The sequence below is a fragment of the [Clostridium] saccharolyticum WM1 genome, from assembly GCF_000144625.1.
Classification (GTDB): domain Bacteria; phylum Bacillota; class Clostridia; order Lachnospirales; family Lachnospiraceae; genus Lacrimispora; species Lacrimispora saccharolytica.
In genome coordinates this window covers 2017753-2133095 of record NC_014376.1, presented here as the reverse complement: position 1 = coordinate 2133095, position 115343 = coordinate 2017753, and the positions used below count along the sequence as shown (strand labels likewise).

General features: G+C 44.7%; 110 protein-coding genes and 2 tRNA genes (2 of these 112 only partly in view). 16 read left to right on the top strand and 96 right to left on the bottom strand.

Annotation, left to right across the window (positions count from 1 at the left end; translation table 11 throughout):
* The 12 genes from hisD to CLOSA_RS09955 all read right to left on the bottom strand — a co-directional run.
* Nucleotides 1–1259, bottom strand: partial view of a histidinol dehydrogenase gene (gene hisD, locus CLOSA_RS10010; protein ID WP_013272646.1) — the 5' portion only. Its footprint begins 40 nt before the window's first position; only the first 1259 of its 1299 coding nucleotides appear in the window; the start codon lies at nucleotides 1257–1259; the stop codon falls past the left edge of the window.
* Nucleotides 1256–1906 carry an ATP phosphoribosyltransferase gene (hisG, locus tag CLOSA_RS10005; RefSeq protein ID WP_013272645.1) on the bottom strand — a complete coding sequence of 217 codons (651 nt, stop codon included), beginning with the start codon at nucleotides 1904–1906 and terminating at the stop codon, nucleotides 1256–1258. The genes hisD and hisG overlap by 4 nt, the downstream gene beginning before the upstream one ends.
* Nucleotides 1907–1918: 12 nt before the next feature.
* Nucleotides 1919–3181 (bottom strand): ATP phosphoribosyltransferase regulatory subunit, encoded by a 1263-nt coding sequence (hisZ, locus tag CLOSA_RS10000; RefSeq protein WP_013272644.1) that lies wholly within the window; start codon nucleotides 3179–3181, stop codon nucleotides 1919–1921.
* A gap of 155 nt (nucleotides 3182–3336) precedes the next feature.
* Nucleotides 3337–3870, bottom strand: coding sequence for a Holliday junction resolvase RecU (locus CLOSA_RS09995; protein WP_013272643.1), 534 nt, complete (start codon nucleotides 3868–3870; stop codon nucleotides 3337–3339).
* 9 nt (nucleotides 3871–3879) lie between these two features.
* On the bottom strand, nucleotides 3880–4842 hold the full coding sequence (locus CLOSA_RS09990; protein WP_013272642.1) for an RluA family pseudouridine synthase: 963 nt from the start codon (nucleotides 4840–4842) through the stop codon (nucleotides 3880–3882).
* A gap of 99 nt (nucleotides 4843–4941) precedes the next feature.
* On the bottom strand, nucleotides 4942–5511 hold the full coding sequence (locus CLOSA_RS09985) for a hypothetical protein (protein ID WP_013272641.1): 570 nt from the start codon (nucleotides 5509–5511) through the stop codon (nucleotides 4942–4944).
* A 29-nt stretch (nucleotides 5512–5540) separates the two neighbouring features.
* A complete protein-coding gene (locus CLOSA_RS09980; RefSeq protein ID WP_013272640.1) occupies nucleotides 5541–6311 on the bottom strand; it encodes an SDR family NAD(P)-dependent oxidoreductase in 771 nt (256 codons plus the stop codon).
* A 107-nt stretch (nucleotides 6312–6418) separates the two neighbouring features.
* Nucleotides 6419–8359, bottom strand: a complete 1941-nt coding sequence (locus tag CLOSA_RS09975; RefSeq protein ID WP_013272639.1) for a YgiQ family radical SAM protein — start codon at nucleotides 8357–8359, stop codon at nucleotides 6419–6421.
* Nucleotides 8356–9021, bottom strand: coding sequence for an HAD family hydrolase (locus tag CLOSA_RS09970; RefSeq protein ID WP_013272638.1), 666 nt, complete (start codon nucleotides 9019–9021; stop codon nucleotides 8356–8358). Before CLOSA_RS09970 ends, CLOSA_RS09975 begins: the two co-directional genes overlap by 4 nt.
* Before the next feature lie 140 nt (nucleotides 9022–9161).
* Nucleotides 9162–9887 (bottom strand): pseudouridine synthase, encoded by a 726-nt coding sequence (locus CLOSA_RS09965; RefSeq protein WP_013272637.1) that lies wholly within the window; start codon nucleotides 9885–9887, stop codon nucleotides 9162–9164.
* Complete coding sequence (locus CLOSA_RS09960) at nucleotides 9887–11272, bottom strand: RsmB/NOP family class I SAM-dependent RNA methyltransferase (protein ID WP_041708601.1); 1386 nt, start codon at nucleotides 11270–11272, stop codon at nucleotides 9887–9889. The genes CLOSA_RS09965 and CLOSA_RS09960 overlap by 1 nt, the downstream gene beginning before the upstream one ends.
* A gap of 132 nt (nucleotides 11273–11404) precedes the next feature.
* The gene (locus CLOSA_RS09955; protein WP_013272635.1) at nucleotides 11405–12214 is read right to left on the bottom strand and encodes a M23 family metallopeptidase; all 810 of its coding nucleotides are present in this window, start codon (nucleotides 12212–12214) and stop codon (nucleotides 11405–11407) included.
* A gap of 51 nt (nucleotides 12215–12265) precedes the next feature.
* Here CLOSA_RS09955 and CLOSA_RS09950 point away from each other — a divergent pair, with 51 nt between their 5' ends.
* Complete coding sequence (locus CLOSA_RS09950) at nucleotides 12266–13183, top strand: nucleoside recognition protein (protein WP_013272634.1); 918 nt, start codon at nucleotides 12266–12268, stop codon at nucleotides 13181–13183.
* Here the strand turns inward: CLOSA_RS09950 and CLOSA_RS09945 are convergent.
* The 9 genes from CLOSA_RS09945 to CLOSA_RS09905 all read right to left on the bottom strand — a co-directional run bounded on the left by CLOSA_RS09945 (nucleotide 13149) and on the right by CLOSA_RS09905 (nucleotide 21207).
* Nucleotides 13149–13730, bottom strand: a complete 582-nt coding sequence (locus CLOSA_RS09945; protein ID WP_013272633.1) for a hypothetical protein — start codon at nucleotides 13728–13730, stop codon at nucleotides 13149–13151. The two genes, CLOSA_RS09950 and CLOSA_RS09945, sit on opposite strands and share 35 nt — an antisense overlap.
* 20 nt (nucleotides 13731–13750) lie before the next feature.
* On the bottom strand, nucleotides 13751–14239 hold the full coding sequence (coaD, locus tag CLOSA_RS09940) for a pantetheine-phosphate adenylyltransferase (protein ID WP_013272632.1): 489 nt from the start codon (nucleotides 14237–14239) through the stop codon (nucleotides 13751–13753).
* 79 nt (nucleotides 14240–14318) lie between these two features.
* Nucleotides 14319–14870 (bottom strand): 16S rRNA (guanine(966)-N(2))-methyltransferase RsmD, encoded by a 552-nt coding sequence (gene rsmD, locus CLOSA_RS09935; protein ID WP_013272631.1) that lies wholly within the window; start codon nucleotides 14868–14870, stop codon nucleotides 14319–14321.
* A gap of 253 nt (nucleotides 14871–15123) precedes the next feature.
* On the bottom strand, nucleotides 15124–15327 hold the full coding sequence (locus CLOSA_RS09930) for an alpha/beta-type small acid-soluble spore protein (protein WP_013272630.1): 204 nt from the start codon (nucleotides 15325–15327) through the stop codon (nucleotides 15124–15126).
* 163 nt (nucleotides 15328–15490) lie between these two features.
* The gene (gene udk, locus CLOSA_RS09925; protein ID WP_013272629.1) at nucleotides 15491–16129 is read right to left on the bottom strand and encodes a uridine kinase; all 639 of its coding nucleotides are present in this window, start codon (nucleotides 16127–16129) and stop codon (nucleotides 15491–15493) included.
* Between the two features lie 93 nt (nucleotides 16130–16222).
* On the bottom strand, nucleotides 16223–16915 hold the full coding sequence (locus CLOSA_RS09920) for a DUF975 family protein (protein ID WP_013272628.1): 693 nt from the start codon (nucleotides 16913–16915) through the stop codon (nucleotides 16223–16225).
* Nucleotides 16916–17024: 109 nt separating this feature from the next.
* On the bottom strand, nucleotides 17025–19076 hold the full coding sequence (gene recG / locus CLOSA_RS09915) for an ATP-dependent DNA helicase RecG (RefSeq protein ID WP_013272627.1): 2052 nt from the start codon (nucleotides 19074–19076) through the stop codon (nucleotides 17025–17027).
* Nucleotides 19077–19162: 86 nt separating this feature from the next.
* A complete protein-coding gene (locus tag CLOSA_RS09910) occupies nucleotides 19163–20836 on the bottom strand; it encodes a DAK2 domain-containing protein (RefSeq protein WP_013272626.1) in 1674 nt (557 codons plus the stop codon).
* A gap of 14 nt (nucleotides 20837–20850) precedes the next feature.
* Nucleotides 20851–21207 (bottom strand): Asp23/Gls24 family envelope stress response protein, encoded by a 357-nt coding sequence (locus CLOSA_RS09905; protein ID WP_013272625.1) that lies wholly within the window; start codon nucleotides 21205–21207, stop codon nucleotides 20851–20853.
* Between the two features lie 168 nt (nucleotides 21208–21375).
* Here CLOSA_RS09905 and rpmB point away from each other — a divergent pair, with 168 nt between their 5' ends.
* A complete protein-coding gene (gene rpmB, locus CLOSA_RS09900) occupies nucleotides 21376–21561 on the top strand; it encodes a 50S ribosomal protein L28 (protein WP_006775035.1) in 186 nt (61 codons plus the stop codon).
* Between the two features lie 101 nt (nucleotides 21562–21662).
* Here rpmB and CLOSA_RS22900 read toward each other — a convergent pair whose 3' ends face one another.
* The 11 genes from CLOSA_RS22900 to CLOSA_RS09850 form a co-directional block, all read right to left on the bottom strand.
* Nucleotides 21663–21800, bottom strand: a complete 138-nt coding sequence (locus CLOSA_RS22900; protein WP_013272624.1) for a hypothetical protein — start codon at nucleotides 21798–21800, stop codon at nucleotides 21663–21665.
* Nucleotides 21801–21854: 54 nt separating this feature from the next.
* A complete protein-coding gene (locus CLOSA_RS09895) occupies nucleotides 21855–22265 on the bottom strand; it encodes a GerW family sporulation protein (protein ID WP_013272623.1) in 411 nt (136 codons plus the stop codon).
* 65 nt (nucleotides 22266–22330) lie between these two features.
* Entirely contained in the window at nucleotides 22331–23320 is a 990-nt protein-coding gene (locus tag CLOSA_RS09890; protein WP_013272622.1) for a DUF2953 domain-containing protein, read from the bottom strand.
* 7 nt (nucleotides 23321–23327) lie between these two features.
* Nucleotides 23328–23660 carry a hypothetical protein gene (locus CLOSA_RS09885; RefSeq protein WP_242647793.1) on the bottom strand — a complete coding sequence of 111 codons (333 nt, stop codon included), beginning with the start codon at nucleotides 23658–23660 and terminating at the stop codon, nucleotides 23328–23330.
* Nucleotides 23638–24948: a hypothetical protein gene (locus tag CLOSA_RS09880; protein WP_242647792.1), complete on the bottom strand. Its 1311-nt coding sequence runs from the start codon at nucleotides 24946–24948 to the stop codon at nucleotides 23638–23640. Before CLOSA_RS09880 ends, CLOSA_RS09885 begins: the two co-directional genes overlap by 23 nt.
* Before the next feature lie 34 nt (nucleotides 24949–24982).
* Complete coding sequence (locus tag CLOSA_RS09875; RefSeq protein WP_013272619.1) at nucleotides 24983–26230, bottom strand: competence/damage-inducible protein A; 1248 nt, start codon at nucleotides 26228–26230, stop codon at nucleotides 24983–24985.
* 2 nt (nucleotides 26231–26232) lie between these two features.
* Nucleotides 26233–26775: a CDP-diacylglycerol--glycerol-3-phosphate 3-phosphatidyltransferase gene (gene pgsA, locus CLOSA_RS09870; RefSeq protein WP_013272618.1), complete on the bottom strand. Its 543-nt coding sequence runs from the start codon at nucleotides 26773–26775 to the stop codon at nucleotides 26233–26235.
* Complete coding sequence (rimO, locus tag CLOSA_RS09865; RefSeq protein ID WP_041709084.1) at nucleotides 26759–28099, bottom strand: 30S ribosomal protein S12 methylthiotransferase RimO; 1341 nt, start codon at nucleotides 28097–28099, stop codon at nucleotides 26759–26761. The genes pgsA and rimO overlap by 17 nt, the downstream gene beginning before the upstream one ends.
* 124 nt (nucleotides 28100–28223) lie before the next feature.
* The gene (rpoZ, locus tag CLOSA_RS09860; RefSeq protein WP_013272616.1) at nucleotides 28224–28478 is read right to left on the bottom strand and encodes a DNA-directed RNA polymerase subunit omega; all 255 of its coding nucleotides are present in this window, start codon (nucleotides 28476–28478) and stop codon (nucleotides 28224–28226) included.
* 26 nt (nucleotides 28479–28504) lie between these two features.
* On the bottom strand, nucleotides 28505–29125 hold the full coding sequence (gene gmk, locus CLOSA_RS09855; protein ID WP_013272615.1) for a guanylate kinase: 621 nt from the start codon (nucleotides 29123–29125) through the stop codon (nucleotides 28505–28507).
* A gap of 16 nt (nucleotides 29126–29141) precedes the next feature.
* Entirely contained in the window at nucleotides 29142–30020 is an 879-nt protein-coding gene (locus tag CLOSA_RS09850) for a YicC/YloC family endoribonuclease (RefSeq protein ID WP_013272614.1), read from the bottom strand.
* A 140-nt stretch (nucleotides 30021–30160) separates the two neighbouring features.
* On the opposite strand from CLOSA_RS09850, the gene CLOSA_RS09845 reads away from it, so the two are divergent.
* The gene (locus CLOSA_RS09845) at nucleotides 30161–31903 is read left to right on the top strand and encodes an Rqc2 family fibronectin-binding protein (RefSeq protein WP_013272613.1); all 1743 of its coding nucleotides are present in this window, start codon (nucleotides 30161–30163) and stop codon (nucleotides 31901–31903) included.
* A 121-nt stretch (nucleotides 31904–32024) separates the two neighbouring features.
* On the opposite strand, the gene CLOSA_RS23405 is transcribed toward CLOSA_RS09845, so the two are convergent.
* The 7 genes from CLOSA_RS23405 to CLOSA_RS09815 all read right to left on the bottom strand — a co-directional run bounded on the left by CLOSA_RS23405 (nucleotide 32025) and on the right by CLOSA_RS09815 (nucleotide 36203).
* A complete protein-coding gene (locus tag CLOSA_RS23405; RefSeq protein WP_278146378.1) occupies nucleotides 32025–32219 on the bottom strand; it encodes an HAD family hydrolase in 195 nt (64 codons plus the stop codon).
* Nucleotides 32192–32683 (bottom strand): HAD family hydrolase, encoded by a 492-nt coding sequence (locus tag CLOSA_RS09840; RefSeq protein ID WP_013272612.1) that lies wholly within the window; start codon nucleotides 32681–32683, stop codon nucleotides 32192–32194. Before CLOSA_RS09840 ends, CLOSA_RS23405 begins: the two co-directional genes overlap by 28 nt.
* An 11-nt stretch (nucleotides 32684–32694) precedes the next feature.
* Entirely contained in the window at nucleotides 32695–33513 is an 819-nt protein-coding gene (locus tag CLOSA_RS09835; RefSeq protein ID WP_013272611.1) for a BtpA/SgcQ family protein, read from the bottom strand.
* Between the two features lie 187 nt (nucleotides 33514–33700).
* Nucleotides 33701–34540: a PTS system mannose/fructose/sorbose family transporter subunit IID gene (locus CLOSA_RS09830; protein ID WP_013272610.1), complete on the bottom strand. Its 840-nt coding sequence runs from the start codon at nucleotides 34538–34540 to the stop codon at nucleotides 33701–33703.
* Between the two features lie 2 nt (nucleotides 34541–34542).
* Entirely contained in the window at nucleotides 34543–35295 is a 753-nt protein-coding gene (locus CLOSA_RS09825; protein WP_013272609.1) for a PTS mannose/fructose/sorbose/N-acetylgalactosamine transporter subunit IIC, read from the bottom strand.
* Between the two features lie 20 nt (nucleotides 35296–35315).
* Nucleotides 35316–35783 carry a PTS sugar transporter subunit IIB gene (locus CLOSA_RS09820; protein ID WP_013272608.1) on the bottom strand — a complete coding sequence of 156 codons (468 nt, stop codon included), beginning with the start codon at nucleotides 35781–35783 and terminating at the stop codon, nucleotides 35316–35318.
* 21 nt (nucleotides 35784–35804) lie between these two features.
* Nucleotides 35805–36203, bottom strand: a complete 399-nt coding sequence (locus tag CLOSA_RS09815; RefSeq protein WP_013272607.1) for a PTS sugar transporter subunit IIA — start codon at nucleotides 36201–36203, stop codon at nucleotides 35805–35807.
* A 285-nt stretch (nucleotides 36204–36488) separates the two neighbouring features.
* On the opposite strand from CLOSA_RS09815, the gene CLOSA_RS09810 reads away from it, so the two are divergent.
* Nucleotides 36489–38945 carry a sigma 54-interacting transcriptional regulator gene (locus tag CLOSA_RS09810; RefSeq protein WP_013272606.1) on the top strand — a complete coding sequence of 819 codons (2457 nt, stop codon included), beginning with the start codon at nucleotides 36489–36491 and terminating at the stop codon, nucleotides 38943–38945.
* A 1613-nt stretch (nucleotides 38946–40558) separates the two neighbouring features.
* Here the strand turns inward: CLOSA_RS09810 and CLOSA_RS09795 are convergent.
* The 3 genes from CLOSA_RS09795 to CLOSA_RS09785 all read right to left on the bottom strand — a co-directional run bounded on the left by CLOSA_RS09795 (nucleotide 40559) and on the right by CLOSA_RS09785 (nucleotide 41857).
* The gene (locus CLOSA_RS09795) at nucleotides 40559–40750 is read right to left on the bottom strand and encodes a hypothetical protein (RefSeq protein WP_013272604.1); all 192 of its coding nucleotides are present in this window, start codon (nucleotides 40748–40750) and stop codon (nucleotides 40559–40561) included.
* A gap of 394 nt (nucleotides 40751–41144) precedes the next feature.
* Complete coding sequence (locus tag CLOSA_RS09790; RefSeq protein WP_013272603.1) at nucleotides 41145–41291, bottom strand: hypothetical protein; 147 nt, start codon at nucleotides 41289–41291, stop codon at nucleotides 41145–41147.
* Nucleotides 41288–41857 (bottom strand): accessory gene regulator B family protein, encoded by a 570-nt coding sequence (locus CLOSA_RS09785; RefSeq protein WP_013272602.1) that lies wholly within the window; start codon nucleotides 41855–41857, stop codon nucleotides 41288–41290. Before CLOSA_RS09785 ends, CLOSA_RS09790 begins: the two co-directional genes overlap by 4 nt.
* Before the next feature lie 180 nt (nucleotides 41858–42037).
* Here CLOSA_RS09785 and CLOSA_RS09780 point away from each other — a divergent pair, with 180 nt between their 5' ends.
* On the top strand, nucleotides 42038–43351 hold the full coding sequence (locus CLOSA_RS09780; protein ID WP_013272601.1) for a sensor histidine kinase: 1314 nt from the start codon (nucleotides 42038–42040) through the stop codon (nucleotides 43349–43351).
* 11 nt (nucleotides 43352–43362) lie between these two features.
* Nucleotides 43363–44109, top strand: a complete 747-nt coding sequence (locus CLOSA_RS09775) for a LytR/AlgR family response regulator transcription factor (RefSeq protein WP_013272600.1) — start codon at nucleotides 43363–43365, stop codon at nucleotides 44107–44109.
* Nucleotides 44110–44180: 71 nt separating this feature from the next.
* On the opposite strand, the gene CLOSA_RS09770 is transcribed toward CLOSA_RS09775, so the two are convergent.
* The 6 genes from CLOSA_RS09770 to CLOSA_RS09745 all read right to left on the bottom strand — a co-directional run bounded on the left by CLOSA_RS09770 (nucleotide 44181) and on the right by CLOSA_RS09745 (nucleotide 50654).
* A complete protein-coding gene (locus CLOSA_RS09770) occupies nucleotides 44181–44549 on the bottom strand; it encodes a YkvA family protein (RefSeq protein ID WP_041709083.1) in 369 nt (122 codons plus the stop codon).
* Between the two features lie 177 nt (nucleotides 44550–44726).
* Nucleotides 44727–46115, bottom strand: a complete 1389-nt coding sequence (locus CLOSA_RS09765; protein ID WP_013272598.1) for a sulfatase family protein — start codon at nucleotides 46113–46115, stop codon at nucleotides 44727–44729.
* A gap of 30 nt (nucleotides 46116–46145) precedes the next feature.
* The gene (locus CLOSA_RS09760; protein ID WP_013272597.1) at nucleotides 46146–47324 is read right to left on the bottom strand and encodes a glycoside hydrolase family 88 protein; all 1179 of its coding nucleotides are present in this window, start codon (nucleotides 47322–47324) and stop codon (nucleotides 46146–46148) included.
* Nucleotides 47325–47449: 125 nt separating this feature from the next.
* The gene (locus CLOSA_RS09755; protein ID WP_013272596.1) at nucleotides 47450–48277 is read right to left on the bottom strand and encodes a carbohydrate ABC transporter permease; all 828 of its coding nucleotides are present in this window, start codon (nucleotides 48275–48277) and stop codon (nucleotides 47450–47452) included.
* A 12-nt stretch (nucleotides 48278–48289) separates the two neighbouring features.
* Complete coding sequence (locus tag CLOSA_RS09750) at nucleotides 48290–49207, bottom strand: carbohydrate ABC transporter permease (RefSeq protein ID WP_013272595.1); 918 nt, start codon at nucleotides 49205–49207, stop codon at nucleotides 48290–48292.
* Between the two features lie 94 nt (nucleotides 49208–49301).
* On the bottom strand, nucleotides 49302–50654 hold the full coding sequence (locus CLOSA_RS09745) for an ABC transporter substrate-binding protein (RefSeq protein WP_013272594.1): 1353 nt from the start codon (nucleotides 50652–50654) through the stop codon (nucleotides 49302–49304).
* 316 nt (nucleotides 50655–50970) lie between these two features.
* Here CLOSA_RS09745 and CLOSA_RS09740 point away from each other — a divergent pair, with 316 nt between their 5' ends.
* The 3 genes from CLOSA_RS09740 to CLOSA_RS09730 are packed head-to-tail and all read left to right on the top strand — an operon-like array spanning nucleotide 50971 to nucleotide 55506.
* On the top strand, nucleotides 50971–52731 hold the full coding sequence (locus tag CLOSA_RS09740; protein ID WP_013272593.1) for a sensor histidine kinase: 1761 nt from the start codon (nucleotides 50971–50973) through the stop codon (nucleotides 52729–52731).
* Between the two features lie 29 nt (nucleotides 52732–52760).
* On the top strand, nucleotides 52761–54383 hold the full coding sequence (locus tag CLOSA_RS09735; RefSeq protein ID WP_013272592.1) for a response regulator transcription factor: 1623 nt from the start codon (nucleotides 52761–52763) through the stop codon (nucleotides 54381–54383).
* 4 nt (nucleotides 54384–54387) lie between these two features.
* The gene (locus CLOSA_RS09730) at nucleotides 54388–55506 is read left to right on the top strand and encodes an anaerobic sulfatase maturase (RefSeq protein WP_013272591.1); all 1119 of its coding nucleotides are present in this window, start codon (nucleotides 54388–54390) and stop codon (nucleotides 55504–55506) included.
* A gap of 34 nt (nucleotides 55507–55540) precedes the next feature.
* Here CLOSA_RS09730 and ilvA read toward each other — a convergent pair whose 3' ends face one another.
* The 29 genes from ilvA to CLOSA_RS09575 form a co-directional block, all read right to left on the bottom strand.
* Nucleotides 55541–56764, bottom strand: a complete 1224-nt coding sequence (ilvA, locus tag CLOSA_RS09725; RefSeq protein WP_013272590.1) for a threonine ammonia-lyase — start codon at nucleotides 56762–56764, stop codon at nucleotides 55541–55543.
* Between the two features lie 3 nt (nucleotides 56765–56767).
* Nucleotides 56768–57709 carry a signal recognition particle-docking protein FtsY gene (gene ftsY, locus CLOSA_RS09720; RefSeq protein ID WP_013272589.1) on the bottom strand — a complete coding sequence of 314 codons (942 nt, stop codon included), beginning with the start codon at nucleotides 57707–57709 and terminating at the stop codon, nucleotides 56768–56770.
* Nucleotides 57710–57720: 11 nt separating this feature from the next.
* On the bottom strand, nucleotides 57721–61281 hold the full coding sequence (gene smc / locus CLOSA_RS09715; RefSeq protein WP_013272588.1) for a chromosome segregation protein SMC: 3561 nt from the start codon (nucleotides 61279–61281) through the stop codon (nucleotides 57721–57723).
* A 145-nt stretch (nucleotides 61282–61426) separates the two neighbouring features.
* On the bottom strand, nucleotides 61427–62128 hold the full coding sequence (rnc, locus tag CLOSA_RS09710; protein ID WP_013272587.1) for a ribonuclease III: 702 nt from the start codon (nucleotides 62126–62128) through the stop codon (nucleotides 61427–61429).
* Between the two features lie 73 nt (nucleotides 62129–62201).
* Complete coding sequence (acpP, locus tag CLOSA_RS09705) at nucleotides 62202–62432, bottom strand: acyl carrier protein (protein ID WP_013272586.1); 231 nt, start codon at nucleotides 62430–62432, stop codon at nucleotides 62202–62204.
* Nucleotides 62433–62466: 34 nt separating this feature from the next.
* Nucleotides 62467–63516 carry a phosphate acyltransferase PlsX gene (plsX, locus tag CLOSA_RS09700; RefSeq protein ID WP_013272585.1) on the bottom strand — a complete coding sequence of 350 codons (1050 nt, stop codon included), beginning with the start codon at nucleotides 63514–63516 and terminating at the stop codon, nucleotides 62467–62469.
* Nucleotides 63517–63612: 96 nt separating this feature from the next.
* Complete coding sequence (locus tag CLOSA_RS09695) at nucleotides 63613–64971, bottom strand: MATE family efflux transporter (RefSeq protein ID WP_013272584.1); 1359 nt, start codon at nucleotides 64969–64971, stop codon at nucleotides 63613–63615.
* A gap of 107 nt (nucleotides 64972–65078) precedes the next feature.
* Nucleotides 65079–66035 carry an ROK family protein gene (locus tag CLOSA_RS09690; RefSeq protein ID WP_041708599.1) on the bottom strand — a complete coding sequence of 319 codons (957 nt, stop codon included), beginning with the start codon at nucleotides 66033–66035 and terminating at the stop codon, nucleotides 65079–65081.
* 183 nt (nucleotides 66036–66218) lie between these two features.
* Nucleotides 66219–67232: an ABC transporter substrate-binding protein gene (locus tag CLOSA_RS09685; protein ID WP_013272582.1), complete on the bottom strand. Its 1014-nt coding sequence runs from the start codon at nucleotides 67230–67232 to the stop codon at nucleotides 66219–66221.
* A 70-nt stretch (nucleotides 67233–67302) separates the two neighbouring features.
* Nucleotides 67303–68310, bottom strand: a complete 1008-nt coding sequence (locus CLOSA_RS09680) for an ABC transporter permease (protein WP_013272581.1) — start codon at nucleotides 68308–68310, stop codon at nucleotides 67303–67305.
* Nucleotides 68311–68332: 22 nt separating this feature from the next.
* On the bottom strand, nucleotides 68333–69835 hold the full coding sequence (locus CLOSA_RS09675) for a sugar ABC transporter ATP-binding protein (protein WP_013272580.1): 1503 nt from the start codon (nucleotides 69833–69835) through the stop codon (nucleotides 68333–68335).
* Between the two features lie 269 nt (nucleotides 69836–70104).
* Entirely contained in the window at nucleotides 70105–71550 is a 1446-nt protein-coding gene (locus CLOSA_RS09670) for an ATP-binding cassette domain-containing protein (protein WP_013272579.1), read from the bottom strand.
* A 19-nt stretch (nucleotides 71551–71569) separates the two neighbouring features.
* A complete protein-coding gene (locus CLOSA_RS09665) occupies nucleotides 71570–72589 on the bottom strand; it encodes a sensor histidine kinase (RefSeq protein WP_013272578.1) in 1020 nt (339 codons plus the stop codon).
* A gap of 17 nt (nucleotides 72590–72606) precedes the next feature.
* On the bottom strand, nucleotides 72607–74214 hold the full coding sequence (locus CLOSA_RS09660) for a response regulator transcription factor (RefSeq protein WP_013272577.1): 1608 nt from the start codon (nucleotides 74212–74214) through the stop codon (nucleotides 72607–72609).
* 133 nt (nucleotides 74215–74347) lie between these two features.
* Nucleotides 74348–75091 (bottom strand): ABC transporter permease, encoded by a 744-nt coding sequence (locus tag CLOSA_RS09655; protein WP_013272576.1) that lies wholly within the window; start codon nucleotides 75089–75091, stop codon nucleotides 74348–74350.
* On the bottom strand, nucleotides 75078–75809 hold the full coding sequence (locus CLOSA_RS09650) for an ABC transporter ATP-binding protein (RefSeq protein ID WP_013272575.1): 732 nt from the start codon (nucleotides 75807–75809) through the stop codon (nucleotides 75078–75080). Before CLOSA_RS09650 ends, CLOSA_RS09655 begins: the two co-directional genes overlap by 14 nt.
* Before the next feature lie 62 nt (nucleotides 75810–75871).
* Nucleotides 75872–76639: a MerR family transcriptional regulator gene (locus CLOSA_RS09645; protein WP_013272574.1), complete on the bottom strand. Its 768-nt coding sequence runs from the start codon at nucleotides 76637–76639 to the stop codon at nucleotides 75872–75874.
* A 317-nt stretch (nucleotides 76640–76956) separates the two neighbouring features.
* Nucleotides 76957–78939: a sodium-translocating pyrophosphatase gene (locus CLOSA_RS09635; RefSeq protein ID WP_013272573.1), complete on the bottom strand. Its 1983-nt coding sequence runs from the start codon at nucleotides 78937–78939 to the stop codon at nucleotides 76957–76959.
* A gap of 459 nt (nucleotides 78940–79398) precedes the next feature.
* The gene (locus CLOSA_RS09630; protein WP_013272572.1) at nucleotides 79399–80427 is read right to left on the bottom strand and encodes a substrate-binding domain-containing protein; all 1029 of its coding nucleotides are present in this window, start codon (nucleotides 80425–80427) and stop codon (nucleotides 79399–79401) included.
* 40 nt (nucleotides 80428–80467) lie between these two features.
* Nucleotides 80468–81430 carry an ABC transporter permease gene (locus CLOSA_RS09625; protein WP_013272571.1) on the bottom strand — a complete coding sequence of 321 codons (963 nt, stop codon included), beginning with the start codon at nucleotides 81428–81430 and terminating at the stop codon, nucleotides 80468–80470.
* The gene (locus CLOSA_RS09620) at nucleotides 81414–82925 is read right to left on the bottom strand and encodes a sugar ABC transporter ATP-binding protein (RefSeq protein ID WP_013272570.1); all 1512 of its coding nucleotides are present in this window, start codon (nucleotides 82923–82925) and stop codon (nucleotides 81414–81416) included. The genes CLOSA_RS09625 and CLOSA_RS09620 overlap by 17 nt, the downstream gene beginning before the upstream one ends.
* Nucleotides 82926–82955: 30 nt before the next feature.
* Complete coding sequence (gene rbsD, locus CLOSA_RS09615) at nucleotides 82956–83354, bottom strand: D-ribose pyranase (RefSeq protein ID WP_013272569.1); 399 nt, start codon at nucleotides 83352–83354, stop codon at nucleotides 82956–82958.
* The gene (gene rbsK, locus CLOSA_RS09610) at nucleotides 83348–84292 is read right to left on the bottom strand and encodes a ribokinase (protein WP_013272568.1); all 945 of its coding nucleotides are present in this window, start codon (nucleotides 84290–84292) and stop codon (nucleotides 83348–83350) included. The genes rbsD and rbsK overlap by 7 nt, the downstream gene beginning before the upstream one ends.
* A gap of 16 nt (nucleotides 84293–84308) precedes the next feature.
* Complete coding sequence (deoC, locus tag CLOSA_RS09605; RefSeq protein ID WP_013272567.1) at nucleotides 84309–84944, bottom strand: deoxyribose-phosphate aldolase; 636 nt, start codon at nucleotides 84942–84944, stop codon at nucleotides 84309–84311.
* Nucleotides 84945–85033: 89 nt separating this feature from the next.
* A complete protein-coding gene (locus tag CLOSA_RS09600; RefSeq protein ID WP_013272566.1) occupies nucleotides 85034–86047 on the bottom strand; it encodes a LacI family DNA-binding transcriptional regulator in 1014 nt (337 codons plus the stop codon).
* A 230-nt stretch (nucleotides 86048–86277) separates the two neighbouring features.
* Nucleotides 86278–86457: a 50S ribosomal protein L32 gene (gene rpmF / locus CLOSA_RS09590; protein WP_013272565.1), complete on the bottom strand. Its 180-nt coding sequence runs from the start codon at nucleotides 86455–86457 to the stop codon at nucleotides 86278–86280.
* 2 nt (nucleotides 86458–86459) lie between these two features.
* Nucleotides 86460–86987: a YceD family protein gene (locus CLOSA_RS09585; protein ID WP_013272564.1), complete on the bottom strand. Its 528-nt coding sequence runs from the start codon at nucleotides 86985–86987 to the stop codon at nucleotides 86460–86462.
* Between the two features lie 154 nt (nucleotides 86988–87141).
* Nucleotides 87142–88335 carry an acetate/propionate family kinase gene (locus CLOSA_RS09580; protein ID WP_013272563.1) on the bottom strand — a complete coding sequence of 398 codons (1194 nt, stop codon included), beginning with the start codon at nucleotides 88333–88335 and terminating at the stop codon, nucleotides 87142–87144.
* A gap of 21 nt (nucleotides 88336–88356) precedes the next feature.
* A complete protein-coding gene (locus CLOSA_RS09575) occupies nucleotides 88357–88926 on the bottom strand; it encodes a PduL/EutD family phosphate acyltransferase (RefSeq protein ID WP_013272562.1) in 570 nt (189 codons plus the stop codon).
* 160 nt (nucleotides 88927–89086) lie between these two features.
* Here CLOSA_RS09575 and CLOSA_RS09570 point away from each other — a divergent pair, with 160 nt between their 5' ends.
* Nucleotides 89087–90349, top strand: coding sequence for a nucleotidyltransferase (locus CLOSA_RS09570; protein WP_013272561.1), 1263 nt, complete (start codon nucleotides 89087–89089; stop codon nucleotides 90347–90349).
* On the opposite strand, the gene CLOSA_RS09565 is transcribed toward CLOSA_RS09570, so the two are convergent.
* From CLOSA_RS09565 to CLOSA_RS09520, 10 genes are all read right to left on the bottom strand, one after another.
* On the bottom strand, nucleotides 90344–90850 hold the full coding sequence (locus CLOSA_RS09565) for an NUDIX hydrolase (protein WP_013272560.1): 507 nt from the start codon (nucleotides 90848–90850) through the stop codon (nucleotides 90344–90346). The genes CLOSA_RS09570 and CLOSA_RS09565 overlap by 6 nt on opposite strands.
* A 37-nt stretch (nucleotides 90851–90887) precedes the next feature.
* Complete coding sequence (locus tag CLOSA_RS09560; protein ID WP_013272559.1) at nucleotides 90888–91232, bottom strand: phenylpyruvate tautomerase MIF-related protein; 345 nt, start codon at nucleotides 91230–91232, stop codon at nucleotides 90888–90890.
* A gap of 45 nt (nucleotides 91233–91277) precedes the next feature.
* Complete coding sequence (locus tag CLOSA_RS09555; RefSeq protein ID WP_013272558.1) at nucleotides 91278–92471, bottom strand: class I SAM-dependent methyltransferase; 1194 nt, start codon at nucleotides 92469–92471, stop codon at nucleotides 91278–91280.
* Between the two features lie 75 nt (nucleotides 92472–92546).
* Entirely contained in the window at nucleotides 92547–93188 is a 642-nt protein-coding gene (locus CLOSA_RS09550) for a histidine phosphatase family protein (RefSeq protein ID WP_013272557.1), read from the bottom strand.
* 26 nt (nucleotides 93189–93214) lie between these two features.
* Nucleotides 93215–94579 (bottom strand): PFL family protein, encoded by a 1365-nt coding sequence (locus CLOSA_RS09545; RefSeq protein ID WP_013272556.1) that lies wholly within the window; start codon nucleotides 94577–94579, stop codon nucleotides 93215–93217.
* Nucleotides 94580–94618: 39 nt separating this feature from the next.
* Nucleotides 94619–94891 carry an ACT domain-containing protein gene (locus CLOSA_RS09540; protein ID WP_013272555.1) on the bottom strand — a complete coding sequence of 91 codons (273 nt, stop codon included), beginning with the start codon at nucleotides 94889–94891 and terminating at the stop codon, nucleotides 94619–94621.
* Nucleotides 94892–94986: 95 nt separating this feature from the next.
* Nucleotides 94987–95784, bottom strand: coding sequence for an MBL fold metallo-hydrolase (locus CLOSA_RS09535; RefSeq protein WP_013272554.1), 798 nt, complete (start codon nucleotides 95782–95784; stop codon nucleotides 94987–94989).
* Between the two features lie 155 nt (nucleotides 95785–95939).
* On the bottom strand, nucleotides 95940–96521 hold the full coding sequence (gene coaE, locus CLOSA_RS09530) for a dephospho-CoA kinase (RefSeq protein WP_013272553.1): 582 nt from the start codon (nucleotides 96519–96521) through the stop codon (nucleotides 95940–95942).
* Nucleotides 96522–96535: 14 nt separating this feature from the next.
* The gene (polA, locus tag CLOSA_RS09525; RefSeq protein ID WP_013272552.1) at nucleotides 96536–99088 is read right to left on the bottom strand and encodes a DNA polymerase I; all 2553 of its coding nucleotides are present in this window, start codon (nucleotides 99086–99088) and stop codon (nucleotides 96536–96538) included.
* 63 nt (nucleotides 99089–99151) lie between these two features.
* Entirely contained in the window at nucleotides 99152–99499 is a 348-nt protein-coding gene (locus tag CLOSA_RS09520) for an anti-sigma factor family protein (protein WP_013272551.1), read from the bottom strand.
* 133 nt (nucleotides 99500–99632) lie between these two features.
* Here CLOSA_RS09520 and CLOSA_RS09515 point away from each other — a divergent pair.
* The 4 genes from CLOSA_RS09515 to upp all read left to right on the top strand — a co-directional run bounded on the left by CLOSA_RS09515 (nucleotide 99633) and on the right by upp (nucleotide 102249).
* Nucleotides 99633–99715 (top strand) — tRNA-Leu (locus CLOSA_RS09515).
* A gap of 200 nt (nucleotides 99716–99915) precedes the next feature.
* Entirely contained in the window at nucleotides 99916–100758 is an 843-nt protein-coding gene (locus tag CLOSA_RS09510) for a hypothetical protein (RefSeq protein WP_013272550.1), read from the top strand.
* A 71-nt stretch (nucleotides 100759–100829) separates the two neighbouring features.
* Complete coding sequence (locus tag CLOSA_RS22655; protein ID WP_157669011.1) at nucleotides 100830–100994, top strand: hypothetical protein; 165 nt, start codon at nucleotides 100830–100832, stop codon at nucleotides 100992–100994.
* Between the two features lie 625 nt (nucleotides 100995–101619).
* Nucleotides 101620–102249: a uracil phosphoribosyltransferase gene (gene upp / locus CLOSA_RS09505; protein ID WP_041709079.1), complete on the top strand. Its 630-nt coding sequence runs from the start codon at nucleotides 101620–101622 to the stop codon at nucleotides 102247–102249.
* 111 nt (nucleotides 102250–102360) lie between these two features.
* On the opposite strand, the gene CLOSA_RS09500 is transcribed toward upp, so the two are convergent.
* The 8 genes from CLOSA_RS09500 to CLOSA_RS09465 form a co-directional block, all read right to left on the bottom strand.
* Nucleotides 102361–103689, bottom strand: coding sequence for a sodium-dependent transporter (locus CLOSA_RS09500; protein ID WP_013272548.1), 1329 nt, complete (start codon nucleotides 103687–103689; stop codon nucleotides 102361–102363).
* Between the two features lie 11 nt (nucleotides 103690–103700).
* Complete coding sequence (locus CLOSA_RS09495) at nucleotides 103701–104384, bottom strand: LbetaH domain-containing protein (protein ID WP_013272547.1); 684 nt, start codon at nucleotides 104382–104384, stop codon at nucleotides 103701–103703.
* Between the two features lie 11 nt (nucleotides 104385–104395).
* The gene (locus CLOSA_RS09490; protein WP_013272546.1) at nucleotides 104396–106522 is read right to left on the bottom strand and encodes a DNA topoisomerase; all 2127 of its coding nucleotides are present in this window, start codon (nucleotides 106520–106522) and stop codon (nucleotides 104396–104398) included.
* A 77-nt stretch (nucleotides 106523–106599) separates the two neighbouring features.
* Nucleotides 106600–107490 (bottom strand): DMT family transporter, encoded by an 891-nt coding sequence (locus tag CLOSA_RS09485; protein ID WP_013272545.1) that lies wholly within the window; start codon nucleotides 107488–107490, stop codon nucleotides 106600–106602.
* Between the two features lie 77 nt (nucleotides 107491–107567).
* Nucleotides 107568–108626, bottom strand: a complete 1059-nt coding sequence (locus tag CLOSA_RS09480) for an aldose epimerase family protein (protein WP_013272544.1) — start codon at nucleotides 108624–108626, stop codon at nucleotides 107568–107570.
* A gap of 67 nt (nucleotides 108627–108693) precedes the next feature.
* Nucleotides 108694–109782: an aspartate-semialdehyde dehydrogenase gene (asd, locus tag CLOSA_RS09475; protein WP_013272543.1), complete on the bottom strand. Its 1089-nt coding sequence runs from the start codon at nucleotides 109780–109782 to the stop codon at nucleotides 108694–108696.
* 160 nt (nucleotides 109783–109942) lie between these two features.
* On the bottom strand, nucleotides 109943–112177 hold the full coding sequence (locus CLOSA_RS09470) for a DNA gyrase/topoisomerase IV subunit A (RefSeq protein ID WP_041709077.1): 2235 nt from the start codon (nucleotides 112175–112177) through the stop codon (nucleotides 109943–109945).
* Between the two features lie 162 nt (nucleotides 112178–112339).
* Nucleotides 112340–114259, bottom strand: coding sequence for a DNA gyrase/topoisomerase IV subunit B (locus CLOSA_RS09465; RefSeq protein WP_013272541.1), 1920 nt, complete (start codon nucleotides 114257–114259; stop codon nucleotides 112340–112342).
* Nucleotides 114260–114415: 156 nt separating this feature from the next.
* Here CLOSA_RS09465 and CLOSA_RS09460 point away from each other — a divergent pair.
* A tRNA-Gly gene (locus CLOSA_RS09460) sits at nucleotides 114416–114486 on the top strand.
* Between the two features lie 178 nt (nucleotides 114487–114664).
* Nucleotides 114665–115234: a DUF6143 family protein gene (locus tag CLOSA_RS09455; protein WP_013272540.1), complete on the top strand. Its 570-nt coding sequence runs from the start codon at nucleotides 114665–114667 to the stop codon at nucleotides 115232–115234.
* A 69-nt stretch (nucleotides 115235–115303) separates the two neighbouring features.
* Here CLOSA_RS09455 and CLOSA_RS09450 read toward each other — a convergent pair whose 3' ends face one another.
* Nucleotides 115304–115343, bottom strand: the 3' portion of a protein-coding gene (locus CLOSA_RS09450) for an acylphosphatase (protein WP_013272539.1). It continues 245 nt past the right edge of the window; 40 of the gene's 285 nt are visible here — the last part of the coding sequence; its start codon lies beyond the right edge, outside the window — the gene reads right to left on this strand; it ends in the stop codon at nucleotides 115304–115306.

Genomic DNA, 115343 nt, shown 5'->3' with positions numbered 1-115343 from the left:
TGGGCGGTCAGATGCTCTGCCTCGGCAAACGCTTCAATGTCTTCATGAATCGCTTCCAGGGCTTCCCTGGAGTAATAAATAATACTGGATTTTTTTATAAAATCATCCGTACTGAGGGCTGAGAAAAATTTAGCAGTGCCATTGGTGGGAAGCACGTGGTTTGGTCCTGCAAAATAGTCTCCCAAAGGCTCTGAGCTGTATTCTCCGATAAATATGGCGCCTGCATTATGGATCCTGGTCATATCCTCAAAGGGATTTCTGGTGATAATCTCCAAATGCTCGGGAGCGATCTCATTAACTGCTGCGATGGCATCCCTCATGGTATCCGCTACCAGAATATAACCATAATTATCTAAAGATTTTTCTATGATCGGCTTCCGTGACAGTTTTTCCGTTAACGTTTTTATTTCCTCTGATACCTGCTTGGCCAGCTCCATGCTGGTGGTCACTAAAATGGCAGAAGCCAGTTCATCATGCTCTGCCTGGGACAATAAATCCGCCGCCACAAAACGGGGATTGGCACTTTCATCTGCTAGAACCAGGATCTCACTTGGACCGGCAATGCTGTCAATGCTCACATGTCCGTAAACCGCCTTTTTTGCCAGAGCCACAAAAATATTCCCAGGCCCTACGATCTTATTGACCTTTGGGATGGATTCTGTACCAAAGGCAAGGGCAGCCACTGCCTGTGCTCCTCCTACCTTATATACCTCTGTAACGCCTGCCAGACGGGCTGCTGTTAAGGTGACCGGATCCACCGTTCCATCCTTCCCGGGAGGAGTCACCATGGCAATGCGGCTCACCCCTGCCACCTCTGCAGGAATGATGTTCATAAGGACCGAAGAAGGATAAGCTGCCTTTCCTCCCGGAACATAAACCCCCACACTTTCTAAAGGGGTTATCTTCTGCCCCAGGATTGTTCCGTCGGGCTTACTGTCAAACCAGCTGTACTGCCTCTGCTTTTCGTGATACTGACGGATGTTTTTCATGGATTTGCGAAGGATTTCCATGAGCTTCGGATCCACTTCCTTCATGGCTTCCTCAATTTCTTTTTCCGTCACCTTTAGATTTTCGGGGTTTATATCCGCTTTATCAAATTCCTTTGTATAGGCAAATACCGCTTTGTCCCCATCCCGTTTTACCGAATTCACTATTTCCTGCACGGTGTCGGCATAGGCATCATAATTATTGGGATCTCTTTTTAAGAGATCAGCTAAAATATTCTGTTTGGAAGCTTCATCCAGTCGAACTATTCTCATCGGTTTTCCTCCTGCAGCAGGGTACGCAGATCATGGATCAGCTTTGTGATCCTGTCGTTCTCCCGTTTCATACTTACCTGGTTCACCACCATGCGGGCGGATAAAGGACAAATCTCCTCCAATACCGTAAGCCCGTTTTCCCTAAGGGTGGTTCCTGTCTCCACGATGTCCACAATGACTTCAGACAGCCCTACAATGGGCGCCAGTTCAATGGAACCGTTAAGTTTTATGATCTCAACCGTCTGATGCTTTTTATTATAAAAATAATCTTTGGCTATGGCCGGATATTTTGTGGCTACGCGGATTCTTTCATGATGCATTAAAAGCTCTCCTGCTGACGGAGGGCCGCAGACACACATGGCACAGTTCCCTATCCCCAGGTCCATGACCTCATAAAGTTTTCTTCCTTCTTCCAGAATAGTATCCTTTCCAACCACCCCAAGGTCAGCAGCCCCATACTCCACATAGGTAGGCACATCACTGGCCTTTGCAAGGAAGAACCGTACACCCAGCTCCTCGTTGGTAAAGATCAGTTTCCGGGAATCCTTATCCCTCATCTCTTCACAGGTGATCCCGATTTTTTCAAACATTTCCATCGACTGTTTCGCCAGCCGCCCCTTTGCCAGGGCAAAAGTCAGATATCTCATACGTTCCCCCGATTATTTTAAATATTCCGACAACGGTATCTCTTCTGTCCGGTCCAGTACCAGGTTCATGACCCGTACGGTAAAGCCGCTGCGGTCCAGAAACAGCAGATTGTTAAAATTCCTGCGCCTTGCGTAAGCCTGATACTCCTCCAACGTACGGGCCGGATCTTTTAACTGAAGCTGGACTGCCATACCGGCACCTCGGAAATGGCCGGAAAGACGGATGGCATTTTCCCTGGCTTCTTTCTCATAAAGGATCATAGTATTCACTACAGAGACCTCTATCTCTATTTTTTGTCTGGATAGAGCCAGCAAAAGTTCATCCACCGATATTCCGAAGCCCACGGCAGGAGAATCCTTCCCAAACTGCTCCAGAAGCTTGTCATACCTGCCCCCATTGACCACATAGTCCCCGGTCCCATAAGTATAGGCCTTAAAAATAATACCGGTATAATACAGGTATTGGCTCAACATGCCAAGATCATAGGAAACGTAGTCAGAAAGTCCGTAATGCTCAAGAATCCGGTTTACTTCCTCCAGACGCTCAATGGCCCTTAAGGCTCTTGGGTTGGAGGTCAGTTCTTTGGCCGCCTGGATCTGCTCCAGAGAGCCAAACAGCTCCGGTAGCTTTAAAAACACCTGTTTTAATTCTTTGGATATGGGCTGGGCCATGACCAGTTCTTCTACACCAAAGTAATTTTTATTTTCTATAAGAGCCCTTAAGGCTTCCTCCGTTTCCTCATCCATCCCGGCCTCTTCCATAAGCCCTTTGAAAAAGTCCACCTCACCTAATTCCACCTGAAATTCCGTCAGCCCTGCCGCCTTTAACGCTTTGATCACCATTGCCAGGATCTCTGCATCTGCATCCGCAGAATCATCACCGATAAACTCCACTCCGGTCTGGCTGGATTCCTTCAGCCTGCCCTGATAGCTGGAGTTATTTATAAAGGTCCTCTCAATATAGCAAAGACGGATGGGCATATCCTCGTCCAGAAAATACTTGGCTGCGCATCTGGCTATGGCAGGTGTCTCATCCGGGCGCAGCACCAAAGTATGGTTATCCCTGTCAAAAAACTTAAACATCTCCTTTGCCTTAACACTTCCCCGGGATTCGTTGAAAATGTCAAAAAATTCAAAGGTTGGGGTTTCAATGTCCTGATACCCGCACAAATGGAAGACCTTTAGCATCTTCTCCTGTAAGGCAGCCTTTTTCGTACACTCCACTCCATAGATATCCCGGACTCCGTCCGGTGTATGTAACAGTTTATTTGCCATAACAACCTCCGTCTTCTGCTTCACATCTTCATGACAAGCGTCATAAAACCAGTGGAGAAAATTATTTTCACAACTTGTCAATTTATTTCGCTTTCTTGTAGTAAAGTGATAATTCGATAACGTGTAGTCAATTATAGGCGAAAAAGTGTTCCTTGTCAATCTCTTCTGTTCAAATCTTTCTGGATCATTTCCAGATAGTGAACAAAAATATCCCGAAAGCTCCGGATCCGCCAGGTTTTATCTACCTCTTCGTAGGTGAAGCTCTTCCGTCCGCCATCCTCCATCCGTTTCCAGAAACCTTTCAGGTGATCCAATGGAAGATAATAAATTTCATTCTTCTGGGTATATGATAAAATAATAAAGGCAATGCCTCCCTGGCTTTCAAATTCTTCCATAAAGGCAACCTGATGAGGATGGATGTTCTGAAGGGGAAAGGTGCAGGCTGAGCATTCCTTTGCGTCAAAGCATATCGGAATTCCCTGTACAGCCCCAATATAGTCCACCGTACTCTTCTGGTCAAAATAAGCCAAAGTAATATGACGGCTTTCCTTATCAATGGAAATAGGCGTGATCGGCGTGGGGATCTTCTGAATCAAAGCCAGCCCCTTTTCCCGGTAGCTTTCATTGCTGCGGTTGATCAGCTCTTCAAGAGCGGAGCCTCTTAACCCTCTTGTATTCCAGGTTCCCATCTTCCCCTCCTACCTCCAGTCCTTACATATCTTTGAAAAGGTCTTTGGCAGAGGCGCAATAAAGGTGCGCCCTGACAAATAAGCCAGTGGCTCCGGCAGCTCAGGAAAAATCACCTGATAGGAGTGGAGAAGCTGGGAATGAATGTGGTAAAGCTTTTTGGCTTCTTCATTGACCCTGCTGTTCCCATACTTATAATCTCCAACGATTGGGTATCCGATGGAGGATAAATGGGCGCGGATCTGATGGGTGCGCCCAGTGATCAGGGTGATTCTTAAAAGGGTATATTCTCCATGATACTGAACCGGCTCATATTCTGTCACAATGGGAACGCTGCCGGTTACCGGCTGCTTATGAACCGTTACCTGATTGGAGGCTTCTGATTTTGTCAAATAGCCTGTGATCACCTGCCGGTCTGAAATATGCCCCTTTACCACACACTGGTAATACTTGTGGATGCTCCGGTCTTTAAAGGCGGCAGACATAAGCTGAAGACCAGCTAAGGACTTTCCTCCCACCACCAGACCGCTGGTGTTCCTGTCCAGACGGTTGCAAACGGAGGGCCGGAAGCTCCTTAGCTGCTCGGTGGATAACCGGCCGTTTGAAACCAGGTAATTGATCATGTATTCCACCAGGGATTCATCGGATTCCCTGGCTTTCTGGGAAAGCATGCCGGCCGGCTTGTTTATCAAAAGTATGTGTTCATCCTCATATAGAATGTTTAAAGATACTTTCCGAACTTCAGGAAGCTTAATCTGGGAAAACTTTCCAATGGTTTCATCGGAAAGAAAAAGCTTGACCTCATCTCCCTGTACAAGCTTTTCCGAACCGTCACACTTTTTTCCGTTTAAGGTGATATTTTTCTTTCTCATCATCTTGTAGAGAAAACTTTTTTCTGCAAGATTCAAATATTTGGAAAGCAGTTTATCCAAACGCTGTCCTGCTTCATTTTGCGATACGATCAAAGACTGCATGATCTGTCCTTTCTATGACTATTTCCATGTATTTTGGCAGGACCCACCCCGCTGGATCGGGTGTATAGGGCCCCCTCAAATGCATATCTTTCCTGTTGTTTACATGGACAGGCTTTTTAACAGCGAGGCCCCCTGCTCGATACAGCCTTCATCCTTATGCTCTGTTTCCGGTTTCAATCCAAAAAGGCAGTTTAAAAACTCTTTTTCATCCAATAGAAACCTCACTTCCAGCTTAAGCTGTCGGCTGAGAAACATGTCCTTTAAAAAGCATTCTGCCTTTTCACGCTCCACCCTTTTGTCAGTGCAGTAAATATAGACACCTGTAGGGTGGACCGCAGCCACATCCACCGGCATAAGGCTCTCCCTGGAGGTGATGATCAGATCATAGAGCATTCTGCATGTTCCTTCATAAGAAGCAGCTTTATGATATAGTTCCTCTGACATGGTTTTAAATCTCCAGGCTACCAGAAGAGGCGAAGCCCAATTAGCCACCGGAAGCACGGAAAGAATCGCCGTGATTGTCAGAAGATTCTTCCATGAGGAGCTGTCTCCTATTCCCCGCAGCAAAAGCTGCACCAGGATCAGAGCCACCCCAGCAAGAACCTTTCCCAGTTCTGTTTTTCTATGATAGTTACGGTAGCCGTATTGTCCCTTCCTGTATCGTTTCACTTTCGTATCCTTCTCCCTTTGCCTTCTTTTTAATCAGTCTTCATAAGCCCCTTCATAAGACGGAAGATGAGGGTATGAGGAACTGTTTTACATAAAAGCCGGAAAGTTTTCATGGTAGTTCCATAGACGGAAACCGGGCGGCCCATCATGCTGTCACGTAAGGCAAGGTGCACCACCTTTTTGGGATTGGCCATAACGATCCTTTTATAAAGAGGAATCTGTCCCGTTGTCTCTGCAATATCGAAAAATTCGGTCTTTACAGGCCCCGGACAAACGGCTGTCACATATATTTCCTTCTTTTTCAGTTCTTCATTCAGTGCTCTGCTGTAGCTTAACACAAAAGATTTTGTGGCCGAATAAATTGCAAAACCAGGCTGAGGCAGAAAGGATGCGGCAGAAGAAAACTGTATGATCCGGCTGTTTTCAGACATATAAGGAAGAACCATATGGGTCACAGCACAAAGAGCCCTGCAATTTAAATCCACCATGCCCATCTCATCCCCTAAGTTTACCGTTCCCACACCGCCGATCTTTCCATAGCCTGCCGAATTGATCAGCCACTTTACCTCCGGCTTTTCTTTCATCAGGAGTTCTTCTAAGTCCGCCAGCTGACTTTTATCCGTCAGATCAATGGCAAAAGTCCGGACCTTTACCGGAACAAGAGGGGATAATTCCTCCAGCCGTTCCTTTCTCCTGGCAATGGCCCATATTTCTCCAATCCCATTAAAACGGTCGGCAATCTGCATAATAAATTCTCTTCCCATGCCGGAAGACGCACCAGTAACAATGGCAATCTTCATATTTGATACCTTCTTTTCTTTTTTTATAAACCTACCTATTTGTGGCAGAATCCCCAGCTATACCGGGAATAATAGTATACCCAAAGGATATTTCTTAAATCTTGATCTTATTTTTTTCCTGCTTTTTTATGGACGTTCCTTATGGTCTTTTTCTTGGGTTCCCGTCTGCCTTCTGCCCCCCTGATCCCTGTTTTCTTCCCGCTGCCGTAATTTTTCCCTGCTTTGCTGTCTGAAAAATCTCCTGAAGCGCCTGTTTTCGGACGGATCAGACATTTCTTATCATATCCGATCAAGTCGGTCCGGCCGGCAAGCCTTAGCGCCTCGGAAACCAGTTCATGGTTTTTCGGATTCCTGTACTGGATCAGAGCCCTTTGCATGGCCTTTTCATGAGGATTGACCGGCACATACACCTTTTCCATGGTTCGCGGATCATATCCGGTATAATACATGCAGGTAGATATGGTGGAAGGGGTCGGGTAAAAATCCTGGACCTGCTCCGGCATATATCCCAGATCCCGTAAATATTCCGCCAGTTCTACTGCCTCTGAAAGCCCGGAGCCTGGATGAGAGGACATTAAATAGGGGACAAGATACTGCTTCATGCCAAGGCGTCCGTTCATATCGTTGTATTCCTTTACAAACTGTCGGTACACCTGATTCCGGGGTTTGCCCATCTTTGAAAGCACCTTATCTGCCACATGCTCCGGGGCAACCTTCAGCTGCCCGCTGACATGGTATTGGCAAAGCTCCTTTAAAAACTTTTTACCAGGCTCCGCCAGCACATAGTCAAACCGTATCCCGGAGCGGATGAAAACCTTTTTTACCTTGGGTAAGTTTCTTAACTTTCTTAAAAGCTCAATATAATCCGTATGATCTGCTTTTAAATTCCTGCAAGGCTCCGGGAATAAGCACTGCCGGTTGGGGCAGGCTCCTTTCGTCAGCTGTTTTTCACAGGCCGGCGATCTGAAATCAGCTGTAGGCCCTCCTACGTCATGAATGTATCCCTTAAAGTCCGGCTCCTCTGTCAAAAGTCTGGCCTCTTCTACAAGGGAATCATGACTTCTGGCCTGTATGATCCTGCCTTGATGAAAAGTAAGGGCGCAGAAACTGCAGGCACCAAAGCAGCCCCGGTTGCTGATCAGGCTGAATTTTATCTCCCGTATGGCAGGAACCCCTCCAAGCTCCTCATAGGAGGGATGGTAATTTCTCATATACGGAAGGGCATATACCTCATCCATCTCCTCCATGGAAAGAGGCTTGGCAGGGGGATTCTGGACCACAAACAGGTTGTCCTTATATGGTTCGGCAAGGCGCTTTCCTGTAAACGGATCCGTATTATTATACTGAACAAAATAACTTTTAGCATATTCCAGCTTATCTGCCTTCATCTTGTCAAAGGAAGGGAGGATCAGGGCATCGTATACGGAATCCAGACTGTCCGTCTTATAAACCGTACCGTCTATAAAGGTGATATCCTTAATATCAATCCCGCTGTTTAAGGCATCTGCGATTTCCACAATGGATCTTTCCCCCATCCCATAAGAGATCAGATCCGCCTGGGAATCAATGAGAATGGAATGCTTCAGCCGGTCCGACCAGTAATCGTAATGGGCCAGACGCCTTAAGCTGGCTTCAATGCCGCCGATGATGACCGGTGACTTTTTATATATTGACCGGATCAGATTGCAGTAAACCGTAACCGCATAATCAGGCCGCTTTCCCATTACTCCACCCGGCGTATAGGCGTCCTGCTGCCTGCGTTTTTTCGATACAGAGTAATGATTTACCATGGAATCCATATTACCGCCGGAAACCAGGAATCCAAGGCGGGGCTCCCCTAAAACCTGAATACTGGACCGGTCTTTCCAGTCCGGCTGGGATATCATACCCACCTTATAACCATGGGCCTCCAAAAGGCGGCTGATGATGGCATGGCCAAAGGATGGATGGTCCACGTAGGCATCGCCGGTGACATAAATAAAGTCACATTGCTTCCATCCCCGGATCTTCATATCAGCCCGGCTCATGGGAAGATAATCGTGCATCATGATTTTTCGACCTTTCTTTTTAATATCTGGTGATAGTCGTAGATAAAGTAATCGGCCAGCTGCCGTTTTTCCTCTTCCATTTCCCTGGAAAATTCATCATCAATGGCACAAACTGTCATTCCAGCTCTCTTTCCGGCCATGATTCCGGCTGGCACATCCTCAAAAACCAAGCAATGAGCAGGTGCCACGGAAAGATCCCCGGCCACCTTTAAATAAATATCAGGCGCAGGCTTTCCTGCCGTCACCTCACAGGAAGTAGCCACTACCTGAAAATAGTGACCGATATTTAAGGAATCAATCACGGCATCCACCATCTGTCTGCCGTTACTGGTGGCAATTCCAGCCTTTAATCCCTTTTGGGCAATAAACTGGAGAAATTCACCGGCTCCCGGCTTTAGCCAGACCTCATTCCGGTACTTTTCAATGGACATTTCTGTCCACACAGCCTTGATCTCCTCCATGGATTCCTTCAGCCTGAAACGCTCTTTAAAATAAAAGGCTGTTTCCGTAAAGCTCATTCCTTCGATTTCTTTTTGCAGATCATCCGGACATGCAAGCCCTCTGCTGCCAAGAAATTCTATATCAATGGATTTCCACATCCACATGGAATCAACCAGGGTCCCATCCAGATCAAAAATCACTGCTTTCTTTTCCTCTAACATCTTCTGCTTTTGTCTTCCTTTCCTAATGATTACCCATGCATTCTTGGTATAAAGGGATACCCGGAGGGTGTTTCCTTATGATTGCCCATGCATACCGGGGCCTCCCCTCTTTACCGGGTGTAAAGGGATACCAAAGAGTCTCAATGACTTTTTAAATTCAGGATCTCTTCTTCTGAAAGCGGGCGGTATTCACCCGGCGCCAAGGCTTCATCAAGAGTAAGGCTTCCCATTGTCATTCTTTTTAAGTATATCACACGGCAGCCCAGAGTTTCAAACATCCGTTTTACCTGATGGAATTTTCCTTCCCGTATGGTCAGGAGGATTTCTAAAGACGATTCCTCCCTTCCCTGCTTCAGCACCTCCAGGTGAGCAGGCATGGTAGGCGTTCCGTCGGATAGCACAAGCCCTTCCTCCATCTGCTCTTTTGCATCAGGGGGAAGCTCACCCTGAATCCGGGCAAAATAAACCTTATCTACATGCTTTTTAGGAGACAAAAGCTGATGGGCCAGATCTCCGTCATTGGTTATAAGAAGAAGCCCTTCTGTGTCAATGTCCAGCCGGCCTACCGGGAAAAGATCATCCCTCTTCCGCGACTTAATAAGGCTGATCACCGTATCATAGCGGGAATCCTCAGTGGCGGATACCACCCCCTGAGGCTTGTTCAGCATATAATATTCATACCGTACATAGGACACCGGACGCCCATCCACAGAAACCTGATTTTGTTCCGGATGGATCTTTCGCTCCGTCTTTTTCTCCGGTTGTCCGTCTACGAAAATCCTGCCTTTTCTGGCCATTTCCTTGATCTGGCTGCGGGTACCTTCTCCCATTTCTGTTAAATATTTATCAAGTCTTAGCTCCTTCATTATTGCCACCGCCATCCCGGATAGTATTTATTTTTCAATGCAGCCCCGCTCCCCTTGGCAAAACCAAGAGGAAAGCCTTCCACACACACAAGACACCAGCCTTTTAAAGGTCCCTCCTCCCCTTTTAAGGAAATGGTTTCTCCTTTTAAATAACGGATCACCCTTTCATCCTGCTTTTCCCAGGAAATGGTCTGTTTGAACTCTTCCGGCCTTAAGGCCATGGCAAAGGCCTGTCCCGGTTCAAAACGTCCCTTTTTCATTTCTCCCAGCAAAAGACCGGTCCTTAGATAGCGCAGGCCGCCTGCATATTCCGGAAAATATTCCGGTAAGTAGTAAACCATATCCTTCTTGATCCGGATGCGGGATTGCTCCATAGGCATTGAAACCATGGACAGGAAATCCGAAAGTTCCTCAGGAAGAGGAGGCTGTTTCCTGGTTTCTTGCTCCCAGGCTTTATGGTCTGCCGGTGATCCCTTCTTTTTCAGCAATGCCATAAAATGGCCTTCTCCCCTGATCTTATGAGGAAAGAGGCGAAGACATCCGGAAAGGCTGATCCCGCCGCTGGCCCCTTCAAAAAGGGGAAGGCTGATCAGCTCCATATCCTTATGAAGTTCCAGAGTCCTTCTGATAATATCCTCATTTTCACATAGGGAAAATGTACAGGTGGAATATAAAAGAAATCCGCCGGCCACCAGCATATCCACCGCCTGATCCATAATCTCCCGTTGGATCCCGGCATAATATTCCGGCCCGTGTTCTTCATAGCTTTTCACCATATCCCCATCCTTGCGGAACATCCCTTCTCCCGAGCAAGGAGCATCAACCAGTATCTTATCAAAAAATTCACCGAAGGCTTCCTTTAATTTCTTTGGTTCCTCACTGGTGACACAAATATTTCCGATTCCCCACAATTCCAGGTTCTTAAGCAATGCCTTTGCCCTGGAGCTGCTGATGTCATTGGACACCAAAAGTCCTTTTCCTTTCAGCTTTGCCCCCAGTTCCGTGCTTTTCCCTCCGGGCGCTGCACATAGGTCTAGGACCTTATCCCCCGGTACTATGTTCAGCAGGCTTGCCGGCGTCATGGCACTGGGTTCCTGGAGATAATAAAGTCCGGCGTAATAATATGGATCTTTGGCCGGACGTTCGTCTCCCTCATAGTAAAAGCCGTTTGGGATCCAGGGTACCGGCTTCAGCTTAAGGGCAGTCATTTCTGTAAATTTTTCCGGGGTTATTTTGAGGGTATTGACACGAAGTCCATACAGCCGTTCTTCTTCAAAGGTTTTTAAGTATGCCTCATACTCCTCCTGCCCTAATAAATCGTTCATCTTATTTAAAAATTCTTCCGAAATCATTCGTTCTTTCACGTTGTCGCTCCCATCTTGCATCAAGGAAGTTTAAAGTAAATTATTCCTATGTAAGCAATCTTAATATAGCTTATCAAAATTTGCAAGGTAAGTTTCGATAAAAGATTGGCTTGATCGGCCAAATGAAAACATCTTTAAGTTTATATAATATTACTAATACGAATATTTCAAACGGTATTTCTCCAGATATTTTAAAACCCAGTAAGGATTCACACTCATCTCCTCATGATGGTCGGTCTGCAGATAAATCCCCACATGCAAATGGACCGGGAAATTACCAGTAGTCCCCTCAACCTGGCTGTAGCCGGTATCCCCCATAAACCCCAGCAGCTCTCCTGCCTTTACCGCGTCTCCTTCCTTCCACTGCCTGCTGTAACCGTATAGATGGGCATAGTACAGATATGCCCCTTTCGGAGTCCGGATTCCGATCCGCCAGCCGCCCTTTTCCAGCCAGCCCACCTTTTCCACTGCTCCGTCGCTCATGCTGACCACCGGATAATAACCTCTGGGCCGTTCTGTTCCCATGATGTCGCATCCTTCATGTCCCCGTTCCCCTCCATAAGTCCTGGTATCCATCCAGCCGTTCTGGTAGCTTATATCAGGGGAACCGGGCAAAGTAGTTAAGGGAACCGGGAAAAACTTCAAATCACTTAACAGGGTTTCATATGCCTGACGAAGCTTCCGGTATTCCGCAGGCTTTACCTTTAAAAGTCTGTCCGTATGAGTATCCGGGTCTTTGACTCCGGTTAAATCATACTGGTGCTCCACCATTAAGGAGGTTAAGGTATCATAATCAAGAGAGTCCCATTCCGCCACCATTTTTCCAAGCTGCAAGCTTCTGAAATCATCACTTTCCCATGTATAAGCATCAAGCTGATAGAACGTAGGATTATTGTACAGGTAATCAATCATGGTCACCTGAAAAACGGAGAGGATGAGGATGAAAAGAAGAATCACCATCATATCAGTCATGCCATTTCATATAATTATATAAAACAATCTATTCAGGTGTACATGAAAAAATCCTTTTTCCGTCTGCTTTCCGTGGCGGCTTTGGTCCTGCTGCTCCGTTTTCCCTCCACAGCCTTTGAAGGGGCAAGAAACGGACTGGTATTATGGGGCTCTGTAGTCGTACCCACTCTTCTGCCGTTTATGATCTGTTCCAATGTCATCGTGGCCTTAAATGCAATCCGCATCCTTATTTTTCCCGTCAGGGGAATTTTACATCGATTCTTTTGCCTCTCAGATGCAGGCAGCTACACCCTGGTTTCCGGACTTTTGTGCGGCTACCCTATGGGAGCCAGAACCTGCAGTGATTTTATGGACAATAACCTCATCTCAGAAAAAGAGGGAAAATACCTTTTAGCCATCTGCAACCACCCAAGCCCCATGTTCCTGTTAGGCTATACCGCCGCAAACCTTTCTCCATCTGTGCCGGTCTGGCTGATCCTTGCCTGTGTCTACCTGCCTATCATTCCTCTTTCCTTTGCGGCCCGGATCTATTATGGCATTCACGGGCCGGCTAAATCTCTGCCCATTGCCAGGGAATCCTGCAAATCCTTTGACGAAAGCCTGATGGATTCCTGTGAGGTCATGGTTAAAATAGGGGGATATATCATGCTCTTTTCCATCCTGGCTCTTTACATAACTACGATTCCAATAAATGTTCCCCAATATAAGGCAGTCATCCTTGGATTTGTGGAAATCACTACCGGGATCAAGGCCGTCTCCCAGGCCTTTTCAGGAATGTCAGGCGGCTTATGGATCGGTGTGGTGACAGCATTCGGAGGTTTATCAGGCATCTTTCAGACAAAGAGTGTTATAAAAAATGCCGGATTATCCATCCGGCACTATGTAACCTGGAAAGTGCTTCACAGCATCCTTACCATCATACTATTTATTCTGTTGTCCCGATTTCCTCTGTTCCTGTAACGGGCATGACGGCTCCTGTCAGCTCCTGGCGGTTGGAAGAGACGATGTCATAGCTTGACTGCATGGAGGTCATAAAGGCGTCAAAACGGCCCTGTGCCCCTTCCATGGAATGACTGATAATGGTCTGAAGGCTCTTTAACATATCATCCGTATACTGAACAGAGCTTTGTCTGATGCCGTTGGCATCGGCAACCGCCTGTTCCACAATCTGCTGGGCCTGCTGATTGGCCTGTTCTATAATATCATTGGCCTGGGCATATGCTTTCTGCATGATCTCATGTTCATTGACCAGCTCATTGGTCTGAGCATTGGCCTGGGCCAGAATAGAATCCGCCTGCTGACGGGCCTCATTCATAATTGCATCCCGGTTGCTGATGATCTTCTGGTACTGCTTGATTTCATCAGGAATTCTCAAACGGAGCTCCACCAGAAGCTCTTCCAGCTCATCCCTGTTGACCACGATCTTGCTGTTGGATAGAGGCTGGTACTTGCAGCTGTCAATATATTCTTCAATTTCACCAATTAACTGTTCAATTCTGCTCATCATAATAAGAACACTCCTTACTCTTATTTCATTCTATCTTCCATCTTTTTCATCACACGCTCAGCAACACATGGAGGCACAAACGTGTTTATCTCTCCGCCATAGGAGGCAATCTCCTTCACAATGCTGGAACTCAAGTAAGAATATTTTAAATTCGTCGTCAAAAACACAGTATCAATCTCCGGAGCCATAACCCGGTTTGTCTGTGCGATCTGCAATTCATATTCAAAATCCGTTACCGCCCGTAGCCCGCGAATGACCGCATCCGCCTGATTGGCTCGTACAAAATCAACCAAAAGCCCGCCAAACGCGATTACCTCCACATTGGGAAGGTCTTTGGTAAGGCTCTTTAACATATTAACACGTTCTTCTACAGAAAACAACGGAGTTTTTGAATAATTATTTAAAACTCCTATGATTAAATGATCTGACATCCTGGCGGATCGTTCAATAATATCCAGATGGCCAAAGGTTACCGGATCAAAACTACCCGGGTACACTGCTTTTCTCATACAATCTCTTCCTTTATCATTTATCGCCCGTATTTTTTAAGTATCATAACTTGCTCAAAAGAATCTCTTCCTATAATTATTACCTTGATACAAATACATGTTTATTCGTCTTATAATCCTTGATCCTTTTGATCCGGTACCCCATTTCCTCCAGATAGTCAAAAGAGGTTTCCAGGGCCGCCTCCACGATGATGGTGGTATCCTCATGGATCAGCGGTGAATCAGCCAGGTACTGCAAAACCCTCTTTTCCCAGCCTTCCTGATACGGAGGATCCATAAATACCAAATCAAACACATGCCCCTTTCCTTCCAGCCTGCCAAGCCCGGTCATAACGTCACAGTTCATGACAATAGCGTCATCTTCCAGTTTAGTAGTCTTCAGATTTTCACGGATGCATTCTGCTGCCTTTGGATTTTGTTCCACCAAAACTGCCAGTCCGGCACCCCGGCTCAATGCCTCAATTCCGATGGCTCCGCTTCCGGAAAATAAATCCAAAAAACAGCAGCCAGGCAAGTCCCCCTGAATCATATTAAAAAGTGTTTCTTTAATCCTGTCAGTGGTAGGCCGCGTTTCCTGTCCTTCTATCGTCTTCAAAACAAGCCTTCTGGCTTTTCCTGCAATCACTCTCATGATATAATTCCTCACTTTATTTTTCCAAACCATTATAGTATGAATTTACAAGATATACAACCAAAAGTTACGCAAAAAGCGGAGTCAATGCCCCACGGCAGCTTAAGTCCCAACCTGCCTCATAAAAAGACAGGAGCCGCAGCTCCATAACTGATAATCAGTTATAAAACTGCAGCTCCCCGTTTCCCTTCTATTGTTCATCTGATCTGAATATTATGAGATTTCCGAAGGGTGTTTTTTTGTTTTTTACAGATTATTTACCTGCCATCTGTCTTTCCTGGGCTTCGATCATCTTCTTAACCATATAACCGCCTACAGAACCATTCTGAGCGGAAGTTAAGTTACCGTTGTAACCATTGGTTAAAGGAACACCAATCTCGTTGGCTACTTCCATTTTAAAACGATCCATTGCTTCTTTTGCTTCTGGTACATTTGTAGTATTAGATCTTCCTGACATAATGATATGCCTCCTTTTCATCTATTCACCATGTTTTTAATTTAAATTATTCATGGTGTGTTTTGTGCTACACTCCTATTATGGCAAGAATAGAATGAAATACACTAGAAGGTTTTTCGTAAACTGTTATTTTCAGGAAAAAAATTTAACTTCATAAGCAATCTTATGGGAAAGCGCTTCCGTCCTCTTCTCCGGTCTCCAGGATCTTTTCAATATTGGTTTTCACCAACTGGAACGCAACCTCGTTCATGCCGCTGTTTATAATAACATCAGCCAAAGGTTTTGTAGGCTCTACATATAAATAGTGCATAGGCTTTACGGTTGTAAGATACTGCTCCACAACCCCTTCAATGTCCCGGCCTCTTTCCTTTACATCGCGGATTACACGGCGAAGGATCCTTTCGTCGGCATCAGCCTCAACAAAAATTTTTATATCAAACATTTGTCTTAAGCGCTCATCTGCAAAAACCAGGATGCCCTCCACCAGAATCACCTTTTTGGGCTCCACCTTTACTACTTTTTGAGAACGGTTGTGCATGGAATAATCATAAACAGGGCATTCAACCGCTTTTCCATTCCGCAGCATCTGAAGCTGCTTCAGCAAAAGCTCTGTTTCAAAAGCTTCCGGATGATCGTAATTCATCTTCTTACGTTCTTCAAAAGAAAGCTCATCCTGCTTTTTATAATAATTATCATGGTAAATAACTGCTATGTCATCGCAAAACGCAGCCTTTAACCGGTTGGTAAACGTAGACTTCCCTGATCCGGTCCCCCCGGCAATTCCAATTATCACACACTTCATCTTCCGTGCTCCTCCATTTGTTAACGGTATATACAGGAAATCTTCGTAGACAATCCAAGGATTCAATCTTAAAAATTGAACCCTTTGACCCGTTTACTCAAACATAGATACTTCCTCATATACAACCGTTTTCGGCTTTATTGCATTATAATAATTAGCTAGCGTAACATTTGTATAAGGATGTACATAAATGAAAGCCAGACCGCAGGTGACAAGACCAAGAAGCTGCCATAAAATAAAGGACAGTTCCAGAACAAAGTACTCCCATTTATGACCCACCATCATTTCCTTGCTTTCCCGGATGCATTGCATTACGCCTTTATCCGGATTCTCAACCATAATAAAAATGGCCTGTGAATAGCTATAAGCAGCTATGATTCCCGGAATAATAAAAAGCAAGGTCCACAACACGGTAAACAGCCCCATCATTAAAGTCAATCCTAAGGCTTTTAATAAATATTTTGCACTTCCAAACAAATCTCCATATGACATAGTCTGGTCCCTGTTTGCAACCTTTAAACAGTAAGATTGATACCCAAACTGGATAATTGTGCTGAGAATAAAGGAAATGATCATGAAAATAATGCTACTGGCAGCAAACGCTCCGGTCTGACCCAAATCATAAGCACCGGCGTTTTCGATCATACCCTGCCATATATCCAGAAAACCCTGTACAACAGACAATACAAGGGTGATAACACCCAAAATTATGGTAACCATATAAGGGCTCACAAGAGCCTCTCTCATGGCTTCCTTTGCATCCATTTTTAAAGCTTTTCTACTCATATAATTCCTCCTGTTTCCTTACTATAATAATTTTACGCTCATAAGTTTATCATTTTTTGTCGATAAGTGCAAATATTTTCTGCAAAAATAATCAATTTACAAAGTTTTGTTACAAATTAAGCTTATCATAGCTTTTCTCAAGATACTCTTTCAGCTTTCTTTTCAGCTCCTGATGTTCTTCTTTTTCCAGCTCCGGATCCTCTGTAAAAATCCGCTTTACTTCCTCTGATACAGTTTTTAACAGATTCGCATCTGTAAAAATATCCCCCAGTTTAAATTCCAGATCCCCGCTCTGTCTGATACCGAAAATATCACCCGGTCCCCGAAGCTTTAAATCCTCCGAGGCAATAAAAAAACCATCATTGGACTGGTTTAAAATATCCAGGCGTTCTTTTGTCCCCTCCTGATCCGAGGCTCCTACCATAATACAATAAGACTGGTATTTCCCACGCCCCACACGCCCTCTTAGCTGGTGAAGCTGGGCCAAGCCAAAGCGTTCCGCATTTTCAATCATCATGACCGTTGCATTGGGAACGTTGACACCGACTTCAATCACAGTGGTGGAAACCAGGACCTTGATTTCCCCGCAGGCGAAGCGCTCCATGATGCCGTTTTTCTCTTTTGGTTTCATTTTTCCGTGAAGATATTCCACGGTGATTCCCGGAAGGGCCTCTCTTAAGGTCTTTGTATAATCCAGTACATTTTCCGCATCAATCATTTCGCTGGCCTCGACCATAGGACAGATCACATAGGCCTGACGTCCATTCCCTATTTCTTTCCGTATAAACTCATAGGCCTTTTTCCTGTATCCGGTATCTACTACACAATTTTTAATTGGCAGACGGTTTGCAGGCAGCTCATCAATGACAGAAATGTCCAGATCCCCGTAAATGATAATGGCCAGGGTTCTAGGAATAGGAGTGGCACTCATTACAAGGACATGAGGTTCCTCTCCTTTTTTCCCTAACAGTTCCCTCTGGCCGACTCCAAACCGGTGCTGCTCATCGGTAATTACCAACGCCAGGTTGTCGTATATCACCTTATCCTGAATAAGAGCATGGGTGCCGATAATAATATCCGCTTCATGGGAAGCGATCTTTTCGTAGGCAATCCTTTTTTCCTTTGCCGTCATGGATCCCGTAACAAGGATGGGCTTTTTATCAATATGATGAGCAGCGAACAGCTCCGTCATAGATTCCAGATGCTGCTTTGCGAGTACCTCCGTAGGCGCCATAAGGGCTCCCTGGTATCCGTTATAAGCTGCCTGTAAAAGAGAGAGTATGGCAATAATTGTTTTACCGGAGCCTACATCACCCTGAATGAGACGGTTCATGACCCTCCCGCCCGACAGATCGCCGTATATTTCGGTTAAAACCTTTTGCTGGGCCTTGGTAAGGGAATAGGGAAGACTTTTTCTTAAGGTCTCCACTTCCTGGGACAGATTCAGCACATAAGCACTTTTCTTATCTTCTCTCCGCTCCTTTAAACGCCGGACTGCCATGAGAAAAAGAAAAAACTCATCAAACACCAGCCTTTTTCTGGCAAATAGCAGTTCGCTCCTGTCCGTCGGAAAATGAATATGTTCCATAGCAAAATTATATTCTGCCAGTTCATGTTTTCTTCGTAAATCTGCAGGCATATAATCCCTTACCATACTACGGAGGCTTAAAGCCTGCCGTTGGGCCCTGACAATGGTTTTATTGCTCAGCCCCTTGGTTTGTCCGTAAACAGGCTGCATGGAATGGACCACCTGTTCATAGGCTTCTGCAGTAAAAACTTCGGGCTGTTCCATGGTTAGACGGCCGTTTTTCTTCACAACCCGGCCGCGGAAAACAGCTCGCATCCCCGCCTTTAACGTGGTATGAAGATAAGGCATATTGTACCATGTGAGCAATAGAGTACCCGTCATATCCTTTAAAGTCGTTGTAATGACCTGAATGTGGCTGTACCGTTTTACATCAGGAGTCTTATAAAGCATCCCGGCTACCGTCATCACCTGGTCCGGCTTCAGCTCACCAAGAGGAGAAGGCTCCTCATAAGTATCATAGGCTCTCGGGTAATATTCCAGAAGATCTTCAACGGTTATTACTCCCACCTTTTGAAACAATTTTCCTGTTTTTTCTCCAATTCCTTTTAAGGAATTAATTGATTCATGGTTCACAGGCGGGCTCCCTCCTTTCTTTCTGCATAGCAAAACCGGACAGACAGGACGTTGTCTGCCCGGTATATAAATGCCGCAGGCTTTTTTTATTCTACCGATATAAGATAATAATAAATTGGCTGGCCTCCTGCATGAAGCTCTATCTCACAGTGGGAAAACAACGTTTCCGCTTTTTCCTTCAGCGCATCTGCATCCTCTTCCTTAACATCCTTGCCGTAATAAACAGTCACCAGCTCCGATTCCTCTTCCACCATGGCCTTCATCGCTTCCAGCACCGTATGTTCAATATCCTTTCCAACTGCCAGGATACCATTGTCTCCCAAAGCCATGATGTCCCCTTCCCGAATCTCAATATCATCAATCATGGTATTGCGGACCGCATAGGTTACCTGTCCTGTTTTTACCCGGGCCATCTCTTCTGTCATAATCTTCTCATTGTCCTCCGGAGACAGATCCGGCGCAAAATTAATGATGGCAGTTATGCCCTGGGGTATGGTTTTTGAAGGGATCACAATGATCTTCTTGTCTTCCACCAGGCTTTTCGCCTGCTCGGCAGCCAATATAATATTTTTATTGTTAGGCAGAATGTAGATGGTGTCTGCATTCACCCGGTCAATGGCATTGAGCATATCCTCTGTACTGGGGTTCATGGTCTGTCCGCCCTGGATCAGATAGTCGGCACCGATCCCCTGGAATATTCCATCAAGGCCTTCTCCTGCGGATACGGAAATAAAACCATAAGGCTTTCTCTTTTCCGCCCTTTTTTCTTCTTCCGCCTTCTGCTGTGCCGCCAGCTTTTCCGATTCCTTAATCAGCTTTTCCTGATGCTCTTCCCTCATATTATCAATCTTCATACGGGATAAAGAGCCGAACGTAAGGGCCTTTTGGATTGCAAGCCCCGGATCATTGGTATGAACGTGAACCTTTACCATATCTTCATCCGACACAACCACAATGGAATCCCCGATGGATTCCAGGTATCCCTTAAATTCATGCTCTGTCTTATCATCATATCGATTTTCCAGATTGATGATAAATTCAGTACAATAACCGAATTTAATATCAATGTCATCCAGTTTGGCACCCTGAGCCCCAGTATGGGTATCCGGACGCTTTACGCCCTCTAAAGATAAATCCATTTCCTTGCCCATAAGGCAGTCAAGAGCTCCCTTCATGACCTGCATAAGCCCCTGGCCGCCGGAATCCACCACTCCGGCCTGTTTTAAAATAGGGAGCATTTCCGGAGTCTGGCTCAATACGTAATCACCGTGATCGATCACCTTCTGGCAGAATTCCAGGATGTCCTCGGTCTCCGTAACCAGCTCCGCTGCCTTTTCCGCCATGCCTCTGGCTACCGTAAGAATGGTTCCCTCTTTAGGCTTCATAACCGCTTTATATGCGGTTTCCGTTGCCCTTACAAAGGAATTGGCTAAAACAGTGGCAGTTACACGGTCTGCACCGGCTATTTCTTTTGTGAAGCCCCGGAACAACTGGGACAGGATTACGCCGGAGTTTCCTCTTGCACCTCTTAAAGAACCGGAGGAAATTGCTTTCGCCAAGGCTTCCATGGTAGGATTCTCGATGGCAGCCACTTCCTTTGCCGCTGCCATGATGGTCATGGTCATATTGGTTCCGGTATCACCATCCGGCACTGGAAACACATTCAGTTCATTAATCCATTCTTTCTTCGCTTCCAGTCCTTTTGCTCCTGCCAGAAATGCCTTTTGCAGCATCTCGGCGTCTATATACTTCATACCCACAGGTAGTTTCCTCCTTAATCAATCACTCTTACGCCTTCGACAAAGATGTTAATCTTATCTACCGTCATACCGGTGAATTCTTCTACTTTGTATTTTACATTTTCAATCAAGTTATCCGCTACCGCAGAAATGCTGATTCCATAAGCTACAATCACATGGAAATCAATGGTAATATGGTTGTCCTGGATGTTCACATTAATTCCGTGAGTCAGGCCTTCCCGCTTTAAAAGTTTAACAAGTCCGTCTTTCATGCTGACAGCCGCCATACCGACAATACCGAAGCATTCCACTGCAGTCGTTCCGGCATACATAGCGATAACATCAGGGCTTACCTGGATTTCGCCCAGTCTATTATTGATATAACCCTTCATAGTCTCTACCTCCGTTCTTTCTGTCTTAATTGATTATACATGATTTTTCCAAAAAAAGAAACAAATTTTTAATTTTCACTTGCAAAACCACTGATTTTCTGTTATCATACATTTGTTGTGGATTTTTAAACCATAAAAAATCCAAGTAGCTTTTAAGGAGGTGCAATCATGGCTAAATGTGCAATTTGTGAAAAAGCTGCTCACTTTGGCAACGCAGTGAGCCATTCCCATAGAAGATCCAACAAGATGTGGAAAGCAAATGTGAAGTCCGTTAAAGTGAAAGTTAATGGCGGCGCTAAGAAGATGTACGTATGTACTTCCTGCTTAAGATCCGGATTAGTTGAAAGAGCTTAATTGAAGGAAACTCCTGGCTGGTAACAGTCAGGAGTATTTTTTTAGTCGTTTTCATGGGGCCTTTGGAACATGGCCCCATTTATTTTAACAGCATCGCTTGATCAGCAGCAGAACAGGTTATATCCCAGTACCAGACATCCGATAATAAACAGGATCGTAACGATAGTCGCCGGGATAAAAAGCAGGATTGCCATGCCCGCTCCGAAGCAGAACAGCATAAGTCCGCATACTCTTCTCATATCATCCCTCAATCCATTCAGGCTATATGACATCCTATGCGGCTTATCCCCTTCTTATTCTTCCGCTTTTTTATTCTCTTCTGCAGCGGCCATCTCCTCCGCCACCTTTAAGGCTTCCGGTGAGACCTCTTTGGTTCCTCCGGCAAATTTATTAACAAAATCTGGGACCATGTCCAAAATTTTCGTCACAGCATCCTGCTGCTTAATATTTACCAGCTTTGTTACTCCGTTCTGAATGATGAGTACTGCACTGGGACTCATCTTTGCATGCATTCCCCCGGCCCCGTTCTGCTTTGAATCTCCTGAAAAGGACCCGGCAGCCATGCCGCAGGTCACATCCACCAAAGGCAGAATGATGGTATCATCCAGCTTTACCGCATCTCCTACCACAGTTTTTGTCGCCACAAAGGTGTCCATTCCCTTAAACAGCGAAGCTACCGTAGATGTAAAATTATTCTCTGCCACGTTAAGCATTCCTCCTTTATCATATCAATCCACGCAACGCATCCAAATACAGCGTTGAAGCCTCTTTATCGAAGCCATCCCTTTAACAAGTGCCTGAAATTCTTATCCAGCAGCATCCGAGATCCAATGAGAAGAACCGCCCCCGTGCGGATCCTGCCCCGAAACCTTCCTTCTGCAGTAAACACGGTTTGATCAAAAACCGGATACAGGTTTAAGTGTTTATGGCAAAGGGGATATACAACGCTTGCATAGGTAAGCGCCTGGCCGGTTAAGTATGGATCATCAAAGCCAAAGGTTATGTTTATCGTTCCTTTGCGGGGAAGGATATGTCGGAGCAGCTTTTTCCCCTGTCTGAATAGCAGCTTTACGGTCTTCTGGTTCTCCTTATTGGAAATCCAGGCATGGATCTCATCTTTTTTATCTTTGGCTGTTTTCAGTGTATCACAAATCCTTCGGAAAAAAAACTTAAGTTTTGTAAAAACCGTGAGAACCATCTTCTTAAGCCTGGCAAAAAAATCGGTCATACGGAAACTCTTTTTCCTCCTGGAGCCAGCCTTTGGTTCGTCCTTAGATGCTGCCCCTGATGCATCCTTTGTCCCTCCTATGGGTTCTTCCAGCCATGCATCCTTCGGTTCTTCCCAGGTTTTTTCCTTTGAAGCGGGCGGACTTACTGGTACGTTCTGATTCCTGTCATGGGCCTTATCTTTTATATCCCGGGCTTCATTTAAGGGTTCCGGCTCCATTACTTCCATGGCCTGAACCATGATTTCTTCCGCTTCCTTAAGCTCTGTGTCTATCTTCTTTTGCTTTCCAATACGGAAACCGAAGATCCTGACCATAGCCAATACATCTTCCTCATATTGCACTGTAACGGAAAGGATATGTAAAAGCCATGTAAATCTGGCCTTTCCCTTCACCTTCCCGTTATAGGATCCCTCCGCCTGATACCGGACCGGTACCAGGAGGACCAGCAGAACCACAGCAAGGAGAAATCCCAAAACAATGAGCAACAGCAGTCCTAAGATTTTAAGTATTAACAATATTACATGAAGCATGAACACCTCACACCTTACCGGCCTCTTTCCCAATAAAACCAGACAGATCGAAGCCTCCTGTTTTCCGGTACATATCATTGACGATAATCCCGGCCACCTCTAACGCCTCCCAGTAACTGGATGCAATGCCCAAAATGAGAAATTCTTCATCCTGGTAAGCGGACCCTGAAATCGTCATTGCCGGATAGATATCAAGTATATTATTCCCATTTACTGCAGGCGTAATCACATAAATCCCCGGACCGGACTTTGACTTACGGATCCCCTGAATGATCCGGTAACGTTTCTTTTTCGCTTTTTCACCTACGTACAAATGGTCATACCAGATTATTTTCATCATCCATCAGCTCTTCCAATAATTCCTTGCAAGTTTCTTTTTCTGCTTCATCCAGACAGCTTTGAAAGCTTCCTTCTATATATGCCTTTATTTCATCAATCGAATTGAAATAGACAGGAAGGTCTGATAAGACCTTAGCCATAATTGCCCTTGCCACAGGCCTGGAAGCGCCGGTTAACACCTTCTCAAGCTCTTCAAAATACTCTCCTGCCCTTTCCTCCAGAAAGGAACGGTCAACTATGGCTGTTTCTACTTTTTCGCCCGTCTTTTTTAATGCCACGAAGCTGCTTCCGGACAAAAGCCTGTCCACATTCACTGCCTTAATGTAATCCGGATCCTGATTCCATTGATTGCTCTCTTCCGGCAGTTCCGCCCTTAAATAACGCTCATAGCATGCTTCCTGTCTTCCCTCCAGTTGTGTGAGCCTGTCAAAAAAATCTTCATTTACGGGAGTAAAATCTTCTTTGCTGAACTTTTCCAGAATCTCCCCCGTTAAGGAAGAGTACAGTTCCTCCTCTTTCACATCGATAACTGCTTCCTGCCTGGCAAATATAAGAACGCAGAAATCATTGATGATATCCTGTAGCATGAGGTAAAGTCCTGACTCATCCATAAGTCCTTCACAGGCAAGGCTAAGCTTTGCAGCAGCTTCTTCATAGCCTTCCCCAGTCATGGTCTTATAATCTGCATGGCGGAACTGTTCCAAAAGCTCAAATAAGTCTTTATGCCCTTCCTCCATACCCATCGGCAGCTTCGCCATGGATTCCGTGCGCAGGGTATCCATCATATCCTGAAGGTTTTCCCTTGGTGAACCTATATAAACAGACAGCCCTTCCATAACAAGGCTGTAAAATTTCTGTTTGGTCAGACGAACCGGAAGCTGTCCGATGATCTGCCTGATCCTTCCGTTCATTACAGCCGTTTCTTTGGTATCCGTTATAAAATCTACGAGACGCTTTGCAAAGCTTTCATCATCAAGCCCGGTTTCCGGCAGTACCCTAAACGTTCGTTCCATTCTGTTTAAAACATATTCATAAATCTGAAAGCAATCGGTATAGGAAGTCAGGACCTCCACTTCATGAGTAATGTCCTTCCGAAGCTTCAGCAGTTCTTCTTCTGCATTTTTACCGGAGAAATGCTCCTTAAGCAATCCATTAAGCCGCTGGCAGCAGGAAAAGATACGCTCCGGGATCACCGGCTTCTCTCCTATGATTTCAAATAAAGTGTAATAATTCAGCACCAGTCTTACATAAGAGTACTGGTACGCTGCAGTCATCTGTTTTTTCAGCAAACGGGTCTCCACTTTTCTCTCCTTCCGGAAGGTTTCATGAATGGTAGTGCTTAAGAATGGAACGGCGCAGCAGGTCTAAAGCCTTTACCACAGACTGTTCCCTGATTTTTTCCCGATTTCCCTTAAAATGATATTCTTCAACCTGAACTTTATCCTTTGTATAGCAGGCCATATAAACAAGTCCTACTGGCTTTTCGCCTTCCGCATCCGGTCCTGCGATTCCCGTTACTGCAATACAGACATCCGCATCGGCTGCAAAAACACCTCCGATAGCCATTTCCCTGGCAGTCTGCTCACTGACCGCACCGTATTTTTTCAAGGTGCTCTTGCTTACATCAAGCAGCTTTCTCTTAGACTTGTTGGAGTAGGTGATAAAGCCTTCCCGGAACACCTGAGACGCACCCGGTACGTTTACCAGACGGCCGGCGATCAGTCCGCCGGTACAGGATTCCGCAGTAGTAACTGTCAGCTCATATTTTTTTAGGAGGCGGACAACTGCCATTTCAATGGTCTCTTCCTCCTTTGTTGTATATACGTCGTCCCCGAACCGGCTTTTGATCTCCTTTACCACCGGCTTTAACAGTCCTTTTGCCTCATCCTCATCTGACGCCTTTGCAGTGACCCTTAAGTGTACCTCAGCCGTCTTTGCATATGTGGCAATGGTTGGATTGGACTGGCCGTCAATAAGATCCAGAAGCTTATCCTCTACCTGGCTCTCCCCGTGTCCGCAGATTTTGACCATTTGAGAACGGATCACTTCAGGCTGGAGCTTCTTAAGATAAGGGAATACCCGGTCTTGAAACAGTGGCTTTAACTCATTGGGAGGTCCGGGAAGTAAAATTGCAGCCTTTCCATCCTTTTCCATAATAAGTCCGGGAGCGGTGCCGTTGTCATTATCAAGTACGGCTGCACCCTGAGGAACAAGAGCCTGCTTCCAGTTATTGTCAGGGATTTCTTTATCAATGCTGTTTTTAAAATATGCCTTGATCCGTTCCTTTGTATGATCATCCTCTACCAGAGGAATGCCCATGACCTGGGCGCAGACCTCTTTTGTCAGATCATCCTCCGTAGGCCCCAGGCCGCCGGTTAAAATAACAAGATCCGAACGCTTTAATGCAGTTTCAAATGTCTCAGAAAGGCGTTCCCTGTTGTCACCTACCGTCACCTGGTGATACATGGAAAGTCCCAAAAGAGCGCATTTTTCCGCCAGGTATTGGGTGTTGGTATTTACAATATTTCCAAGAAGAAGCTCCGTTCCAACCGAAATCAGTTCAACAACCATGATCACATACTCCCTTCCATAAGAACGCGATAATTTTTTGCTATATAATCAATCAGTGATACCACAGTAAGGACGGCGGCGATCCAGATAAACGCCGTTGTAACAATGGATAATGCCGGAAAGTCCAGGATAAGAAGAACCGACATGATCATCTGGGAAACCGTCTTAAATTTCCCCCAATAGCTGGCAGCAATCACCACCCCATTATCAGAGGCCACCAGACGGAAACCACTGATAATGAATTCCCTGCTTATGATCACGATTACGATCCAGGCTGAAAGCTGGCCCAGGGCTGTAAAGCAGATTAGGCCTGCACATACCAGCAGCTTATCCGCAAGAGGATCCATAAACTTGCCGAAATTGGTCACCAGGCCGTACTTTCTTGCAATCTTCCCATCCAGTAAGTCCGTAAAGCTGGCCACAATGAAAATGACAGCTGCAATATAACGGTATGTTGCATTGGTACCTCCGTCAAGCAGCAGAAACAAAACAAAAAACGGAATCATAATAACCCTTAAAATCGTTAGCTTATTCGGTAAATTCATCCTCCAACTCTCCTATCAAATCATATTCCATGGCCCCAGTGACGCGGACACTGGCAAAATCACCTGACATCAGCTCTTCGTCCGTCTGGACAAAGATCATCCCATCCACACCTGGTCCATCCATATAGGTGCGGCCTACATAAGCATTTTCATCCGCCACCTTGCCTTCGATCATGACTTCCAGTGTCTTCCCGATCATGGACCTGGAAAAATCGTATGAGATCTCCTGCTGCAGCTCCATGATGGCATCACGGCGTTCTTCCTTTACCTCCTGTAAAACCTGATCCGGGAACTCCGCTGCAGGTGTATCTTCTTCTGCGGAATATACAAATACTCCCAAACGCTGGAATTCCATCTCATCCACAAATTCCATCAGTTCTTCGTGATCCTCCTGGGTCTCCCCTGGAAATCCGGAGATAAGAGTAGTCCTGAGAGCTATATCCGGAATTTCTTTCCGGAGCTTTTCCACGATCTCCTGAAGCTGGGCCTTTGTGGTTCTGCGCCCCATGCGTTTTAAAATACGGTCACTGGCATGCTGGATCGGTAAGTCCAGATAATTACAGACCTTCTCTTCTTCCTTTATGGTCTGGATCAGCTCATCTGTGATCTCTTCCGGATAACAGTACTGGATTCGGATCCACCGGATACCTGATATTCGGCATAATTTTTTAAGAAGCTTCGGAAGAGCTTTCTCCCCATAAAGATCCAAACCGTAAAGGGTTGTCTCCTGGGCCACTAATATCAGCTCCTTTACCCCCATTTCAGCCAGCCTTTCCGCTTCCTTTACCAGGCGTTCCATGGGAACACTACGGTAGTTCCCCCTGAGGGAAGGTATGATACAGTAAGTACAATGCTTGTCACATCCTTCTGCTATCTTTAAAAATGCATAATGACCTCCTGTTGTAAGAATCCGTTCCGTTTCCACTTCAGGAAGCCCATCCAGATCATGAAAGCGCTGTACATGCTCTTTTCCGCCAAGTGCATCTGAAAGTACGTGGGAAATCTCGTCATAGGTGGAAGTCCCTAAGATTCCATCCACTTCCGGGATCTCGTCAATGATCTCCTGCTTATACCGCTGAGCCAGGCATCCGGTTACGATCAATGCTTTGCATTTGCCGTCTCCCTTTCTCTGAGCCATTTCCAGTATGGTGTTTATACTTTCCTCTTTCGCATCACCAATAAAGCAGCAGGTGTTGATCACAATCACATCAGCCTCATACTCATCGTCTGTAAAAGTATATCCGTCTTTATTCAGAAGGCCCAGCATCATCTCCGTATCCACGAGATTCTTATCGCAGCCCAGTGAAACACATAATAGCTTCATGTTTAAACTCCTGTCATTCTTAGTTGTTGCGGCTTTCGCCTGTGGATGTGCAGACATTTCCTCCGGCTTATAGTTCACGCAAATGGGAAAGGCCATCTCATCCAAAAGGGAGACGGCCTTCATCCTAATTATCGTCTTCTTCCGTAGCATCCGCTTCGCTTAAAATCTTCACTTTGCCCTCATACAGTTCCTCTACGGCAACAGAAAGCGGTTTCTTGCCGGCTCCCAAAATCTCCGGCTCTGAGCCGCCGATGATCTGCCTTGCTCTTTTGGCAGCGGCAATCACGATGGAATAACGGCTCTGTACGACAGGAGCTTCTCCTGGCTCTACCTCGCTGTTTACTACATTAATCAAATCTGAATAAGATGGATGTAACATCTTTCATTCCCCTTTCTCAATCGGCTCTATATATTCTTTAATTCTTCCCGGATATGGGCCAAAAATGCCATATTATTGGAAGCCCGGTTATGCTGGACCTGAATCATACGGTGCATTTCTTCCACACAAGTGTCTATATTCTCATTAATAAGGATATAATCATAGGCCTCCATGCCTTCCGCTTCCTCCGCTGCCCGGCGAAGCCTGGCATTGATCACATCCATGTTTTCCGTACCGCGGCCGATGAGACGGCGCTTTAACTCTTCCGCATTGGGAGGCATAACAAAAATCAAAATTGCAGAAGGGAAACGTTCCTTTACCTTAAGCGCTCCCTGAATTTCAATTTCCAAAATAACATCCTTCCCCATTCTCATCTGGTTCAAAACATATTCCTTGGGCGTGCCATAATAATGATTGACGTACTGGGCATATTCGATCAAATCTTCCTTTTCCATCATATCCTTAAAGTGTTCTTCTGTCACAAAGAAGTATTCCCTGCCTTCTTCTTCTCCCTCTCTGGGATTTCTGGTCGTGGCGGAAATGGACAATGCGTAATTATCATACCGTTTCAGAAGCTCCTTCATCAAGGTTCCCTTGCCGGCTCCTGAAAATCCGGATACAACTACCAATATGCCATGCTCATTCATGTCGTTCCTTACTCTCCTACTCAATATTCTGGATCTGTTCCCTTACCTTTTCAATTTCGGTCTTCAGTGCGATGGCCTTATCGGAAATTTCCAGGTCATTGGCTTTGGAAAGAATGGTGTTTGCCTCCCGGTTCATCTCCTGAGCAATAAAATCCAGCTTTCTTCCCACGCTTCCGCCTGTGTTAAGCTCTGTACAAGTATTTTCAATGTGGTTTTTAAGCCGTACGGTTTCTTCATCCACACAGATTTTATCAGCAAAAATTGTAACCTCTGTGGCTATCCTGCCTTCGTCAACAGAAGCACTTGCCAGCAGCTCCTTTACCTTGTCCTCCAGCTTTGTCCTGTATTCCAGAAGGATTCTGGGGGACCGTTCCTCTATAAATTCCACAATCCCAGTCATAAACTTAAGCTTTCCAAGAAGATCATTCTTTAAATTTTCTCCTTCAGTTTCTCTGGATTCCACAAAACGTTTTGCCGCTTCTTCCATGGTTTCTGAAAGAATCTTCCACATCTGCTCCTCATCCTCCGGCACCTCTTCCATAGTAAGGACCTCCGGACATCTGGCCAGGGCCGATACCTTGATGTCGTTTTGTATCCCGAACTGTGCCTCCATCTTTGCGAAATAATCCATATATTCGGCGGCCAGCGCATTGTTATACTTTAAACACAGCTTATTTTCTGTGTAATCCTCATAGCTGATGAATACATCTACTTTCCCGCGCTGGATATAATTCTTTAACAGATTCCTGATTCCCGCTTCAAAGTAATTAAACTTTTTCGGCATCTTTATGCTTAAATCCAAATATCTGTGATTTACAGCCTTCATCTCGACGGAAATCTTGTACTCATCCGTGACAGTTTCGCATCTGCCAAAACCTGTCATGCTCTTGATCATTCTATATGCCTCTCTTTCGCCATAGATATCATCCATTATAAGTCATAACAAAATACAAGTCAATTGCTTTTAAATTTTACAGAAGGCTAATTCTGTGTTATACTATCCTATTATATATCTATTTACCGGAGGAACAGGCAATGGCATTAGACGGAATTGTTATGGCAAATCTCACAGCAGAGATGAAAGACCGGCTGGAAGGCGGAAAAATCGCAAAAATCGCTCAGCCAGAGAAAGATGAACTGCTGTTTACTGTTAAAAACCAGAAAAATACATGGAGACTCTTAATCTCGGCAAGTGCCAGTCTCCCGCTTATTTATTTTACGGAAGCAAATAAGCAAAGCCCCATGACCGCCCCGAATTTCTGTATGCTTTTAAGAAAGCATATTGGAAACGGCCGCATCATCCGGGTAAGCCAGCCGGGACTGGAACGGATCTTATGCATGGAAGTAGAACATTTTGATGAATTAGGCGACAAACGAATCAAAAAACTAATTGTTGAAATCATGGGAAAACACAGCAACATCATCTTTTGTAATGAAGAAAATATGATTTTAGACAGCATCAAGCACATTTCCGCCCAGGTCAGCTCCATACGTGAGGTATTGCCGGGAAGAACCTATTTTATTCCGCAGACCATGGAAAAGAAAGACCCGCTGACCATTACTCAGGAGGAATTTCTTGATGTGATCGGCCATACGGCTGCACCTATACAAAAAGCGCTGTACATGAAACTGACCGGTATAAGTCCTATTATGGGCCATGAGCTCTGCCACCTTGCATCCATTGACGGGGATTTGTCTGCCAATGGGCTGTCAGAACTGGAGCTGGTTCATTTGTATCACATGTTTTCCTTCGTCATGGAGGATATAAAGCATGGTCATTTTGCTCCAAATATTATCTATAAAAAGGAAGAGCCTGTAGAATTCTCTTCTCTTCACTTAACCTGCTATCAGGGAGAAGATTATGTTTCCAAATGCTTTGATTCCATCAGTTCCCTTTTGGAAACCTATTATGCTTCCAAAAATACCATTACCAGAATCCGCCAAAAATCCGTGGATTTACGAAAAATCGTGCAGACCGCTTTGGAACGGAACTATAAAAAATACGATCTGCAGTCCAAACAGCTAAAAGATACGGACAAAAAGGACAAGTATAAGGTCTACGGTGAGCTTATCAATACCTATGGCTATGAATTGACAGGAGGGGAAAAGCAGCTTATCTGCCTTAATTACTACACCAATGAGGAAATCACCATTCCTCTTGACGATCAACTGTCTGCAAAGGAAAATGCTCAAAAGTATTTTGACAAGTACAACAAGCTGAAGCGTACATTCGAAGCCGTAACAGAGCAAATAGCGGAAACCAGACAGGAAATTGATCATCTGGAATCCGTCAGTGCCGCTTTGGATATCGCCTTAATGGAAGAGGATCTTGTACAGATTAAAGAAGAGCTGATGGAGTATGGTTATATTAAACACCGACGCTCCGGTGACAAAAAGCCTAAGATCACAAGCAAGCCTTTCCACTACCTATCTTCAGACGGCTTCCATATTTATGTTGGAAAAAATAATTATCAGAATGAAGAGCTGACCTTTAAAGTGGCAGGAAACAGTGACTGGTGGTTCCATGCAAAAGGAATCCCGGGATCCCATGTGATCGTAAAATCCGAAGGGAAAGAGCTTCCAGACCGGGTATTTGAAGAGGCAGGTGCTTTGGCCGCCTACTATTCCAAGGGCCGTGAAAATGATAAGGTGGAAGTAGATTATGTGCAGAAAAAGCAGATTAAAAAGGTAGCCGGAGCTGCGCCCGGCTTTGTTATCTACCATACGAATTATTCCATGGTCGCCGAGCCTGGAATTCTTTTGGAAGAGTGTAAATAAATTCAATATGATTTTTTCTATAACATCTTAAAAAAGAATGCATCAAGTTTATTCAAACGCAGAACTGCGGCTTTGATTGTTATCTCAAAGCCGCAGTTCTGCGTTTGCCGGTCAGCAAGACTTATCTAAACCGCCAGTTACTCTCCCTCAGTTTTTTTACATCCAAGTCCCGGTAACTTTCCACTGTTTCATGGGCACCGGAGGTGTCCTGTTTTATCTCTGTCCCCCTGTAGGCAATCACGTAACAGCCTGCATCAAGTCCTGCGCGGATTCCGTTAAAGGAATCTTCTACCACCACCGCCTCATTTGCGTGGATTCCCAGCCGCCTGACTGCCTCCAGGTACAGGTCTGGGAAGGGCTTGGAACGGCCGGCTGCCTCCTATATAGATTAAAATACTCCCTGATTCTTAATCGATCCAGCACATATTCTACATAGTCCTGGCCGGAGGAAGAAACTACTGCCAGAAGAATCCCCTCTTTTTTAAGACTTTCCAAAAAGCCTTCCAGCCCGTCCATGGGCGTTAATTTCTCCCTATAAAACCGCTCGTTAAACAGCGTCCTTTGAACGCGGATCAGTTCTTCCGTATCATAATTCTCCAGGCCGAAGTCCTGTTTCAGCCGTTCAGTGATAACGTGGATATCTGCCCCAATCAGATATGCCAGTTCCTCCACTGAAGCCAACTTGCCCAGCGTTCCCAGTATTTGGGAAACACAGGACAGGTAGATGCTCTCACTGTCCATCAGTACGCCGTCACAGTCAAATAAAACTGCCTTTAACATAGGTCCCTCTTTTACAGGCTGTTCCTAAAATCCTTCAGCCTTTCCATAAATCGCTTTACCCGGTCCTTATCCACAGGATTTTCAAATATTCCGTCCTTTTTCAGGCTGGTGGCAATAAATGCCGCATCACAAATTGAGAATATCTCTTCAACCGTCTCATACTTCACACCCGTGGAAGCTACCAGAACCATATCCGGCATGGACTTTCTCAACTGATGCAGCAAAGACATATCTGCAGACTGTCCGGCAGTTGCTCCCGGCACGGCAAATCCGTCCGGCATGTTCATAAACTTAGACGCCGCCGCAGAGGCCAAAGGATCACGCCCACCGATATCCGCGCTTGACTCAGGCACCACATAGTGGATCATCTTTACGTCATCTGCATGAAGATTGTGACGCAGACGCACATAATCTCCGATGGCAGTGTCATACAGCCCCAGGTTTCCGGAGTATACCCCTGAAAATGTTCCTCTGGTGAATTTTGCTCCGACGCTGGCGCACAACGCCACGCTGTCGCTGGGACTACTGATGACATTTGCACCGTAAGGGACTTTGATATATGGTTTCAGACGGCCAATGATATAGGCCATTGCAGCCATGATTTCTCTGGGAGGATTCTTCTGGTAGGGAAAACTGAATTCATTGGAGAAATGCAGTGCATCAATCCCTCCTTCCTGAAGAGACTGAACATCAGACAAAGCTGCTTCATATATTCTTTCCAGTCCACCCTCTGCATCATAAAGCGGATCACCGGGAAGCGCCAGCAGGTGAACCAGACCGAAAGCCGCTTTTTCTGTTCCAATGACATCTGAAAGCCAGGTTTTTCTCATAATAACTCACATTCCTTTCGCTTAGCCCAGGCACAAATCGTAATAAAAGTACATGAGCCTCATTTTATTTTACTGTCATATTTTTCCTTGGAAATATAATAAGTGTGTTCATAAGAATTTCGTTACAGCCATCTCAGACTATAAGTACATTAAAACTATATCAACGTTGCGGCCTGATCTCACAATTTTATAAAATTCCAAATAATGCCGCAATAATGGCAACTGCAAACAAAATAATCATGATCTTGAACACACTGACTCTTTTCTTCATTAACCCAAAGCACAACATAACAAAAATCACGCTTAACATTCCTGGAAGAATAGAATCCAGCAAATCCTGAATGACGACGGAGGTCTTACCAATGTTGATCGCAAGAGGCGTCACAATGGAAACATTATTCACCATCATGGCTCCTGCAATAATCAGTCCCAGGATAGAAAGGCTGTTAGTGATCTTCCTCATGATTGCTACATCAGTGATCTTGCCCAGCACATTTTGCCCAAGGCGGTAGCCGGAGAAGAACGTAAAATACCCCAGCCCTCCGATATAAGCACCCATAAGGATTGCATAAATAAACGGCGCCGCAATGTTTCCCTTTAAAGTCATATCCACAAAAATTGCCAGCAGAACGGTTTTGAATAGTCCCTGGGTAATGGTATCCCCAATGCCTGCCAGAGGTCCCATCAGACCAATTTTAACACTGTTGATCATCTCATCGCTGATGGTGCCTTCGTTGGCCCTCTCCTCTTCCATGGAGCACACTATCCCCGGTATAAACGCCCCCCAATTGTTCTCTGTGTTGAAAAATACCATGTGGCGCTTCAATGCGGACGCCCGCTCCTCCTTTGTCTTATAAAGACGGTTGATCACAGGCGTCATGGCATGGCAGAAGCCTAAGGACATTAAACGTTCATAGCTTAAGCAGGATTCTGAAGTGGTCTCCCAGATCAAAAAACAGCGGAGCAAATCCGACTTTCTCAGCTTCTTTTCATTGTTTTCATTTGCTGCAACAATGGTTTCATCCATCTTTAGTTTCCTCCTTCTGTCAGTTTGTCCAGATTCAGGGTCCAGTAAAGAACTGCGCAGGCCCCGCCTAACAGGGCGCAGGCGATGATATCCATATGAAGGTATGCCACACAAAGGAACCCTACCACGATAAATGGAGAAAACCTGGGATTGAATACAGTCTTAAGCATCATTGCGATTCCCAGAGCCGGAAGAATCATGCCGACAGTGGTCAGTGCTTTGGACACAAATGCCGGAATATGATTCATAAACGCCTCCAGATAAGAGGAGCCAAAGTATACGGCCAGAAAAGCCGGAATTCCCCACAGCAGCCCGCACAAAAGGTTGGGAAGCAGCCAGTTGTAGATCCATATCCTGTTGGTTTTTCCCTCTTCCACATATTTATCAGCCATATGTACAAATGCCACGCAAACCGTCATGAAAATATTGCTTGCAATCAGGCCCAGAGTCCCCAGAGCAACTGCCAGCGTGATTCCAATCTCCGGTGTCTGGTGCGAAGCAATGGTAACTGCAGTTGCGATAATGCCAGCATAGGATTTGTCATAAGATGAAATGCCTCCCACTGTCACCTGTCCCATGTACAGAAGCTGGATGGTAGCTCCGATCATTGCGCCGGAACGCCAGTCCCCCATCAGGATCCCAGTAATGGTTCCGCTTACAAGCGGCGCGCCTCTGACGATCCATACCAGATATTCCGATACCACCATGCCGTTAAACCATGCCCAGAAAGCTACTAAAATCGATTGAATTAACATGTTGTTTCCCCCTTTACCGTTCATCCTTCAAATAGTGTCTGCTTTTCATTGGGTGTTACCTGGAAATACACCTTTACTCCGGATTCCTTCATATCTTTTAAAGTTTTCCGTTCCTCCTCACTGGCAGAAATATTCTTAAACAGCTTTTTGCGTTCTGCATTTGCCCCCATTCCGCCTACATTCAGTTCTCTGAGTCTGATATCTGTGTCAAACAACAGCCTTGCGACCTTGGGATATTTCACCAGGATCAGCGTGTTTTTGTCCGCGGCGTCGAATTCCTCCGCCATCTCCCTTGCCTTGTCAGTACCAGTAATCACAAGCTCTGTATCCGGCGGAGATACCATTTTCATTACATTCGTGATAAATGCGTCCTTAGCCACATCATCATCTACAATCCATATTCGTTTGATGGACAGGTTTTTCGCCCATGCCGCAACAATCTGTCCATGGATCAGCCGGTCATCGATTCGAATCATCCTGACGCTCATTTTCTGCTCCTTTCCCTTCTCTCATATCCGTTCCTTCAAGTCCACGATTCCCTCAGTACCCGCTGTCACCGCGATCTTTTTTAGTTCTTTTACCGGCATATTTCCCACAAAATTAAATACCTGAATAGCCATAGCCAGATTCATGCCTGTTACTATCTCCACCCGGTCCTTGTCCTCCAATGAGGCGAACACACGAGAGGCTGTGATAAACGGCGTTCCTCCAAAAATGTCAGTCAGGATCAGGAGCCCATCTTCCGCATCCTCTATTTTACGGCGGATGTCCTGCTCATAACGGTTTAAATCTGTACCCAACGGAAGCGTTAAATACTCCACTCCTGACATCTCTCCCAGCACCATGTTGGATGTGGCCCATATTTCCCTGGCTAAATCCCCATGACTTAATAAAAGTACTTTACTCATATAACCTCCTTACATAATTTTTCTTGCTCTCATCATACTGTAATAGGGTTTGTTATGTAAAATTTCATCATAAATTAACACATTTCTCATTTGTGTTTATACATTTTACATAATTTTCATTTTTTATTAAAGAAGTAAATACCTTTTGTGTAATGTGTGTCAAAGTATGGCGATGATTTTTACACACTTTCACGTATTTCCTTGCGTTTCAATATGATCCGTGTTAGAATTTCACCAAGATATTACACGCATTTTTACAAAAAAATGCAAAGGAGAGCCACTGCAATGACACATAACACAACTATACTGAATTCCGTACGGGAACAGACCCTGCAAATTCTTGAAAGTGGAGATATTGACGGCCATGGCGTTGATGCCTATACCCTTGCCATTGACCTGAAAATGGACAGGGCAAACGTATCCAGAGCCTTAAATGATCTCTGGCGGGATGGCCTCCTGATAAAATTTCAGGGAAAACCCACCCTGTTTTTGGACAGAAAGCTGGTAACAGAATACCAGCCCGGCTTTTTTATCCCTCAGACCGTGGCAAAAGGTGAAGTTCTTTCCAATCTGATCAAGGCTTCGGACAACAGGAAACAATCAGACAGAGCTATCTTTCTGGAAGAGCTAATCGGAGCGGACACCAGTCTTAAGGATATCATTGCCCTTGCCAAGGCCTCTGTTTCCTATCCGCCTTATGGGCTACACACCCTGCTCTTCGGCTCCATCGGCGTGGGCAAAAGCAAATTCGCCCACTGTATGTATCTATACAAAAAAACGCTGGCCTCAACTGACAGTGCCATTCCCTTTATTCCCGTGACCTGCCATAGCTTTTCTGACAATCCCAAACTGTTTTCCCAGCAGCTTCTGGGACTGGCCAGAGATGTAGTCTCTAACAAATCGCGGCGCGGCTTCCTGGACGCAGCCAAAGGAGGGATTCTTTTCTTTGATGGAATCGAGCACCTGTCTCCTGCCTCTTTGGAACTTATTACCTCAGTAATTACTAAAAACTATTATAACCGTATCGGCGATACCTCCCTGCGTGACCTCCAGTGTATGATAATCGCCTCCACCACCTGCAAAAGCAGCAATGACCCCATTCGCATTTTGGCGGAAAGGTTTCCTTCTGCCATTTCCATCCCTGATCTGGAGGTACGGGGGATCCACGAAAAAATAGAGCTGATCATCCAGCTCTTTTCTGAGGAAGCACGCATCATCCATCTTCCTATAAAAATTTCCAAAGACGCAATTTCCTGTATGGCTAACATGAACTATACCAGAAATATCATTCAACTGATGAATGAAATCAAGACCGCCTGCTCCCGTGCCTATCTGGACAGCCTTTCTAACCACTGCCGGACTGTTTACATCCATCTTCACGATCTGTCCCAAGAGCTTCTTTCTTTCATAGATTGTTCCGCAAACAAGCAGGAGCTTGTCCGCCATATCCTGGAGGAAATACCTGACCAGTACATCGAGCTGGACCAAAACGGAGGTTCCAAATACTTAAATTCATTTAAATCCGCCCCCTCTACATCCGAGGCCAGCCACCAGCAGCTTCTGGAAAACCATCTGAGCATGGAGATCGAATCCATTGACAACATTTATCAGACCGTAGTGGAAAACATCGCCCGGCTGTCCAACTGCAGGGATACAGAGCTTCATGCCATTAAGCGGAATATCTATCCTATTGTATTCCAGATTGTTATCGCTCAGCTGCAAAAGAAAGGCAAGTTTGAGGAGAGCAAAAAGCATATCCATCTTTTATATGGGATTCTTTTGCATATCACCAATTTTTTAAAAAGGGAAGACAGCCATTTGCTGCCAGATCCCTGCGAGGCTCCCGCCGCATCCCTGGACAGTTTCCCGGAAGAATATCAGATGGCTCTGGATATTATGGAAAATCTGTCTCAGATTTACTCCTGTTATTTCTCCAACCGGGAAATTGATTACCTGGCCTCCTATTTTGCCATTTTTTCCAACTGGATAACAACCGTTAATCTGGGACTTTTAGTGATCTGCCATGGTGAAACGATTGCTTCGGACATGGTGAGTTATGCCCTGAAAACCATTTATGATGACTATATTATAGATTATATCAACTTCTCCTCCACCATGAGCTTAAAGGAGTGCCTGGATCTAGCAGTGGAAAAGGCAAAGCAGTTAAACCGTGGCTCCGGCATCCTGATTTTCACCGATATGGAGCCGTTGACCACCATCAACGAATATATTACCAGACAAACTGGCATTGACACCAACATCCTCTACCCCGTCACCCTGCCTTTGCTCCTGGAAACCATTCGTCAGATACTGTCCAACCGTTCGGATTTCTCCCTCCTGACGCCTGCCAGTCAGACCCACAGTAGCCGTGCAGCTAACTTAAGCTCCCAGGAAGCCTTTATTCAGAATTTAGTAGACAAGGTAATTTCCAAAACTACGGTATTTTTAGACACCACTAAGGCTGTTAATGTACTTGAAAAATGCCTGAAGGCCACATTGCTGGATCTCAAGATCCCTTATTCCAATGAAATTGCAGCCAAGTATCTATGCCATTGCTGTAATATGCTGGAGCGGGCCATTCGCGGAGAGACCTGGAGCTATACCCGGCTCAACGGCTTCACCAACGAACATCATGAGCTTATGTACACGGTAGAACACAAACTGGAATATGCAGAAAATATTTTCGGGATTAAGATTCCGGCCAGTGAAATCGCATATATAACGGAGATATTCATGGAGTAATCCGGCTGGGACTTTTTTTTCATAATGGAGGACGGATATAAGAATTGATTTGTGAGTGGATTGAAGAATAAAACCAGACGGGAATTCATAAAAGCACCTTGCATTCAAATTCGGCAATCATGCTAGTCAACATTTTGATTATTTTGTCAAGTGTTCTGTGCTAATGAATTTTATTAGATATTTGCTTAAGTTGACATTGACCGCATAGCGGGTAGTTCATGTTTCGTACGTTTTTCGTACTCAACCGGGTCACGAACCATCATAAAAAGCGCCGGAGGAAGTCCGACGCTAATAGTACGTACCTGTTTGATTCCCTGCATTTCATGGAAAGATAGGCGGAATGTTATTTGATTATTCTGGTTAACGGCACAGGCAATACTTGCAGACCAGAGACCCAATCTGCTCCCTCATTTTATCACCACCATTTAACCACATATCACCATCTTTTAACGAGAACAAAATATTCATACAATATTCGTGACATTTTTATATCTATGGGCAAAATGCACATTCTTTTCATACAATTTCCTTTACTTTCCATTAACAATAATGTAAAATGTATACATATATCTACTGGCGAGGAGATACATCATGACTTATTTTATTTATACTTTTACAGGAGCCATATGTCATTATTTTTTTTGTATATATTTACTTCCCGATAAGTTGACATTTATTAAACAACTTGTTGTATTTTCATACACTTTTATCATTTTTTTTCTTTTTGGCCGAATCTATGGACAGGCCAGTACATTTATCACCTTTGGGGGAAACATACTCTTGATATATTTTTTTACAGATAATCGTTACTTAAGTCTATCCTGTTATTTATTTGGCTATCTTTATGCAATTACATTTAACTATCTGTTTTTATTGTTGGTTGGTTTCATCTTTAAAATAGATATAGAGGCACTTATTACACGTAATTTGCTTCTTATAATTTTTTCTTGCATTTATTGCATGTTTTGCGGAACCTCTCTTAAATTAATTGCTTATTACATACATAAAAAGTTAAATATTGCTAAGTACTTAACTAATCGCGATTTATTAAAAACTATTTTTGTTTATCTTCTATTGCTAGTATTTTTTTGTATATTTAACTTTTCATATGGAGAACGCCTTGGCTATACTCATGATGTTATTGCATTAAATGGGATTATTTTCCTGATGCTATTTCTTATAACAGTGTTTCTTATGTATTCAGTCTATAAAATCTTAAGCGCAAAATAGGTTCTTTCCAATAGTTGTCATTTCAACAAAGTCTGGAAAGATGCATATTCTTACGAGGTGCGTTTTTCCGCAATTATACGTTTAGCATTTCTTTTAATCATCATTTTGCACTCAAAAAATCTGTTTAATTTGCCCTTTAGCAACTGCAATAAAAAGACTTCTTTTCGATAAGAATTTTCATATCTTTAATCTTACCAAAAAGAAGCCATTATTTCCAAAGGCACAAATTAGATTCCACTCCTCCATACAACGCATTTCGGTACGTAATTATTAATACTCCGAAACATTTTTTAAATTAGGGGGCTGAACAAATAATTACAGTGATTCTAATATTTAATATAATATTCAGCCTTATATGACATTGTTTTTAATTATTTAATCAGTTACTCACATTGATTAAATATAATATTTTCTACTACAACTTTTCTTTCCGGTATGGTGGCTGTCACATCAATAAAATATTCATCTGGAATAATCTTTCTTTTTCTGCGCTTTGACATGATATTCTTATGCACAAATACATCTGCTATATTATAATCCAGTATTAAAATTCTTTGATATAGTTTCTTTATCATCTGACTTTTCTCCTATCTTATCCCAAACATATTCCATGCAAATAGCTCCTATATTGACTAACTGCCCTTTGAAATTAGCTCAAAGGGCAGTAATCATTTATACCTTATTTTACTGAGTATCATAAAACTTCTGTACGAAGCCAAATTCCATGTTTAACTTGTTAATAGGAATCTTAATAAAACAGACAAAAGTTTCCCCCTTGTTACTGCAGTAATCATATCATACACATTCCAACTAATTGAACAAGAAAATCCTACAAAAAATTTTTATGTATAATATTCTTTGTCATAGCATCGCTTTTTCTATCTATAATGATTACATTATCATTATATAACTCATACCGGACTTTTTGTACTTGAGTTAATTAACAAAAATATTTTCCTAATCAATCTCTTATTTAGCATTCTCATTATGCATCTTTAACACTGCATCCGGAATTTTTCTTTCATAGATTGCGGCCGGAATACTCTTCCCTACGGAATTAAGGGATACCTTTACTAACATTTTCTGCAATTCTTCTACTGCCATCTTTTTCATCATTCGTTCTCTCTTTCTACATTTATTTTATTTTTAGGAAGTAATGTTAAGACTTCCAAAGAAACCGGGTATACAAGTAGCTCTCTAAAAGACGGATTTAAAAAGGCAATCGTCATAATTAAGGTCAAAATAGTAATTGAATATATTTTCTTCTTTAATTTATCATGCACACTAAAGTGCTCAATATTTATTGACCGCGGAGCACAGCAAAGAATGACTAAAACTGAAACAGCATAAATATACGGTAAGAAGGAAGCTCTTATACCAAAGAACATATCACCTAAAATAGATATTGCCCAAACTACTAGCATACTAAATCCACAACCAAAACCTGTTTTAGCATGAATACCGCCAGCCTGTAACCTTAAGCCGCAAAATGCAGCTAACACCACAAAGGTCTCTAAGCCTTTTCCTAAGAAAATTCCAATAAGCGAAATAACGATAAGTTTAATAACATTATCCAGCAACAATTCCATTCCATATTGAATTACTTTATTCTCTTCTTGACTTCTAGGGCTAATCTTGTTCAACCAGCCGCAAAAACCAACAGCAATTCTTGTAATACTCATTTTATCACCACCATTTGACCATATATTACCATATCCTTTGATCAGCAGTATATTTTTTCAATTTCCGTTGTATTTTTCTTCCTAAGCGTAAAATGAACCTACTTTTTATACAATTTCCTTTACTTTCTAATTACAACAATGTAAAATATATTCATACATCTACTGGCGAGGAGATATATCATGATTTATTTTATTTATACACTTACAGGAGCCTTATGTGTTTACTTTTTTTGTGTACATTTGCTTCCTAATAAGTTGACAATTCTTAAACGAGTTATTATATTTTTATATGCCTTTAGTACCATTTTTCTTTTTAATCGAATATTTGGACAGGCCAGTACATTTATTACTTTTTTAGGAATCATACTTTTAATCTACTTTTTTACTAATAATCAGTATTTAAGTCTATCCTGCTATTTATTTGGATATCTTTATACAATCACATTTAATTACCTGTTTATGTGGATAGCTGGTTTCATTTTTAAAATGGATATGGAAGCTTTACTAACTCACCATTTGTTACTCGTTACCTTTTCATGCGTTTACTGTATGTTCTGCGGAACTACAACCAAGCTTATTGGCTATTATTTTCATAAAAAATTAAATATAGCAAAATATTTAACCAACAATCATCTGCTGAAAGCTATTTTTATTGATCTTTTTCTGTTGGTGTTCTTTTATATTTTTAATTTTTCATATGGGGAACGCCTTGGTTATAATTATGGAGTCATCGCAATAAATGGAATTATTTTTCTATTATTGTTCTTAATCACGGTCTTTCTCATGTATTCCGTTTATAAAGTTACCATGGGAGAACAGGCTTATAAGCACCGCATGGCACAATTTGAAAATCTTCGTGTCTACACGAAGCGTCTAGAAAAGTCTTACGGCATTATGCGTAAATTCAAGCACGATTACATGAACATACTTATTACTATGTCAGGATTTCTGAAAGAAAATGATATGGATGGACTAAAGGAATATTATGGAGAAAGAATCCTCCCCATCAGCCGTGCTTTTACAGAATCAGATACCAAGTTAGGAAATCTCTCCAATATAAAGAATACCGCGTTAAAAAGCTTACTCTCCTCCAAATTCGTCTACATGATGGAGATAGGTATCAAAGCGGAAATAGAACTTACTGAACCAATAAATGCTTTAAACATGGATTGTCTGGATCTTTCCCGGATCTTAGGAATATTTTTAGATAATGCCATGGAAGCTGCCATGGAAACAGAAGAAAAAGAAGTACGTTTCTGTATGTTTTACAAAGGGAGGGATCTCTATCTTATTATACAAAATACCGCTCTGCCACCAACCTATGCCATATCAGAACTTCGAAGCCATGATATTTCTACAAAAGGAGAAAATAGAGGTATTGGTCTCTTTAATGTAGATGTAATTTTAAAAAGCTATGAAAATGCCATTTGGAATACCACATATGAAGAACCTTATTTCACACAGGAATTAATCCTAATACATAATGGTTCATAAGGAGTACAAAAATGATCCATATCTACTTATGTGAAGATGATACAAGACAACTAAACCGCTGGGAAGACATCATAAGTAAATATTTATTAATGAACCCAACAGAAACCAAGCTTTACTGTGCGACTTCAAAACCGGAAGAATTGCTTTCCATGCGGAGGCGTTCCGGTACTACCGGACTTTATTTTCTGGACATTGACTTACAGTCAAATAAAAATGGAATTGAACTAGCTCAGGAAATTCGCAAATATGATCCACGCGGTTATGTTGTTTTTGTAACAACACACAGTGAAATGGCCGTTCTGACCTTCCGCTATAAGGTGGAGGCAATGGATTTTATAACTAAAGATGATGCAGAGACCTTGCCGGAACAAATCTGCTCCTGTATTCGAAATGCGGAAAGAAATTACAAAGTACAGCTTGATGCTTCCAACCGGCTCTTATCCATTAAAGTTGATAAAGATTCCCTAGTCCTGGATCAAAATGACATTGTGGCAATCACAACTGGTGACGATTCTCATAAGCTTACAGTTCACACCAGAAATGGAGTCCGGCAAATTTCAGGCTCGCTGAAGGAATACCATACGACCCTGAATTCTAACTTTTGCCAATGCAACCGTTCCACCATTATAAATCTGAAGCACGTAACAAAATATTCCAGGGAAAGCGCTTTGCTTCTCATGAATAACAGGGAAACCTACTCTGTATCCATACGTATGATGGGAAAAGTACAGAAGGCTTTAAATAACATTCATCCATAATTACCAGGAGGCAGCCGAGTTATTCGGCTGCCTCCCATTATAATTTAATGCATTGATGAAACCCTGAATGTTTAAAAAATAATTGCTTTTACAAAGAACCAAAGAATTAACAGCCATATTGCCACAATGGGAATTGCATAATACCAGTACTTCACTTTTCCATTTTCCCACATTCCCTTTGCTTCCTTTTTAAATTGTTGAAAAAGCTTTTGGGGTATGAGCTTCACGGTCAGTGCTATGAGCACAGGCAACAGGATGACATCATCTAAATAACCCAGTACCGGAATGAAATCTGGAATCAAATCAACAGGAGATAGAGCATAGACGACCGTTATCCCGGCCAGTATTTTAGCTGCCAGTGGAGTATCCCTGCTTTTCAGACATAAAAATATAGCAGGTATATCTGTTATTAATTGGTTCGCTCTTTCTTTTAGACTCATGTCATCTACCTCGTTCAATCCCTGTTTTATTAATGCAGACTCATTATAGCAAATGCAGCCATAAAAATATAGCACTTAATATTCCTAAGATAATATTAAGTGCTATCAAATAAATTAACTTGGCATGAAGTCCGAGACTGGGATAAGTTATTTGGCATCCTCTTATTCCATTTTTTTCTACCGATTCCATAAAAACGGATCTTCCGTCTGAAGGAGGTAATTTTTAAGGGCTTCCCTGTATGCTAAAACCTCTGCTCTTTGGCAATCCGGCTCCAAGATTTCCGGATGAAGCTGATAAGGATCTGCTATATTATCATAAAGATATTCCATTTGCCCTTCTCCCGGAGCATAACCGTTGAAAATGACATAGGTAAATCGCTTGTCTTTGATGCCTCTCCATCCATAAGCCTTATGGCTGAGGCCTTTGTCAGAAAATGCCTTTACCATATCCGCACTTCCCGGATAGGAACAGATCAGCATATTCGTTGGCTCATTTTCATCCGTTCCGAACATCCCCCTGGAATGGCCATAGCCCTCGCAGGTTTTGGGAACAGGAATTTCTAGAAGCTCCAGAATGGTTGGCATATGGTCCGGGCTTGCAAATATACTGTTATTTTCTACTGCCTTAATTCTCCCTTTCTGGCGGATCATAAGTGGAATATGAACGGATTCCTCATACCAGATATTTTTACTCATCAGCCCGTGGGAACCAAGCATTTCTCCATGGTCCGCAGACAGGATGACAATGGTATTCTCCTCCATGTTATGATCTTTTAAATATTGGAGGACCCTTCCAAACTGCTCATCGATTCCGTAAACTGCAGCATAATATTGCCTTGTCTGAGTTTCTAGAAGCCCTCCTTTTTGCCGCATTTCTTCCGGCACGTTTTCCCGGTATTGAATTTCCAAATCCTTAAACTTCTCATAATACCGGTCAGGTACCAGCTCATATGGAAGATGGGGGGGATTATAGGATAGGAACAGGGCAAAAGGCTGATCCTCATCTTTCCTTGATTCCATATATTCAATGGCCTTATCTGTCTCAAATTCCGCAGACCATTTTCCGGGCTTTATCTGCCTTTCATCATCCTGCCAGTAATGGGGATCCAAGTGATCATCCCAGGCTCCATAGGACAGCCAGTAATCAAATCCATGCCTTCTTTCTCCAGGAGGAGTATAAGCATCCCAGTCTTTTGCCCCTGATTTCGGACTGGATGTGAAGTTAAGCTCTGATGCATCCAAATGCCATTTTCCAATATAACCCGTAAGATAGCCTTCGGTTTTCAGTATATCTCCGATACATACCTCCTGGGGCCTTAGCATGACCTTCTCTTCCAATCCTATTTTGCAATTGGTCCACATTCCAGCGCGGAAAGGATATTTCCCTGTCATAAGGGAAGCTCTGTGAGGAGAACATAAGGGGTACGTACTGTAAGCATTGGTAAATCTCATGCTCTCCTGGGCAAAGGAGTCAATGTTTGGAGTCACCACCTGATCCATGTTCATAAATCCCATGGCGTGATAACGCCACTGGTCAGCAAAAACATACAGCAGATTCGTTTTCATTCTTTTTTCTCCTTATTTTTTCAGCAGATCCTACCAGTACAGCTCCCAGTCCCCGGAAAGCCTGGTAAGCGCTTCCATGTAAAAATAATCGCCCCAGGTATTGCACTCATCTACTCCCCGGTTGGTACAGGTATTTTCTTTGGAATCCCTGGCATAGGTACCGTGGAGCAGCAATCCATTGGATTTTTGATAATTCTTGTTGGCGCAATGATCCACCAGGGCCCGCAACATCCGGTCGGCTGCATCTAAGTATACCATAGCCTTATCTTTATCCAGATATTTTGCCATTTCCAGGATACCGCATACAGCAATGGCAGAAGCAGAAGAATCTCTCGGCTCTGTACTACCCGTATCAAAGTCAAAATCCCAGTAAGGAACAAGATCTTCCGGAAGGTGTTTGATAAAATAATCAGTTATGCTGCAAAACAGATCCATGTATTCTGTATTTTTTAAATACCGATAGCTTAAAGCGACGCCGTAAATGCCCCATGCCTGGCCTCTGGCCCACGCAGAACCATTGCGGTTCCCCTGATGGGTAACACCATAAGTCGGGTCCCCTGTTTCCACATCAAAGAAATGGGTATGGTAAGTGGAATGATCCGGCCGCAGAATGCATTTCATGGCGGTTTTTATGTGGTTCTCAGCCTTTTCTTCATAAGAAGGATCCCCCGTCACTTCCGTTGCCCAGTAAAGCAGAGGAAGGTTTAACAGGCAGTCAATAATCAGACGGTATTCCTTGGGTTCGCCAGGATTTCCCCACGCCTGGAGAAATCTGCCTTTTTCTCTGTAACGTTCTGCCAAATGATCCGCTGCCAGAAGAGCCGCTTTTTTCGCATGTTCATTGCCGGTCAGCTTATAGGCCGCTACGCAGGACAAGCTGTATAAAAATCCCATGTCATGGTGGTTTACATCAATTTTATTTTCAATTCTGTTAAGGAAACTTTCCACCTGTACTTCTGCGGCTTTCCGGAATGCTTCATCACCGGTATGCTCGTATGCCAGCCAGATCACTCCTGTCCAAAATCCTGTCGTCCATTCCACATTTTCTGTTTCCTCATAAAATCCGCCGAAACTGTTGGAAGACTGGAATTTATCTGTAAATTTCGTAAGGTTTTTTTTAACAATCGCTACCGCATCATCAAGAGCCTGTTGTACCATACTCTCTTCCATTCCAGGATAGGTTTTTATTTGTTCCAATGTCTGTGCCATAATGCATCCCCTTTCCTACTATTGTCCATATTTCAGAACATATCGGCTTACCCCCAGGGTATTTCCTCCTATGTCCATATTGGGGACATCAAGGTATTCCTGCAGGTATTCCTTTCTGTTTCCGGTTAACCCTTGATTCCACTGGCTGCAACGCCCTCAACAAAGAACTTCTGGCAGCTTAAAAACACAATAATGACCGGGATCAGGGAACAAACAGAAGCAGCCATGATCCATGCGTAATCCGCTCCGAACTGGGATATAAACATCCGGATACCCAACTGGATCGTTTTTAATTCCTTAGTCTTTAAGTAGATCAATGGTCCCATGAAATCATTCCATACATTGGTGAACGTAAAGATGGTCAATGTTGCCATTGCAGGCTTACCAAGAGGAAACACGATTTTTCCAAATATTCCGTACTCATTTAATCCATCGATCCTGGCTGCTTCACATAATTCATCCGGGATACTGATATAAAACTGACGGATCAAAAACACGCCGAATGCGGAAAAGGCCTGCATCAGGATCAGTCCTAAATGAGTGTCGTTAAGGCCAAGCTTGGAAACCAGAATAAACTGGGGAACCATGTATACCTGCCATGGAACGGCTATGGTGGTAACATACATAAGGAAGATGAAATCCCTGCCTTTAAAACGCGTCTTTGTGAAACCGTAAGCAGCAAAACAGCTGGTGCACAACTGAATAATGGTCGTGATGACCGTCAGCTTGGCGGTATTGAAAAAGAAGGTCACTAGTGGCAGCTTCTTCCAGATGATCTTGTAGTTCTCCCAATGCATCGTATCCGGCCACCATTTCATTGGTATGGAAAATACATCTTTATTAAGCTTTAAAGAAGAAATTACCATCCAGTAAAAGGGCACCAGCATGAAAAGGGATAAAGCAATCAATCCCAGATACAGAAGTATCTTTAAATCCTTTGTTTTTGTTCTCATCGCTTTCCCTCCTTACATCAAATCCTTAGACCACTTCTTTTCACCTGCAAACTGGATCAGGGTGATCACAAGTACTACGGAAAACAGAACAATAGCTCCCGCGCTTGCCGGTCCGAACTGCCATGTGGTAAATGCTTTTTCATAAATATAATTGACCAGAGTTTTGGTGGCATTGCCCGGACCTCCGCCTGTCATTACATATACAAGGTCAAATACCTTAAAGCACTGGATGGTCAGCATGATCAAAACGAAGAATGTGGTTGGTGTCAGCATGGGAATGGTAATGTACCGAAGCTTCTGAAACCCGTTGGCCCCGTCAATACCTGCAGCTTCATAAAGAGAACCAGAGATTCCCTGAAGGGCTGCCAGATACACGATCATATAGTATCCCATATATTTCCATATACTTACCACGGAAATGGCCACCATAGCCCATTTCACATCAACGACCCATCTGGGGGGCTTGGAAATTCCGATGAATTTTAAAAATTCATTGATTGGTCCAAAATCCGGCTGAAACAGCATATTCCACACTGCACCAACTGCTACAATAGAAGCAATGTATGGGAAATACAGCGCAGTACGGAAAATTGCGATTCCCTTCAGTTTATGATTCAAGAGAACTGCCAGTAAAAGTGCAAACACCAAGGTCGGGAATACCGTAAGCAGTGCATATTGAATGGTGTGAACAAACGATTGAACAAATATCCTGTCACTAAAAATCTGAGCAAAATTTTGTAATCCTACGAACTCCATGGGAGCCTGAGAGCCATCCCACTTCATAACACTTAAAATAAAAGAAAAGATCACGGGAATGAATACGAAAATTGCGTACCCGATTAAATTGGGCAGAATAAAGGAATAACCGATCAGGTTACTTCGGATTGCCTTCTTCTGATGTGACGTCAGTGTCTTTTTAACTTCCTTCATACAGGATTTACCTCCTTTTCACCTGCTTTTTGCCACAAAAAGAGCGCCTTGCTGTGTTTTTAGAAAAGGCGCTCTCCGGGCAATCAATTATATTTTACCAGCCTTTGATTTCCGCAACTCGTTTGTTCAGTTCTTCAATCCCCTGATCAACGGTATACTGCTTAATCATGATCATTTCATGAACTTCATCCAGTACTTTACGAATCTCTTCGATCTGTGGATCTAAAGGACGGTCAAATGAGTAATGGGTATAAGACAGTGCTTCAATATTTGACTCTCCTTCCGGGAAAAACTGTGCGGAAGCGATGGTCTTTAAGGATTCCTCTGTCTGGATACCGGTAAATACGCCCTGTTCAGCCAGGATATTTGCTGCCTCTTTGCTGGTTGCGAACTTCACGAAATCCCAGGATAAGTCAGGTTCATCAGTGTAAGCACTGATACCAAGGGGTGTAAGAGCTCCTACCGTATAACCGGTTTCTGTATCAGCCGGATGAGGAATCCTTGCAATGCCCCAGTTAAAGGATGTTTCATCTGATGCACGGGACTGGATCATGGTTGAAATAAACCAGGTTCCCATAGGCATCATAGCGCACTGCTGATTTTTAAATACGGAAGAGTAATGGATATTTGCTGTCTTTAAAGTAGAGTAATCCTGAATATATCCATTATCCTGTAAGGAAAGAGCTGATTCATACCATGGCTTTAAGAAGGAATAATCCTTATCAACAACTGTGTGCTTGCCATCCTGTACGGCCCAGTTTGTTACAAGCGCCTGCCAGGTATGATTATGTCCTCCATATACCTTTGAGCTGCCTTCTCCAGAGGTCATCTTAGCTGCCAGTTCATTATACTCATCCCAGGTCATGTCATTGGAAGGATAAGCAACGCCTGCGGCATCAAAAAGATCCTTATTATAATACAGAACATACCAGTCGGAACGATATGGAAGTCCATAGGTAACTCCATTGTACTGAAGCTGTTCAGCCGCACCGTTGTAAACAGATGTATCAAAGCTGTCCTTCTTCATGAAATCATCCAGAGGAAGAAGCTGCTTCTTATCTGCCATCTGAAGCATGGAGCCCATGTCCTTTACCCAGATGATATCCGGATCCGGCTGTGCAGCAGATAAGCTGATTCCCAAGGAATTGTTATACTCATCGGCCGATGTGTCAATAACCTTGATCTCTACATTTGGATTCTCTTTCATATAAGCGTCAACGACTGCCTGGAACTGAGGTGATGAATCATAGTCCCATGTGGTAACGGAAAGAACCTTCTTCTCACCTGAGCCTTCTTTTTTATCGTCTGCCTTTGTTGTATCTGCAGCAGTTGTTGCTCCAGATGTATCTGCAGCACTGCTTTCTGCAGTCTTGCTGCCGCATGCTGTAAGAGATGCGCAAGCCATACCAGCTGCTAAAACAATAGCTAAAACCCGTTTTAATCTCATTGATTTGAAACCTCCCTTTTTTTAGAACTACGCGCGTATGTGTTCTTTATGATATAAAGATACCAGATTTCAGTCTGTATCGGAATAAACGATTTGCATAATTCTATTATTTTTTTTACGCTTCCCAGGTTTTTAAATACACAAACATATAATTTATTCAGATTTTTATATTTTTTTAAGATTAATTTCTATTTCATTGAATTTCTGCACAAGAAAGGATATGATATTACTGAATTTATTCTCGTGAAGGCAGCAAACCAAGAGCAAGCTTGCATAACTTTGATGACTGTTCACGGGCTCAGAAAGGATCCATGTCATGCCCCGTACATTCCAGTATAAATTTCTTCTATATAACCTCCTGATGGTGATCAGCATCGCCTGTGCCGTAAGCTTTTATAATTATCACTCTTATTATAAGGATGCAATTAAGAACGAAACGGAAAATTCGGTCAACCGCGTCCAGATTTTGTCAGACCGGATGGAAGTGGCCTATGAGGAAATGGTCAACATCGTTGTAACCTGTTCCGAAAGAAAGTCTTTGTTTTACGCTCCCTCCTTAAGCCGGTCAGATAACTGGGAATCCGCCTATATCAAGCTGTACGCCTCCAATGTACTGAAGGATTTTTGCGCAATTTCCGGATACAGCAAGTATATTTACAAAATAACGCTTTTTAATAATGGAGAAGTCCTGCAGGCAGGGAATGCCTACGGCTCCACCCGGGATGTCAGAGATATTCAAAATGCGCCCTGGTTTCATACTCTGATTTCCAGAGAGAATACCCAGTATCTCCTTTCCCTGGAGGACAACCCTTTTTCTCCCACAAATTACACCCCAAAGCTGCTTCCTCTTTTAAGGCCTTTAAAATACGGCTCCGGCAGCAGTCCAGAAGATGCCTGGATTTTTCTGGCTATTTCTCCCCGCCTGTTTTCCGATACCTTAAAAAGCATGGGGGATGGGCAGGTCCTTTATGCAGCCACTTTAGATGGAAGTATTATTTCTTCTGTAAATGGGGATTCTTTTGATGTTTCTGATCTGTTGATCACTTTGAAAGACCTTAAAAATCCTCAGGGTAATTTCCGCACCTGGCTGAATGGAAAAGAATGCATCATTGCCTATCAGAGGCAAGCTGTCAGCGGACTGATCTTCTTTCAGATTCTTCCGATTTCAGATTTAAACCTGGATCACGGGGTGATCGGCGGTACCATTGCCCTCATATTCTTTTTCTGCTTTGCCATCGGCCTGACTCTCTCCTGGTTTATATCCCGCCAGTTAAGTGCTCCCATCGGCCGCTTGAAAAAACGTCTGGAATTCATATCCAGGGGAAATTTCGATCCTGACTGTTCCATAGAGACAGACGACGAGATCGGAAGCATAGGAAAACAGATCAATCAGATGTCCAACCGGATCTCCGACCTTCTGGAAACCAGAGTAAAAAGCGAAAAAGAAAAACGGGATCTGGAAATCAAAATGCTTCAGGCACAGATCAATCCGCATTTTCTATACAATACCCTGGATTCCATAAAATGGATCGCAACCATGCAGAAAAACAGCGGAATCGTCCAGGTAGTCACTGCCCTGTCCTCTCTGTTAAAAAATATGGCAAAGGGCTTTAATGAAAAAGTGACACTCCGCCAGGAATTGGATTTTTTGCAGAATTATGTTATTATAGAGAAGATCCGATATATTGAACTCTTTGATGTAACCACTGAGGTTGACCAGGAAATTCTTTATGATGCAAAAATTGTAAAGCTGACCCTTCAGCCCTTAGTGGAAAACGCCATCTTTAACGGGATCGAGCCAAGCGGAAGAAATGGACTTATAAAGATCCATGTTTATGCGGAAAAGGGAGTCCTTTATATTACTGTAAGAGACAACGGCATCGGCATTTCTCCGGAGAACATTGAAACTCTGCTGACAGATACCTCCCGCGTCACAAAAAGCAACATGAGCGGTATCGGGCTTCCCAACGTGGACCGAAGGTTAAAGCTGGTTTACGGCGAAGAATACGGATTAAAGCTGGAAAGCAAATTAGACCAATATACATTGATTACCATTGCCCTTCCTCTGGAATTTTAAACGGGCTGACAAAGGGGTATTAAGACAATATGTACCGAATTATTATTATAGACGATGAGCCGCTAATCCTGGCCGGTATCGCTTCCCTGATCATATGGGAAAACTATGAATGTACCATTATCGGAAAGGCAACCAACGGCCCTTCCGCTTATGACATGATCATGGATCTTCAACCGGATATTGTCATAACGGATATCCGTATGCCAGTGTTAAGCGGACTGGATCTGGTAGAAAAATGCAAGGAAAGCGGCTGCAATTTTGCATTTATCGTATTAACCAACCTGGAGGAATTCCATCTGGTTAAAAAAGCTCTTTCATTGGGTGCCTCCGACTATCTGGTAAAAATTGATTTGAATGAAGAAGCTCTTGTAACTGCTTTGGAGCGGGCAAAGGAAGCCTATGAACTGCAGGTCAATAAACAGCATCGAATTGCGGACAGGCATCTTAGAAGCAACCAGGAAGACTTAGCAAAGACCATCTTTCGCCGCCTGTTTCTTTCCCATGAGGAAGTTTCTGAAATTCCGGCAGAACTGGAGGAGCAGTATCCGGCTCCCTTTGTCATCCTGTTTTCCTTAAATCCCATTCATATAGATTTTGAAGCAGGCGGCGAAAGCTATGACCTGCATTCCGTCAGCAGACAGCTTATTGACATACTGGGCGGGATCGCAGCTAGGTTTTTCTTTCATTATACGATTCTGGAATACCGGCAGGATACCTTTCTCATCACAGCATCTTTAAAAGGGGAATCCTTTTCTCAAAGCATTATAAAGGATTTCTGCCAGAAGTTCAGCGTTGCATTAAAAACCTATTTCGAGTTATCCGCCGTTTATGGGGTCAGCAGGGGGAAAGAAAAGATTGCAGAGCTTCCCCAGGCTTTCTCCGAAGCCTTAACAGCACTGGAATTCTATTACTTTGATTCTTCCACACAGGTGGTATTTTATGAAGGACAGGCCTCTCATATCAGCCAAGCCAAAAAATTCAACATCAATGTATTTAAAAAGGAGCTGGCCGCTTTTATCAGTCAAAACGACAGCGAAAAGCTGGCTTCCATCTTTGAGGACATTATCACCCTGTTCCGGGAAAACAAGCCTCATAAGGAACAGGCCACCAGTGCCTGCATTAACATATACACCTATCTGTATTCATTTTTTGAAACCGGGGATGACAGCTATCAGGATATTTTTCCTTATACCATCAACATTGCCGGACAGCTGAATCATTTCAACAGCCTGGAAGACATTCTGGAATGGCTGCGAAGTTTCTGCCAAAAGCTTTGCAGGCTCTTAAATGACCGGAAATCCACCCGTTCGGATAAGCTGGTGGACTTTGCCAGATGCTATATCAATGAACACTATATGGAAAAACTGACCCTGGCTGATGTTGCGGAAGCTTTAAACATCAGCTCCGGCCATTTAAGCAATACGTTTAAGAAGCTGACAGGCACTACCCTTTCCGATTATATTGCACAGGTGAAAATACAGCATGCCATGGAGCTTATTGATACCCACCAGTACCTGATGTATGAAATCTCAGATAAGCTTGGCTTTGATAACCCCTATTATTTCAGCAAGGTATTTAAAAAGGTTACTGGCATATCACCAAGGGAGCACGAAAACCGGATCATCTATCCAACCACAGATGAAGGGAGATAAACCCATGCCTCCAGTTAATCTTTTAATAAAACCAGCCTCCGGCATGTGCAACTTAAGATGCCGATATTGCTTTTACCATGATATTACAGAAAAAAGAAAGCAAGGCTCTTATGGCTTCATGTCAGAGGAAACATTAAAAAACGTCCTGAAAAAGGCCCTAGACCATGGAGATACCGCCTGTACCATTGCCTTTCAGGGAGGCGAGCCCACACTGGCCGGCCTTCCCTTTTTTGAACAGGCCGTAAAACTAGCAAGGGAATATAATAAGAAAAATCTGGAAATACACTTCGCCATTCAGACTAACGGCTATGGCTTAGCCCCTGAATGGGCGGAATTTTTCGCAAGAGAGCATTTTCTGGTGGGAATCTCCGTGGATGGGACCATACATACCCATGATGCTTACCGGACAGGCGGAGACGGCAGCGGCACATTTTTAAATGTCATGAAAACAGTGGACAGCTTCAACCAGTTTGATGTGGAATATAACATCCTTACTGTGGTGAACCGGAAAACTGCTGCTTCCATTAGAAAAATATACCAGTATTATAAGAAAATGGGCTTTCATTATCTTCAGTTTATTCCCTGTCTGGATCCTTTGGAAACTCCATCAGGAACTATGGAATATTCTCTGACACCGGAATCATACGGGCAATTCCTGTGGGAACTGTTTGACTTGTGGTATGAAGATCTAAGCGCAGGGAGGGAGATTTACATCCGGCAGTTTTACAATTACCTCTCCCTTTTACTGACTGGTAAAGCGGAATCCTGTGACATGAACGGCTTTTGCAGCATCCAAAACGTTATCGAAGCCGATGGAGAGGTATACCCCTGTGACTTTTTCGTTCTGGATGAATATAAGCTAGGCAATTTAAACAATACCGGTTTTGATGAAATAAATAAAAGGAGAATGGAAACCGGCTTTCTTTCTCCCCAAAAAGCACCAAACGAACAATGTCAGGCCTGTTCCTACTTTCCTGTCTGCAGGGGCGGCTGCTACCGCCACCGGGTTATGTCCCGGGAAGAGGATAACCTCAATTATTTCTGTAAATCCTATCAGATTTTTTTTGACCACTGTCTTCCAAGGCTTAAACAGGCAGCATACTGGATGAAAAAAAAGGGGTAGATTCTACCCCTTTTTTTCATCCAATTCCATAAATCTAATCCCCATAAGTTCCTTTTGATTTTACCAGCTTTGGCCGGTAGCCCGCCGCCGTAAGCGCAGCCATAATGGCATTCTTATGCTCGGTTCCAAATGCCTCCAGTGTGATGCGAAGCTCCACCGCTGCATTCCGGTTGATGCTGATAAACTGGTTGTGTTCCAGGCGGATGACATTTCCCTGTTCTTTTGCAAGGAGAGCAGATACCTTTGCAAGCTCACCTGGCTTATCCGGGAGAAGAATGGATACGGTAAAGATACGGTCTCTCTGAATCAGACCATGCTGGACGATGGAGGCCATGGTGATCACATCCATATTTCCTCCGCTTAATATGGAAACCACCTTTTTATTTTCCACATTCATATGCTTTAAAGCTGCAACTGTCAAAAGTCCGGAATTTTCAACGATCATCTTATGATTTTCTACCATATCCAGAAATGCTACAATCAGCTCAGAATCTTCAATGGTAATGATTTCATCTACATTTTCCTGAATGTAAGGGAAAAGTTTGTCTCCCGGGCATTTTACTGCTGTGCCATCGGCAATGGTGTTTACACTTGGCAATTCCACCACCTTTCCCTGACGCAGGGATTCCTGCATGCAATTCGCACCGGCCGGCTCCACACCGATAACCTTGATCTTGGGATTCAGCATTTTTGCCAAAACAGAAACCCCGGTGCACAAGCCGCCGCCGCCGATTGGCACCAAAATATAATCAACCGTAGGAAGCTCCTTCACGATCTCCATGGCAATGGTTCCCTGCCCGGCAGCTACATCCAGATCATTAAAGGGATGGACAAAGGTCAGTCCCTTTTCTGCTGCAAGCTTGTTGGCACAATCACATGCCTCATCAAATACATCTCCCTCCAGGATTACGGTTGCACCATAGCCTTTGGTACGGTTAACCTTCATCAGGGGTGTGGTGGTAGGCATGACGATTGTAGCCGGAATTCCCGCCAGCTTTGCCGCATAGGCAACACCCTGGGCATGATTTCCTGCGGAGGCGGTGATAAGGCCCTTTGCCTTTTCCTCCTGGGAAAGGGTGCTGATCTTATAGTAAGCTCCCCTCACCTTGTAAGCGCCGGTATACTGCATATTTTCAGGCTTGAAATATACCTTATTGCCGGTCTGGTTGGAATAATACTCACTGTATACCAGCTTTGTTTCCAGGATAACCTTGCTAACGACTTCCGATGCTTCTTCAAACTTTTCCAATGTCAACATACTTTACGCCTCTTCTTTCTCTTCTACGTGGAACAATGCGCTTACAAATTCTTTTGCATTGAATTTCTGCAGGTCATCAATTTTCTCTCCTACCCCAATGTATTTGACAGGAATCCCCAGTTCTGACTGGATAGCTACCGCAATTCCCCCTTTCGCGGTACCGTCTAGCTTTGTCAGGATGATGCCGGTAATATCGGCGACCTCCATAAACTGCTTTGCCTGTACCAGAGCGTTCTGTCCCGTGGTTCCATCCAGCACTACCAGGGTTTCCCGATAGGCTTCCGGATATTCCTTATCAATGATCCGGTTGATTTTCTTAAGCTCTTCCATCAGATTTTTCTTATTATGAAGGCGTCCTGCTGTATCACAGATTAAAATGTCCGCATGTCTGGATTTTGCCGCAGCTACTGCATCAAAAACAACTGCCGCAGGGTCAGAGCCCTCCTGTTGGGCAATGATGTCCACTCCTGCCCTCTTTGCCCACTCACTAAGCTGTTCAATGGCTGCCGCCCGGAAAGTATCAGCCGCTGCAACAATGACCTTTTTTCCGTCATCCTTCATCTGACCGGCCAGCTTGCCCACTGATGTGGTCTTACCCACTCCATTTACGCCGATCACCAAAAGAACAGACCGTTGTTTTTCAAATTCATAGGCATTTTCCCCCAGATCCATCTGCTCCATGATGCTGTCCATGAGAAGCTGCTTGCATTCCAGCGGATCCTTAATATTCTGTTCCTTTACCTTCTTTCTCAATTCCTCCATAATGGACATGGTGGTCTGAATACCAAGATCCCCCATGATCAGGATTTCTTCAATTTCCTCATAAAACTCATCATCAATGGCTGAAAATCCGCTGAATATGGAATCAACGCCTGCTATAATATTATCCCTTGTCTTCTGCAATCCAGCAACAAGCTTCCCAAAGAATCCCTTTTTCTCACCCATAGTCGGCCTCCTTAACTTTCTAAATCTTCTTCAATCAGGTTTACAGAAACAAGGGTCGAAACGCCCTTTTCCTGCATGGTAATACCATACAAACGGTCAGCAGAAACCATTGTACCCCGCCGGTGTGTAATGACAATAAACTGAGTGTATTTTGTCAGCTTATGCAAATATTTTGCAAAACGGTCCACGTTGGAATCGTCAAGGGCTGCCTCGATCTCATCAAGCAGACAGAAAGGAGAGGGTTTCAAGTTCTGAATGGCAAACAGCAGCGCAATGGCAGTTAATGCTTTTTCCCCTCCGGAAAGCTGCATCATATTCTGAAGCTTCTTGCCCGGGGGCTGGGATATGATCTGGATTCCTGCTTCCAGGATATCCTCATCCTCCACCAGCTCCAAAGCCCCCCGTCCTCCTCCGAAAAGCTCTTTAAACACCTTATCAAACTCCAGCCGGATTTCACGGAACTTTTCTTCAAACTGTTTTCTCATTCCAATGTCCAGCTCATCAATGATCTTTAAAAGGGTGGCTTCGGCTGACACCAGGTCATCATGCTGAGTCTTCATAAAGCCATATCGCTCTGAAACTTCTTTGTAATCTTCTATGGCGTTGACATTAACATTGCCAAGTTTCCGGATCTCCTCTTTTAAGGACTGGATCATCCGCTTGATCTCAGGCAGAGACGTCCACTCTTCGTTTCTTAATTCCTCTGCAGTGGAATAGGTGAGTTCATATTCGTTCCACATGTAATTGACATGGCTCTCCATCCACTCTTCCAGCTTTTCCTTCTGGCTTTGAAGGCGGAACAATTCTTTATCCAGAAGACTGATCCGCCCGGTAAGCTCTTCTCTCTTTTGGAACAATGCTTTCTGCTCCCTGGAGCTGGCTTCCTTTTGGGAAGACTTTTCGCTTATAATCCCCTCCAGTTCTTCCGAACGTTTCATTTCCTCCTGGATCCTGCTCTTTAAGGCTTCAATTTCCTTTTGTTTTTCCTCAATGATGGAGTTGGAACCATTGGTTCCGTTTGAAAGACCGGTAAGTTCTTCTTCCAGACGATGGATTTCTTCTTTAATTCGCCGGATATTCTCCAGTTCAAAATCATCCTTTTGCTTTAAGCCTGAGGCCTTTAGCTGGATGGATGATAAGTTCCTTGAATACTGCTCCCTGTCCGTCCTTGCCTTTTCAAGCTGGCCGTTTAAACGTTCCAGCACTCCAACCGTATCCTGATTCTGATTTTCCAGCATATCTACGGCGGAAAGAAGCTCCTGCTGACTGGCGCTGACTTCCCGTATCTGTCCTTCAAGCTGGCTGTTTTCCCGTTCTAAGTCTCCGTAGGATTCCTTGATCTCCTCTTTTTTATCTTCGATCCTGCGTATGTTTATTTTAACCGTATTTTGCTTTAAATAAAGCTGTTGTTTTTCTGTCCGTAACTTTTCCAGTTCTTCCCTGCTTTCCGCAAGGAGACCTTCGTTTATCAACAGTTCCTTTTCCAGCCGTTCTACATCAGAAAGAGCCTTGGTACAGATCCCTTCCAATTCTTCCATCTCCCGCTTTCGTCCAAGAAGGTTGCTGGTATTTTTAAATGCACCGCCTGTCATGGAACCGCCTACGCTTAAAAGTTCGCCTTCCAGGGTTACAATCCTGAAAGAATACTGAAATTTCTTTGCAAGGGCGATGGCATGGTCAATGGTATCCACTACCACCACGCGGCCCAGCAAATAGTTTAAAAGGCCTTCATACTCCTCGTCCGCCTTCACAAGGGTATTGGCAAGTCCCAGAACCCCCGGCTCTGCCAGTGCCCTGTCCTGGCGGAAGGAATCCCGGTTGGCAATGCTGGTTAATGGAAGAAAGGTGGCTCTACCATACCGGTTTTTCTTTAAGTATTCGATCAACTGCTTTGCGGTAGTCTCAGAATCCGTAACAATGTTCTGGATGCTTCCTCCAAGAGCCGTCTCAATGGCAACCTCGTATTTTTTCGGTACGGAGATCAGATCTGCAACCACTCCGTGAATACCGTGGATCCGGTCTCTTACCTCCATCACCCGGCGGATGCTTCCACCGTAGCCCTCATACCGTTCGGCAATGTTTCTTAAGGATTCCAGCTTTGTATAGCTTGTGTGGTATTCCTGCTGCTTATCATTTAGATTTTTATTGAGCCGCTTGACCTCACCTTCCAGCTCCTCTGCCTTGCCCTCACTGAAGGCCTGTGCTTTCTGACCCTCGGCGATCCCTGCATCAATCTCATCAGCTTCTTTTTGAAGTGCTGCCAGCTGTTCATCCTGCTCCGACTCATCGCTTTTGAATTTCAATAGCTTCTGGCAGACCTCGGAACGGCGTACATTCACCTGCTCCAGCATGGTTTCATACCGCTGCTGTTTTGCGGACAGGGAAGCCTTTTCATTGAGGATTTCAATGATACTGCCTTTTCCTTCCTCAATCTGCTGCTCCAGGGAGCGGATCAGCTCATCCTCGGAACCAAGCATCTCTTCTGCCTCTTTAAGCTCCTTAACTGCGGAATTTACCTGACCGGCGATCTGGGAACGTTCTTCTTCATAGGAAGCCTCCTGAGCCATTTTCATCTGGATTTCCCCATGAATGGACCTCATACGTGCGGCAATGTGTTCTGCATTCATCTGTTCCGTATTGATCTGTTCCTTCAATACATTAATCCGGCCTTCCAGGCTGCCCATTTCCACGCTGGATTTGTTTTTCTCATTTCTGGCTCCACTGACCGCCTCATCAAGCTCTGCTAAATATGTATCCAGAACGTCATACTCTTTTCGGATCCCTTCCGATGCCTGCCTGGCATCTTCCAGATCATGAGAAACAATGGTTTCCTTTTCCAGGTTCTCCTTCATCTGGATCTGGATCCCCTGAGTTTCCAACAGGAACTGATTCACGTCGTATCTTTTTAACTCTTCCTTCAAACGGAGATACTCCTTTGCCGCCTCAGACTGACGTGCAAGTGGTCCCACCTGCTTTTCAAGTTCCGTTAGGATGTCATTGACACGGATGAGATTCTGCTTTTCTGCTTCAAGCTTTTTCTGGGCAATGAGCTTTCGCCGTTTAAATTTCACAATTCCGGCAGCCTCATCAAACAGTTCCCTCCGTTCCTCCGGTTTTCCGCTTAAAATCTTATCAATCTGTCCCTGTCCGATGATGGAATAGCCTTCTTTTCCGATACCCGTATCATAGAACAATTCGTAGATGTCCTTTAATCGGCAGGCGCTGCCGTTGATCATGTACTCACTTTCACCGGAACGGTAAACTCTCCTTGAAACCGTTACCTGGTCATAATCAATGGCCAGATGGTGATCGGAATTATCAAGCGTAATGGCAACATAAGCAAAGCCCTGAGGTTTTCTCAGCTCTGTACCGGAGAAAATCACATCCTGCATGTTTGAACTTCGAAGCTGCTTTACCTTCTGCTCTCCAAGCACCCAGCGTACGGCATCCGCAACATTACTCTTGCCGCTGCCGTTAGGGCCAACGATGCCGGTGATCCCGTTATGAAATTCAAAGACGATCTTATTGGCAAAAGATTTAAAACCCTGGATTTCAATACTTTTTAAATACATATCCCACGCTGACAGACCTAACAGGCCTGCCCTTTCTTTTCCTATTTATTGTCCATGTTTTATGGACATAAAGGTATACCCGGAGGGTGTTTCCTATTTATTGTCCATGTTTTATGGACATAAAGGTATACCCGGAGGGTGTTTCCTATTCTAAGGGTGTTTCCATGCTTTTAAGGCTGAGGATTCCATGATAGGCAGCTACCTGCTCCGCTGCCTTTTTCGTCCGTCCGGTCCCCTGCCCGATAACCTCCTGTCCGATCAGAACCTGAGCCTCGAACACTTTGTTGTGATCCGGCCCTTCTTCCCGCAAAAGCTCATAGCTTAACGGCTCGTCTGTTTTTCTCTGTACGATCTCCTGCAAGATAGTCTTGCTATCATAAAAGAGCTGCTTATGTTCCAGATCATTCATGATGAAACGAAGGATAAACTCTTTTGCATTAGCAAAACCACCGTCCAGATAAATGGCCCCAATCAGCGCTTCCATAGCATCCGATACAATCGACGCACGTCCCCTGCCTCCTGTGGCCTCTTCCCCCTTACCCAAAAGCAGATATTCCCCAAGTCTTATACTCTCCGCACAATAGGCAAGAGTCGGCTCACAGACGATGCTGGCGCGTATCTTTGTTAAATCCCCCTCCGGCTTTTCCGGATATTTATGATACAGGCAGTCACTGGAAACCACTTCCAGAACAGAGTCGCCTAAAAACTCCAGGCGCTCGTTGCATTCCAGCTTGTTTAACCGGTGCTCATTGGCATAGGAGCTGTGGGTCATAGCCTGTGTCATAAGATGCCTGTCCGAAAAACGGTAGCCGATCCGTTCCTCCAGTTCTTTTAAATTTCTGCTCATCATACACCTCTTTCTCATTATGAAAGAAGGTGCTGCGGACAGACTGAAAAGTCCCCGGCAGCACCCACATCTATTAATTTAAAGCATTCTTGATCTGTTCTACTGCGTCGCTGACACTTACGATGTTTTCTGCCACTTCTGTCGGAATCTCGATATCAAATTCCTCCTCAATGCCCATAATGATCTGGAACACATCAAGGGAGTCAGCGCCAAGGTCATCCACAAATGTGGAGTTCATGGTCACCTCATCCGGCTCAATATTTAATACCTCTGCAATTATGTTCTGTAACTTCTCAAATTCCATTTTTTTTCCTTCCTCTCTCCTATTCTTGATTTCCTTATTCTTGCCCATTCTTATTGGGCATAGTAGTATGCCCGAAGGGCGTTCCTTCATTTTTTCTAAGACTTTCTCTTATCTTATCATTAATTCCCTGTTCTTTGAAGGTTACGCATTGAAGTATGGAGTTCTTTACTTCTATTGCTTTGGAATTCCCATGAGTCTTTACTACCAGGCCATTCAGCCCCAGAAGCGGTGCTCCGCCGTACTGGGATGCATCAAATGATTTTAGGGTTTCCTTTAAAGCAGGCTTTACAAGCAGAGCTCCGATTTTGCTCCTGAAACTTCCCATCATACCGCTTTTCACCTTGCCTATTAAGGTCGCACCCACTCCTTCGTAAAGCTTCAGAATTACATTGCCCACAAATGCCTCACAAACAATGACATCTGCACCGCCATGCGGAATCTCTCTGGCTTCAATGCTTCCGGTAAAATGGATATCCTTACACTCCTTTAACAGTGGAAAGGTCTCCTTTACAAGCGCATTTCCCTTTTCCTCTTCTGCGCCTATGTTGACGATGGCCACCCTTGGATTCTTGATCCCCACTACATGCTCCATGTATAGGGATCCCATTCTGGCGAACTGTACCAGATGGGAAGGCCTTGCATCTACATTAGCTCCGCAGTCAATCAGCAGGGAAACGCCTTTTTCAGTAGGAATAAGCGGAGCCAGCGGTGGTCGCTCCACCCCTTTTATCCGTCCGACAATCACCTGTCCGCCAACCAGTATAGCGCCTGAACTGCCGGCCGATACAAATGCATCCGCCTCCTTTTGTTTTACCAGATTCATTCCCACAACGATGGAAGAATCTTTCTTCTTTCGTATGGCGTTAACCGGAGGTTCTTCCGTCTCGATTACCTCTGACGCATTCACAACCTGTATCTGCTCCTTTTGATACGTATGCTTTTTCAGCTCTTCTGATACTATATGTTCCTGCCCTACTAAGAGAACCTGAATTTCTTTATTCGCGTTTACCGCCTCTACGGCCCCGGCAACCATCTGGGCCGGTGCATAGTCGCCGCCCATGGCGTCCACAGCTACTCTTATCATCGTGATTCTCCTTTCGAATACTGCCTAAGATAATCTATTACATAATATACTAAATATTAATGTATAAATCAATATGAATTTAAGAATTTTAAAAGATCACACAGAACTGCTGATTTCCCTGTTTTTCTCCACCTTCTTCATAATATAAATATATGAAATTGCCGTAAATAATCCGGCACTGGTCCAGGCAGCCGGATCGCAGGCACAGGCCAGAGGAAAGCTTAAAAGCCGGATGGACAATGCCGCTGTTACCAGCCTGGCAGCAAGCTCCACTACGCCTCCCAGCATGGGAAGAAAACCATAGCCGCATCCCTGCATGGTGTTTCTGAATATAAAAATCATTCCAAGAGGAATATAAAAAATTGCGCACAAATAGATATAGGTTTTCGCCCATGGAAGCATTTCCCCAATGTCCACATTACCGGAGAAAAACAGCCTTAATGCATAAGGAAGGATCAGGCAGACAATAACGGAAGAGAGAACCGAGTAAACAACACCGGTCCCTAACACAAGCCTGACACCGTGGCGAATCCTTTTGATATCTCCCTTTCCGTAATTCTGACCGGAATATGTGGCCATTGTCTGCCCCATAGCCACCATACCCTGAAGTACCATGCCCTGAAACTTATTGGCCGCCGTATAGGCTGCTACTGCGGTAGAGCCAAACAGATTAACTGCCGACTGCATGATAATGGTTCCAGAAGCCGTAATCCCGAACTGAAGAGCCATAGGAATCCCCACAGAAAGCTGACGCTTTGTGTCAGTCTCATTCAGTCTCCAGTGATGACTCTTTGGAGTAAGGACCGGTACCTTTTTATAGATATAGGAAATGCAAAGAACTGCTGATATCCCCTGGGACAGGTTCGTTGCCCATGCAGCTCCCGCCACTCCCATTTTAAAATTAATAATAAACACAAGATCCAGTACAACATTCAGGCTGGCGGAAAACATAAGAAACATCAGGGGAATCCGGCTGTTTCCGACGGAGCGGAGATACGAAGAAAACAAATTATAAAACACATTTGCAGCGATTCCCATACAGATGATGGAAATATAAGTATAGGCGTCCTCGAAAATATTTTCAGGTGTGTTCATCGCTCTTAAAAGTGTTTCCATGAAGAAAAGGCTTAGAACTGTCATGAGCACAACAACGAAAAATGAAAGGAGGATCCCGTTGGCTACGGAGCGTTTTGCGCCGTTTTCATCCCCTGCTCCAAACCGCTGACTGGTAAGGACCGTAAACCCGGTACTCATTCCCTGTGAAAATCCTATGACCAGAAACATAATCGTGCCAGTGGAACCAACGGCAGCAAGGGCATCCGGACCTACAAAGCGGCCTACGATTATGGTATCCACCATATTATAAAGCTGTTGAAAGATATTTCCCATGAGAAGCGGAAGTGTGAATTTTAAAATGATTGGAAGAGGATTCCCTCTTGTCATATCGGTTTCCATTATTTTCCATCCCCTGCTCATAAATTTTATCGCCTTTTAGGAGGCGCAAAGGATATTTTACCACGTTCCTTCCCTGTTGTCACCGTTCTTTTAAAAAAATCCCATCCTTATTCATAGACCGCAGCCATAACAGCTCCATAGTCTCCGATCCGCTCCCCAAGAAGGGCTGGTACAATCCTGCACGCAGCCGCCGATGAGGCAAGAGCCTCCCTGCGGATCTCCTCCCACATGGCTGTTTCCAGAAATTCGTGGCTTCTGGCATATATGCTTCCGGCCACTATCACCTCCGGATTCAGGATATCGATAAGTATGGACAGTCCTTTCCCAAAATATGCTCCCGACTCCCTTAGCAATTCTGCGGCATCCTCGTGACCTGCCCTGGCGGCCTCCACCACATCCTTTGCTTTTACGGATTCCTTATTTCCCGTCTGGAAGGAGGCTTTTTCCCCCTCTCTTTCCATCTGCTCCGCTTTTTTTATGGCCATCTGACGGATTCCCCCGCCGCTGCAAAATCCCTCCAGACTTCCTTTCTTTCCGTATCCCACCGGTCCATCCTCTGTCAGGCGGACATGGCCCACTTCTCCTGCCATGCCGCATGCCCCCGTATACAAACGGCCGTTCAGAATAAGTCCTGCTCCAAGTCCGGTGCCAAAGGTCAGAAATATCATATGAAGCGATCCCTTTCCGGCCCCATACTTCCATTCAGCAAGGGCGCAGGCATCGGCATCATTTAACATTCTGGCAGGCATCATAAGCTTTTCCGACAGGTAAGCTGTTACAGGAACAGAATCCCAGCCCGGCAGGTTTGGCGGTGAACTGATGACCGTTCTGTCCCGGCTTAATGGTCCTCCGCAGGAGATACCGATACAGCAGTCTGACCGGCAGACTCCATAAACCTTCAGCATTTCATCCGCATGGCTGCATAAGGCATCTAAAACCGCTTTCCAGTCTGGTGTTGTCTGTGTTTCCATACGGTCATACCATATAACATGCTCCCCCTCCAAACGGCAAAGCAGAACCGCACACTTGGTTCCTCCAATATCAAATCCTATGATATGCATGATAATACCTCCGCTCTTCTATATATTGTAAGGAAGTTCGATTGGCCGGCCGGCTGGTCGAACGGCTTTTTTCATGCAGGCGGTCAGATTGTCTTCATGAAAAATATATGCCAACAGAGCAGGAACCGGCGTACCGGCCCTGCTCTATCCCTGTTTTGTAATCCAATTACGGGTTTCTCCCCGTCATTACTTTACGGTTTCCTTTGTAAGAACGGAAACTCCTGTGTCCACGTTCTTGTCTCCTGTATCCTTGCCTTCCAGAGCATTAACCGCCGTCTTCACTCCCTCATATCCCATAACATCAGGATTCTGAGCCATGGTTGCCAGGAGATAGCCATCCTTGATCAGCTGAAGGATCATGTCGGATTTATCAAAGCCAACACCGATAACGGTCTCGCCAGCTTCCTGGATTGCGTTGCCGGTTCCAACGGTAGAGCCTTCATTGGCTCCAAAGATACCGACACAGCCCTGGGTGATATAGTTTGCCGCAATATCTTTAGATTTTGCAGCATCGCCTTCTCCGTACTGGGTTTCCAGAATTTCAAACTTAGATCCTTCAAATGCGGAACGGAAGCCTTCTTCTCTGGCTACTGTGGATGCAGTCGCAGCATTGACATTGACGATGCCGATCTTACCTGATTCAATTCCTTTGGCCTTTAAGGCTTTGATCATTTCTTCTCCTGCAGTTTTTCCTGCAGCCTTATTGTCTGTAGCAAGAGTCTGGATGGCTGGCAGAGAAGCAGCGGAATCAACGTATACCACCTTAACTCCTGCGTCCATGGCTTCCTGTAAGGATGCTGTAACTGCATCAGGACCGTTGGCTGCCAGTAAAATAGCCTCAGCGCCTCCTGCTACGGCATTATTAATGCATTCGATCTGCTTCGCATCATCTTTCACATCAGGAGCCAGCCACTTATAATCTACATTCCCAAGCTCCTTCACTGCTTTCTGGGCACCAGCATCTACGTTTACCCAGTGCTGGTCCATTTGATCCATGGTGATTAAATAAACCTTGTGAGCGCCTCCCCCGGAAGCTTCCTCTTTCTTTGTTTCCCCTGCTGTAGTAGTCGCTGCCTCTGTAGCAGCCGCAGTGGTTGCTCCTGTCGTAGCGGCCGCCTCCTTCTGCCCGCTGCTGCAGCCTGCACACATGGATACAATCATTCCCATTGAAAGAACAGCCGCCAATACCTTTCGCTTCATAAACCTTTTCCTCCTTAAATTTGGATGTTTTAATTTGCCTATATCAAAGCCTCAGGCTCCAATACCATGTTTACGGTTCTAACTTGCTTTTCTTCCCTAGCTTTCCGCTTCTTACAATTACATCAATCAATACGGAGATCACCACAATGGCTCCGATAACAATATTCCGAATGGCAACGGGAGCCCCTGCAAACTGAAGCCCGTTCTGCAGTACGCCCCAGATGGAAGCGCCGATCACCGTACCGATGAGGATTCCTTGTCCTCCCAGGGTTGACACACCTCCGATTACAGAAGCCGCCACAGCATACATTTCATAGGCATTGCCAGCATCCATGGTACCCATACCGCTTGTCGCACAGATTACCAGTCCTACGATGCAGGAGCAGAAGGCACTGACTAAGTAAGCCTTTGTTGTGGTTGCCACAATATTAACTCCGGACAGCTTGGAGGCCTCGATGTTGCTGCCGATTGCGTAAATGTGCCGTCCGGTCCTGGTCTTACTTAATAAGAAATTAAATACCAGCCATAAGACAATGGATATGATTACCGTGTTGTACACCCCGGCGATCTTTCCATAATAAAAGAAATTCCGAAATCCCTTTGCTGCGTCTCCGATAGCATCGGTGTTGTAGTTGTTATTGACGATCTGGGCAATGCCTCTGGCAATTGTCATGGTGCCTAAGGTTGCAATAAAGGGCGGAAGCTTACACTTTGCTACCAGAAGGCCGTTGACGATACCTACGATCAGACAGCACAGCAAGGTGAGAAGCACTGCTGCCCATGGATTCATGCCCTTTGTCATCATTGTCGCAGATATCATACAGCTCATGCCTACCACAGAACCGATAGACAAGTCAATGTTGCCGGTGATCAATACATAGGACTGGCCGATGCCGATTAACAGAATCGGCGCAATCTGGCGTAAAAGGTTCGCAACATTTTTCCCGGAAAAGAATGTAGGGTTTATGATGCCGAAAACAATGCACATGACGATAAGTCCTAAACCTACAGTGACTACCTGCCCCATCCCGCGAACGGCAAACAGCCTTTTATACCAACTCTGTCTTTTACTATTCATGTTACCTCTCCTTGCCCTTCTCTTAACTGATCTTACTTTCAAACTGAGTCGCATATTTCAGGATCAGGTCCTGGGTTGCCTCAGCCGTCATCATTTCTCCTGTAATCTTCCCGTCACACATGACAATGATCCGGTCACTGATGCCTAGAACTTCCGGCATTTCCGATGAAACAAACAAAACCCCAATCCCTTTTTGCTTTAATTCGTTCATCAGGTGATAGATCTCTACCTTTGCCGCCACGTCAATGCCTCTGGTGGGTTCATCGAATATTACCACCCGTGAATTTCGTGCCAGCCATTTTCCAACCACAACCTTTTGCTGGTTGCCGCCGGATAAGCTTCCGGCATTTACCTCTGCGTTCGGCAGCTTGATTTTTAAGGAATCCACTGCCTTATCTGTCATTTCCCTTTCTTTCTTCCTGTTAACAATTCCAAGCGTTCCGCACAGCATATCCAGGTTGGGAAGTGCAATGTTATCCCGTATGCTGAGCTTCGTGCAAAGACCATCCTTTTTTCTGTCCTCAGGGGCCAGCACAATGCCTGCCTTTATGGAATCTTCCACCTTATGAATGGCAACTTCCTTCCCATCCAGGAAAATCTGACCTGATTCCTTTGGATCTGCACCAAATATAGCTCTGGTAGTCTCTGTCCTTCCCGCGCCCATTAGCCCTGCTATGCCCACAATCTCTCCTTCGTGAAGCTCAAGACTGATATCACGGACCAGATGCCCGGCATTAAGATTACGGACCTCCAGGATCTTTTTCCCTTTTGGGCAGGAGACCCGTGGGAATTTCTGTTTGATTTCCCGCCCTACCATATGAGAGATAATCTCATCCATCCGGTTCTGATCGAAATCCATGGATGTGATGAATTTTCCGTCTCTCATAATGGTGACCCTGTCTACAATATGCTTCAGCTCTTCCAGACGGTGAGATATGTATACAATTCCGCAGCCTTCCTGTTTCAGCTTTCTGATGATGGTGAACAAATCGTTGATTTCCTTTGATGTCAAGGCCGAAGTAGGCTCATCCATAATCAGTACCCTGGCATTCATGGAAAGAGCCTTGGCAATTTCCACCATCTGCTGCTTGGATACCGCCAGGTTTCCTACCAGTTCCTCAGGATCCAGTTCAATATTCATGCGGCCAAGAATTTCAGCCGCCGCCTTGTTCATCTCTTTTTCAGAAAGGACCATTCCCTTTGTCCGTTCCCGTCCCAGGAAAATATTTTCCGCCACAGTCAAATGCTGGCACATGTTCAGTTCCTGATGGATGATCGCTATTCCCAGTTCCTTAGCCTTCTGTGTGGTCATTTCCCGTATTTCAGAGCCGAATACCTCTACGGTCCCCCCATCCCTTGGATAGACACCGCTTAATATTTTCACCAGCGTTGACTTTCCCGCACCGTTTTCACCTAACAATGCCATAACTTCTCCTGATTTCAGAGAAAAGGAAACATCATCAAGCGCCTTGACACCAGGGAATGTCTTTGTAATATTCTGCATCCGCACAATAGTTTCCTGCATAACTCTCACCCTCATACTTCTCTTAAATTCGTTACAGTCCGGCCATACCACTCATCTTCCGGCAGATAAAATATATTCTCTTGGAGCAGTGAAAACTGCCCCCAGGCCAAACTGCGTCTTATTCAGCATCTGTAACTTGTGTATTCAGTATATCACCGGCGGCTTAGGGATAGTAGGGGTGATTCTTCCGTTTAAGGGGGGCAATCTTTGGCAGTCAAAGGTCTTGGAAATGAAAAACAGGCAGCCTAACCGCCTGTTAATCCTTTTTGTTACCAGCCTACTTTATAAAATTCCTCTTTCCCATATTCCGCAGCCGCCTTTCCATCCTGAAGGATTATCATACGGTCCGATACATCCATGTTATCTGCAAGGTTGCTGGTGAGAATAAGCACCGAGATCCCGCTGTTTTTCAGTTCCTGGATCAGATCCAGTACATAACGCCTTAAATACATGTCTCCCTTTGCCAGAGGCTGGACACATACAACGACCTTCGGGTGAAGCAGATGGATCCGGTAATATGCCAGTCCGTATTTTTCCCGCAGGCTTAAATGATCGATCTTGGCCGCATCAATGCAGGGTCCCGCCTTTTTTCTATATTCCTGATTCACACTGCGAAGATGGCTGCGCTTTATATTGCCAAGCCGCACCTTCCGGTCCAGAAGAAAGGTCAGGTTTTCCATATAACTCATGTCCTGAAACAAGAAGGTTTCTGATGGATCATCCGGGATAACGGCTACCCCTTCCGAAAAAAAGTCCTTAGGCTCCTCTCCGGCAAAAATCCTATCTCCCAGAAAGATTCTTCCTCCGCTGATCCCCCTGCATCCGGAAAGAACTTCCACCAAAGGCTCCCAGGTCTGGTTATCCGTATCCAGTATCATCAGACATTCCCCTCTTTTCAGAGAAAAACTAACCAGCTCTTTCCCACTCAAATGCACTCCCTCCAGCTTTAGAACAGCCTCCTCCATCGGTTCCCGGATCCTGCTGCCGGATAAATCAAAGGATATGGTATAAGGCTGAAGGGCCGTTTCCACCATCTCCTCTTTTTCGAAAACCTTCCATATGGTCCCATGATGAAACAGAGCCGCCCGGTCCGCAATTTGAAACACCTCCTGATGGTGGTTTCCCATATATAGAAATGCGATCCCCCGCCCGGCCTGCTTGCGAATGATGTCCTGAAACTGCTTTAACTCCATTTGGCTTAGAAAATTGCTTACCCTGTCCAGGATAATAAACCGGCACCCTGTTAAAATCGCCTTTAACAGCTCCGTCACACACCGTTCAAAGGAATTTAAGGAAGAAACCCTGCGCTTGGGATCAATGGACAGTCCAAGGGCCCCCATTAAAAGCTCCACCTGATGATCCAGCACCCTGCGGTTGATGATGTACTTTTTAAATCCCTTCCGCATGACAAATAAGTTATCCGATATGGTCAGGCTATCTATGAGCCTTCCCCTCTCCTCGATGACATAGACCCGGTTGTCCGTGAAATCCGGATGAGAATAATGATTTACCCGGTTCCCTTCATAATAAACTCCGCCAAAGCTTATGGGAATATTATGGCAGATGAGACGGATCAGTTGGTTACAGCCCTTTGCATCGGATATAATGAAGCCCATAATCTCTCCCTGGAGAATATAAAAATCCAGATTATCCAGATAACGCTCCCCGTTTTCTTCCAGGGTAACATGATTCAGCCGGAGTATTTCCTTTCTCATCTCATCACCTCTTTGTCCGTCAGTCCTTTACCAGGGGAAGGGATATTTCCACATCAGTCCCCGCCTCTACCTGGCTGTAGACATAAATACCATATTCTTCTCCAAAAAGCAGCTTGATCCTGTTGTTGACATTCTGGATTGCAATGCCGCCTTTCCGGTCTATATCAGGGTTAACGTCATCTAAGGACAGGCTTTTCAGCTTTTCATTCAGCTTTGTCACCCTGTCCGCCTCCATGCCAAGCCCGTCATCAGACACCTTGATGATCAGCCTGGTATCCGTCACCGAGATCTTTATGATCAGATGCCCTTCTCCTATTTTCCGCTCTATGCCATGATAGATGGAGTTTTCAACCACCGGCTGAAGGGTCAGCTTGGGCAGGCGGTATTGCAGGATCTCCATTTCATCCAGTTCCTCGGAAAAAGCATACTGGATGCTTAACTGTAATTTTTTTCCGAAGCGGAATTGTTGGATGTAATAATAGTTCTCAATATTTGCAAGCTCATCCTCTAAGTTCACCAAATGGTCAACATTGGAAATGGTATAGCGGAAAAAGGTAGCAAGGGCCTCGGTCATCTCTGCTATGCTGTCAACTCCCAGGGTCAGTGCCTCACTCCGTATTCCCTCCAGGGTGTTGTATAGGAAGTGGGGATTGATCTGGTTTTGAAGAGCCAGATATTCCGCCTGTTTCTTTGATACATTAATCAGCTCCCTGGTTCCCAGCATCTCAAAAAACCTTTGATTTACCTGTTCTGATTCCGGGTCATAGGGATAACGTATTTTAAATATATCATTTAAAACGCTGCCGGAGGCAAACTGCCGCTCCACCCTTTTTGTCTCCTCCATAGGCTTATAGATCCCGTAATACCCGCAATAAATGAACAGCGCGATCAGAACTGAGGCGGCAAGTAAAAGCCACATTTGTTCCGGGCGCCCCATGGTTAAATAAAAGGCATATCCAAGTAAAAGCAGGAAACCAAGAAAAAGGCCTGACAAGAGAAGAATCACTCTGGCAGACAGAAACCGTAACTTTTCCTTCATGTTAGATCTCCTTCCTGTCAGGAATAAAGCTTCCGGTATTCATTAGGCTTTAATCCGGAATATTTTGTAAAGTTTTTTGTAAAATATTTAACATCGCTGTATCCAACTTCTCCGCATATGGAAGCAACGCTTAGATTCGTTTCCTTTAACAGGCTTTTGGCCTGCTCCATACGCACCTCAGATAAAAACTCCAGAAAGTTCTTTCCTGTCTCCTTTTTAAATAAGGAGCTGAAATAGGTGGGATTGAATCCGGCCACTTCGCTGACCGTCTCTAAGGTGATGGCCTCCTTGAAATGATCTCTGATGTATTTTTTTGCCATACGGATCGGACGGTTATTTTCCTGCATCTTTCCGGCTACGGCCTTATCATAGGAAACGGAGATCTCCTTAATAAGGTATCGCAGAACTTCTCTGGCAGAGGAACAAAATTCTACCCCCTGATTAAACCGTTCCATAAAATTCTGCTCAATGGGGATCTTATGATTTTTCATGAAAAACAGGTAAAGGTTGCATACCTCCCGGCACATCTGCAAAATTTCATGCCCTGTCATATCCGGCTGCTCCAATAGCCCTTCCTTCAGCTTCAAAAGACAGTCTCCTACCTGCTGCCGGTCCAGGCTTTCCAGGGCCGTATTCATATTCTGGTTAAACTGGGTGAACCACCGGCTTGATGCCAGATGGAAAGAGCTGCGCAGCTCTCCCTCCAAAAGCTTGCCGTTTCCTGCAACCAGCCGCTGTTCCACCAGATGTCTGGCTGATTTGAGGGAAGCCCTTAGCTGGGTCACTTCCCATACGGGCGTACCAAAGCCTATGGTCACCCGAAGCCCTTCCAGAATGGATTCCAGCACCGCAAGCTCATTTAATATATTTTTACATTGTCTGCGGATGAGCTTCCTGCTTTCCTCTCCATAGTTCAGGAATAAATAAATATGACTGTTTTCCACATATAATTCCCAGTCATATACCTGGCCTTTCAGCATCTGATCCGCAATCTGAGTTGTCTTCTCTGTCAGAAATTCCAGGTTTTTCTCATCTGGCATGGACATTCCGTCAAATTTCACACAGACAATCTGGAAGCACCCTGGCTTTAACTGATAATAATACTGCTTGTTGATCTCTTCCAGGACGAAACAATCCTGTTCGCTCCTGTCCCTGTAAAGAACACCGGAAAACCAGGTGGTCCGCAGCCGTTCCGCGTCACTTTTTCTTGCAAGCCTGACCCGTTCTTCAAAGGTCAGCTGTTCATTTTTTTCATAGTACCTCTCTCTTAATTTTTCAAGAGTTTCAGTCAGCTCCTGCTTTTTAATTGGTTTCAGCAAATAATCGCTGACGCCATACTTGATTGCCGTCTGTGCATATTCAAAATGACGGTATCCGCTGATGATTACGAATTCCACACCTACATTCAGTTCCCTGGTCTTCTTCACCAGGTCCAGGCCGTCGTACCCTGGCATCCGGATATCCGTTATCACCACATCCGGAGAAAGAGCTTCGATTTTTTCAAGTGCCTCGATCCCATTATTGGCCACACCGCATAGTTTCATATCAAGTGCCTGCCAGTCGATCAGCTTCTCGATCAGCTGGCAGATTTTTTCTTCATCGTCTGCTATTAATACTTTTAACATGTTTATCCCCCTGCTGTCCCCGTTTCTTCTGCCATTATAACATGTTCATCCGGGTGAAGGAAGTAGTGTTAAAAGAAAAGCAGGCATAATTTTCGGATGGGTTTCATTTCCTTAAGCTGCTTGATGCCATTTGTCATTCCCACCGAAAGAATCGGAGGGAAATGGTGATGCATACCGCTCCAATAACAAGCATTATTATAACCGGCAGGAAAACCTCCCCAAGAGGCAGCCCCAGGGAAGCAGCTTTTAGAAGTTTAATTCCCTGTGTCAGAGGCAGTATATCCGCTGCTTTCTGAAATGCAGCAGGCATCACCTCGTAAGGAAGAGTTGCACCTGAAAAAATCAGCATTGGAAAGTATAGCAGACTGGCAGCGGCACCGGCTATTTTCGTGTTGGGAGCAATTCCCCCCACCAAAAGCCCAATGCTGAACATGGACAGCATGACAAGAATGTATGCTCCCAGGAACTGAAGCCATGAGCCTTTAAACTGATATCCGAAAAATATCATCCCTGTTGTGTATACCAGGATAAGGGAAGCAATGGAATAAAGAGCATAAATAACCACTTGTACCACCAGGATAAGGGCGGGAGCAGCAGGTGTTACCTTAAACCGTTTCAATATCTTTCTGCTTCGGTAATCAGAAATAACCAGAGGAAGGCCCATGACACCGCCTGCACAAATGGCAATGGCAGATACGGCACCAAAGGACTGCTCCAGAAATGTATAATCAGCGCCGTCAAAAGCCGGCTTGTCACCAAAAACTCCTCCTAATATAATTACAGCCACAACAGGCATGCAGATGGCAAAAATAAACATATCCATCCCGCGAACAGACAGCTTTCCTTCAATTTTAAGTAATGTTTTAAATGTTTTCATATTCACCCTCCCTGTGGGTATACCAAAGATATGCGTCTTCCAATGTTTCATAAGGGCTTGCTGCAACCGCTTCCTGAATCGTACCGCAGAATATGCTCTCCCCGTTTTTCAGTATCATGATTTTGTCACAAAGGACTTCTACCTCATCCATAAAATGAGAGGTCAGAAAAATGGTAATCCCCTTCGCCTTTAGCTGTGAAAGGCTCTTCCATACGTCCCGCCGTGCCCTGGCATCAAGCCCTGTTGTCAGCTCATCGAAAAATACCACTTCCGGGTTGGGGATCAGGGCAAGCGCAATAAAAAGCCGCTGCTTCTGACCTCCGGATAGTTCACTGACCAGGCTATCCAATTTGTCCGAAAGTCCGAACTGATGAAGAAGCTCACCATAGTCCTGGGTGTCTTTGTAAAGGGAAGAAGTCAATTCGCAAAGCTCATCCACCCTGATTTTGTCCTGATAGTTGGCTTCCTGAAATTGAACTCCAACTCTTTCATAAAGTTTTTTCCGGTCTTTCCGGGGATCCATTCCCAAAATAGATATCAATCCCCGATCCTGTTTTTTGGTTCCCAGGATACACTCGATTGCAGTGCTTTTCCCTGCGCCATTGGCTCCCAGCAAACCAAAAACCTCTCCGCGGCAAATTGAGATATTTATATTCTCTACCGCTTTGACCTGGCCGTAAGACTTGCACAGCCCTTTTACTTCAATGGTTGTTTCCATGTAATTAATCCCTCCTGTTTTCTTTTTTCGTAAAAAGAATAACACCAGATTAAAGTCTGGTGTTAAAGTGTAGGGTTTGTATGAAATTGCTTTTGCATTTTCTCAAGATGAGCCAACATGGCTTTTGCATTTTCTTCAGCATATTGCAAAGAGGTAAGAAGCTTATCGCATACGGAAATAATATCGTCGTCTTCGCCCGGAGTATCGATCACTTGCCGGATATTTGCCTGTGGATCCTGGGACAAGATATTTAACATCCGCAATATTGCCGAAAGGGAATAATTGGCACAGCGCAGGGAACGTATGATTTTGAGCCGCCGGATGTCTTCATCCCTATAGACCCGGTAACCGTTTTGTTTTCGTTTAATCGTCATCAGGCCGTTCATCTCCCAATTTCTTAAAGCATCCATTGAAATCTTTAAATAATCGGCTGTTTCTTTTCTGGTTAATACCAAAGTATCACTTTTTTCTTCCTGGCCGTCCCCTGATAGCAGCTTTACGGTGATCTCAATGGCTTCTTCTGCATTTCTTTGCTCATTTCTTATCTGCTGCAGATATTGTTCCGTCAACTGGATGGCTTTGCTGAAATTTCCGGCTGCTGAGGTTTTAATAATATCGATTGCTTCCTTTCTCAGTCCATTTTGCAGAACTTCAACCTTTAGGGCAATTCTTGCAAACTTAATCTGTTCCATATGAAAATCCGTAAATACGCGATAGCCATTTGCTCTTCTCTCCGGCTTGGGTATAAGACCAAGCTCCTCATAAAGGCGTACCGTATTGGGATGGATTCCTATGCTGCGTGCTATTTCAGATGTCTTGTAAGTATTCAATCGTTTCTATCACCACCATTCTGTGTCCTATTATATCATGGTTTTATGGTCTGGTGTTATAATGGAGAGTTATTATCTTTCTATTTCAAATTCAACCGCATACTCCCTGGCCCGATCCAAGGATTCATCTGCATACCTTCCGCATATGTCCTGAATTTCCTTATTGATCTTTCCGGAGAGTCCATGGGTGGCCTTTGGACACTAAAAAGCTGCGGAAATAAAAAACAAGGCCCTGAAAATTCAGAAGCCCTGTTTTTCGATATTACCTGCCCTTCAATTTCTCCCCTTTTGTTCATTTTTTTCTTTTTTCATATTTATTATAATATTCCTCCAATTGCAATAAACAACGGGGCAAATACCAAAGCCACTACTGTCATAAGCTTTATGAGTATATTGATGGAAGGTCCGGAGGTGTCTTTAAATGGATCCCCCACGGTATCGCCTACTACCGAAGCTTTATGTGCCTCACTGCCCTTGCCCCCATGGTACCCTGTTTCAATATGCTTTTTTGCGTTATCCCAGGCACCTCCGGCATTGGACATAAAGATTGCCAGCAATACGCCAGTTACCAGGGAACCTGCCAGCATGCCGCCTAAGGACTGGGTTCCAAGGAGTATTCCTACTCCTAAGGGGGCTGCCACAGCCATAATGCCTGGTAAAAGCATCTCTTTCAAAGCCGCTTTTGTTGAGATGGCAACACAAGAAGCATAGTCCGGCTTTTCCGTTCCTTCCATGATTCCGGGCTTTTCCTTAAACTGTCTTCGAACCTCTTCTATCATTCTGTAAGCCGCCTTTGACACAGATTCCATGGTCATTGAAGAAAACAGAAATGGAAGCATGCCCCCGATAAACAATCCAATAATAACACGATAATCTAAAATATCAATGGTTTTCAGTTTCACCGCCTCAGCATAGGAAACAAAAAGTGCCAGTGAAGTCAGTGCTGCAGATCCGATAGCAAAGCCTTTCCCCATAGCTGCGGTTGTGTTTCCTACGGAATCCAGCTTATCGGTTATCTCACGGACGGTTTTATCAAGGCCGGACATTTCAGCAATACCTCCTGCATTATCAGCAATGGGACCATAGGCATCCACAGCCACCGTAATACCTGTTGTGGAAAGCATCCCAACGGCAGCCAAGGCGATCCCATATAAACCACAGGCCTGATAAGATAAAAAAATACCAATACAGATCAGAATCAACGGCATTGAAGTCGACCGCATACCAACCGCAATACCGCTTATAATCGTAGTCGCTGTTCCGGTTTCCGACTGCTCCCCTATTTTTTTTACAAACCGATAATCGGCAGAGGTATATATTTCCGTGATAACTCCGATCAATATACCGACAACGAGTCCTGCTATAACCGCTATGGCTCCATTGTAATTATCAAAGAAACGCTTACTTAAGGCCAGGGAAAACACTACCACCAAAAGGGAGGATACATAGCTTCCCATTTTCAATGCTTTGTGGGGACTTGACTTCTCATCTCCTTTTACGAAAAAGGTGGCTACTATAGAAGCTAATAAACCCAGGGCCGCCACTGAAAGGGGATAAAGCGCACCTGCAGCATTTTCATACATTAGCCCTAATGTCAATGCAGAAGCCAGTGAACCCACATAGGACTCAAATAAGTCAGCTCCCATTCCAGCCACATCCCCTACGTTATCCCCCACATTATCTGCTATCACAGCCGGGTTCCTGGGATCGTCTTCCGGAATTCCTGCTTCTACCTTTCCAACCAGATCTGCTCCCACATCAGCTGCTTTCGTATAGATTCCTCCGCCTACGCGGGCAAACAACGCAATGGAAGACGCTCCCAGACTAAACCCAAATAGAATATCTGAATTTTTTGTCAAGGCATAAATACCGCTTACTCCAAGAACACCCAGTCCGGCCACACACATCCCCATGACAGCTCCTCCGGAAAAAGCAATGGAAAGAGCTTTGTTCATACCGCCTTCTTTTGCAGCATTTGCAGTTCTGACATTTGCTTTTGTTGCTACATTCATACCAAAATAACCAGCAAGAGTCGAAAAAACAGCACCTGCTACAAAACATACAGCAGTCAGCCAATTCCCGATTCCAAAACCAACGAAAAGAAATAATACAACAACAAATATAACCAATATCTTATATTCTGCGGTCAGAAAAGCCGCGGCCCCTTCGCTGATTGCTTCAGCGATTTCCCTCATCTTTTTATTGCCGGCTTCTTGTTTAGACACTTTTGATGCCAGATAAAATGCAAAAATCAGGCTTAATATTCCTATTACCGGAATCAGATATAATAAATAATCCATACCATTCTCCTTACCTATATTGATTCATTAACACAATATTCCTCCTTTAAAACATAACATCTTACCTCCCCTTTCTATTTTCGCCTTACAAAAGCTCCTCCTTTCCTTATAAAAAAATAAATAATTATGGCTTCTCCCTTCTAAACGCCGATTCTGCTTCATGACAAAAATACTGTCATGAAATTAATTTGCAAACAAAACAGCGGTGGTTTCCGTCTCTATGCCTTAAAACATGTGCATATGATCCATGATATGTCCTTCTGCAATTTCTATACCTTTATCATTACATAACTTATATAAAATAACAAGAGGACATTTTCTATATGGATCTCATATGACGTTGGATACCAGGTAAGAGTCAGCAAGCTTTGCAGGCTTCTTTGATTCACAGCAAAAAAAGAGTCACAGCCTTCCTTAAGACCGTGACTCTTTCCTAATTATCCTTTTGTAAAACACCGGTTATTCTTTTGTAACTAATTCATTTACATTATCAGCTGTTACCAGTTCATTGTCCAGGATCACATACTTATCTACCTCTTTCCCCTGGAGATAGTTGTATGCTGCATTCAGAATTGCTTTCCCAAGGAAAAATGGCGGTTCTGCAATGGTTGCCTCTACCTTTCCAGCTTTAATTGCTTCAATGGTATCATCAATGGCATCGCAGCCGATCATGGTAATTTCATCCAGACGTCCGGCAGCTTCGATAGCTTCCAAAGCGCCAAGAAGCATTTCATCATTGGCCGCATATAATCCGTCGATATGATCATTGGCCTGAAGGATGTTTTCCATTACGCTCATGCCCTTGGAACGGTCAAAATCTGCAACCTGGCATGCTACGATCTTCATATCCGGATTCTGGCTTATTACTTCGTTAAAGCCTTTGGAACGGCTCTGAGCTACATTGGTTCCCATAATTCCCTGGATTTCCACAATATTTCCCTTGCCTCCCAGTGTGTCTGCCAGATACTGACCGGCCAGTTTTCCGGATTTGATAGCATCGTAGCCGATGTGGGAAACAACCTCCCCGCCGCTGGCTTCACGATCCATGGTAAGCACCGGGATGCCGGCTTCATTGCACGCTTCAATAGAAGATACGATTGCATCTGAATCACAGGTATCAATAATGATGCAGTCCGGTTTTTTTGTAATCAGGTTTTCTACATCCTTCATCTGAATGGCAGGATCATCCTGGGCATCTGTGATGTAAAGCTCGACTCCTAATTCGTCTGCGGCTTTCTGTACCCCATCTTTTACATCCACAAAGAACGGATTTGTCTGAGTATTCATGGCAAGACCTACCACATACTTCTTGTCCCCCGACTTTGCCTCTGCCTTTGACTGGGCTTCCGCTGTTGTGGTAGCTGCTTCCGTCTGGGTGGTCTCCTGCTTGGTCTCAGCGGCTTTCTCTCCGCTGCTGCAACCTGCCAGTGATGCAAGAACGAGTCCTGCAGCCGCTACCATCGCTGTCATTTGTTTTCTTTTCGTCATAATTTTTTACCTTCCCTTCTTTATACATGAATAGTTTTATTTATTCTGCTTTCGCAGATAAATCCTTGACCTTTTTGTCCACCAGAACTGCAATAAGCACAACTGCACCCTTAACAATATTGGTGGCATGGGGATTTACGTTCATAAGTGTAAGAATATTATCAATTATTCCCATGATCATGGCACCAACCACGGTAGGAAGCACAAATCCGGTTCCTCCGCTTAAGCTGGTTCCTCCAAGTATGACTGCTGCAATAGCGTCCATTTCGATTCCCTGTCCGCTGGTGGATTGGGCGGACCCCAGTCTGGCTGTTAAAACCACTGCCGCAATTCCACTTAAGAAACCGTTGATGATGTAAGCCATCCATTCCGTCTTTTTTACAGAAATCCCGGATAAACGGGCGGCTTCCCGGTTTCCGCCAAATGCATAAATGCTGCGTCCAAAGCTGGTTTGCGTCAATATATAATGAGCCAGCAGGAAAAGTGCTATCAGTATAATTACAGGTACCGGAATCCCCAGAACCGTACCCTTACCAATAAATTTATAGGAATCTATTTTCACCGGAATGGGGGAACCTTTGGTGTAGACCAAAACACAGCCCCGAAGCAGAGTCATCATTCCCAAGGTAGCAATAAACGGGGGAATGCCGCATTGAGAAATAAAAAAACCATTTACAATTCCGCAGGTAATTCCAATAGCAACTGCCGTAAATACCGCAAGTAAGGTATTTCCCGTGGATGCCAGCACACCGGAGGCTACCACTCCGGCAAACCCCAGAATGGAACCTACGGATAAATCAATTCCGCCGGTAAGGATCACAAAGGTCATGCCGCAGCCGATGATTCCGGCAACTGTCACCTGTTTAAATACGTTAAACAGATTGGAAACACTTAAAAAGCTTTTTGATAAAAAAGCGGCAAACATACAGATTACCAGTAAAATCAAAACCGATCGGTATATATTTATTTGGTTAATTAACCGTTTTTTAGTTTCCTGATTCATTTTCACTTACCCCTCCAGACGCATGCGCTAATATTTTTTCCTGATTCATTTCCTGTTTGGAGATTTCTAATACCGTCCGTCCCTCCCGCATGACGATGACACGGTCACTGACTCCGATCAGCTCCGGCAAATCCGTGGAAATAACCAGGATGCTCTTACCGGCCTCTGTCAGCTTGTTCATTATGGCATAGATCTCTGCCTTGGCCCCCACATCAACTCCCCGTGTAGGCTCATCTAAAATCAGAATATCAGAATCCGCTAACAGCACCTTTGCAAACACAATTTTCTGCTGGTTTCCGCCGCTTAGCTTTCCGGCAGGCTGCTGCGGGGAACTGATTTTTATATTCAGCGCTTTCACCTGTTCCTTGACACGTTCCATCTCCAGCCTGTTATCCATCCGGAAACCTTTGGTCAGCTTTTTTAAAGAGGACATGGATATATTTTCTTTGATGCTTCTTATTAAGACAAGTCCCTCCTGCTTCCTGTCATCGGATACAAACCCGACTCCGGCCTCCAATGCTTTTCTTGGGGATGAACAGTCCCTTTTTGTGCCATGTACATAAATTTCTCCGCTGTCCATTGGGATAGCGCCGTAAATCAACTTAGAAAGCTCTATGGTGCCGGCACCTAACAGTCCAGTAATTCCTAATATTTCCCCTTTATGGAGTTTTAAACTGACATCATGAACCCCGCGGCTGTTTAGATTTCTGGCTTCAAACACCACTTCTTTAAGTTTGTAATCTCTTACCGGGTATAGATTGGATACATTGCGTCCGACCATCATGGATACCACATCATCATAATCTGTCTCACCGACAAGTTTTGATGCAACGAATTTTCCATCACGAAAAACCGTAAGCCGGTCTGAAATCTGAAAAATCTCATCCATGCGGTGGGAAATGTAAATGATCGCAATTCCTTTTTTCTTTAACTCATCAATCGTCCGGAAGAGAATCTGGATTTCCTCCTCCGCCAGTGCAGCTGTTGGCTCATCCATAATAATGATTTTGGCCCCAATGGTCAGGCATTTTGCGATTTCCGTCATCTGAGCCTCTGCCACAGATAAATTCCGGACCTTTGTCTTTGCACTGAACTTTAAGCCCAGATGTTCCAGATTTTCCTGTGCTTCCCGGTACAGCCTGTTCCAATCCACTTTTCCAAACTGACTCACAGGAAGTCTTCCAAGATACATGTTTTCTGCCACCGACAATTCAGGAACCATATTAAATTCCTGATAGATCATGGCGATTCCATGCTTTTCCGCATCCTTGGCGCTATGGAATACCACCTCTTTTCCAGCCAGATACATGGCACCGGAAGTATAAGGCTGCGCTCCTGCGATTATTTTCATTAAGGTGGATTTCCCTGCCCCGTTTTCTCCGCACAGGGCATGGACCTCTCCTTCAAAAATCTCTAAATGCACCCCGTCAAGAGCCTTGACACCGGGAAACGTCTTAACGATTGATTCCAGTTTTAAAACTAACCTTCCTCCCATATGATTTCACCACTTCCCCTTTGCTTCCGGTCAATATGCGCAGCCTGAGACCAGCACCACATTGGTATATCCTGTAAATTCACCTGTCAGGATGATCGCCTTGGCCCCCTCAGTAATCTTTTTTAAATCCGTATGGGGCACATACTCCACCGGAATGCCCTCAGGCAACAGCCCCAGTGCCTTCTCATGTAGTCCTGGACTTACAGTAAGTGCCTCCTCTGCAAATATGGCCTTTTCCGTTACCATATACTTTTCTATTTCTTCCAGTACCTCCAAATAAGAAGGGCTTCCCGGCTTCCAGCCTAAGTCCACCCGTTCCACTCCCTTGGGAATCGGAAGTCCGGCATCTCCGATTACCAGCAGATCCATATGTCTGAGCTCTGCCATGACCCTTGCTAACTGAGGGTGCAAAATTCCTGTTTTTAACATGACCCTTCCTCCTTTTCCTGCTCATGAATAAATAAATCAATTTCTTCCCGGTCAGGCATGGCCGGTGTGGTTCCGATTCTCTGAACCGATATAGCGGCTAATGCATTGGCAAAGGCTACCGCCTCCCATAAGTCCTTGCCTTCTGCCAGAGCTGCCACCAGTCCGCCATTAAACGCATCACCGGCTCCGGTGGTATCAACTGCGTTGACCCGGTAAGCAGGCAGGATGCCCCTCTTCTCAGGAGTTGCTAAGTAAACCCCTTTACCCCCCATGGTAATCAGTACATTTTTTACCCCTTTTTCAAAAAAGAAGTCGGCGGCTTTACCAGCATTCTCTTCCCCATCTACCGGTATTCCCGTTAATATCTCCGCTTCCACCTCATTTGGCGTGATCAGATCCACCTTACTTAGTATGCTGTCACTGACCGGCTGAACAGGAGCCGTATTTAAAATGATCTTTACACCTTTCCCAAATGCAATATCAATAATTTTTTCCACGGAAGAAATATTGGTTTCCAGCTGGGTCAGCAGAAAATCCGACTGGTCCAGCAGATCTGCAATGGATTCCACTTCTTCGTCTGTAATTGTGTCACAAGCACCCAGAATAACCAGGATTTCATTCTGACTGGTGGTTTCATCCACCATGATCAGAGCACATCCTGTCTCTGTCTGCCCGGTGCGGAATATCCGTTCCGTATCCATCCCCAGCTTCTTCATGGTGCTTAATGCCACGTCTGCAAATGCATCCTCGCCAAGCTTGGTTACCATGGTTACATCAGCGCCCGCCTTATGGGCAGCCACCCCCTGGTTAAATCCTTTGCCTCCAGGACCCATTTTAAAAATACTTCCTTTCACGGTTTCTCCCGGAACCGGAAGATGGGGGCATCTTCCCATAAGATCCACTACAAAGCTTCCAAAGACTGTTACTTTTTTCCCCATAACCCTTCTCCTTTCCCTATAACAAGGCGATTCCATTGCCTGCCCCGATCCGGTCCGCTCCGGCTTCAATCATAGCCTGTGCCTCTTCCGGCGTGCGGATTCCCCCGCTTGCCTTTACCTTTGCCCGGTTTCCTACCGTCTGCTTCATAAGTGCCACATCCTCGGTCACTGCACCGCCTGTACTAAAACCTGTGGATGTTTTAACAAAATCAGCACCAGCTTCTACTGAAATCTCGCAGGCTATTTTGATTTCCTCCTTCGTTAAAAGGCAGTTCTCTAAAATAACTTTAACAACCTTACCCTGGGAGGCCTCTACAACCGCCTTTATATCGTTACGTACCAGATCATAATTCTTTTCCTTCATGGCTCCGATATTCATTACCATATCCACTTCATCGGCCCCAGCTTTTACTGCTTCAGAAGCTTCATAGGCTTTTGCAGAAGTCAGCATCGCACCCAGCGGAAAACCAACCACGCAGCAAACACCTGTCTCACTGCCCCTTAATTCCTGTGCGGCGAGAGGAACATAACATGTATTCACACATACGGAGGCAAATCCATATTTTTTTGCCTCTAAACAATATCTTTTGATCGTTTCTGATGTGGCATCCGCCTTAAGCATTGTGTGATCCACCATTTTTGCAATATTCATTTTCTTCTCCTCTTTTCTATCATTATCTATCTCCCCCGGGTATGTAACCGGTTACATACCCGGGGTAAAAATAAACTGCTAACCGCAGCCTATTTTATCAACTCTGACCCGCGAAGCACTACCTGATACGGAACAAAGATTTTTCTGCCGGAGCTTTTACTCTCCTTATGGGATAGCTTGTCAATGAGCATTGCCATTGCTTCATATCCCTGCTTCTTTGCATCACGTTCGATGGTAGAAAGCCTGTAATCTATTATTTTCAGAGACTCAATCTGGTCAAAGCCTACCATAGAGATATCTCTGCCCATTTTTAATTTATGCTCTGTGAGATACTTAAGAACTCCCAGACTGGTCTGGTTATTGGAGGCAAAAATTGCAGTCGGCGGATCCGCAAGCTCCAGCAATTCTTTTGTCCGTTCATATGCCTTTATGATCTTGAAATCACCGGATACAATATACTCTTCCTTAAGCTCCATCCTGTAATCCTTTAAAGCTGCTTTGTATCCATTTAACCGGTCCTTGCCAGGCATAGAGGTGCTGGGTCCGGTAATGATCGCAATTTTCCGGTGACCGGCATGGATCAGGGCTTCCACTCCTTTATAGGCAGCAGCAGCATTTTCTACAAAAACTCCATCCAGACTGGAATTTCTAATATTACGGTCTACCAGGACCACCGGAATTCCTTTATTTTCAAATTGAATCAGTTTATCCCGGGTCATCATATCAAGTTCAGAAACCGGGGTAATAATCAAACCGGAAAGTCTTTGGCCTTCTGCCATCTGAAGATACTGATGTTCTCTTTCCTGCATTTCACCTGTATCAAATAAAACAATGTTATACTGGTTATTGGCTGCTATCTCTCCCATTCCGCTTATTACGCTGGAAAAAAATTCGTTGGCTATATCCGGAACAATAACTCCGATACTGGAAGAGTCACGGATGCTTAAACTTCTTGCTATGGCATTCGGTACGAATTCTGCTTCTTCAATCGCTGCTAATACCTTCTGCTTTGTTTCGTCTTTTACGTACCCAGACTGGTTTATCACTCTGGACACAGTCGCAGAAGAAACACCCACCTTTTTGGCAATATCCCGTATGTTCATGTTAAATCTCCTTTATGTAACCGGTTACATATGCATATTAACATATGATTCAATGAAAGTAAAGCTTTTTTTATATTTTTTTTACAACGGGTTGAACGATACTTTTATAAAAGCAGAAAATAGTGCCAAATACATAGGCAGAATATTTCTCCTTTTCCTCCACAAAAAATCAAGGCTTTCCGAAAATCCGGAAAGCCTTGATTTTGCCAGCTTATTCAGCTTTTTTAATATTACTCAACAGAAATGATTTCTTTCTTGTTGTAAGAACCGCAAGCCTTGCATACTCTGTGAGGCATCATAAGTGCACCGCACTTGCTGCACTTCACTAAGTTTGGAGCGCTCATCTTCCAGTTTGCTCTACGTTTGTCTCTTCTTCCTTTCGAAGATTTGTTCTTTGGACAGATAGACATGGTTACACCTCCTTAAACTTTTTAAAAATATCCTGGATGACTGCCATTCTAGGGTCCGTAGACCTAATATCGCAGTCACAAGTCTCATGATTGAGATTTGTTCCACATCTATTACAAATCCCCTTGCAGTCTTCACTGCAGAGAACTTTCATAGGCAGGTTCAGTATGAGTTCATCACAAACCAACTGGTCTACATCCAGATTATAACCATTAACAAATGGCTGTTCTTCGAAATCTTCTACAATTCCCGTATCCGTCTCACTTAAATCAAGGGCACGGATGATATCAAAATCCAGATCAACGCGCACCGGCTCCAAGCAGCGGTCGCATGGAATGAGCAAAGCTAATTTCGCTTTTCCTTCCACTTCCAGCTTTTTGTCTCCCAGATTCATAATCCGCAGCAGAACAGGTTCTGCATCCACTACTTCATAATCACCATAAGGCCCGTGATAGATCTTCATATCAAGATCGGGTGTATAAGTTTTCTCTTTCCCTTCCAGGGTGAACAACTCAGTTAAATTAATAAGCATACTAGTCTCCTAATACGCACCTATGTTATTATACATATGGGTGCAACATTTGTCAACAAATATTTCCATATTTGAAGTAACAGTTCAGCCATGGGAATAATGGTATGGCTGAACTGTAACCCATACACAACATCATGTACCGTTTTCTCCCGGATTATACCAAAGCCATTGTCTCTCTTGCAATGGCCAGTTCTTCATTGGTAGGAATGACGCATACCTTTACCTTGGAATCCGGTGTGGAGATCATAACACGTTTTCCTCTTGCCTTATTAACTTCCGCATCAATGGAAATACCAAGATAGCCTAAGTATTCACAAACAGCGCCTCTGATAGGCTTGTCGTTTTCGCCAACACCTGCAGTAAATACAATGGCATCCACGCCGTTCATTGCTGCCGTATAAGCACCGATATATTTTGCTACGCGGTAAATAAATGCCTGGATGGCTACGTCAGCCAAATGGTTTCCTTCTCCCTGAGCCTTCTGTACATCCCGGAAATCACTGGAAATTCCGCCGGACATTCCAAGAATACCGGACTTCTTATTTAAAATATCCAATACCTCATTGACGCTCTTGCCTTCCTTATTGCAGATAAACTGAACAACAGCAGGATCGATATCACCGCTTCTGGTTCCCATAATAAGGCCTTCTAAAGGAGTAAGACCCATGCTTGTGTCCACACACTTGCCGCCCACAGAGGCAGAAATGCTGGCACCATTTCCTAAGTGGCATACGATGACCTTACCGTTTTCAGGATCCAGACCGCAGTAGCTTAAAGCTTCATTGGATACAAATTTATGGCTTGTCCCATGGAAGCCGTAACGGCGAATGCTATATTTTTCAAAATATTCATGAGGAATTGCATACATGGATGCTTTTTCAGGCATACCCATACCGAAAGAAGTATCGAATACCGCTACATTGGGAACGCCTGGTACTGCTTCTTCACATGCTTCGATTCCCACAAGGTTTGCCGGGTTGTGCAAAGGTCCCAAATCAAAGCAGTCACGGATAACCTTTTTCACATCTTCATTTACTACAATGGAATCGCTGTAAATCGTACCGGCATGGAGAACCCGGTGTCCTACTGCAGAAATCTCACTGGTATCCTTGATGACACCGTATTGGGGATCAACCAATGCATCCATAACCAGCTTAATCGCAACGGTGTGGTTCGGCATTTCTTTTTCTACTTCCAATTCCTCTTTTCCTTCTGCCTTATGAGACAGCTTGGAACCGTTAATGCCGATTCTCTCGCATAAACCTTTTGCCAGAACGCCTTCGTTTTCCATATCAATCAGCTGATACTTTAAGGAAGAGCTTCCGCAGTTAATAACTAAAATTTTCATATTCCTTTGATTCTCCTTTATTTATTTTATAATTTCGCCGTACTGTTCTCTGCCGCAGCCTGCTGCGTTGGATTCATCTGTATCAATGTGCATAGCCAAAGCATAATTTTTATTCACACGCACAACAACATCTCCGAAAATAAGGCTTCTTCCAGCCGTGCCAACTTTTACAGAAACGGTTTCTCCATCCGTAACGCCAAGCGTTTCTGCTTCTGCCGGTGTTGCATGGATATGACGCTTGGCAATGATTACGCCTTCCGTTATTTCAATTTCACCAGCAGGTCCTATGATTTTGCATGCACCGCTGCCGGCAACGTCACCGGATTCTCTTAAAGGCGCTGCAATCCCGATGGAACGGGCATCCGTCATAGATAGCTCTACCTGAGTCGCTTTTCTAACCGGTCCTAAAATGGAAATTCCTTTAAACTCACTTTTAGAACCTACAACAGTAACTCTCTCTTCGCAAGCATACTGACCCGGCTGGGATAAATATTTTTTCTTTGTTAACTCATAGCCCTTTCCAAATAAAATCTCAAGATGTTCCTGAGATAAATGTACATGACGAGCTGATGTTTCAACGATAAAGTTCATACCTATCTATTCTCCTGTTCTTGTAATCAATGTTTTTCATTGATTCTCACTCTATTCTATGTGTATTCGTTAAATTTTTCAAGTCTTGCGCCAAAATAATTTGCATTTTTTACGAAACAATAGCATAATAGAGTATAAAAAAAAGAAAAAGGAAGTTTTAATGGTAATGAACAAAAATTCTCTTGCCGTTGGCATTATCGCCGAATATAACCCCTTCCACAATGGACATGCCTACCATATCAGGAAGGCTAAGGAAATGACGCAGGCAGACTACTGCATCGTGGTCATGAGCGGAGATTTTGTCCAAAGAGGCGCTCCTGCCATCTATGATAAATACACCAGAACAGCCATGGCCCTGTCCTGCGGAGCCGACCTTGTAATAGAGATCCCCTCCGTCTTTGCCTCCAGCAGCGCAGAGGATTTTGCTGCCTGCGGGGTCGCCCTTCTCAACAATCTGGGGGTGGCCGGCAGCCTCTGCTTTGGAAGCGAATGCGGAGATGTGGAAAAACTTTCCGGTATTGCTTCTATTTTAGCCACAGAACCCACTGTTTATACGAAGGAACTGCGCAAGGAGCTGAAAAAGGGGGCCACCTTTCCGGAAGCCAGAAACCAGGCTCTGATCTCCTGCGGAATTCTAAAAAATGAGGAGTCTTCTGTTTTGGTATCACCAAACAACATCCTAGGAATTGAATATTGTAAGGCCCTTTACCGGCAAAAGAGTCCCATTGTTCCTGTCACCCTTTCCAGGAAAGGCTGCGGTTATCACGATACCAGCCTGGTTACAGAACATTTCAGTTCTGCCACCGGTATCAGAAAAGCCCTTTATGATAACCCGGATATCTTAAAGGATGCAGAATCTGCCCTGATACAGGTACCGGCTGCGGTCAGGCAGATGATGGCTCAGGGCTACCCTGTGTTTCCCGAAGATTTCAGTGCTCTGCTAAATACATCTCTTTTAAAACTGGACCATGAAGGAATACCCTTTCATAAGTATGCCGATGTTTCAGAGGAACTGGGTGCAAGGCTTTTCAAACAGCTTACGGATTTCCTTCCTTTTGAAGAAAGAATCAACCGGTTAAAGACAAGGCAGTATACTTATACCCGAATCAGCCGTGCTCTTCTCCATATCGCTTTGGGCATCACTTCCCATGAGACCGCTTTAGGGAGAAATGCCGGTTACGCTCCATATGCCAGGGTATTAGGCTTTAAAAAGACTTCTGCTAACCTTATGGGAGAAATAAAAAAGAGAGGGAACATCCCTCTCATTACAAAAACCGCAGATGCCAGGCTCATCCTATCCGGTACGGCCTGGTCCATGCTTCAGCGGGATTTTTACTGTTCCCACATCTACCAGACCATTGTTCAGAATAAATACCATATACAAATGAAAAATGAGTTCACCCATTCCGTCGTCATCTTATGACAGCGGCTGAACAAATTCCCGGATCCTGTCTTTATATAGAAGAAACCGTGATTTGGGTACTACGATCCCCTGTTTCCACATCTCAAGGAGCTGTTCAAAGGTGACAAATTTGGCATCCACCACTTCTTCTTTTTGAATGATTATATCCTTTATAATGACATTTTGCCTTGTGATATAAGTATCTACAAAACGCTCCTTCAGACGGATGGTATGGATCAGAAGGAGCTGCTCTTTTTCCGCCCGGACTCCGGCCTCTTCCGATAGCTCCCGAAGTGCCCCTTCCACACTTGTTTCACCCATAAGAACAGAACCCCCGGTACACTCCCACATAAGGCCATAGGGCTTATCCGGATGCCTCCTGGTCAGTAAAATTTCCTGATCCTCGTTCACCAGCCATACATCCGCAACGAGATGATATTCCCCCTGGTTCAGCGGAACTCCCCGGACATGGGTTTTTCCGGTGGCCACTCTGTTTTCATCGTAAACATCCCAAAGCTCCATAAGCCATTCCTCCCGAACTAAGAATCAGCTGGTGCAGTTAAAAGTTTCCGCCATTCCATCCCCAGTGATCCACTTCCTCATATTTCACATAAATTTTATCCTGGGCAATGGAAAGCACATCTTTGTAGATTTTGCAAATCTCAGCAGTCAGCCGGTCATAATCACGTGCTGATGCATGACCGAAAATTTTCACTTCCACAAAAGCCATCTTTGTATTATTTTTTCCTTTAAAGTAAAGAGAACAGTTATCTTCAAATCCAACCATGAGCCAGCTTTCCGATTTGCCGGGAATCAGGCTGACTGCCTGTCCGAGTCTGGTCTTCAAGGTTGTTTTTTCTTCTTCTGATAATGAGACATTTACTTTCGAATTAATAAAAGGCATTGACAACTCCTCCTTAAGTGATTTTATATATCATACCACATATCATCATAAATTACCATCTGCTTTCGGTTTTATATCCGCTTCCAGCAATAAGCCGGAAAGGGTCAGTCTGCCATGAAGAAATTGAAGGATTTCCTCTATCTCTTTTTGGTTGTCCTTTTTTCCGCCCTGTTTTACTGCCCGGATGAGAATGTTCTTTGGCGTATGCTCCATATCGATAAATTCCAGAATCTGGGTGCGGTATCCCTGGTTTTCCAGTATTTCCGCCCTAAGTGCATCGGTATAAAGGGCTGCCATCCGTTCCCGGATGAGTCCATATTGAAATACTGGTGCCATAAGCTCCTGGCGCATGGTTTTATTCAGCTCATGCTGGCAGCATGGAACAGACAAAATGACTGAGGCCCCCCAGCGGACTGCCTTTGCAAGGGCATAATCCGTAGCGGTATCACAGGCATGAAGAGTCACCACCATGTCTACATGATCCACTCCTTCATAGGAAGCAATATCTCCATGATAAAATTTTAACTTATCATATCCATACCGCTCTCCCAAACGGTTGCAGTCATTAATGACCGTCTGCTTTAGATCCAGTCCAATAATTTGAATGGAATATCCCTTCAGCTCATGAAGATAGTAATACATAGCAAAGGTCAGATAAGATTTTCCACATCCAAAATCAATGATTACATTCTCTCTGTTCTTATGAAGCCTGGGAAGAATGTCCTCAATAAATTCCAAAAAACGGTTGATTTGCCGAAACTTGTCATACCGGGAAGCAATGATTTTTCCTTCTTCCGTCATGACCCCCAAATCCACCAGAAAGGGAACCGGCACCCCTTCTTTTAATAGATAAGCCTTTTGCCGGTTATGCCGGGGAACCGGAGAAGGCACCTCAATCTTTTGCTGCCGTTTCACCTTGATGCTTAAGACCCCTTTTTTACTCACCAGGACTCTTACCTGACCTTTCCCGGATTCAAGCTCCATCTGACGCAGTCTTCCATCCAGAAGATCTTCTATATAGCTGATACATTCTTCAGCCGTATAATTTCTATGAAAAGCCTGGGTTCCTACCAGCTCCTCTGCCTGAAAGACCAGGTTTCCCTTTAGCAAAAGCGGGCGTACCTTTACTTTGGAAACGCCCTGCTTATCCGCCGGATTGCTGATCACGATCCGAAGCAGATTTTCATCAAGAAATTCCCTTCCGATCTGTATGAGTTTATCTCTTTCCATTTGTTCCATGAATCAGACAATTCCTTTCCATTTTCCTGCCTATGCATTTGGGGCAAAAGGGTATGCCCTTGAGTGTTTCTGCTTTCAGTTTTCTGCCTCCACCCAGCTTGCCCGCAGTAACTCCGGATAAGGTTCCAGATGTGCATAATCGTTAAAGCGTTCCACAAAAAAACGCCTTGTTTTTTCATCCCAGTGCACTTCCGTGATGCTGCAGTTTTCAAGGGAATTTCCAAGAATCCGGTAATACTTCGGGTCCATACGAAGCAATGCCGAGGTCACGGTGCGGATCACCCCTCCATGAGTCACAACCGCTGCATGTTTATATCCGCTTGCGGCAATTTCCTCAAAAACCGGCATTGCCCGCCGAATGACATCCCCGGCGCATTCGCCTCCAGGATAAGGCAGATCCTTTTCCATACGTTCCTGTTCTTTCTTAAAATCCAAGAATCTTGCTCCAATCTCCTCATCCGCCAGACCTTCCATTTCTCCAAAGGAAATCTCTTTAAGCTCCTGTCTTATGATGTGTTCTGCGTTCCAGTAACGGTTCGCCTCCCCGGCAGTCTCCACTGCCCGGATCAAATGGCTGGAATACACTGCCTCAATGCCTTTGGAAGCCAGCCGTTTTCCCACCAGGGCCGACTGGAGGAGGCCTTCTTTGGACAAAGCTACATCAATATTGCAGAGCTTACTGTTTTGCCGTCCATGGCGAATCAAATAAATATTCATCTGCCGAATCCTTTCTACGCCGGTGCTTAATTCTTAAAGCTATGGATAGGCGCCGGAATCCGTCCGCCTCTTGATATGAATTTCTCACAGGAGTATCTGCTCACCGGCATAACAGGAGCATATCCTAAAAGACCGCCGAATTCCACCGTATCTCCCACAGATTTTCCTATTACCGGAATTATACGGACTGCAGTGGTCTTCTGGTTTACCATACCGATGGCGGATTCGTCTGCAATGATGCCTGCTATGGTGGTAGCCGGCGTATCTCCTGGAATCGCGATCATATCAAGTCCCACAGAACAAACACAGGTCATTGCCTCCAGTTTTTCAATGTTCAGTGCTCCCATTGCCACTGCATCGATCATCCCCTGATCTTCGCTGACCGGAATAAAGGCACCGCTTAAACCGCCTACGTAAGAGGATGCCATGACGCCGCCCTTTTTCACCTGGTCATTTAACAGGGCAAGGGCGGCCGTAGTACCAGGCGCACCAACCCGCTCCAGGCCGATCTCTTCCAGGATTTCAGCCACGCTGTCACCCACGGCAGGAGTAGGTGCAAGGGATAAATCGATGATCCCAAATGGAACGTCCAGTCTTTTGGATGCCTCCTGGGCCACAAGCTGTCCCACACGGGTTATCTTAAAGGCTGTTTTCTTAATGGTCTCGCAAAGAACACCAAAATCCTTTCCTCTGGCCGCTTCAATGGCGGTCTTAACAACCCCAGGACCGCTGACTCCTACGTTAATAATTGTTTCTGCTTCCGTCACTCCATGGAATGCTCCTGCCATAAAGGGATTATCATCGGGTGCATTGCAGAATACCACCAGCTTGGCACATCCCAGAGAATCCCTGTCCCCGGTGGCTTTTGCCGTTTCCACTACGATTTCTCCCATAAGGGCAACGGAATCCATATTGATACCAGTCTTCGTGGAGCCTACATTGACGGAGCTGCACACCCGTTCCGTGCATGCAAGGGCTTTTGGTATGGAACAGATCAGGTTTTTATCCGCTGCGGTCATTCCTTTGCTTACCAGGGCGGAATAGCCGCCGATGAAATTCACGCCTACCTCTTTGGCCGCACGGTCAAGGGTTTGTGCGATGGTTACGAAATCCTCCGGACTTTTGCAGGCTGCTCCGCCTACTAAGGCAATGGGGGTCACGGAAATTCTTTTATTCACAATGGGGATTCCAAAATCCTTTTCGATCTCCTTTCCCACTGCCACAAGATTCTTTGCAACGGTTGTGATCTTGTTGTAAATCTTTTCATTTACAGCATTTAAATCACCATCGCTGCAGTCAAGAAGGCTGATACCCATGGTAATGGTACGTACATCAAGCAGTTCCTGTTCAATCATTTTATTGGTTTCATTTACTTCAAACATATTTAACATATCGGGAACCCATCCTTTTCTTAAGCCTTGACTTCATCATCAGATCCGGTGCATACTGGTGAAAATTTCCTCTCGCTGGCACTTTACCTTTACGCCGATTTCATCACCGATCCGTTCCAGTTCATCGGCCAGCTCCCCAAAAGGCTTAGGTGCGTCATTGATATCCACAATCATCATCATATTAAAGAATCCCTGGACAATGGTCTGGGAAATGTCCAATATGTTCACCTTGTTGCCAGCCAGGTAAGTACAGATCTTGGCTATGATCCCAACCGTGTCTTTTCCAACTACTGTAATAATCGTTTTGTTCATAATACTTCTCCTCTTCAATTAGATTATGATTCTGCGAAACATGACCGGCATTCCGCCTTCGCCGAATGGGCAAGCGATCCTTCTTATTTCGCTCATTATATAGTGATAATTTCCGACATCTGATCCCTTTTTGCAACTGATATGGAAAAATCCGATGCCTTAAATGGATTATCTCCCTCTGTGATTTCAAGCCTTACTGTTTCATAAGCAAGCTCCTCATAATTGTTCTCCTTGCTTAAGTGGCCCAGCAGAATCTTCTTAAGATTTTCATGAAGAATACAGCATAAAAGCCGCCCTGCATTCTCATTGGAAAGGTGTCCGTGATCCCCCAGGATCCTGCGTTTTAAATAATAAGGATAAGGCCCTGCCTGCAGCATATTTACATCATGGTTGGACTCCAAAAGCAATGCATCCAGACCCTGAAGATGTTCAATGATATACTGGTCGTAATGTCCCATATCCGTAGCTACTGCAACAGATTTGTGCCCATGCTGAATCCTGTAAGCCACCGGGTTTGATGCATCGTGGTCAATGGAAAAGGGCTTTACTTCCAGATCTCCCACACAAAAATCCACATCAGGACTGACAGCGTGAAAAAGTTCTCTGGGATATTCTCCAAGATATTTCTGCTTTGATATCTCATCCAGGGTTTCCCTTGTCCCGTAAATCGGAACTCCATACTTCCTGGCCAGAACACCCAGACCTTTTGTGTGGTCAGAGTGTTCATGGGTGATGACGATACCAGTCAGCTCACTTCCCTTTAACCCGATTTCATTTAATCCCTGTTGGATTCTTTTGTTGCTGATCCCGGCATCCACCAGAATATGGGTGGTATCGGAGCCTACATAAATGCAGTTTCCGCTGCTTCCGCTTGCAATACTTACCAATCTCATACTTTCCTCTTTCTTATCCACGCTTTTGGGATATAAAGGGATACCCAAAGGGTATTTCCTCTTTTCCGATGACGCTATTTGAGCATAAAAGGAGGCCCGCAGGAGGCTTCCCGGATATATCCTTCCATGGTGCATTTGCCAAAATCCCGGACTTCCTATGCCCTGTTTTTTAATATTTCAGCCAGTTGTCCCCTTACTTCCTCCATAGAACCATCATTTTCGATAACCCGTGTGCAACGGCTTAAAAATTCTGATTCAGAGGCCTGGCTGGCTATGATACGTTCTGAATGCTCTCTCGTATAGCCCCGGTTTTCTGCCAGACGGCGGATCCGGTTCTCCTTTGAGGTGCGGACATACCACATTTCCTCCCAGGCTTCATCCGTTTTTTCATTCATAATTGCAAATTCTACCACAATAAGCCCTGCTTGGGAAGCAGAAATTTTATGCCTTATGGTTTTCCATACCATCGGGTGGATGATGTCATCTACGGTTTCCCTTACTCTGTCATCCTGAAAAATACATGCAGCCAAAGCCTTGCGGTCAATGGTCCCGTCCGGATTCAGGAAGCCCTTCCCCAGGGCTTTTGTCAACGCAAGATAACCTTCCTTTCCCGGTTCCATCAACTGATGCGCCACCTCATCCGCTTTGATCACTTCCGCACCGTACTCTTTCTTTAAAATAGAAAGAACCATGCTTTTTCCAGCTCCAACCCCTCCGGTCAGTCCAATCACTCTCATTCTGCCTCACTCCTTTATTTGGCATCAAACCAGGAATCCCCTGCATTGGCCTCTACTTCAAGAGAAACTGCAAGATCTGCTGCATGCTTCATTTCTTCCGCCAGAAGTTCCTTTACCTGGTCTGCCTCTTCCCTGTATGCTTCAATGAGAAGTTCATCATGAACCTGAAGGACGATCCGGGATCTTAATCCCTGTTTTCTTAAGGCACCATCTACCCGTATCATGGCTATCTTAATAATATCCGCCGCAGTACCCTGAATGGGAGAATTCATGGCGACCCGCTCTCCAAAGGAACGCTGCATAAAGTTGGAAGATTTCAGTTCTGGAACAGGGCGGCGTCTTCCGAACATGCTGGCCGCATAGCCCAGTTCCTTCGCTTCGGCCACAAGGCCGTCTAAGAATGTCTTCACTCCCGGATAGGTCTCAAAGTATTTTTCAATATATTCCGAGGCCTCTTTTCTGGTAATGCTTAATCCCTCACTCAGTCCAAAGGAGCTGATTCCATATACAATACCGAAGTTTACAGCCTTTGCATTCCTCCTCTGAAGCGGCGTCACCTCATGAAGCGGGACATGGAATACCTGGGAGGCCGTGATGGCATGGATGTCCTCTGCCTGCTTATAAGCCCCGATCAGACGCTGGTCTCCTGACATATGAGCCAGGACCCTCAGCTCAATCTGGGAATAATCCGCATCTATGAACACACAGCCCTCCTGGGGCACAAAAACCTTTCTGATCTCTCTTCCCAGTTCCATACGCACCGGAATGTTCTGAAGGTTTGGTTCTGTGCTGCTGATCCTTCCGGTGGCAGTAATCGTCTGGTTAAAGGTCCCGTGAATCCGTTCATCAGGCCCGATATAGGCTGCCAGCCCATCCGCATAAGTGGAATTTAATTTGGTCAGCTGCCTGTAATCCAGAATCAGTCTGACCGCAGGCCAGTCAGAGGCAAGCTTTTCCAATACATCAGCAGCCGTAGAATAACCGGTTTTTGTCTTTTTCCCTCCCGGGATTTTCATATGGTCAAAGAGCACCTCTCCCAGCTGTTTGGGGGAATTAATGTTAAAGGTTTCTCCTGTTTCTTCATATATCTTCTGCTCCAGCTCCGCAATCCGTACTTTTAAACGGTCCCCGTATTCCTTCAGCAGCTTTCTTTCCACCCGGATTCCGGCATCTTCCATTCGATACAGACTGTAGGTCAAAGGCATTTCGATTTCATAAAACAGCTTATCCATGCCCGCCTTTTCCAGTGCCTCTTGAAGTAAATCCCGGCTTCTGAATGCCACATAAGACATATAGCAGATACAGGAAACGGCCTTTTCCTTATTTTCCTCCATGGCACGTTTCATCGAGCTTTTTCCTATTAGTTCGGTTCTGGAGGGTATAGAAAGGTCCAGGTAATCCGCTGCCAGATCATTATATTCATAGGAATCCTTTAAAGGATTCAAAAGATATCCGGCTATGCTGGCATCAAATACAGGACTTTCCTCCGTGATTTTTAAAAGGGGAAGCTGACTTTTTAACTGAAGAACTGCCGCCTTTCCTGCCCTTTTACATATCTCCGACCCTTTTTCTGCCAGATATTCCGGCTTAAGAGTCCCCTGGGGTATGAAACAGTAGGATTCCGTTTCACTGAGGCAAAGGGACATGGCTGACAGGGCCTTGTCTTCTATCACCAACTGGATCCCCAGACAACAGCCTTCTTTGCATTTTAGAAATATGGCCTCCGCTTCCAAAAGGTCCGTAACTACATGAAAGCCCGATTCCAGGGAAGCTTCCTCTTCTTCTCCGGGGAAAACAGCAGGGACAAAATCCATGTCCATAATCTTCTGGATCTCTGCCTGTTCCAGGGTTTTTGTATAATCCAGACGGATATCACAGTCCCTGCGAAGAGCGGAAAGCGCTTCCTTTTTCCTGACCTTTTCCTTATTCCTTGTAAGCGTCTCCCTGATCCTGTGAGACTCTATTTTTTCCATCTGCTGATAAATATTTTCAATAGTATGATATTTTTTTATCAAATCACAGGCCGTTTTTTCTCCGATTCCTTTTGCTTCGGTCAAGCCAAAAACTCCTAATAAGTCCCCTGGCTCAAGGCCATATTCTTCCCTGATGCCCTCTATGGAATAAGACTTAAATTCCAGACCATCTTCTCCAACAGCCGGTAATTTAAGGGTCACATGTTCTTCCACAGCCTGCAAAAGCTTCCGGTCTCCGGACAGGAGGATGATTTCCCCTTCCTCTTCCTGACACCTTTTTGCCAATGAGGCCAGTATATCAGAAGATGCATAACCCTTCTTATCAAGAACAGAGATCCCCATAGAATGGAAAGTCTCCTTTAACAGCTCTTCCTGCTTTAAAAGCTCTTCATAAAGTCCTGCACTTTTTAGAAATTCCTTCCGGCCGTTTTCCCTTTCCGAATCAAAGGCCGCAGCAAAATAGTCCGCTTCTTTTGCATCCAGCAGCTTCATGACCATGCTTTGAATCCCTTTCACTCCATTGGAAGGAAGTCCATAAAAAGCATTCTCTGCCATGCTGCTCCCATCAATTAATATAATTCTTTTTCTGTCCATATTTCCTCTTTCCTGCCCTTGTTTTAATGGCATAAAGGGATACCTGCCGGGTATTTCCCACTATTATAATAACCCCCACTGTATCCAGATCCGGCACTGCAGAAGGATTGTTATAACCAGCGCCATGATACTTACCGTTGACACTGCATATCTGGCAATTTTTATACACCGTACCAACTGCAGCCTTTGTCTGGACTGCTCTATGGCAGCCTCCAGCGTTCCTTTTATATTATAATTCCCAGTTTCGGAGTCTAACTGCCGGATTCCTACATCAACCGTAAAGTATATTTCCAGTTCCTCCCTGCATTCCGTACAGGATTCCATATGCGTCAGAAATTCCCCCAGCTCTTCGTCTGTCAATTCATCTTTGATGTAAGGCATGACCAGACGTTCCGCTTCTTTACATGTCATGGCCCAGATACCTCCTTAACCTTATCTTCTGTCTATCATACAATATATTTTGCTTATTTTCAATTTAATAATCTCAAAAAAACACTTGCCAAATGGAATATCCTATGATAAAATAATGAACGTTGTAAGCAAAGCCGGCATGTCGGAATGGCAGACGAGGCGGACTCAAAATCCGTTGATGGCGACATCGTGTGGGTTCAAGTCCCACTGCCGGCACTACACCCTTGGCAGAGGGCAAGGCCTTGGAAAGCTGATTTTTTCAGATTTCCAGGGCCTTTTCTCTGCCCACAGCACTCCCCCGCAGCGATTATTTCCAACAATTTCCAACAATTTTCTTAATTTAGAAAAAAACGCCGCACTACCGCAGCATTTGTGGTATACTGTAAAAAAATCTCGAAAAACAGGGAGGCACTCCTATGAAACGAAATTCCGTCATCACAGCCCTTTTCATTATCTGCGTCCTGATCTTAAGCGGCTGCGGACATAAAAACTATATGAAAATCGACGTATCCACAGCTGCAATCGACGGGGAATCCATGTCCTCTGCCACCGGGGCCCAAAACCCCGGCAATACCGAAAGTCCAGACGGCAAAGCATTGGCATTGGAAAACGAAACCAGCAGAGCTGATTCCGCCGCCCGCATCTCTACCGTTATTCACACCTATGAGGAAGGAAAAGTTTCCATTGAATATCCGTCTATTACCGGATTAGAGGATGGAGAGAAAGAGAAAAAGATCAATGCCCTGTTAAAGAGCAATGCTCTGGAAATACAGAAGGCATGCTCCGTGAATCCGAAATCAGATAGCCTATCCATTACAGCTAAAATAATTTCTGCAGACAGGAAACGGATCACAGCCACATACACCGGATTGTTGTCTGGGGAAGGAGCCGCTCATCCGGTCCATCTGTTTTTTACCAACACCGTCGACATATCCCAGGCAAAAGATATCAGTCTCACAGACTATGCGGACCCCAGGGGATTGGCAGAATACATTCGTTCTTCTGACTGCCAGTTTAATGATACTTCTCCTGAGCTTACAGAAGCCCTACTTCCTTACCTTGCTGAAACCAGCCAGGAAGCATATGTGAAAATGTTTCAAAATGCTGATTTTCCCCTGAAAGCTGAGGGACCAGACAACACTTCCGTATTTCCGGAATCCTTTAGCTATGAGGATCACGGCACCATCATCGTTTCCGTTCCAGTGCCGCACAGTTTGGGCGATTTTGCGCTTATAAAATATACTCCTGAGACAAAATAGGAAAAATAGTTGCCATTTACCCCTTTCTTTGATAAAATAGGACGGAAAATAAAAAGAAATGGGGTAGAAAAATGAGTAACAACGCAAAACTGACAACCCGGGATTATCTGCTCAGCATCCAGTATCTGTCCGCCATATTTGACGCCGCCAGGCTGGTCCCCTTATTGACAGGTCAATTCACCGCCGGCATTATTTTCTGCAGGCGCCGGTATCTTAATATTCCACTGCTGCACTAAATTTAAGGTTCCCTTCTTCTTGGTTTCTCCTTTGTTTTCTGGCTGTTATCACCATAAGATCCAGCCGGAAGAAACCGTGATCCCAGGAAACGTACTTTTAGCACAGAGTGGAATTATTTTTGCAGTCAGAATGACTGGAGGAGCCATTTAAACCTGGAATTGTCATGTTTACTCCGCTATTCGTCATACTCTGCCCTATTTATATGCCCAAGGCTTCTTTCAGTCAGTTCCTGCTCTGAAAGGAATTGCGTCAGGTTATTTTTTGAGAGACAGCCTGGCAACCTTCCGGCCGGTTTTACGGGCTGCCCTGCAATACTACTTCTTCTGAGAACACCGGCGTTTTGGCATCCGCCAGGAATTACAATCCTAAGCTTTTACGATTAATAACTGTATATGCCATGATCCAGAATCAACCTGGCAAAAAGCAAAGCAATGGAATGATTCTGATAATGGGGCTGGATTTCCATATCTTGACGGACTTAACGTTTTAGTAGACTCTATTACATGAAACTCTCAGGTTTTCTTTCTGCATTTATAATCGGTGTTCTCATGAACCTTATCTTGCAGAAAGTTCCTGATACAGGATCAGATCAAAGAAAGGATTAATATTATTATGGACTTTTCAATGGACAATGTAACCATTTTTACCCACCCACTCATTCAGCATAAGATCTCAATTTTAAGAGACAAGAGGACAGGAACCAACGAATTCCGTGCCCTTATCGAGGAAATCGCCATGCTTATGGGATTTGAAGCCTTAAGGGACCTTCCTTTACAGGATGTGGAGGTGGAAACTCCTATTGAGACCTGCATGACCCCAATGATTGCCGGTAAAAAAATGGCTGTCGTTCCTATTCTTCGTGCAGGACTGGGCATGGTTAATGGGATCCTGGCTTTGGTTCCCTCTGCAAAGGTTGGTCATATTGGACTGTACCGGGATGAAGTTACTCATGAGCCTCATGAATACTACTGCAAGCTTCCAAGTCCCATTGAGCAGAGAACCATTGTTGTGACCGATCCCATGCTGGCAACCGGAGGTTCCGCTGTGGCAGCGGTGGATTTCATCAAGCAGCATGGCGGAAGAAACATTAAGTTCATGGCAATTATTGCAGCTCCGGAAGGCTTAAAGAGGCTTCAGGAGTCACATCCGGATATTCAGATCTACATCGGACACCTTGACCGCCAGTTAAATGAAAATGCTTATATCTGTCCTGGTCTTGGAGATGCCGGGGATAGGATTTTCGGCACTAAATAACAAGCAGTGCCAATGAATGGTAAATAAAAACGCGCGTTGATCCGGCATGTTATGCGGAGTCAAAGCGCGTTTTTATTTGCCTGCTTCGGGAGAGGCAGCTTCCAATGATTCTTACCCGATTCCTTTGTATAAAATGCTAAGCCCAAACACCAGGGCCGCCAGAAAAACATAGACAAATTTTGCAGTAAAAAGGTAAGCCGGCCCTAAAGGCTTCTCCCGGCCCTTGTTTAATTCCTCCATGATCTTTCCATCCTTTAAAACCCAATAAATCATGATGGAGCACAATACAGCTCCAAAAGGAACTACGTATATGGTAATCAGATCCATAAAGAATCCCATATAAGGCTCGTATTCAATGAAAAGACCGGGAATAAATACTGCAGCACCCACCAAAAATATCGCCTTTTTCCGGGACAGGTGCAAATGAGTCTGGACAGCCTCCGAGCATACCTCAAGCATATTCACCAGAGAGGTCACCCCTGCAAACAGTACGGAAAGAAAAAACAGCACTGCCACCCATCTTCCCGCCGGTATCATAGAGAAGACCTTGGGAATTGTGATGAACATGAGAGGAGGACCACTTGCAGGGTCCATCTGGAAAGCAAAAACCGCCGGGATAATAGCAAAACCGGCCAAAAGTGCCGCAATCGTATCCAATAATGAGGTGGTTATGGCGGCTTTGGGAATATCCTCCTTCTTATCTAAGTAACTTCCGTAAATAACCATCCCTGAGCCAGTAATGGATAAGGAAAAAAATGCCTGTCCCATAGCCATTACCCAGGTTTCCGGTTTCAGTAAGTATTCCCATCTGGGAACCAGAAGATATTCATAGCCTGCCAAAGCACCCGGGAGGAAAAAGACCCGCACTGCGATGATGGCAAACAAGATGAAAAAGGAGGGCATCATGATCGCATTGACCTTTTCAATGCCCTTTAAAACACCGCCTGCCAGCACAGCCACAGTAATGGCCACCACAAGGAAATGCCAGGGTACACTGCCGAACTTTCCCGTTATGCTGGAAAAGTACTCCCTTGTATCCGTCCTCATCATGGCACCGGACAGAGAACCCAACAGATATTTAAGAACCCAGCCTACTATGATGGCGTAACCAATGGCAATGCCGAAAGAGCCGATCAGAGGAATTGCTCCGAAATATGCTCCTCCCTTTTTCCCCCTGGTCTTCATGGCATAATCGTAGGAACCTATGGGGCCTGTCCCAGTCAGCCTTCCAAAGGCAAACTCGCCGGAAAGCCCTACCATGCCGAATAAAAAAACAAATCCAAAATAAACAAGTAAAAAAGCGGCTCCTCCATACTGACCCAGACGGTAGGGAAACATCCAAATATTTCCCATACCTACCGCTGAGCCGACGGAGGCGAGAATAAACCCGATCCGTGAACCAAAGGTTCCGTTTTTCACCGCAGTGTGTTGATTATCCATTGTACTGTTCCTTATTCCTCACCCATTTTTTTCTCTACGATTTCTCCCTGGTTCTTATAGATAGAATTAGCGTCTACACATCCTCTGACACAGGAAAGGGGATAAATATTGGATTTCGGTCCGATTACGGTTCCCGGATTTAAGACTGCGCCGCATCCAACCTCAGCGAAATCACCTATGATTGCTCCGAACTTCTTAAGCCCTGTCTCAATATCCCCGTCTTCTGCATGAACTGTAACCAGAGACTTATCAGATTTTACATTAGAAGCCAAAGACGAAGCACCCATATGAGACTTATAGCCTAAGATGGAATCTCCCACGTAATTATAATGAGGAACCTGTACACCGTCAAAAAGTATGGAATTTTTAATTTCAGAGGAATTTCCTACGACAGCTCCCTCTCCAATGATGGCATTGCCTCTGATAAATGCACAATGGCGGATCTGTGCTCCCTTGCAGATAATTACATGTTCCCCCATACAGGCGGTTGGCGGAAGGTTAATGGACTTGTGGATCCACACTGCTTTTCCTACATGAACAAATTCATCTTTTGGAAGACGCTCTCCAAGGGAAACAATGAATTCACTGATTTTTGGAAGGATCTCCCATGGATAGGTGGTCTGTTCAAATAACAATTTAGCTATGGTATGATTGGTATCAAATAAGTCCTGGTTTGTCATATCTTCTTTTTTCATTTTTAAATCTCCTATTTTGGTTTTTTATAATTAGCTGCCGCAGCGTCAAATACACCGTGAAGGTCATAATGATTGTTAAGCCTCAAAACTCCCGCTGTTCGGCCGGCAACAAAATTTTCCAGTTTCTCCATATATTCTCCCGGGGTTATGGTCCCCTCAGCCACATAATTCAACCCTTTTTCCCAGCTTGCCGTCAATTCCGGATTAAGGAGCTGTCTGATGGAGGCATTGACCACATCAAAAATCATTTCGCCTAAAAGAGTGGGAACGATTACCTGGGTCTTACTGTTTAAGGACAGATACTTAATATGAAACAGCTTTTTTAAGATTTCAGCCCTGGTAGCACTGGTCCCGATCCCGCTTCCCTTTATCTGGGCGCGGAGCTCTTCATCTTCGATAAGCTGTCCGGCATTTTCCATGGCTAAGATCATGGAACCGGAGGTATACCGTTTGGGCGGTGAGGTTTCTCCTTCCTTAATGGCCAGTTTCTTAAGAGAAAGCTTCATTCCTTTTTTTAAACTTCCAAGCATAGCCACAAATAACGGATTATTCATTTGATTCTGGGAGGATTCCGGATTATTCTCTTCCTGCACAGTTTCTTCCGAAGGTGTTCCACCGTTCCCTTCCTCCTGCTTCTTCTTCCCCCAGGATACCTCTGCAACCTTTAAATAGCCAGCATCCAGCATAACGCGGAAATTCGCATAAAAATGCTCTTTGTTCGTCATTTGATGCTGTAGAGTGGGTTCTGAACCGGGATACACAGATTCTGCCGCAAGCTCCAGGGCATATTTCTGATAGACTGCCGGCGGATAAAAAATGCTGAGGAATCTTCTCGCTATTACTTCATATACCCTGATTCCCAAAGAAGATAAGCCTTTTATTGAAGCAAGACCCTGCCCGGTAGGTATGATTGCATAGTGATCCGTAATCTGTTTATCATTGACATATCTGGTTTTTTCAATGGTCCGGTAAGAGCCCTTTTCCATGACCTCTGCCGCTGCTTCAGACAAAGGCGTAAAACTCTTAAGCCCTCCAATATTCTTATAAATCTCCTTCGCAACCGCCGTGGACAGAACTCTGGCATCGGTTCTTGGATAGGTAACCAGCTTTTTTTCATAAAGCTCCTGAACCAGCTTTAAAGTTTCATCAGGGCTGATCTTAAACATCCTGGAACAGTCATTCTGAAGCTCCGCCAGATTGTAAAGCAGTGGTGGATTTTTTGTTTCCTTTTTCTTTTCTATGGAAACAACGGTTCCTTCCATGGGGTCCATAAGAGACAGTGCGTTTATCAGCTCTTCTGCGTATTGGCGTTCCTTAAAACCGTTTTCCTTATAAAGAAAAGGAGATTCATAATATCTGGAACCGGGAGCACTTCTCCATTCCCCGTCAAAATCCAAACCGGATAATCCGGGGTTGGACGGATCCTCCTTAGAAAAAGTTCCGATTACACGGTAAAACGGAGTTTTCACAAATTCCCTTATCTCCCGCTCTCTCCGCACCACCATCCCCATGACACAGGTCATGACGCGGCCCACAGATATTACCGTGTTCTTCCCGCTTTTTAAGTAATTGGAAATGTGCTGTCCATATCTTAGTGTAAGCAATCGGGAAAAATTAATTCCCATGAGATAATCTTCTTTTGCTCTTAAATAGGCAGATGCCGATAAATTATCGTAATCGGATTCGTCCTTCGCCTCCCGGATGCCTCTTAAAATCTCATCCTCTGTCTGAGAATCAATCCATACACGCTTCTGCTTCTTATCCTTGACTCCTGCCATCTGCGCCACCAGACGGTATATGTATTCTCCCTCCCGTCCGGAGTCCGTGCATACATAAATGGTATCCACATCAGGACGGTTCAGCAGACTGCTTACAATCTTAAATTGCTTTTCAACGCCAGGAATCACCTCATATTTAAACTCCCTTGGTAGAAAGGGAAGGGTGGAAAGACTCCACCGCTTATATTTGGGATCATAGCTTTCCGGATAGCTCATCGTTACCAGATGCCCCACGCACCAGGTTATGATCACCTGGTCCGATTCCATGTATCCATCCCTGCGTCTTCCATTCGCCTTTAAAGCATTGGCAAATTCCTGGGCCACACTTGGTTTTTCTGCAATGTATAACGATTTTGACATGTCTCTCCCTACTGCCTTTTGATAGTAACCCTTCTATTATAACATTAAATTTCATGAATAGCAATTATTTCTGACAACTATGATTTTGCAGAACTCTTTCTTTTATATTCAGACAGGATAACGGAAGCAAACATCAGCGTACATCCTGCCGCCAGCTTTAAGGTCACCGATTCCCCCAGAAAGATAACGGAAAACACCAGACCGAATACCGATTCAAAGGATAAAATAATGGAGGAGGTATTGGGGCTTAAATGCTTCTGCCCCACATTCTGTAAAAGAAAACAGAGCATGGTACTGAAAATCCCAAGATACAGAAGGCTTATCATCATAGAGGAACCGATAACCCTAAAATCAAAGAAGCCTTCCAGAAGAGGTGCCATTGCCCAGCTCAGCATTGCCGCCACCACCATCTGGATCACGGTCAAGGCTATGGGATCGTGGTCTTCTGTATAACGGTCAATGAAAACAATATGAAAGGCAAAGAAAAAGCCGCATATCAAGGTCATTACATCCCCGATATTCACAGAAAGATTTCCTTCCAGGGATAAAAGCCCAAGTCCCAGCACTGCAATCACAGCCGCTGCCACATTGTTTCCGGAAGGTCTTTTCTTATTATAGAACCAATGGAGAAAGGGCACCAGGATCACATACAACGTAGTGATAAAAGCATTTTTGCTGGCAGTGGTGTATTGAAGACCATAGGTCTGAAAAAAATAGCTGACAAACAAAAATACACCTAAAAGCCCGCCGCACATTACATCAGTCTTACAGATTTTTCTCACCCGTTTCCAAAATACGGCTACCAGTGCTGCGGAGGCTATGGTAAAGCGCAGCGCCAGCAAATAAGCGGGAGTAATCACCTCCACAGAATTTTTCATCACAACAAAAGCACTGCCCCATATGATCGTTGTTATAACCAGCCCTACGGCGGACAATGCCTTGATTCCTTTACCAGCCTGTTTGTTCATTTGTACACCTGATGTCCTTTCACATAAGAGCAGGGGCGCAGTATCCTGCGTCCCTGGTTTATCTTTTGTCACTTTTATTAGATATTGGAAAACTTATAAATGGTGGTTGTTTTATATTCCTCTCCGGCCTTTAATACAGGAGACTGGAATTCCGGTTTGTTCACGGAATCAGGATAATACTGGGTCTCAAAGCAATAGCAGCAGCGATTTCCATAAATTGCACCGTCTTTTCCCTTTGTTCCATTGGTTAAGGAGTTAGCGGTATAAAACTGCATTCCCGGAAGGTCTGTATACACTTCCATACGGATGCCTGTCTGATCTGATTCCGCAGCAGCACTCAGGGAAACTTCTTTGTCCGGGTGATTTAAAACCCAGTTATGGTCATAGCCATTGCCGATAACCAGCGCCTCATAGTCTTCATTAATATCCTGTTCAATCGGCTTCATCACCGTAAAATCCATGGGAGTATCCTTAACAGGAATCAATTCCCCGGTTGGGATGGAACCATTATCCGTTCTTGTATAGGCATCTCCGTCGATCCAGACCCGCTGGTCCATGGCGTTAGTGCTGCCTTGTCCATGAAGATTAAAATAGCTGTGATTGGTGAAATTTGCTACGGTAACCGCATCACAGATCATATGGTAGGAAATTTCAAGACTGTCATCGGCGGTAAGAGTATAGGTTACGGTAATATTTGCATTTCCAGGAAAGCCCTGATCTCCATCCGGAGAAAAGAGTGAAAAGCTGACACTGGTTCCCAAATCAGTTTCCTCTGCCTCACTGTTCCAAAGACGGGTATGGTAAAGATCCGGACCGCTGTGAAGATTATTCGGTCCATTATTGGCTTCCAGTTTGTATTCTTTTCCATTAATGCGGAACCTTGCATCACCGATACGATTGGCGTTCCGTCCTACCGGAGCTCCAAAGTGAGGCGGGTTTATAAGATACTGGTCCGCACGGTCAAATCCCAGGACAACATCAACCATCGTTCCATTCCTGTCAGGCACATTCATGGTAACCCAAACTGCACCCAGATTGGTAAATGAAGCGGAAACTCCGTTTCTGTTTACCAGTGTATACAAATACACCTCTCTTCCATCGGGCATGTTTCCCCAAAGCTCTTTCTTGTATGCCATATTCCTACCTCCATATACCTTTTTACTGAAAGCTCTCTCCCTTTACGGAGAGAGCTTTATGATCCAATTATTCCTTGGCTTTAATATATCCCTTTGCGGTTAAAAGCTCTGCCGAAAGAACCGCACCGCCTGCAGCTCCGCGGACCGTGTTGTGGGACAGTCCCACAAATTTATAATCATAAACAGAGTCTTCTCTTAAACGTCCTACGGAAATACCCATTCCTTTTTCAAAGTCCACATCAAGGGTCACCTGAGGACGGTTATCTTCTTCCAGATACTGAATGAACTGCTTGGGCGCGCTTGGAAGCTCCAGTTCCTGAGGAAGGCCCTTAAAATTCACCATGCGGTCAATCAATTCTTCCTTGGTCGGCTTTTTACGGAATTTTACGAATACTGCAGCCGTATGTCCATTTAAAACCGGCACCCGGATGCACTGGCAGGTAATGACCGGTTCACTCGCTTTCACAATCTCTCCGTTTTCCACCTTACCCCAAAGGCGAAGAGGCTCCTGCTCACTCTTTTCTTCTTCTCCGCCGATATAAGGAATGATGTTTTCTACCATCTCCGGCCAGTCCTTAAAGGTCTTTCCGGCTCCGGATATGGCCTGATAGGTGGTAGCCACCACTTCATATGGCTCAAACTCCTTCCATGCCGTCAAAACAGGAGCATAACTTTGTATGGAACAGTTGGGCTTTACCACAATGAATCCCCGGTCCGTACCCAGACGTTTTTTCTGGTCTTCAATGACTTCAAAATGCTCCGGATTGATCTCCGGAACTACCATAGGTACATCAGGTGTCCAACGATGGGCGCTGTTATTTGATACTACCGGTGTTCCGGTTTTTGCATAAGCTTCCTCAATGGACTTTATTTCTTCCTTAGTCATATCAACAGCGCTGAAAACAAAATCAACGCTGGCTGCAACCGATTCCACTTCATTCACATTCATGACAGATAGTTTTTTCACGGCCTCTGGCATTGGGGTGGTCATTTTCCAACGGCCGCCCACTGCTTCCTCATAAGTCCTGCCGGCAGAACGGGGGCTTGCCGCAACAGTCACCACCTCATACCAGGGATGATTCTCCAGAAGGGATATAAATCTCTGTCCCACCATACCGGTTGCTCCTAAAACGCCAACTCGCAATTTCTTTTCCATCGCTTTCTCCTCATTTCTTTTCATTTTGTAATCCTAACATATGCTAAATTCCTAATTATCCTATAACAAAGTGAAAAAAAAATCAACATTTATTCGCTGGAAAAATACATTTGTGCGCCCCAGAAATACATTTTAACAAAATGTATGCTGCAGTAAAGCACTAAAGACGCACTTTACTGCCTTTTCCATCACGTTTTCCTATCTTCAGCCGGTTTAAGTGAACTTCTTTTTCCTTATAATAAATGACCGGATCCTCGCCTATGAGATGCACTGCCTCCAGCGCCTCCCCCTGAGTCAGCTTAATGCCCCTTACACCTCTGGCATTCTTCTTCATCTCCGGGATTTCCTCTGTGAGGAAACGTAAAAATACGCCGGACGACGTTTGCAGCACCACATCCGTCTGCCCGTTTACCAGCTGGACCCTAAGGAGCATATCATCATCCGGAAGCTTTGTGGCGGCAACGGTCCTGTTGTTGGTTTCAAATTCTTCTCCCGGCACTAGCTTCACAAGGGCCTGCTTTGTGGCGAATAGGAATTTACGCCCTTTCAGTCCCTCTGCATGGCATAGATATACAATTTCTTCCCGTGTTCCGTCAAACTTGCTTAAGTTATCAATAGGGGTTCCCTTATCCCGCAGCTTTCCGCCCGGAATGTCCTGGGCCTTTACCTGATGTAAATTTCCTGTATTGGTAAAGATACAGATCTTGTCCGTATTTAGACAGTTTACCACATATGGGTTCTCTGTTTCAATGGTTTCTTTATTTCTGTCATAGGTAGCCTTATCCAGGATCTTGCAGTAGCCGAAACGGTCCATGACAAAGGTCACTTCAGACACGGGAATCGCTGTTTCATCATAGACGGCTTCCTTTCCATCCTCAATTAAGGTCCTGCGCGGGGTAGCATACTCCTTTTTGATCTGGTCTAAGTCATCCTTGATCACCTTGTCCATGAATTTCCTGTTGGAGAGAATTTTTTCATATTCTGCGATTTTAGCCAACGTCTCCTTATATTCCTTTTCCAACTGAAGGATTTCCAGGCCGATCAGCTTGTAAAGACGCATTTCCAAAATGGCAGTGGCCTGCTTCTCCGTAAAGTGCAGGGTCTTTGCATCCTCTTCAAATCCCTTAACCTTAAAATTGATGTTTGAAATATCTCCGGTCATGAGACAGTTCTTTGCGTCCTTTAGGTTTTTGGATCCTCTTAAAACAGCAATAATCATATCAATGATATCGCAGGCTTTGATAAGGCCTTCCTTAATTTCCTTTTTCTCCAGCTCTTTTTCCAGAAGAGTCTGATATTTTCTGGTTGCATTTTTGTACTGGAAATCCAGATAATTTTTAAGGATCCCTTTTAAGTTCAAGGTTTCCGGCCTGCCATCCGCAATGGCCAGCATATTAACGCCGTAGGTGTCCTCCAGCTTCGTCTTCTTATAAAGAATATTGCGGATCTTTTCCACATCTGCATCCTTACGAAGTTCCAGTACGATCCGGATTCCTTCCTTGTTGGACTGATTTGAGATATCCACCACATCACTCAATTTCTTGCTTTCCACCAGATCGGCCACATCCACCAGAAATTTATTGATCCCGGATCCCACCATGGTGTAAGGAATCTCGGTGATCACCAGTTTGTCCTTATCCGCCTTCCTCTTTCCCAGCTCCACTTCGATCTTTCCACGGAGCTTGATCTTTCCTGCGCCCGTTTCATAGATAGAGGGCAGATCACTTTTATTTGCTATGATGCCCCCTGTCGGAAAATCAGGTCCGGGCAAGTATTCCATCAGCTTACAGATGGAGATATCCGGGTTGTCAATATAAGCCTGAACCGCGTCAATGACCTCACCCAGGTTATGGGAAGGGATGCTGGTACTCATTCCAACGGCAATGCCCTCCGCCCCATTGATCAGTAGATTGGGCACCCGGACTGGCAAAACCTCAGGCTCCTTTTCCGTTTCATCATAATTGGGGATAAAATCTACCGTTTTATCCAAGTCCCTTAAATAAACTTCCTCAGCAAATTTTTCCAGCCTGGCTTCGGTATAACGCATGGCCGCCGCCCCGTCTCCTTCAATGGACCCGAAGTTTCCATGGCCGTTTACCAGGGGCATTCCCTTTTTAAATATCTGAGACATGACCACCAGGGTCTCATAAATGGAGCTGTCGCCGTGGGGATGGTACTTACCCATGGTATCACCTACGATACGGGCCGATTTTCTGTGAGGCTTATCATGGTTTAAACGAAGCTCGCTCATATCATATAATACACGCCGCTGTACCGGCTTTAATCCGTCTCTTGCATCCGGGATTGCTCTGGCTGTAATGACGCTCATGGAATAGTTCATATAGCTCTTCTGCATTTCCTCCGAATACTCTGTTTTTATAATCTTTTCTGACATATTTCCTCTCTTCTGTCCCTGCTTTTCAGACATACAGGTATCCCTGAAGGGGGTTCCTCTCTTCTGTCCCTGCTTTCCGGACATATAGATATCCTGGAAGGGGTTCCTCTTTTCTGCCCCGCTTTCCGGTCATAACGGTATGCCTAACGGTCGGTTCTCTCCCTATGCGTCAATTTCAGCTTCATCCGCATGTTCATAGATAAACTGCCGCCGGGGAAGCACATCGCTGCCCATGAGCATTTCTGTTATCTCTGAAGCCATGCGGGCGTCCTCGATCTCCACCTGCTTTAATACCCGGCGTTCCGGGTCAAGGGTCGTTTCCCAAAGCTGTTCGGCATCCATTTCTCCAAGACCCTTATAACGTTGTAAGGTAAACTCTCCGGTATGGGTCCTGCGGTAGCGTTCCAGCTCTTTTTCATCATAGAGATATTGCTCCTCTCCACGCTTTGGAATGACCTTAAACAACGGCGGCATGGCAATGAACACGTGGCCGTTATAAATCAGCTCCGGCATAAACCGGTATAAAAAGGTGAGCAAAAGGGTATCAATATGGCTTCCGTCCACATCCGCATCCGTCATGAGGATGATTTTGTGGTACCGCAGCTTTGAAATGTCAAAATCATTGCCATAGCCTTCGGAAAATCCGCAGCCAAAGGTGTTGATCATGGTCTTAATCTCCGCATTAGCCAGAACCTTGTCCATGGAAGCCTTTTCCACATTTAATATCTTTCCGCGGATGGGAAGAATGGCCTGATACTGCCGGTTCCGGGCAGTCTTCGCAGAACCTCCCGCGGAATCTCCCTCTACAATAAAGATCTCGCATTTTTCCGCTTCCCGGCTTTCACAGTTTGCCAGCTTTCCATTGCTGTCAAAAGAGAATCTGGATTTGGAAAGCATGTTGGTCTTGGCTTTTTCCTCTGCCTTCCGTATCTTTGCAGACTTTTCCGCACATCCGATCACTGCTTTTAAAACCTCTAAATTTCGGTCAAAATACCGCTGCAGCTCGTCGCCGGTTACGGTGAATACTGCCTTCGTGGCATCTGCGCTGGCCAGCTTTGTCTTAGTCTGGCCTTCAAAAATAGGGTCCGGATGCTTCACTGCCACAACGGCTGTCAGACCATTTCTCGTATCTGCACCGGTAAAATTAGCATCCTTTTCTTTTAATATTCCCAATTCTCTTGCGTAGCTGTTGATCATCTGGGTAAAGCGGGTCTTAAAGCCTGCTAAGTGGGTTCCTCCCTCCTGGGTAAAAATATTATTGCAGAAACCCAGGATATTTTCTTCAAAGGTGTCCACAAACTGCAGGGCGACCTCTATTTCCACCTTGTCCATGGTTCCCTTGAAATAAACAGGATCATGGACTGCTTCCTTCCCGGCATTTAATTCTCTTACATATGCAATGATCCCATCCGGCTCATGATAAACAACGGTTTCCTCTTCTCCCTGCCGTTTGTTCCTATAGATGATTTTAAGAGAAGGATTTAAATAAGCAGTTTCATGAAGGCGGCTTTTCAGCCAGTCTGCTTTAAAACGCGTTTTTTCAAAGATCTCTCCATCCGGAAGGAAGTTGATCTCTGTACCCGTTTCTTTTGTTTTTCCTAACGTAGGAAGCAGGCCATCCACCAGTTCTACCGTTGGTATGCCCCGCTCATACTCGTCATAATGAATCAGACCATTTTTATATACTTTAATTTTCATGTGGGCAGACAGGGCATTCACTACAGAAGAACCCACTCCGTGAAGTCCGCCGCTGGTTTTGTAGGCATCATTATCAAATTTGCCGCCTGCATGAAGCGTAGACAAAACCACACGCTCTGCCGATACGCCTTTGCTGTGCATTTCAACCGGAATTCCCCGGCCTGCATCCTTGACAGTGCAGGACCCGTCTGCTTCCAGGGTAACCCATATCTGATCGCAGTAACCTGCCAGATGCTCATCCACAGCATTGTCCACGATCTCATAAATCAAATGGTTCAATCCCTTTGTCCCGACGCTGCCTATATACATACCCGGACGTTTCCGCACTGCTTCAAGACCTTCCAGTACGGTAATACTGTCCGCATTATACTGTGTTTTTGCCATGATACTCCTCCACATCTAGTATTGTCATGTACCATTATACAATGCCTTTTCCATTTTTGGCAAGTTGCTGGCAATTTTTTTCCTATTTTTTATTAAAAAGTATTGTAATTTCCCAGTACCCTATGCTATAATGTAAAACGTGTCAAATGACATTAAGCAGATATAGTTCATTGGTAGAACATCAGCTTCCCAAGCTGAGGAGGCGGGTTCGATTCCCGTTATCTGCTTTTAATCTTTTGTTTATAAGGAAAAAGAGGACTTCCAATATGATTTGGATCGTCCTCTTTTTTTTGAGCTGGCTGTGCCAGTGAAAGAAACGATCTAATAGTTACAGCATAAGATATATTGGCTGCTCCAGTGCCTATACCTGTTAATCAGGCAGACATTCAGAAAGGATATGGTAATATGAATCATTATATATGCAGTCATGACACGTGCATATTACCCAAAAATGTGGATGTTCCAATAGAACTTTACAAATCCCTTCAAGGGGAATATTTTATTGGCTATGCGGATAACTTATCTTTTGGCAACAATACCAGTGCATGGGCCAGGTTATACAATCCTTGCTGCTCCCGGGTCAACTTATATGTAAATGTATGGACCGTTACAGATATTTCGGAGGCACCTTATCGGGCCCAGTTTTGGTTTAACGCAACGCCTCCGGGCACACCGATGGATTCTCATTTCGTAACGCCTTCCAATACTGCTATTACCCCTTTACCAAAGCCTAAAATAAAGTTACAGTACGCCTCAAACGTAGAAGGGGAGCCTTACGGAGGAATAAAGGCGTTTGTTCGCAGAGCGCAACCGGAAACAACCTTAGTAGAAACTGAAAATGGGAAACTGATATTTCCACCCGGAGGTTCTTTATTGATCTTCTTATCCACTCCGGAAGCTCCCACCACATCTGCCTCTGGCAGAATTGCCTTTGGTTGGTGGGAAGAAAGCATTTATGATACCTGTATCGTATAAAAAGACCGGCGATCAAAGGAAGGGGGGGGCTTAGCCAGCCCCTTCCTTCCGCCTTTCATTTTCTACCGTTCAATACCTTATCTGAAACCCGTTTTCTTCTACCGTCGGA

Excerpts from the sequence above, each read along its gene's own strand:
- CLOSA_RS09750 (WP_013272595.1), bottom strand. The coding sequence starts at position 49,207 with ATGAAGGAAGTTAAAAAGACACTGACGTCACATCAGAAGAAGGCAATC.
- CLOSA_RS09620 (WP_013272570.1), bottom strand. The coding sequence starts at position 82,925 with ATGGGAGGAAGGTTAGTTTTAAAACTGGAATCAATCGTTAAGACGTTT.
- CLOSA_RS09975 (WP_013272639.1), bottom strand. The coding sequence starts at position 8,359 with ATGATGCACGATTATCTTCCCATGAGCCGGGCTGATATGAAGATCCGG.
- CLOSA_RS09565 (WP_013272560.1), bottom strand. The coding sequence starts at position 90,850 with ATGGAGCTTTGGGATGTTTACGATGAAAACAGAGTGGCCACCGGAAAA.
- CLOSA_RS09920 (WP_013272628.1), bottom strand. The coding sequence starts at position 16,915 with ATGAGTAGAAAAGCTTTAAAAATGGATGCAAAGGAAGCCATGAGAGAG.
- ilvA (WP_013272590.1), bottom strand. The coding sequence starts at position 56,764 with ATGTTGACATTGGAAAAGTTTGAAGAAGCATCGGAAGTCGTTAGCAAG.
- coaE (WP_013272553.1), bottom strand. The coding sequence starts at position 96,521 with ATGAGAGTGATTGGACTGACCGGAGGGGTTGGAGCTGGAAAAAGCATG.
- CLOSA_RS09965 (WP_013272637.1), bottom strand. The coding sequence starts at position 9,887 with ATGAAGGAGCTAAGACTTGATAAATATTTAACAGAAATGGGAGAAGGT.
- coaD (WP_013272632.1), bottom strand. The coding sequence starts at position 14,239 with ATGAGAAAAGCAGTGTACCCGGGTAGTTTTGATCCGGTAACCTTTGGC.
- CLOSA_RS09470 (WP_041709077.1), bottom strand. The coding sequence starts at position 112,177 with ATGTCAGAAAAGATTATAAAAACAGAGTATTCGGAGGAAATGCAGAAG.
- CLOSA_RS09510 (WP_013272550.1), top strand. The coding sequence starts at position 99,916 with ATGAAACGAAATTCCGTCATCACAGCCCTTTTCATTATCTGCGTCCTG.
- CLOSA_RS09650 (WP_013272575.1), bottom strand. The coding sequence starts at position 75,809 with ATGGAAACAACCATTGAAGTAAAAGGGCTGTGCAAGTCTTACGGCCAG.
- CLOSA_RS09890 (WP_013272622.1), bottom strand. The coding sequence starts at position 23,320 with ATGCTTCATGTAATATTGTTAATACTTAAAATCTTAGGACTGCTGTTG.
- CLOSA_RS09495 (WP_013272547.1), bottom strand. The coding sequence starts at position 104,384 with ATGAAAAAAGAAGATATGACAAACCAGGACTTATTTGATACCAATCAT.
- CLOSA_RS09790 (WP_013272603.1), bottom strand. The coding sequence starts at position 41,291 with ATGATGAAAAAGATGGCAGTAGAAGAATTGCAGAAAATGTTAGTAAAG.
- CLOSA_RS09945 (WP_013272633.1), bottom strand. The coding sequence starts at position 13,730 with ATGATGAGCAGAATTGAACAGTTAATTGGTGAAATTGAAGAATATATT.
- CLOSA_RS09780 (WP_013272601.1), top strand. The coding sequence starts at position 42,038 with ATGATTTATTTTATTTATACACTTACAGGAGCCTTATGTGTTTACTTT.
- CLOSA_RS09680 (WP_013272581.1), bottom strand. The coding sequence starts at position 68,310 with ATGAATAGTAAAAGACAGAGTTGGTATAAAAGGCTGTTTGCCGTTCGC.
- CLOSA_RS09480 (WP_013272544.1), bottom strand. The coding sequence starts at position 108,626 with ATGGCATACAAGAAAGAGCTTTGGGGAAACATGCCCGATGGAAGAGAG.
- CLOSA_RS09765 (WP_013272598.1), bottom strand. The coding sequence starts at position 46,115 with ATGAAAACGAATCTGCTGTATGTTTTTGCTGACCAGTGGCGTTATCAC.
- CLOSA_RS09970 (WP_013272638.1), bottom strand. The coding sequence starts at position 9,021 with ATGTTAGAGGAAAAGAAAGCAGTGATTTTTGATCTGGATGGGACCCTG.
- rpmF (WP_013272565.1), bottom strand. The coding sequence starts at position 86,457 with ATGTCTATCTGTCCAAAGAACAAATCTTCGAAAGGAAGAAGAGACAAA.
- CLOSA_RS09930 (WP_013272630.1), bottom strand. The coding sequence starts at position 15,327 with ATGTCAGGAAGATCTAATACTACAAATGTACCAGAAGCAAAAGAAGCA.
- hisZ (WP_013272644.1), bottom strand. The coding sequence starts at position 3,181 with ATGGCAAATAAACTGTTACATACACCGGACGGAGTCCGGGATATCTAT.
- CLOSA_RS22655 (WP_157669011.1), top strand. The coding sequence starts at position 100,830 with ATGAGTAACAACGCAAAACTGACAACCCGGGATTATCTGCTCAGCATC.
- CLOSA_RS09755 (WP_013272596.1), bottom strand. The coding sequence starts at position 48,277 with ATGAGAACAAAAACAAAGGATTTAAAGATACTTCTGTATCTGGGATTG.
- CLOSA_RS09730 (WP_013272591.1), top strand. The coding sequence starts at position 54,388 with ATGCCTCCAGTTAATCTTTTAATAAAACCAGCCTCCGGCATGTGCAAC.
- CLOSA_RS09775 (WP_013272600.1), top strand. The coding sequence starts at position 43,363 with ATGATCCATATCTACTTATGTGAAGATGATACAAGACAACTAAACCGC.
- CLOSA_RS09675 (WP_013272580.1), bottom strand. The coding sequence starts at position 69,835 with ATGCAGGAAACTATTGTGCGGATGCAGAATATTACAAAGACATTCCCT.
- CLOSA_RS09950 (WP_013272634.1), top strand. The coding sequence starts at position 12,266 with ATGAAAAAATCCTTTTTCCGTCTGCTTTCCGTGGCGGCTTTGGTCCTG.
- pgsA (WP_013272618.1), bottom strand. The coding sequence starts at position 26,775 with ATGAATTTACCGAATAAGCTAACGATTTTAAGGGTTATTATGATTCCG.
- CLOSA_RS09625 (WP_013272571.1), bottom strand. The coding sequence starts at position 81,430 with ATGAATCAGGAAACTAAAAAACGGTTAATTAACCAAATAAATATATAC.
- CLOSA_RS09630 (WP_013272572.1), bottom strand. The coding sequence starts at position 80,427 with ATGACGAAAAGAAAACAAATGACAGCGATGGTAGCGGCTGCAGGACTC.
- rpoZ (WP_013272616.1), bottom strand. The coding sequence starts at position 28,478 with ATGTTACATCCATCTTATTCAGATTTGATTAATGTAGTAAACAGCGAG.
- CLOSA_RS09585 (WP_013272564.1), bottom strand. The coding sequence starts at position 86,987 with ATGCTTATTAATTTAACTGAGTTGTTCACCCTGGAAGGGAAAGAGAAA.
- plsX (WP_013272585.1), bottom strand. The coding sequence starts at position 63,516 with ATGATAAGAGTAGCTGTGGACGCCATGGGCGGCGACTATGCACCGGCC.
- CLOSA_RS09555 (WP_013272558.1), bottom strand. The coding sequence starts at position 92,471 with ATGGAACAAATGGAAAGAGATAAACTCATACAGATCGGAAGGGAATTT.
- CLOSA_RS09995 (WP_013272643.1), bottom strand. The coding sequence starts at position 3,870 with ATGGGAACCTGGAATACAAGAGGGTTAAGAGGCTCCGCTCTTGAAGAG.
- CLOSA_RS09980 (WP_013272640.1), bottom strand. The coding sequence starts at position 6,311 with ATGAAGATTGCCATTGTTACTGGTGCGTCTTCCGGCATGGGAAGAGAA.
- CLOSA_RS09500 (WP_013272548.1), bottom strand. The coding sequence starts at position 103,689 with ATGGATAATCAACACACTGCGGTGAAAAACGGAACCTTTGGTTCACGG.
- rbsD (WP_013272569.1), bottom strand. The coding sequence starts at position 83,354 with ATGTTAAAAACAGGAATTTTGCACCCTCAGTTAGCAAGGGTCATGGCA.
- CLOSA_RS09545 (WP_013272556.1), bottom strand. The coding sequence starts at position 94,579 with ATGTTAAATATGTTTGAAGTAAATGAAACCAATAAAATGATTGAACAG.
- CLOSA_RS09685 (WP_013272582.1), bottom strand. The coding sequence starts at position 67,232 with ATGAAGCGAAAGGTATTGGCGGCTGTTCTTTCAATGGGAATGATTGTA.
- rsmD (WP_013272631.1), bottom strand. The coding sequence starts at position 14,870 with ATGAGAGTGATTGCAGGAAAAGCCAGAAGGCTTGTTTTGAAGACGATA.
- CLOSA_RS09840 (WP_013272612.1), bottom strand. The coding sequence starts at position 32,683 with ATGTTAAAGGCAGTTTTATTTGACTGTGACGGCGTACTGATGGACAGT.
- CLOSA_RS09485 (WP_013272545.1), bottom strand. The coding sequence starts at position 107,490 with ATGAACAAACAGGCTGGTAAAGGAATCAAGGCATTGTCCGCCGTAGGG.
- CLOSA_RS09600 (WP_013272566.1), bottom strand. The coding sequence starts at position 86,047 with ATGAACATACGGGATATTGCCAAAAAGGTGGGTGTTTCTTCTGCGACT.
- deoC (WP_013272567.1), bottom strand. The coding sequence starts at position 84,944 with ATGAATATTGCAAAAATGGTGGATCACACAATGCTTAAGGCGGATGCC.
- CLOSA_RS09820 (WP_013272608.1), bottom strand. The coding sequence starts at position 35,783 with ATGAGCGTCAGGATGATTCGAATCGATGACCGGCTGATCCATGGACAG.
- CLOSA_RS09570 (WP_013272561.1), top strand. The coding sequence starts at position 89,087 with ATGGTAATGAACAAAAATTCTCTTGCCGTTGGCATTATCGCCGAATAT.
- CLOSA_RS09795 (WP_013272604.1), bottom strand. The coding sequence starts at position 40,750 with ATGATAAAGAAACTATATCAAAGAATTTTAATACTGGATTATAATATA.
- CLOSA_RS09520 (WP_013272551.1), bottom strand. The coding sequence starts at position 99,499 with ATGACATGTAAAGAAGCGGAACGTCTGGTCATGCCTTACATCAAAGAT.
- CLOSA_RS09580 (WP_013272563.1), bottom strand. The coding sequence starts at position 88,335 with ATGAAAATTTTAGTTATTAACTGCGGAAGCTCTTCCTTAAAGTATCAG.
- CLOSA_RS09465 (WP_013272541.1), bottom strand. The coding sequence starts at position 114,259 with ATGGCAAAAACACAGTATAATGCGGACAGTATTACCGTACTGGAAGGT.
- CLOSA_RS09655 (WP_013272576.1), bottom strand. The coding sequence starts at position 75,091 with ATGAAAACATTTAAAACATTACTTAAAATTGAAGGAAAGCTGTCTGTT.
- udk (WP_013272629.1), bottom strand. The coding sequence starts at position 16,129 with ATGAAGTGTGTGATAATTGGAATTGCCGGGGGGACCGGATCAGGGAAG.
- CLOSA_RS09535 (WP_013272554.1), bottom strand. The coding sequence starts at position 95,784 with ATGAGATTGGTAAGTATTGCAAGCGGAAGCAGCGGAAACTGCATTTAT.
- rnc (WP_013272587.1), bottom strand. The coding sequence starts at position 62,128 with ATGAGCAGAAATTTAAAAGAACTGGAGGAACGGATCGGCTACCGTTTT.
- polA (WP_013272552.1), bottom strand. The coding sequence starts at position 99,088 with ATGGACAGAAAAAGAATTATATTAATTGATGGGAGCAGCATGGCAGAG.
- CLOSA_RS09835 (WP_013272611.1), bottom strand. The coding sequence starts at position 33,513 with ATGAGAAAAACCTGGCTTTCAGATGTCATTGGAACAGAAAAAGCGGCT.
- CLOSA_RS09735 (WP_013272592.1), top strand. The coding sequence starts at position 52,761 with ATGTACCGAATTATTATTATAGACGATGAGCCGCTAATCCTGGCCGGT.
- CLOSA_RS09830 (WP_013272610.1), bottom strand. The coding sequence starts at position 34,540 with ATGGATGAAACCATTGTTGCAGCAAATGAAAACAATGAAAAGAAGCTG.
- CLOSA_RS09635 (WP_013272573.1), bottom strand. The coding sequence starts at position 78,939 with ATGGATTATTTATTATATCTGATTCCGGTAATAGGAATATTAAGCCTG.
- acpP (WP_013272586.1), bottom strand. The coding sequence starts at position 62,432 with ATGGAATTTGAGAAGTTACAGAACATAATTGCAGAGGTATTAAATATT.
- CLOSA_RS09540 (WP_013272555.1), bottom strand. The coding sequence starts at position 94,891 with ATGAACAAAACGATTATTACAGTAGTTGGAAAAGACACGGTTGGGATC.
- CLOSA_RS09885 (WP_242647793.1), bottom strand. The coding sequence starts at position 23,660 with ATGATGAAAATAATCTGGTATGACCATTTGTACGTAGGTGAAAAAGCG.
- hisG (WP_013272645.1), bottom strand. The coding sequence starts at position 1,906 with ATGAGATATCTGACTTTTGCCCTGGCAAAGGGGCGGCTGGCGAAACAG.
- CLOSA_RS09575 (WP_013272562.1), bottom strand. The coding sequence starts at position 88,926 with ATGAACTTTATCGTTGAAACATCAGCTCGTCATGTACATTTATCTCAG.
- CLOSA_RS09785 (WP_013272602.1), bottom strand. The coding sequence starts at position 41,857 with ATGAGTATTACAAGAATTGCTGTTGGTTTTTGCGGCTGGTTGAACAAG.
- CLOSA_RS09990 (WP_013272642.1), bottom strand. The coding sequence starts at position 4,842 with ATGCAGTCTTTGATCGTATCGCAAAATGAAGCAGGACAGCGTTTGGAT.
- smc (WP_013272588.1), bottom strand. The coding sequence starts at position 61,281 with ATGTATTTAAAAAGTATTGAAATCCAGGGTTTTAAATCTTTTGCCAAT.
- CLOSA_RS09745 (WP_013272594.1), bottom strand. The coding sequence starts at position 50,654 with ATGAGATTAAAACGGGTTTTAGCTATTGTTTTAGCAGCTGGTATGGCT.
- CLOSA_RS09560 (WP_013272559.1), bottom strand. The coding sequence starts at position 91,232 with ATGCCTTTTATTAATTCGAAAGTAAATGTCTCATTATCAGAAGAAGAA.
- rbsK (WP_013272568.1), bottom strand. The coding sequence starts at position 84,292 with ATGGGGAAAAAAGTAACAGTCTTTGGAAGCTTTGTAGTGGATCTTATG.
- CLOSA_RS09845 (WP_013272613.1), top strand. The coding sequence starts at position 30,161 with ATGGCATTAGACGGAATTGTTATGGCAAATCTCACAGCAGAGATGAAA.
- CLOSA_RS09875 (WP_013272619.1), bottom strand. The coding sequence starts at position 26,230 with ATGGTTGTTGAACTGATTTCGGTTGGAACGGAGCTTCTTCTTGGAAAT.
- CLOSA_RS09850 (WP_013272614.1), bottom strand. The coding sequence starts at position 30,020 with ATGATCAAGAGCATGACAGGTTTTGGCAGATGCGAAACTGTCACGGAT.
- CLOSA_RS22900 (WP_013272624.1), bottom strand. The coding sequence starts at position 21,800 with ATGAGAAGAGTATGCGGACTTATGCTGTTCTGCTTCGGAGCGGGCATG.
- asd (WP_013272543.1), bottom strand. The coding sequence starts at position 109,782 with ATGGAAAAGAAATTGCGAGTTGGCGTTTTAGGAGCAACCGGTATGGTG.
- CLOSA_RS09960 (WP_041708601.1), bottom strand. The coding sequence starts at position 11,272 with ATGCAAGATGGGAGCGACAACGTGAAAGAACGAATGATTTCGGAAGAA.
- CLOSA_RS09825 (WP_013272609.1), bottom strand. The coding sequence starts at position 35,295 with ATGTTAATTCAATCGATTTTAGTAGCTTTCTGGGCATGGTTTAACGGC.
- rimO (WP_041709084.1), bottom strand. The coding sequence starts at position 28,099 with ATGAAGCTATTATGTGTTTCACTGGGCTGCGATAAGAATCTCGTGGAT.
- CLOSA_RS09740 (WP_013272593.1), top strand. The coding sequence starts at position 50,971 with ATGCCCCGTACATTCCAGTATAAATTTCTTCTATATAACCTCCTGATG.
- ftsY (WP_013272589.1), bottom strand. The coding sequence starts at position 57,709 with ATGGGTGAGAAAAAGGGATTCTTTGGGAAGCTTGTTGCTGGATTGCAG.
- CLOSA_RS09660 (WP_013272577.1), bottom strand. The coding sequence starts at position 74,214 with ATGTTAAAAGTATTAATAGCAGACGATGAAGAAAAAATCTGCCAGCTG.
- CLOSA_RS09490 (WP_013272546.1), bottom strand. The coding sequence starts at position 106,522 with ATGTCAAAATCGTTATACATTGCAGAAAAACCAAGTGTGGCCCAGGAA.
- CLOSA_RS09695 (WP_013272584.1), bottom strand. The coding sequence starts at position 64,971 with ATGGAAACCGATATGACAAGAGGGAATCCTCTTCCAATCATTTTAAAA.
- CLOSA_RS09760 (WP_013272597.1), bottom strand. The coding sequence starts at position 47,324 with ATGGCACAGACATTGGAACAAATAAAAACCTATCCTGGAATGGAAGAG.
- CLOSA_RS09905 (WP_013272625.1), bottom strand. The coding sequence starts at position 21,207 with ATGAAGGGTTATATCAATAATAGACTGGGCGAAATCCAGGTAAGCCCT.
- CLOSA_RS09670 (WP_013272579.1), bottom strand. The coding sequence starts at position 71,550 with ATGAGAAAGGAAATACTCCGGCTGAATCATGTTACCCTGGAAGAAAAC.
- upp (WP_041709079.1), top strand. The coding sequence starts at position 101,620 with ATGGACAATGTAACCATTTTTACCCACCCACTCATTCAGCATAAGATC.
- gmk (WP_013272615.1), bottom strand. The coding sequence starts at position 29,125 with ATGAATGAGCATGGCATATTGGTAGTTGTATCCGGATTTTCAGGAGCC.
- CLOSA_RS09815 (WP_013272607.1), bottom strand. The coding sequence starts at position 36,203 with ATGAGTAAAGTACTTTTATTAAGTCATGGGGATTTAGCCAGGGAAATA.
- CLOSA_RS09455 (WP_013272540.1), top strand. The coding sequence starts at position 114,665 with ATGAATCATTATATATGCAGTCATGACACGTGCATATTACCCAAAAAT.
- CLOSA_RS09810 (WP_013272606.1), top strand. The coding sequence starts at position 36,489 with ATGACACATAACACAACTATACTGAATTCCGTACGGGAACAGACCCTG.
- rpmB (WP_006775035.1), top strand. The coding sequence starts at position 21,376 with ATGGCTAAATGTGCAATTTGTGAAAAAGCTGCTCACTTTGGCAACGCA.
- CLOSA_RS09550 (WP_013272557.1), bottom strand. The coding sequence starts at position 93,188 with ATGAATATTTATTTGATTCGCCATGGACGGCAAAACAGTAAGCTCTGC.
- CLOSA_RS09770 (WP_041709083.1), bottom strand. The coding sequence starts at position 44,549 with ATGAGTCTAAAAGAAAGAGCGAACCAATTAATAACAGATATACCTGCT.
- CLOSA_RS09955 (WP_013272635.1), bottom strand. The coding sequence starts at position 12,214 with ATGATGGTGATTCTTCTTTTCATCCTCATCCTCTCCGTTTTTCAGGTG.
- CLOSA_RS09665 (WP_013272578.1), bottom strand. The coding sequence starts at position 72,589 with ATGAAGGAAAAGTTACGGTTTCTGTCTGCCAGAGTGATTCTTCTCTTG.